Raw genomic sequence first — 104,330 nt, 5'->3', positions numbered from 1 at the left:
CGCCATACTCATCGCCGCAACCGTCATCTTCTGGTTACCTCAACAATGAGTCCTGAGCCTAGCTTCATCTCGAATTTTGGTGGATGAAGCTGCCTCACTAACATCATCGAGATATATTCTTTCGACGTCATAACCGACGTCGTGACCATAGAAAATGTGGGTAATATCGGGAAGAGGCGCAATAACGTAGCGTCCAGCGAAAGCGCTGAGCCCGACTTCGATGCGTTGCTTGACATCGAAGAAAGAAAACGGATTTATATCGTTGGCACCCTGTGTATCGGGCGCGCTTTGATTGACGTCATATCAACAAGCCGCTCAGCTTTTCGACTTCGGACTCAGACAAGGTTTTGAGGAATGAATAGATGACATGGACGTGGCAAAAATTCGATGACGATATTGATGGCCTCACCATCAAACGCGAAATCGCGACTAATGAAAAAGGGGTCTCTATCGAGCCATGGGGCACTCAAGGAGCTGGGAGGCAGGTTATGTTTAAATATAACCACGGTGATATTGAGGTCGAATTCGCGGCACGCCGATCTCCAAAAAACGTAGCCGATGAAATTGACGTTGTCGGCGCAGATTTCCCATTGGGTCCAGTCTGTCAGGTCTGGTTTGATGATCGCAGGATGACGTTTATCAAAAAACGATCCCTTACAGCAGAACAAAGAAAAGAAATCGAAACGACCTTCCGCAATTTTTTGACAACGACGTTCCGAGATTGTTCGTATACGGTTTCGCCATATGCAGACCAAGTAGAATATTACTAGAAACAATAGGGATAGTGTTTCAAACGGGAGCGACATGTGGCGGCTTTCAATTGGCTTTCTTATTACAACCAAATCCAGAACATTTCGAATCCAGTCGTAAGAGAAGCTGCTCAAAGTGTCCTCGACCTAGCTAGGTCAGCCAATAGTAGTATCTTAGCCAATGTGTTAGGCAGAGTTCTCTCCAGTTCGGCTGCGGCCGACATATCCGGCGTGAACACGTCCCATAGTATGGCTGTCTTCGGATCCGGAAGGGATAATGGGACAGACAACATTGTTCGAGCGACAGAATATATTAGAGCGTTATCCCATCCAATCGAATCGCGAGGGCTTCCCAATCGAGCGCGATCTGATTCAAACTGTCTGCCGGAGCGGGAGGCCGGCGGACATGTCGAAAGCTCTGTCTCTTGATCTTCGTGTGCGGGTTCTTGCTGCGATTTCCGGCGGGATGTCCTGCCGCCAGGCGGCGGAACGCTTTGGCGTCAGCGCGGCGAGCGCGATCCGCTGGCGTGCACTCGAACGTTGGCAAGATTGTCCATGACGACGATGTCGCCCGGGCGAAGCGCCGGCACGAGCACCTGATCGACATAGACCTGAAAGGCCGCGCCGTTGATCGGTCCGTCGAGCACCATCGGCGCTGTCATGCCTGAAACACGCAAGGCGGCGACGAAAGTCGTCGTCTTCCAGTGCCCGTACGGGATGCCCGCGCGAAGGCGCTGGCCTCTTGGCGCCCTGCCGTAGCGGCGAACCATGATGGTCGATGTCCAGGTTTCATCGATGAAGACAAGCCGCTCCGGATCGAGGTCCACTTGGCCTTCGAACCAGGCCTCGCGCCGCTTCAGGACGTCCGGGCGATCCTGTTCGCAGGCATGCGCCGTCTTTTTTTCAGCGTAACGCCGCGCCGGTCGAAGAAGCGCCACAGCATGCCGTAACCCGCCGCGATCCCGCAATCCTGAAGAGCGGCCCGAAGCTCCTGAGCCGTCATGTCCGGCGTCTCGTCGACAAGAGCGAGGATCAGCGCTGCGTGCGCTTCGATCCGCCCCGAACGACGGTCGCCGCCCAGCGCCTTCGGCCGCGCATCGCCTCGGCAGCCACAAGGGTGCGGCGGCGCGAGCGGCCATCGAAGCGGCCGGGGCGGAACTGCTGTTCCTGCCGCCTTACAGTCCCGACTTCAACCCGATCGAAAAGGCCTTCTCGAAGCTCAAGGCGCTCTTGCGCAAGGCCGCCAAACGCACCGTCGAAGCCCTCTGGGCCAAAATCGGAGACCTCATCCCGACCTTCACACCCAGAGTGTGAACAAACTACTTCAAGGCCGCAGGATACGATGCAGCCTGATCGGATAGCGCTCTAGTGCTCGCATTCACACCCGACCTTTGCAGGGGTGACAGCGCTACCGTTTTGCCGCAAGGGATTCGGCGGCCGTTACCGCTTTGTCATGCGAAGTGCCGGAATGAGCATGGGCTTGTCGAAGCGCGCTCCCGTTTGGTGTCCCGAGCGTGGCAGTTTGTCGATGACGCCCTTTCCGCAGCGGAAACCAACTTCGCAGCCAGATCCGACCGACAAAAGGGGGCAAAATGCCGTCCCGCCTGTCATATCGGGTTGCTACGGCTCGGAAATATCCGCTTGTTGAACAAGCGCTCGGCGGCGTTGCGCAGCGCTTTTGAACGGACAAGTTTTCCGCGCTTCAGTTTCACGACTGACTTTGTTGACGCAAGATCAGCCAACACACGCAGCCGATTTGCTGCCCTGATGCTGTCGGACAGACCAACTCAAGCGGGTCAATGCAAAGCCGCCGAGGTCTCTGCGCCCGACGCCGCAAGCGCATCGCGCTTAATCCGCTGCACCATCGATGCGAGACCGTTCGAGCGTTGCGGCGTCAGATGATCGTTCAGCCCGAGCGATTTGAAAACGGCCTTCTCGTCGGTGGAGAGAATTTCGCGGGCGGTCCGCCCCGAGAACAGCGCCAGCACCACCGCAATCAACCCCTTGACGAGATGCGCGTCGCTATCGCCCCGCAATTCGATCACGGTGTCGGGACCGGAGCCTGTCGCCTTGCTGACAACCCACACCTGGCTCGCGCAGCCGCGCACTTTCGTAACGTCGTTGCGCTCGGCGTCTTCGAGCGGGGCAAGCGCGCGGCCGAGCTCGATCAGATAGCGGTAACGGTCCTCCCAATCGTCGAGGAAACCGAAATTCTCGACGAGTTCGTCGATGTTCGCTGGGCCGGTCATGAGTGTGTCCTGTCCGGGCGCGTAACGCCCAAAAATCCGATTGTGCTCCCTGATGCAAATATCTTGCCGCCGGCGCGATTTCGCAAGACGACCTCAATAGGGTTTGATGAGGCGTTCGAGGTAATCGAGTTCGAGAATCGGCCGCGACGGCTCCCCGAGACGCTTGCGCAGCTCGTCCATGATGGCCCGGGCGCGCTGGCCGCTCGACTCGTCGGGGATTTTCACGTCATCGCCCGTGTTGTCGAGAGGGCCGTCCTGCTTGCGGCCCAGCGGATCGCGATTGGCCTGATTGCCTTTCCCCGTCCCCCCGGCGGAGCGCATCATCTGCTCCGCGAGCGCGCGCGTCCCCTGCCTCAGGCTTTCCACCGCGCGGCCTTCCTCTTCTCCGGCATCGCCGAACTGCTTCTGGCGGAGCGAATCGATGGCGTCGCCCATTGCGTCTTCAGCCTCGCGGAGCTTCTGCTGCACCGGGTCCTTTCCATCCGCATTCATGTCGGAGAGAAGCTCCTGCAACTCTTTCTGCAAGTCTTCCTGTCGCCGATCGAGTTCCGCCGAGGCGCGCCCTTGTTTCTGCCCGCGCCGTCCTTGTCCCTGCCGGGGCTCGGCGCTCTTGTCTTCGTCCGCGCTCTCGTCCTGCTTCTGCTGCTCGCGGAATGTGTCGTCGAGAAGCTGCTGCTGCTTCCGCAGAAGGTCGGTCATCTGGTCGAGCTTCTGAAGACTTTCGGCGTCCTCTTCCTGGTTCTGGCCGCTGCCCTGAGCGGTTTGCAGCGATTCGAGGATGTCGCGGAGCTGGTTCAGCATCTGCGCGGCGGCATCGGCGGACCCCGATTTCGCGAGGTTCTCGATCTTGTCGAGCATCTGCGCGAGGTCTTGCGGCGAGACCGTCTTCGCGTTGGGGGATGCGGCCGCGCGGTCGGCGTTCTTGTTCTGCTGCTGCCTGAGCGCCTGCAGGTAGCTGTTCAGCGCCTGACGAAGCTCGGCCATCAGCTTCTGGATTTCCTCGCGCGATGCGCCCCGTTCAATGGCGTCCTTCAGGCGCTCCTGCGCGGCGCGAAGCTCGCGCTCTGCGGCTGACAGGTTGCCGTCCTCGATGCGAATGGCGACATCCCAAAGTTGTTCGACCACATCCTCGATATCGGAGATGTCCGGCTCGTTCCTCAGACGCCAGAACGCCGAGCGCAGGCCGAGATAGATCGGCGCGGCCGCGCCTTCGTCCTGCGCTGCGGCGGCCAGCGCGTCGAGATTGTCCGCGACGCGCGCCACGTCGGCCGGGTTCTGGACGAGCGAACGGCGCTGATCGATAGCGCCGCGCGCGAGCGTCTTCGTGAATTTGCGCTCGGGAAGGATCATGCCGCGCGGCGCGCTCAGCCCTTCATGACCTGCTTCATCCTTCGCAGCGAGCGTGATCACCACCGGCAGGCCCGCCCAGGGATGGGATGTGAGATCCTTGTAAGTCTTCGCCTCCGCGGCCTTCACGGGCGCGTGCGGAAGCGAGAGGGGGAATACGGGCGGCTTGCCGATCTGCGGAAGAGCTGGCGGCGGCGCTTCGACGGCCTCGTTATCCTTGCCGCTGGAGGACGGAATGATGACGCGCTCCACACGCGCTTCCGCGCTCGCGACGCCGTAATCGTCATCGACCTTGTATTTCAGCAGCATCACGGCGCGCGGCGATACCTCGATCGGCCCATGAAATGCGATCCTCGGCGGGCTGTCCGGCACGACGCTCAAGCGCCAGGATCGCTCCGAGCCGAGCGTCCAGCCGACGGACAGCGTCACATCGTCGTCGATGGTGCTCGTATATTCGGCATAGGTATCGGTCGACTGAGCGGTCGGCAACACCGGCTGCCTGCCGCCGGACGACGCCAGCGCAACGCTATAACCCTTCGCGCCAGCCCCGTTGATCTTCAAGGTCAGCGTCGAGCCTTGCGGTACGGGCACAGCCTCGGCAGCGGGCACGCTCGCCGAAAGCACGAACGGCTCCTTGCGCGTATAGGCGGGAGGGGAAATCCAGGCGTCGATGCGAAGGCCGTCGCCGAGAAGTGGAAGATCGGGAACCGCGAAAGCGGCGCGGACACGGTTTGGCAAGTCGGCTTGCGTCGATGCGAGCGCGGCCACGAGCAGGAGCAGCAGAAGCGCGCGAAGGGCGAAGGGGTCGTAACGGTCGACGCGCGGCCGCGCTTCGCCGGTCTTGAGCTTCGCAAGCGAGCGGGCCGCACGCGCGCGGTGCGCTTCCCAAAGGGCGCGCATTTCCGGTGAGGCATCCTGCGAAAGCGTATCCTGAAAGGCCGTCAGCGGGCGATGATCGAGCGCCGAGGCGCGTTCGATGCGGTCGAGCGCATCCTGACGCGACGGAGGCCGCCAGAAAACGAGCGGCACCAGCGAAAAGACAAACCCCGCACCGAAGCCCCACAAGAGCCCGAGATGCGCGGCGGGCGGCAGCATCTGCCACACCTCGAACGCCGAGAGCAGCACGAAAACGCCAGCTACCGCGAGCGGAAGCCAGACGCGCGGCCACAACTTTTCGACCAGCATCGCGCGGCGGGCGGCGCGCACCTTCCGCCTGATGAGGCGATCCTCGTGAGACGGCGGCGTGACCTCGGCCTCGTTTGCGGACTTGCTACTCTGCGTCGTCATTCCAACACGTTACCACAGGAAAGAGAGCGACCGTAAGGCGAGTGCTCTGGCGCATGCATCCGGTCATTCTGGTGCGACCAGCGGGTGTTGATCAAATGCAAAATTCACCGCATCAGGCTGAGCGGACCATGAGGCGGAGGTCGGCGGCAGCCAGGGTTCAAACCGGTTGCCGAAGCTTGATCGCGGCGGCGAGCGTCCCTTCGTCGAGATAGTCCAGTTCGCCGCCCACGGGCACGCCCCGCGCGAGGCGCGTCACCCTCAACGGCAAACCTTCCAGTTCTGCCGCGATATAGTGTGCCGTCGACTGCCCTTCCACCGTGGCGTTGAGCGCGAGGATGATTTCCGTAACGCCGGGTTGCCTCGCGCGCTCCATCAGCTTCGCGAGAAAGAGGTCGTCCGGCCCGCGCCCGTCGAGGGGCGACAGCGTCCCGCCGAGCACGTGATAACGCGAGCGAACGATGCCCGCCCGCTCCAGCGCCCACAGGTCGCCCACCTCCTCCACGACGCAGATGGTGGTGGCGTCGCGGCCCGCGTCCGCGCAGATGGCGCAGGGCTGCTGCGTATCGATGTTGCCGCATTCCTTGCAGATCGCGATCTTGTCGGCGGCAATGCCGAGCGCGCGGGCGAGCGGCAGGAGAAGCTGCTCGCGCTTCTTGATGAGGTGCAACGCTGCGCGGCGCGCCGAGCGCGGACCGAGCCCCGGCAGCTTCGCGAGCAGCGCGATCAGCTCTTCGATTTCGGCGCCGGAGGACTTTTTTTGCGGTGGCAGCATGGGGATCAGATAACGAAGCGGCGCGCGATCCGCAACCGCGCCGCGTCTACTTCTCTGTGAGCTTCAGTTCGATGCGGCGGTTGCGGCGCAGGTCGGCCTCGGAATACCCGCTCGTGAGCGGTTGATATTCGCCGAAGCCCGCCGCGACCAGCCGGTTCGGCGGCACGCCCTTCGACACGAGATATTTCACGACCGAGATGGCGCGCTGCGAGGAAAGCTCCCAGTTCGAGCGGAACGCCGCCGTCGCGATGGGGCGCGCGTCGGTGTGGCCGTCGATCCTGAGAACCCAGCTGATATCGCGCGGGATCTTGGTTTCGAGGTCTTTCAGCGCGGCGGCGAGCTTGTCGAGTTCGGCGTAGCCCAGCGGCGAGAGGTCGGCGGACCCGCTATCGAAGAAGATTTCGGACTGGAACACGAAGCGGTCGCCCACGACCTGGATATCCTCCCGGTCGCCGAGCGACTTCTTCAGCTCGCCGAAGAAGGTCGAACGATATTGCGAAAGCTCCTGCACGCGCTTCGCCAGCGCCACGTTGAGCCGCTGGCCGAGATCGGCGATCTGCGCCTGAGCCTGCTTGTCGCGCTTGTCGGAATCCCCGAGCGAGTTTTCAAGCGCGGCGAGCTGTTTCCTCAGCGCAAGGATCTGCTGGTTCAGAAGTTCCACCTGCGCCAGCGCCTGCGCGGTGATGCTTTTCTGCTCGTCGAGCTGCGTCGTGATCGCCGCGACACGGGCGTCGCCGCTTTTGGCCGAATCGACGGAAAGGAGGCTCGTCAGCCGCTTGTTTTCGGCGTTGGTCGCGGCAAGCGTCTCCCGAAGCCCGCTCGATTCCTCCATCGCAGTCTTCTTCTGCGAGCGTTCGAGCGAGAGGAGGTCGGCCATCTGCGCGATCTGGCGCTGAAGCTTGGCGAGCGCCGTGTCCTTGCCGCTCGCATCCTGCGCCGCGAAATATTGCGCGACCATGAACAGGACCATGAGAAAGGTGACGACCAGAAGCAGGGTCGACAACGCATCGACAAAGCCGGGCCAGTAGTCGACGGCGTGCGGGCGGCGGCGCTTGGAAAGGGCCATCGGCTGATCCTCCGGCTGCTACCGGTCCACGGGGTCGCGGCGGGCGCGCGCGGCGATCTCGCGAAGCGCACCGGCGAGGCGGTTCTGTTCCTTCAGCACGGCGGCAAGCTCGCCCTGATTATGCGATTGCTCATCCACCCATTCGCGCAGCACTTTCTGCTCGGCGCGCATCTGCTGAACGAGCTTGTCGATGCCTTCCGAAAGCTTGGCAAGATGCTCGCTGTTCGCGCCACCTCCGCGAATGAAACCGTGCTCGATCTTTTCAGCGAGGTCGGAAATGCTGCGCTGCATGTCGAGGAGCGCAAACCGCAGCTGCGCCTGCGAGCCGGGGGCGTCGGCCGGGCCTTCGGAACGAAGTTCGGTGATGGTCGAGAGCCACTCTTCGAGTTCGTTGTAGAAGCGCGCCTGCGCCTGTCCGGCCTGAAGATCGAGGAAGCCGAGGATCAGCGAGCCTGCGAGGCCGAACAGCGAGGCTGAAAACGCCGTGCCCATGCCGCGCAACGGCGCTTCGAGGCCGGTCTTCAGTTCCTGAAAGACTTCCGCCGTTTCCTTGCCTTCGGTGTTCAGCGCGGAAATGGTCTGCCCGACCGATCCCGTGGTTTCGAGCAGGCCCCAGAATGTGCCGAGAAGGCCGAGGAAAATAAGGAGGCCGACGAGATAGCGCGTGGTTTCGCGGCTTTCGTCGAGCCGGGAAGCGATGGAGTCGAGGATCGAGCGCATGGCGACGGGCGAGATCGTTCCCTGCCCCTGCCGTCGCTGCAACAGCGTCGCCATCGGCGCGAGCATGGCGGGCGAGCGATCCGTCGCCACGGGATCGGAGAGCCGGAAATTATTGACCCAGCGCACTTCGGGAAAGAGGCGGAAGACCTGCTGGAATGTGTAGAGGATGCCGAAGATCAGCACGCCCACGATCAACGTGTTCAACGGGCGGTTGTGGTCGAAATTCTCGATGATCTGCTTGTGAATTATGAACCCGATCAGCCCGGCGAGGATCAGGAAGAGAAGCATGCGGCCGACGAACCGTCCGGGGCCGGATAACGTCTTGTAGTAGGGCGATTTACTCATGATCAGCGTGTCCCGCGGTCGCGTCGATCCGTGCAAAACTCAAGCTTTGGGAGGCCTATACACCATTTGCAGAAATCGCGGAATACAACTTCACCCTGAAAAAGGCAACCTTGCTAAGCTTTAATGGCGATGCGTTTCAAAAGTGCTGCATGGATCGACTCGTTGCCGCAGACGACGGTGCCGCTTTTCAGCATGTTGCGGCCGCCATCGGCGTCCGAGACGAAACCGCCCGCCTCGCGCACGATCACGATGCCCGCCGCCATGTCCCAGGGCTGGATGTTGCGCTCCCAGTAGCCGTCGAACCGCCCTTGCGCCACCCATGCGAGATCGACCGACGCCGCGCCCGTGCGGCGGATCCCGGCGGCATCCACCATGACATTGTAAATCTCGTGCAGATTCTGCTCCTGCCCCGGCTTGCCGCGATGGGCGATCCCGGTGGCGATAACCGCCGCGTCGAGGTTGTCGCGCGCGGCCACGCGCAGGCGGCGCGAGTCGTTATAGAATGCGCCTTTGCCCTTCTCGGCGGTGTAGAGATCGCCCGTCGCCGGATTGTAGATCAGCCCCGCCACGAGTTCGCCCTCGCGTTCGAGCGCGACGGAAATCGAGAACAGCGGGATGCCGTGGAGGAAATTGGTCGTGCCGTCGAGAGGATCGATGATCCAGGTGTGAGACTTGTCCGGGCCCTCGACGAGGCCGCGCTCTTCCATGAGGAAGCAGTAGCCGTGGCGGGCTTTCGACAATTCTTCGTAGAGGATCGTTTCGGCGCGGTGGTCGGCGGCGGAGACGAAATTCGCCGGACCTTTCACGCTGACCTGAAGATGTTCGACCTCCCCGAAATCGCGCGCGAGGCTACGTCCCGCTTTCCGGGCGGCATTGATCATGATCGTCATCAGCGCTGATGCGGGCATGGCGGGCACTCCACGAGGTCGGCGGCGGACTTGCCACCCGAAAATTCTGAAACCTATGCGTTCGCGGAAGCATGGCACTTCCGCGTTGCGTGTTCGCGACAATGCCGGAGCCCGGCCCGAGGCCGCCCCGGCATTGTCCTTGATATGCCCGAAGGCGCTTGTCGGCTTAGTCTACTCCGCCCGGCGGATATAGGCGATCTCGTTCGTATCGACGACCACCTTTTCGCCCGACGCGATGAAGGGCGGGACCATGATGCGCACGCCATTTTCAAGCACTGCGGGCTTGTAGGAGGAGGCCGCCGTCTGGCCTTTCACAACGGGGTCGGCTTCCACGATGGTCAGCGTCACCTGATCGGGCAGTTCGATGCCGATGGCGCGGCCTTCGTGCATTTCCACGATGACCTTCATGCCGTCCTGAAGGAACGCCGAGCGCTCGCCCACGAAATCCTTCGCCAGCTCGATCTGCTCATAGGATTCGGTATCCATGAAAACGAGCATGTCTTCCTGAACATACAGGAACTGGAAGTCCTTCTGTTCGAGGCGAACCTTTTCCACCGTCTCTGACGAGCGGAAGCGCTCGTTGAGCTTTGAACCGTTGATGAGGTTCTTAAGCTCGACCTGATTGTAGGCCGGACCCTTGCCGGGTTTCACAGCCTGGGTCTTCACCGCAACCCAAAGGCTGTTGTTGTGCTCGATGACGTTGCCGGGACGGATTTCGTTGCCGTTGATTTTCATGGAAGCGCTCGCGCGTGAGAATTCGTTGCGCAACGTGTGGCGGATGCGCCGGGGTTGTGTCAAGGGCAAGAGGACGAAACACCGCAGACGGCGGTCGTTGCGCCGTTGGGCAGCTCACGGCCTGACCGCACGGCTCTGCAAGCCCTGAGCCACGAGCGAACGGGCGCTGTGGACAGTCTCCCCTGCGGTCGCCAGCCGCAGCCGGATGCGCCACCCTTCACGGAAATAATTACTGTTATTCAATCTGTTATATCGCGCAGCCATCCGGGGCGCGGCGCGGCGCCTCGGATGGTTTAAATTTACAAAAGCTATCAACGATGTTAACGATTATGGCGGGTGACTAACTGGGGGTTATTCATGAGATATTTGGGTTTGATAGCCGGTCTGATGGCAGGGGGAATGTTCTTCGCCTGCACACAGCCGACGCTTGCACAGGCGGAAACGGACGTGTCGGTTCTCGCCGGCACATGCACGAACTGCCACGGTTCCAACAAGAACTGGAAGGGCGTGATCCCCGGCCTGGCGGGCCGTCCCGAGCCGATCTTGCTCGGCTTGCTCAAGTCTTACAAAGCGGGAGATCCGAACGCCACGGTCATGTCCCGCATCGCTCGCGGCTATTCTGAAGACGACCTGCAAGCGATCGCCAATTATTACTCGAAAATCAAGAAGTGAGGCAGGCACATGATCACACGTCGTAATCTGCTCGCTGGCTTGGGCGCGGCTGCGCTCGCTCCCGCGATTGCCGCTCCTGCCCTCGCAAAAGGCAAAGGCGCCGCCCGCGTTGTCGTTGTCGGCGGCGGCTTCGGCGGCGCTACCGCCGCCAAATATATCAAGGTCCGCGCGCCGGAGATAAACGTCACCCTGATCGAGCCGTCGCCGCGCTTCTACACCTGCCCTTTCTCGAATCTCTATCTTGCCGGACTCCGCGACTTCGAAACCATCGGTCACGGCTACGATGAGTTGAAGAAGGTCTACGGGGTGAAGGTTGTCCGCGACTTCGCGCAGGAGGTGGACCCGGCCGCCAAGACCGTAAAGTTGAAGTCGGGCGAGAAGCTTTCCTACGACAAGCTCGTGCTTTCGCCGGGCATCGACTTCAACTGGAACGGTCTTCAGGGCTATGACGAAGCGGCCTCGCTCCTCGCGCCTCATTCGTGGAAGGCCGGTGATCAGACGCGCCTGCTCCGCAAGCAGCTCGAAGCGCTCGACGATGGCGGCGTGTTCATCCTCGTCGCGCCCGCCGACCCGTACCGCTGCCCGCCCGGACCTTACGAGCGCGCGGGCCTTATCGCCAGCTACCTGAAAGCAAAGAAGCCCAAGTCGAAGATTCTTATCCTCGACTCGAAGGACGCCTTCTCGAAGCAGGGTCTTTTCCTTGCCGGGTGGAAGCAGGAGTATGGCGACCTGATCGAATGGGTTCCGCTGTCGAAAGATGGCAAGGTGGTCAAGGTCGATGCCAAGTCGCTCACGGTCGAAACCGAATTCGGCACAACGCACAAGGCCGGCGTTCTGAACGTCATCCCGCCGCAGAAGGCGGGCCTCATCGCCGAGCGGGCCGGCGTTACCAACAAGGCCGGCTGGGTGCCGATCAAGCCGGAAACCTTCGAGTCCCAGCAGGTGGCGGATATCCACGTCGTCGGCGATGCGACCATCGCCGCCCCGATGCCGAAATCCGGCTTCTGCGCGAATGCACAGGGCAAGGTGGCCGCCGCCGCCATCGTGGCGTCGTTGCAGGGGCGGACCACGCCGAACCCGTCGTGGGTCAACACCTGCTACAGCCTCATCGGGCCGGAATACGGCATCACTGTCGCGGGCGTCTACAAGGTCGCGGACGGCAAGATCATTTCGGTCGATGGGTCGGGCGGCGTGAGCCCGGCGGCCGCGGCCCCCGATTTCCGCAAACGTGAGGCACTTTACGCCAACGCTTGGTATCAGGCGATCACCAACGACACCTGGGGAACAGCGCTTCGCGCCTGACCGCCTAGAACAACGGAGGCGGTCTTGACCGCTGTCGAACTCTTGCCGTGGGCGGCCTTCCTCATCGGAACCGCCTTCGGCGTCGCCGGACAGGTGAGTGGCTTTTGCCTTCTGAGCGGACTGCGCGGCTGGTGGTCCGGGGGCGACGGGCGGAAAATTCGTGCATTCGCTCTCGCTCTCGCCGTAGCCGTCGTCCTCAGCCAGTTACTGGACGCGGCGGGCTACGTCTCGCTTGCCCGGTCGGCATACGCACAGCCGACGCTCTCGCTCGTCACGCTGGTGTCGGGCGGGGTTCTGTTCGGATATGGAATGGTCATGGCGAACGGCTGCGGCGCGCGCTCCCTCGTTCTTCTCGGGGGCGGCAACCTGCGGTCGTTCGTCGTGCTCCTCTGCATTGGCATCGCGGCGCATATGACGCTGACGGGGCTGATCGCGCCGCTGCGCGTTGCCGCCGCGAGCGCCATAACCGTCGCGCCGGGCGTATCTCCGCCGACATTGTCGGGGCTCGCCGGCATGCTATGGCTTGAGAAAGAGCCAGCACGGTGGCTCGTCGTGGGCTTGCTGGCAGCGGTGCTCACACCCTTCGCCTTCAGCCACCGGCCCTTCCGTCGCGATGCAACTCAGATTGTCGCCGCGCTCGTGATCGGCGCGCTTATCCCGCTCGGCTGGTTCGTGACCGGCTATCTGGGCGACGACGACTTCAATCCGGCGCCGCTGACCTCGTTGACCTTCATCGGTCCCATCGGCGACACGATCCAGTATTCCATGCTCGCGACCGGCATCAAGGCGTCGTTCGGCGTATGCGTCGTGACAGGGGTTTTCGTCGGCTCGCTGGCGACCGCGCTCGCGCGGCGTCGGGTCCAGCTCGAAAGCTTTACCTCTCCGCGATCCATGCTGCGTTATATCGCGGGCGGGGTGCTCATGGGCGCGGGCGGCGCGCTGGCGCTGGGCTGCTCCATCGGCCACGGACTGACGGGCCTCTCCACGCTCTCGCTCGCATCCTTTATCGCGGCGGCGAGCATCCTTGGCGGGGCCGCTCTCGGTCTGCACGGCCCGTTGCACCTTGCGCCGGTGAAGCCATGAAATTTTCCCGGGGAGGCGAGGATGAATGATGCGCTGACGAGACCGAGGATGAGGCGTCGGTCGTTACTCATGGTGACAGCCGTATCCGCTGTCGCGTGGGCGATTGGCCCTGAACGCGCCTGCGCTCGCGGGGCATGGTCTCGGCTCGAAGGTGCGCGCGCCGCCGTGGGAGACGCCACGCCCTCGCTCGACGGCCTCGCCCTCGATGTGCCGCTGCTCTCGGAAAACGGGGCGTCGGTGCCGGTGCTGATCCGCCCCGAAACGCTTGCGCCGGACGACTTCATCGAGACGCTCGACCTGTTCGCGCCCTCGAACCCCTACCCGCTCGTGGCCACGCTCCGGCTGACGGCCCTCACGGGACGCGGCGAGATCGCGACACGCATCCGCCTCAACGAAAGCCAGACCGTGATCGCGGTCGCGCGCCTCGCCTCGGGTGCCGTGCTCGTCGCCGAACGCGATGTGCGCATTACCGCTTCGGGCTGCCTGATGGTCATCGACGCCGATTACAGCGAATCCCTGCTGGAAACCCGCGTACGCGTGCCGAAAATATTCACGCCGGGCAAGCCCGGGGAAGTGCTGACCATCATCAGCCATCCCCAGGAGACCGGGCTGCGAAAGGATGCGAGCGGGCGCGTGCTGCCGAAGCGTCTCGTCGAGCGGCTCGATGCCACCCTCGACGGCCACCGCGTGCTGACGGTGGAATTCCATCGCTCGTTGGCGGCCAACCCCTACTTACGCTTTTTCCTGACGCCGCCGGCCAGCGGAACGCTGGCACTGCGCTGGACCGAGGACACGGGAACCACCGCCGAGAAAAGCGTCGCGATTCTCGTTTCGTAGCGGCGATCCGGCGGGCATCTATCCTTCCGGCGCATCCGCTTCCCGGCTCGCCGCCGCCTTCGTGAAATAGTCGGGCGAGCGCATCTCGATGAGACGCGACGCCGTGCGCTCGAAAAGCTCCGAGCCGTCGCCCGCCTTGTAGAGATCGTCGGGCTGCGCATCCGCGGAAGCGACGAAGCCCGTGCGCGCGTCGTAGAGCGAGTCGATGAACGTGATGAAACGGCGCGCGGCGTTGCGGTCGGCAGGGGTCAGAACCGGGATTCCATCCACGAAGATCGTGTGATAGTGGCGGACGAGCGCCAGATAGTCGGCGGCGGCAGTCGGCTGCTCGAACAGCTCCGCGAAGGTGAACCGCGCCGCGCCGAGGCATGCGCGGGGCACGTGAAGCTCGCGGCCAAGCACAGGGATGACTTCCGGCGCGCAGGGTTCGCCGAAGGTGAGCTTCTTCCAAAGCTCATCCATCGCGGCCTTGGCGGAGGCATCGGCGGGCGAGAAATACAGCGCGCCGTGAGTGAGGTGCTGCAGGCGGTAATCCTGCGCGGACTCGAGTTGCAGCACTTCCAGCGTGTTTTCGATCAGATGGATGAACGGCACGAACTGGTCGCGGTTGCGCCCGTTCTTGTAAAGCTGCGTCGGGTGCGCATTCGAGGTGAAGACGACAACCGTTCCGGCATCGAACAGCGTGGCGAACAGGCGACTTACGATGGTCGCGTCGGCGATGTCGGTCACGAACAGCTCGTCGAGGCACAGAAGCCGCGCCCCCGCCGCGATCGACTTCGCCACGGACACGATAGGGTCGTCTTTCGCCTCGCGCCGCGCAACGGTCAGCGCGGCGTGAACATCGGCCATGAATTCATGGAAATGCGCCCGACGCTTCTTCTCGACCGGCGCTTCCTGAAAGAACAGATCCATGAGCATCGTCTTGCCGCGGCCGACCGCGCCGTAGACGTAGAGCCCTTTCGGCACCTCGCCCCGCTTGCGCGTGAAGAAGGAGAAGAAGTCCGTCTTCGCTGGCGCAACATAAAGCGCGAGCCGGTTTGTTAGGATTTGCAGTTTTTCGACGGCGAGCGCCTGCGCGGGGTCAGGCGAAATCTTGCCGTCGGCCAGAAGGCGACGGTAACGTTCCAGGAGACCGGCTGTCATTATTGGCTAACGGACTTTCTTGAGCGCGAGTTCGATGGACGACAGGGTTGGGCTGGGCGAAACCAGTTCGATATCGAAATCTTCGCGCTGCCTCGACCTGATCTTGGTTGCTCCGCTTCGCAGCGCGGCGGAATATTCGCGGTCGAGCGCCGGATCGCGATCCCTGATCGTGATCGTGAAATCGGGCACTTTCACCTTGCGTTTCGATGTGTTGTAAATGGCTCCGCTGACGAGAAGGGTAGGCTTGCCGTCCGTAATCGTCCATTTGTAAGTGACGGTATCGAACGTGAGCGGCTGCACCGTGACGGGCATTCCTAAGGCGCTGTAGAGCGGCGCAAGGCCCGGCGCCGAGAAGGCGACGATATCGCGAAAAGCCAGCAAGCCGACCACAAGCCCGGCAGCCACGGTCAAAAAGAGGCCCCACCCCGCCGCAACGGCAAGGCTGCCGACGCCGCGGCGTGGCACGCCTGACGACTCCTGCGTCGCCTCGATTTCGCGAGCAAGGCGGGGATCGAAACCGGCCTCATCGGCGTCATCGGCCAGAGGCGCGGAATCCTCGGCCGGAACGACCGGCGCGCGTACCTGCGGGCGCTTCCAGATGGCCGCGAGATCGCCCTGAAGATCGTCTTCGAGACGCCCTTCCTGACGTGGTCCCGACGCGGCGCGGAGATGGCTTTCCAACTCGTCGGCAAGTTCCTTGTCTTCGGAAGCATCCGAGTATTGCGACTGCATCGCTTTTCGCAGCGCGGCGTCGGGATCGCCCGGCGTCGCGGCTTGCTCCAGGCTCGGGTGCCAACGCGGGTCGACGGTGGAATCGGAGCGCCCGGCATCCGTCGAAGCGCCCTCCTCTGCGTTCTCGTCTTCGGGAACGCGCCACAGGGTGCGATCATACTTGGCGTCTCGCTGCTCACCGGAAGCGTGGCTTGCGGGCGCGCCCTCATCGTGACCGCTTTCAGCCTCGCCCCGAAAAAGCGCGCGCGCTCCGGCCGGGGGGATGTCGCGCCCCGTCTCGCTGACGGGCGCGGTCATGGGCGAGGCGAAGCTATGGCCAGGAAGGGACGGGCGACCGTCACCGAGGCTCGAAAACACCCCACGAACCGCTTCGCGCGCCTCTTCCAGCGTGCGTAGATCGGGGCCGGCATCAGGAGCGGCTGCGTCCGCGCCGTGCTGCTGACGAGGAAACGGGATCGTTTCGGCGATCTGGGGCGAAGCTGCCGCCTCTTCGCCCGCCGCGGAGGCTTCGGTTTCCTTTTGCTTGCGGCGACGGCGGAAGCTGCCGAACCAGCTCACCTTTCCATCTTCGCGCGGGGCGGACTGTTCGCTGCCGGCCTCGCCACCGGCAAACGGCTCCGCAACGGGCTCTTCAATGGAAAGCTCCCGTGCAATCTGCTCGTCTTTCGGCGAGGCTGCGGCGCCGACATTCGTCTCCGCTCCGGCGACAGGGGCGGTTTCGTGGTGAAAATCGGCGTCATCGCGGCGCCATTCTTCGTTGAACGAGGCGAAACGCGATCCGGGCGCATTCTCGTCGGCATGCACAGGCTCATCAGCGACATGACTCGCGGATGCGACGCCGACGGCATCCGTCCCCGCTTCGTCGCTCTCGGCCTTCGGAATTGCGTCGGCACCCCATTGCCGCCGAAGTTCCGCGGCAAGGTCGCGCTTCTGACGTTCAACCTCGGACACGGCGGACTCTTCCTCTAAGGCGTGCTGCCGCGTTGCGGCTTCGATCTCCTGCGGCTGACTGTCCTGAGGCTCATCAGCAACGTCGGGCAGTGCGCGCCAGACCGTGCCGCATTTGGCACAACGGACGGAGCGGCCTTCCGGCGGCAGCGTGGCCTTGATTTCATAGCGCGTCGTGCATGCCGGGCATTCGATGATCATCGGATCAACTCTGTTCTTCGTTTTCCGCTACCGCCGTCTCGGCTTTGTCGAAATCCATTGCTAGATCGCCTCGGGCTTATCATAAATCGCCTCGGGAGCGAACAGCAGGGTTGAGGTTGTGAATACCGGTCATGCTCTTATTCGATTCGAGAATGTCGGTCTCCGTTACGGGGCTGGCCAGGAAGTCCTGCGCGACGTAAATTTTCACCTGCATCCCGGCTCGTTTCACTTCCTCACCGGAGCGTCCGGCGCGGGAAAGACGACGCTTCTGCGCATGCTGTTCATGTCGCTCAGGCCAACGCGCGGCCTCGTCTATCTTTTCGGACGAAATATCGCCAAGAATACGACGAGTCAGCGCGCGGACCTCAGGCGGCGCATCGGCATCGTCTTTCAGGACTTCCGCCTGCTGGACCATCTGACCACGTGGGAGAATGTGGCGCTCCCGCTTCGCGTGATGGGCCGCAAGCAGAGCGACTATCAGGACGATGTGACAGAGCTTTTGCGCTGGGTGGGCCTCGGCGACCGCATGCATGCCTTTCCGGCGGTTTTATCGGGCGGTGAGAAGCAGCGCGCGGCCATCGCGCGGGCGGTGATCGCGAAGCCTGAACTTCTCCTCGCCGACGAGCCGACCGGCAACGTCGACCCTCAGATGGCGCGCCGCCTTCTTCGCCTGTTCATCGAGTTGAACCGACTAGGCACGTCGATCATCATCGCGACCCACGATTATCAGCTCATGTCGCAGTTCCCGGCGGCGCGCATGCAGCTTGAGAACGGCCGGTTGGAAATGCACGAGTAGCGATGTGGCCATGAGTACGTCGAATCATGAGTACCGTTGAATCATGAGTGCCGTCGAACCCGCGTCCGCGCTTCCGGTGCCGTACAAGGCACGCAAGCAGGCTCAGCCCAAATATGCCCGGCCGAACGCCCCCATCGTGCCGCCGGGATCGGTCACGGGGCGCTCGCTCGCGCTGGTGATCGCGATCATGGGCTTCCTCGCCTCGATCACGGCTTGCGGCGTCTACGTGGTCTTCAATGCCGCCAATGTGTGGACGAACCGCATCTCGGCCGAGATCACCGTTCAGATCCAGCCGCGCGCCGACACGTCGGGAGAAGACCGAACCGCCGAAATCGTCCAGTTCCTGAAGGACCAGAACGGCATCGCTCGCGTCACGCCGTTCTCCCAGGAACAATCCTTGAAGCTCGTCGAGCCATGGATCGGCCGCTCCGAGGTGCTGAAGAGCTTCGCGATCCCGAAGCTCATCGCGGTGCAGATCGACACGTCGAGCCCGCCGGACATAGCCACGCTGAAGACTGTGCTCGAATCGAAGTTTCCGGGTGCGCTTCTCGACGACCATGGGCTTTGGCGCAATGAGATACGCCGCCTGACGAGACTCCTCGAAATCGGCGGCATCGGCATGCTGTTCCTGATGGCGATGGCGACAGCGGCGGTGATCGTGGCGGCCGCGACGAGCGCCCTCGCTTCCAACCGCGAGATCGTGTCCGTGCTGAACCTTGTGGGCGCGGAAGAGAAATTTATCGCCCGTCAATTCGAGACACATTTCCTCAAGGTTGGCGTGAAGGCGGGGATATTCGGCGCGGGCCTCGCGGGTCTCCTGTTCCTTTGCCTGCCTTACATCACGGAAGGGATCAGCACGTCCGCGACATCGGCAGCCGAGATTCGCCGCCTCGTCGGCGCGGGCACGCTCGACATCGGCGGATACGCGGTGCTGGTGGTCGTGGTTGTGGCTGTCGCGCTCATCTGCAAGCTCACCTCGCGCTATGGTGTGCGCAGAATCCTCAACCATCAGAACAGTTAGGGTTAATGGCAGAGGACCACGGTCCGAAAAATATAGGCAATTCCGTAGGTCGGCGTTATATTGGCCGAGCAATGAGCACCGACGGCGACAAGACTTGCCCGCGTAATCTGCTCGCTCCCAGAGCGATCCTCCGGCGTGCGGTGCGCATAACCGCTCTTTTTTCCTTCGCGATCATGTGCGGCTTTTTTATCTTCGCCTATTCGGTCAGCATCATGCCGTCGGCGAGGCTCAAGGACGCAGACGCCATCGTCGCGCTCACGGGTGACGAGGAGCGCATCGCCGCCGCCGTGCGCCTTCTGTCCGAGGGCAAGGCACGCCGACTCCTTATTTCGGGCGTACACAAGACGACACGCGCGCCGCAGATCATGAGCCTTACTACGTCTCGCGGGTCGCGAAGCTGGTCGCTGTTTTCCTGCTGCGTCGACATCGACAATGCCCACAACACCGAAGCCAACGCGGCCGAGACCACGAACTGGGTACGAAAACGCGGATACCGGTCGATCATCGTCGTCACATCCACTTACCACATGCCGCGCGCGTTGATTGAACTTCATCAGGCGATGCGGGACGTCGAGCTTGTGCCTTACCCGGTCAGGGCGCCGCGCCTCGACGAACGCTGGTGGCGCGATTCGCGCACTGCGTGGGTTCTCTGGAAGGAGTACATGAAGTATATCACGGCGATGGCGCGCTACGGCGCGAACTCCATCTCCAACGCCTCCGCCAGGAACGAACACGAGCCACAGTTGATCAATGCGCGCGCCAGCTAAAGCCCTCCTCTTCTTTCGATCCGCGCTCTTCATTCCCATCCTCTACCTCACCTGGGCGGTCTTCCTGATCCTTGGAAGCTGGCTGCTTCTGCCGATCGTGCCCCGCCGGTGGGCTATGGCGGCGCTGAAACTCCATGGCGATGTCACACAGGGCCTGCTGCGGGTGATCTGCGGCACGAAAATGGAGGTTCGCGGACGAGAGAAGCTTCTTCCGGGGCCGTGTATCGTAGCAGCCAAGCATCAGGCCACATGGGACACCTTCGCGCCGCTTTCGCTCATGCGCGATCCGGCGCTCGTAATGAAGGCGGAACTGCTGTCGATCCCGCTTTATGGGCGCTTCTGCCGGAAATTCGAACTCATACCGATCCAGCGAGAGCTTGGCCCGGCTGCGTTGCGCCAGATGGTGCGCGAAGCGCGGAGCCGCGCCGCCGAGGGCCGCGAGATCGTGATTTTTCCCGAGGGCACGCGCGCCGAGCCGGGCGCCGCTCCAGACTACAAGCCCGGCATCATCTTTCTTTATCAGGATCTGAAAGTGCCCGTGTGCCCCATGGCGCTCAACTCCGGCATGTTCTGGCCGCGTCATTCCTTCCTGCGCTATCCCGGCACGATCGTGGTGGAATTTCTCGATCCGATCCCGCCGGGACTGCCGAAGCAGGAGTTCATGCAGCGGCTTGAGACCGAGATCGAAACGGCGTCGGAGCGTTTGCGTCTCGAAGCGCGCCGTGAGCTTGAGGCGCTTGGCCTTGAGCCCGCGATTGACGAACCGCCGCTCGCCGTCAAGGAAAGCCGCACCGTGCGCGAGTGATCGCTGCGGGCTGGCAGTGGGAGCGTTTTTCTTCGCGGCCATCATCGAGCGGGCGTTCATGGCGCTATCCGCCCGATCCGCGAAACGGCTTCTCCGAAATCCCACGCATCGCAGCAAATGCGCTGAAAGCATAGCAATTTCAATGGTTTTGACCTAAAGTGGCGCCTTGTAAAACTCATTAGCGCGGCTCGTACTTACCATGACCGAGGGACTGAAACAGGCGACGCTCGCTCTTCGCGGCGGCATCAACGCACGGGAGCCCGGCGTTTCCGTCACACCGGACATCGTGCCCGGATCGAGCTTCTACGCCGACGCGGAAGGCGTCGGCTTTTCCGCGAACGAACTGAACGGCTCTCCGCCGCCCTTTTACACCCGCTGGGGCAACCCCACGCTGACGCTCCTCGAAGACCGCCTCACCGCCCTTGAAGGCGGATCGGGCTCCATCGTTTTCGGCAGCGGCATGGCGGCGATTTCCGCGCTCTTCCTCTCGCGCCTGAAGGCAGGCGACCATCTCCTGCTGTCGAACGTGTGCTATGCGGGCGCCGCCGAACTCGTGCAGGACATCCTGCCCGGCTACGGCATCGAGGTGACGCGTGTGGACACCTCGAAGACCGAGGCCGTCGCCGCCGCGATCCGGCCCGGAAAGACGCGGCTCGTCCATATCGAGACGCCCGCAAACCCGATCCTGCGCGTAAGCGACATCGCCGCCATCGCCGAGATCGCGCACGAGGCGGGCGCGGAATTCTCCGTCGACTCGACCATCGCAACGCCCGTCGCCACGCAGCCGCTGTCGCTCGGCGCTGATTACGTCGTGCACTCGCTCACGAAATATCTTGTCGGGCACGGCGATGCGCTCGGCGGCTCGATCACCGTTCGCGACGCGGAAAGGGCCACCGCCTTGCGCGCCGGTCCGCTGATCCATTTCGGCGCGGTGCTTTCGCCTTTCGCGGCGTGGCTGATCCTGCGCGGCATCGAGACCCTGCCAGCGCGCATGCGCATCCACGAGGAGAACGCGCGCGCCGTTGCCCGCTATCTCGAAGGCCACCCCGCCGTTGCAAGCGTGCTCTGGCCCGGTCTCGAAAGCCATCCGCAGGCGGAAATCGCGCGCAAGCAGATGAAGAACTTCTCGGGCCTTCTGTCGTTCACGGTGAAGGGCGACGGCAAGGCGCTCGCCTCGCGGTTCGCGCGCGAGCTTCAGGTGATTTCCTACGCCGTGTCGCTCGGCAAGACGGTGAGCCTGCTGTTCTACATCCCGACCGACGACCTGTTGCGCTCCGCCTTCCGGCTGGAAGGGCAGGCCGAAGCCGATTATCGGGCTGCGGCGGGGGAGGGTGTGTTCCGCCTTTCGGTGGGGCTGGAAGACGCTGACGATCTGATTGTCGACCTCGCGCGCGTGCTCGGCTGATGGCAGAGTGAGCCGCTCGCAAAGGCCGTGCGGCTAACCTTCAAACTCAAGCGTGACCGGCACGTGGTCGGACGGGCCCGGCCAGCCGCGCGCCTCCTTCAGCACGCTGACGCCGCGCGTCCGCTCGGCCATCGCGGCACTGCCCCAGATGTGATCGAGCCGCCGCCCGCGATCCGCTGCCGCCCAGTCCCGCGCGCGATAGCTCCACCAGCTGTAGATCTTCTGCTCGGGCGGGATGACGCGGCGGACGAGATCGACCCAACGGCCATCCTCGCGGACCTTCTCCAGCGCCTCCACCTCGACGGGCGTGTGGCTGACCACCTTCAGAAGCTGCTTGTGCGACCAGACGTCGGTTTCGAGCGGCGCGACGTTGAAGTCGCCGACGAGCACGGCATTCGCATCGTCCGCCCAGCCGCGCTCCCACTTCGCCAGCGCTGCCAGATAGGCGAGCTTCTGCCTGAATTTCGGGTTCAGCTCCGGGTCCGGGATGTCGCCTCCAGCGGGCACGTATATGTTATGCACCGCGAGCGAGCCGCCGCCCGGCAGCGCGACCTTGGCGCCGAGATGGCGCGCTTCTTCCGTGCCGCAGAAACTCTGACGCGGCAGCGGTTCGAGCGGCAGCTTCGACAGCGTCGCCACGCCGTGATAGCCCGCCTGCCCGCAGATCGCGATGTGCTCGAAGCCAAGCTCGCGGAAGCCGTCGGCCGGGAAAAGCTCGTCGCGGCATTTGATTTCCTGAAGGCAGAGGATATCGGGCTCCGTCTCGCGCACGAAGCGGGCGACGAGATCGAAGCGGAGGCGGACGGAATTGATATTCCAGGTGCTGATGCGGAGTGTCATGGGCACAAAAAAAAGCGCCCAACTCCGGCGAAGGTTGGGCGCTTTTGCGTTTTCACGCATGCGTCGGGAGGGAAGCCGACGCTGAGAGATTAATGCCTTCGGCTAGACGGGGGGGCACTACCGATGGTGACTGGCATCAATCTCTCTATGCAAGGTAAGATAGCACGCCCCCCACCGATTGCAAATGAAAAATCGGCAATTCGCACCTTGACAGTGACGAATCTGTCGCATCGCTAGCTTGTCAATTCGAGGACTTGAAGCCAATCGTCTGGGAAAACTGGAAAATATCGGGCGCGGGCTCTTTATTTTCCTCGAGATTGGCGACCTCGATCTTGGTGTTCAAGCCCTGCGCATCGGTGATGATCCATTCCTTCAGCGTCATGTCCGGCTTCGAGAACATGAGACGGATGCGGCCCGAGCCATCGCCTTTCTTGTCCTCGACGGTGAGAACGATTGTGTCCGGGCCCTGTTCGACACCGAGAATATTGGCGTCGTTGATGAGATCGACGTGCTCCGAGAGCAGGAGGCGGAAGGGCGTTATCTCCAGAGGATAGCGGTCCGAGGTGTTGAGGTCGTGATCCTCGATCGCCAGATATTTGCCATCGGCGATGATCTTGAGCTTGCTCGGCGCGCCATAGTCGAACCGCACCTTGCCGCCGCGCGCGAGGTAGAACTTGCCACGCTTCTGCTTGGTGTCGGGATCTGTCTGCACGAACACGCCCTGCAGAAATGTCAGCTTGTTGAAATAATCGTTGATCTTGGCGACGACTTCGAGGTCGCTTTCCTGGATGGGCGCCGCAGCCGTTTCGGGGATCGCCTGCGGCTGCTGCGCGAGGTCGAGGTCAGTCTGCCAGCCTGGCGCCGCTGTTGATGCCGTTCCGCCGATGGGGCTTGTCGGCTTGGCAGCGGGAGCCGGGGCTTCGGTCGGAACCGGGAGCGGCTGCTTTGGCGCTGGAGCAACCGGAGCGGGCGTGGCGGAAGGAGCGGGATACGTTTTGTGGACTTCCGTCTGACCGCCCTGCGCGAAAACCGCGGTCACGGTGCCGGTCGCCAGCAGCGCGCCAAGCGCGACCCGCGCCCCTGATCCCCTTAAGCTCGAAAAGACGCGCTTGCTCATGCTCCGGTGGCCCCTATGAAAACCTTGGAATTTTGCGGTTATGAATTTGCAAGAAAGCGTCAAATTCGCGGCGAGAGGGCGCGGCCGACCCAGAATCGTCGCCGAGAAAGCCACGCCAGTGCAAAAGTGAAGCGCGGCGCCACTCTCCCCGCCGTCAGGGCGAGCACCATCCCCGCTAACTCGCCCTGTGGCGCTCCTCGATCAGGATTTCCCGTCGCCCGGTGCGGCCCGGCGCGCCGACGATGCCTTCCTGCTCCATCCGCTCGATGAGCGATGCCGCGCGATTGTAGCCGATGCCGAGGCGGCGCTGGAGATAGCTTGTCGTTGGCTTCCGGTCCTTCAGCACGATGTCGACGGCGGATGCATAAAGATCGCCGCTGTCTCCGCCGCCGCCACCCTTGCGCGGGGCCTCGTCTTCGGCGTCCGGGTCTTCGAGGATGTCGTCGCGGTAGTTCGGGAAGCCCTGCGCCTTGAGATGCGCCGCGACGTGCTCGACTTCCTCGTCAGACACGAACGGCCCATGCGCGCGGATGATGCGGCCGCCCGCCGCCATGTAGAGCATGTCGCCCGCGCCGAGAAGCTGTTCCGCTCCCTGCTCGCCGATGATGGTGCGGCTGTCGATCTTCGACGTCACCTGAAAGCTGATGCGGCTCGGGAAGTTCGCCTTGATCGTGCCCGTCACCACGTCGACGCTCGGGCGCTGCGTCGCCATGATGAGATGGATACCCGCCGCGCGCGCCATCTGCGACAGGCGCTGCACGGCGAATTCGATGTCCTTGCCCGCCACCATCATCAGGTCGGCCATCTCGTCGATGACCACCACGATGTAGGTCATCGGCACCGGATCGAAGATTTCTTCTTCCTCGATCGGCTCGTCGGTATCGGGATCGAACCCTGTCTGAATGACGCGCTTCAACGGCTGCCCGCGAAGCTGCGCCGCCGCGACCTTGGAATTGTAGCTCGTAATGTTGCGCACGCCGAGCTTCGACATCTTCTCGTAGCGCGTGTTCATCTCCTTGACGGTCCACTTCAACGCGGCCACCGCCTTTTTCGGGTCGGTAACGACGGGCGCGAGCAGATGCGGGATGCCGTCGTACACGGACAACTCCAGCATCTTCGGGTCGATCATGATGAAGTTGCACTGGCTCGGCGGCAGACGATAGAGCAGCGACAGGATCATCGTGTTGATGCCGACCGACTTGCCGGACCCCGTCGTGCCCGCGATGAGAAGATGCGGCATGCGGGCGAGATCCACCACGATCGGCTCGCCGCCGATGGACTTGCCGAGCGCGAGCGGCAGCGCGGCCTGCCCATCCTGAAACGCGTTCGATTCGAGGATGCCGCGAAGAGAGACCATTTCGCGCTTCGGGTTGGGCAGCTCGATGCCGATGGCGTCGCGGCCGGGCACGACGGCGACGCGCGCCGAGACGGCACTCATGGACCGCGCGATATCGTCCGCGAGGCCCACCACCCGCGAGGACTTCGTGCCGCGCGCTGGCTCAAGCTCGAACAGCGTGATGACCGGGCCCGGATAGATGCCCGACATCTTCCCCTTCACCCCGAAATCTCCCAGCACGCCCATCAGCGCGGATGCGCGTTGCATCAGCACGGGATCGTGCGCTCCGGGCCGCTCCGAGGCCACGGGCGGAGGCGCCAGCAACGAGAGCGGCGGCAGTGCGGAGGTGAAGTGTTCGAGCACGTCGTCATCAGTGCGAAGAGCCGGCTCGTCGTTGGCGGGCTTCACGTAAATGAGCGGCTTCTGGCGCTTGACGGCAGCGGCGGCTGCCGCGCTCGTCTCGATGATCTTGTGTGCGCCGTTCATCGCCGTTTCCATGGCCTTGCCCGTCAGGCGGCGGATCGGCGAAACAGGCTCGCCGTCATCGTCGGGCTTTTTGCTGGCCGCCGGTGCGTCTGCGGAGGCATTCGGCTCACGGCGGACGCCGAAGAACGGCTCGATGCGCACATCCTCGAATAGGCCGTCCGATTCGGCTTCGACACGGCGGGTGTCCGAACCGCCAAGCGAAGGCGTGGGGCGGCTGCCCCAGTCCGAAAAGGGCGAAGGCTCCACGGCCTTCGGCGCGGCCCCCCTTGGCGCTTTCGCGGGCGCGGGCGATGAGGCCGGAGCGGGTGGCGTCTCCTCGCGAACACGCGCGAGCCAGTAGTCGCCGGGGTGCGCGAATGCCGCGAGCGCACCGCTGCCCTGCCGGGAAACACGCTTCGCCCAGTTCGCCGCCTTGTCGAAAAGCGGTTCTTCCGCGTTCGCTTTGCCTTTGGCCTTGCCCTTGCCCCGCGCAGGAGCTTCGCCGCCCATCTGGAACGCTGCGGGGAGGACCTTGGAATTCAGCCCGCACGCGCGAAGGAGGCACCAGCCGCCAGCGGGGAGAAGGATCAGACCGAGCAGCGGCCACAGGAGCCAGGGCGCTATCGCCGACGTCGCCTTAGCCGCAAGCGCGGCGGCGAAGTCGCCCGCGATGCCGCCAAGGCCGGTATCGAGCACCCAGCTCTTCGGCGTCGGAAACATGGCGAAGAACGCGGGTACGAGCAAGGCCGCCCCCGCCCAATAGGCGAGGCGCAGGCGCGGGCGCGAGGGGATATTGCCGCCCGAAATGCGAAAGCCGAACACCGATACCGGGAACACGAGAAAGGGGGATGCCAGTCCGAAAGCCTGCATCATCGCGTCCGCCACGCTCGCGCCGCGATGGCCGAGCCAGTTATGCGGCTGCGATGTAGTGGCGTAGCTCGGGCTCGGGTCGCCGTAAGACCAGCTTATGAGCGCGAGCCAGATCGCGGCCGCGATTGCGACGAGAGAGAAGCCCAGCACGCGCCAAGGCAGACGCCGCAACTCGGCCGCAAGCGCTTTCGGCAAAAACCTTTGCGTCGACTCCATGCGCGCACGCCACCCCACGAAAATACCGCAGACTTACCGGACGGCCGAACGCGCGGCCATGTCACAACAGCATCGACGCGAGGCGGTCCACCGCGTCGCGCGTCACGTCGAGCGGGTCCACCAGCGCGAGCCGGACGTAATCGTCCCCCGGATTGAAACCGCGCTCGTCCGGTTGCGCCAGAAAGGCCCCAGGCAGCACTTTGACACCGCATCCTTTCCAAATCGTTTTCGCGGCCTCGACACCTCCGCCTAAATGCGAGAGATCGAGCCAAAGAAACATGCCGCCTCCCGGCTCGTAATAATTCGGAAGATCGCCGAGCCTTTCACTCGCGGCGGCGAACTTCGCCTGATAGAGCGCGCGGCTTTCGGCGGCATGCGCGTCGTCAGACCAGAGCGCCACGGAGGCTTGCTGGATGGGGATCGGCACCTGCGGCGATGCGACGTTTCGATATTGCAGATAGTCCTTCAGAAAGCCCGCGTCGCCCGCGATGAAGCCCGAGCGAAGCCCTGGTGCATTCGAGCGTTTCGACAGCGAATTGAAGACGAGCACCCGGTTAACATCGCCCGTCCGCGCGGCCACTTGCAGCGCGCTTGCCGGCGGCTCGTTCTGGTAAATCTCCGAATAACATTCGTCAGAAAAAACATAGAAATCGTGGCGGCGGGCAAGAGCGATCAGCCGCTCGAAATAGGCGGGGCTGGCGACGACACCCTGTGGATTTGCGGGCGAGGCAATGTAGAAGGCCGCCGTGCGGTCGAGAAGCGCGGGATCGAGCGCATCGAGGTCCGGCAGAAAGCCGCCAGCAGCCGTTGCAGGAAGCATCACCGCATGACAGCCCGCCGTGAGCGCGCCCGCGTAGTAAGCCTGATAGAACGGGTTCGGCATGAGAACGGCCGCGCCGCGCACGCTCTTCTTCGCTGCCGCCAGTGTCATGGCCGAAACGAGACCCTCGCGCGTGCCGCACAGGGGCAGGACGTGCCTTTCGGGATCGACGACGCCCGGCCCGAGCGCATAGCGGCGCTTGAGCCATGCCGCTATGGCCTGACGCAGCTCCGGGATGCCGTTGATCGGCGGATATTTTGAGAAACTCCGCGAATGTTCGGCTATGACATCCGCCGCGAACGAAGGCACCCCGTGGCGAGGTTCGCCGATGGTCATGTCGATGGGAGAGCCGCCGGGCTTCAGTCCTTCGATGAGGTCGCGAAGGCGCGGGAACGGCGACTGGATCGTAGAGAGCGAGGTTTCGGACACGGGCGCACCGGGTTGCTTCAGCAGAGGGCGCGGAGTCTAGCACTGTGTGCCCGAAGGCAAAACCCTTGAGAAACCGGCATCGCAAGACCTTCGCGCATGGTCCCCGCGTTCAGGCCAATCGGCCTACTTGAGGCCGTCATGAGAAAAGCCCGGGAGATGGGATCCCGGGCTTACCCTTGCCTCCGCGCCATCCATCGGAGGGAGCGTTCAGCACAGAGAGAGCGCCATCAAGTGACGTCGATGCCGTTTCGCGTGAGGCGCATCGGTAAAGGAGAGGAAGCCTTTCGCTGTCCGAAGAAAACGAAAGGCCCGGCAGGAAGCAGCGAAAGGGCTGCCTGGAACTGGAAGTCGGGGACGGCGTCTTGCCGTCCGCCGTTTTTACAGGTTGTAAGCGCGTTCGCCGTGTTCGGAAATGTCGAGACCTTCGCGCTCCTTCTCGGCCGAGGCACGCAGGCCGACGACGAAAGAGATAAGAAGGAAGACGATCGTGCTGCCGACGATGCACCAGGCGCCCGTGACCGCGATGTTCTTGAGCTGGATCAGAACCTGCGCGGCGACGTCATATTCGCCGATCGGGCAAGTCGCAGTCAGAACGCCGTTGACGATTTCGCACTTGGTGTAGTCCGTCACGCCCGTGCCGCCATAGACCGGCGCGGCGACGATGCCCGTGCCGATGGCGCCGATGATGCCGCCGACGGCATGGACGCCGAAGACGTCGAGCGTATCGTCATAGCGGAGAGCGCTCTTCACTGCGGTGCAGAAGAAGAAGCAAACCGCGCCCGCGACGAGGCCGAGCACCAGCGCGCCGTTGGTTCCGGCAAAACCGGCCGCAGGCGTTACCGCGACGAGACCGGCGACGACGCCGGAAGCAAGACCAAGGAGGCTTGGCTTACCCTTGAAAAGCCACTCCACCACGAGCCAGGAAATGCCCGCAGCGGCTGTCGCCACAAAGGTGTTGGCCATCGCGAGAACGGCGGTGCCGCTCGCTTCCAGCGCGGAGCCCGCGTTGAAGCCGAACCAGCCGACCCACAGCAGCGCAGCGCCGACCATCGTCAGCGTGAGCGAGTGCGGCGGCATCGGCTCCTTGCCGTAGCCAAGACGACGGCCGACGAGCAGCGCGCCGATCAGGCCGGCGAGGCCCGCGTTGATGTGAACGACGGTGCCGCCGGCGAAGTCGAGGGCACCCATCTGGAAACCGAAGCCCGAGGCTGCAACGGCAGCTTCATTGTTAAGGGCGAGTTCGGCCGGTCCAGGGTTGGCCCAGACCATGTGCGCGATCGGGAAATAGACGATCGTCGGCCAGAGGATCGCGAAAAGGACGACCGCAGAGAACTTCATGCGCTCGGCAAAACCGCCCACGGCCAGCGCGGTGGTGATCGCCGCAAAGGTCATCTGGAAGCTCACGAACACCAGTTCGTGGATGCCAACGCCCGGGGTGAAGGTCGCAGCCACGGTCGATGAATCGATGCCGTGCAAGAAAAGTCGCGAGAAATTACCGATGAACGGAGCAAGCGCGCCTTCCGCGCTGCCGAATGCCAGGCTGTAGCCGTAGATGAACCAGATCACGCAGACGATACACTGGATCGCGAAGACCTGCGTCAGAATGGAAAGCATGTTCTTCGTGCGGACCATGCCGCCATAGAAGAGCGCAACGCCGGGAACCGTCATCAGGAGGACGAGCAGCGATGACGTCATCATCCATGCGTCGTCGGCCTTGGCAACAACGAGTTCGGGAGCCTTCGCGGCCGTTGCAGCGGCAGCGGTCGCGGCTTCGGCGGCAGCTTCCGGCGCCGCAGCCGCGGCGTCGGTTGCCGCAGTCGCGGCTTCCTGGGCGAGCGATGGATCGATGAGAGCCATCGCTCCCAGGGCCGTTGCCCCTAGAAGAGCTAGATTACGCCAGACAGGTGTCATTGATTTTCCCTTCTTACTAAAGAGCATCAGCGTCGGATTCGCCCGTGCGGATGCGCACCGTATGTTCGATCGTAGACACGAAGATCTTGCCGTCTCCGATCTGCCCCGTTTTTGCCGCCGAAGAAACAGCTTCGATGACTTTATCAACCTGCTCGTCGGCCACCACGACTTCGATCTTGATCTTCGGAACGAAGTTCACCTCGTATTCCGCGCCGCGATAGATTTCGGTGTGCCCTTTCTGACGGCCGTAGCCTTTGACTTCGCTGACCGTAAGCCCTTCGATGCCGAGACCGTCGAGGGCCTGACGGACTTCTTCCAGCTTGAATGGCTTGATGATCGCCACCACCAGTTTCATATCTGAATCCTCCAACATCCTGCCTCGAACACGCTCATTTTTCACGTTGCCCGCGCGAAGGAAAGGGGATCGCGAAGACACGGCTGCCGCAGCGACTTCAAAAGCTGTGCCAAAGGCGAGCATTCGTCCATGCGACACGGCGCACCGCGAATCGACCTTAAACTTACCGCTTTGCGGAGAATGGCTCTAAAAATGAGCGCTCATTTCTAAAGCACTCGCAATATTTCGCTTAATAATTAGGCAATATGCCGTGTTTATAACCACAACAGGTTGGCGTCCCAGTCTCGGCAGACCGCCTGCGTTTCTCGCATCGATTTGATGAAGACGAGCTGATCGACGAGACGAATTTACTGTGCCGCGACTTCCGTCCGCTTTGTGGTTGGACGCCGTAGACGAAACGGGCGGCGCTTCCCGACACATCGAGGTAATGGCGGGATAGGCTCAAGGATGAAGAGCGCTGGCTATCGAACAGAAAGCAGGTTGTTCAGGGATGGCGAATGCCGGTCGTCGCGGCTGTTCGCCAGGCGATTGCGGGCGCGCCCGGTGTTCCCGCGCCAGATCGTGTCTGCCGTCGAGAAATCGCACTTTGAGGAAATCTGAGGCTTCGCATTGTAAAGACGCACATAAAGCACTGCGCCGCAAAAGGGCACAATGCTTTATGTTTCGGATGGATGCCGCGTCGTATCGAGTCCGGTTTGACGCGGACTACCTGGTGGAGCGAATTTGACATTTGAGTCCCGGTGGCAGCGAGTTCTCGCTCAAATGTCAAATTCAAAAGCTCCACTAGAATCATGATGTTGCTAGTGGTCCTTTCGATTTCGACATTTGCTCGCAAGCGTGCTGCAAACGGATGCAAATGTCGGAATCGGACCACTAGATTTTCTTGTTCAGTTCCGTCTGGATGTCGATCGTCACTTCGTCGGAAACGAAGGGCGCAGCCTGCGAAACGCCAAATTCCGTGCGCTTGATCGTTGTATTGGCGCCGATGCCGAGCGTCGGCTTCTTCGACATCGGGTGCGAGCCCTCGAAATTGAGGGTGACATCGAGCACCACAGGCTTCGTCACGCCTTTGATCGTCAGGTCGCCGGTAACTTTCCCGCTTTTCTCGCCGGTCCGTTCAAACTTTGTGCTCTTGAAGGTTGCCTCGGGGAAAGCCTTCGTATCGAACAGCTTGTCGCCCTTCATGTGGTCGTTGAACACCGGTACGAGCGTCTCGATACTGTCGGTCTTGAAGGTGATTCCGACCTTGCTGTTCTCCGGCTTGGCCGCGTCGTAAAGCACTTCGCCCTCGTAGGTCTTGAACTGGGCACACTGGCGGCTGATGCCGAGATGGTTCCAGCAGAAGCGAACCGTCGTATGACCGGGATCAAACGAATAGGCGACAGGCTCAGCGGATGCGATGGTGGTTGCCGCGAAAAATGCGGGAATGGAAGCAATAAGAATCCTGCGCAACGACATGCCGATCTCCGTCCTGTTTAACCGTATGAGGCCCACAACAAGCGGGCTTCGGGGCCAAGAGATGGCAACTTATTGACGAGTCCGTGATTTAGTATTTCAATTTTTTCATGTTTTGTGGTCGACCAAGAACAGCATTCCCTCGAAATGACCTGACGGGCCACACGTCGCGCTCACCGGCTGTCTTGGATCAGGAAATAGCCTTGTGATCGGTCGCGGCGGCGAGCTGTTCGGGTGAAGCGTTCGAGTTCATCAGTTCGCGCATATTGCACGCGTCCACGTCCCAGAATTCCGCCGCCGTGATTTCAACCGAGAGCAGCGCAATGCGCGGATCCTCAGGGCCTTCGGGGAACCATCGCTGGGCCTGCCCCGTCCAAAGCTCGCGAATTTTGGCCTCGTCCCTGAGCGTACGCGCGACACCCGAAACCGAGATGAAAACCTGGTTCGCGGGGTCGCTGTAAGTGACAACCACCTGATGGTCCTTGCGAATTTCCTCGATCTTCGGCGAGTCGCGAGCCGTGAAAAACCACAGACAGCCATCCTCCGCACGCTGCGTTGCCATGGGCCTCGCCCGCAGATGGCCGCTTTCGTCGGCTGTGGTGAGCATGCCGACCTCAATGGCGTCTATCATCGCGACGAGCTTTGCGAACCCCTGCTGATGCGTATCCACCTGGATCTCCTTCCGCTTCCAACCGCGAGACGGAGACGCTCATTCGCGCCCCGCTTGCTCGCGCCTTTTGGAATTCAACAAGATGACGGTGCGCCCGTTCCGGCTCGCCACGCTCGATGTGCCGTGGCCTAAGCTGTGCATCGCTGCGTCTACGGCCTATGCGGCATGCCTGGCGAAAGATAAAAGTTTCATAAAATACGTGTCGCGTTTTTCGTGTGAGTGGCCAGATCGATGGATGACAAGGCGTTTCATAATCTCTGGGAGCGAGTGCTCCTTTCCACGCTGTACGCGCTTGGCATCTTGGGGCTTGTCGGCTTTTCGGTGTGGCTGGCGTGGAGTTCGTTAACCGGCAAAAAGAGCCCGACGCCCGAAACGGTGCAATCCTATGCGGCCACATCCGGCGGCGCGCTCCTCGATCGCGATGCCGTTAAGGAAAACTTCCGCCGCCTCCTCTTCTCGGGCACGAAGCCGTGCGCGGTCAGAGAGAAAAAAGTCTCCGACATTTCGGGATGCAGCGTGTTCGGCATCAAGCTCGGCGACAGTTTTGAAGCCGTGAAGCGCACGATCGACGGATCGGGCTTCTTCAAGGAGCCGGCTACGCTCCATGAAACCTGCCGTAACGGACGAAAACAATGCCAGCAACGGCTTCATCTAAACAACGGCAGCTTTACCCTCAGCGTCGAATTCGAACCGCAGGATGTGAACCCCGAAGACTATATGACGGCGTCCAAGATCACAGCGATCCTGTCGCCCAAAGACAACCCCTATGCCACCGCGCAGAGCCTCAGGCCGGCCTTTTTGACTTTATTCGGCAAGCCCGACAGATCTTCGCACGGTACCGACTACTGGGGTGAAGCCTCCTCGGAGACGATCCAGCTCTACGCTTACCGCGAGGATCTCTGGATCATTTTCCAGAAGCCCGGAAAGAGCGGATAAGCGTCGGGTAGCGGCCCACGGAAGAACGCGCGCGCCTTTGGGAGTGCGTTCAAGCGATGGAGGGGAACCGCTATTAAGGCCCGCGCGCCTTCACGCCTTGCTCAGCCTCGCAATCGGTCGAGCGCGATGTCCAGCAAGGCGGGGTCGCCAACAGCAATGCACCGCCCGGCTGCCTGCGGTTCGCCGCCGTCCCAGGTTTTCACCGCACCGCCCGCCTTCTCAACGATAGGGATCAGCGCAACGATATCGAACGGCTTCAGGCACGCTTCCGCCACGATGTCGATCTGGCCGAGGGCCAGCATGCCGTAGGCGTAGCAGTCTCCGCCGAAGCGGCGCATGCGCACGGAACCGGCAAGCCGATCGAATTGCGTCGCATCCTCGCCCTCGAACATGTCCGGCGTCGTTGCCGTCAGCAACGCGTCGCCGAGATTCGCGCACGTCCTCGTCTTGCAGCGCCTGAGCCCATTCGGTCCGCGATACCAGGCGGCATGCTCATCGCTCCAGAAACGCTCGCCGATGAAAGGCTGATCCATGACGCCGAGGATGGGCTTGCCCTTGTAAAGAACGCCGATCAGCGTGCCCCAGATCGGCAGACCGATGATATAGGAGCGCGTGCCGTCGATGGGATCGAGGCTCCAGACATAATCCGCGCCTTCGTTCACGGGAGCGAACTCTTCCCCGGCGATGCCATGATCCGGGAAATCACGCAGCAGAATGGCGCGCATCGCCTCTTCCGCGCCCTTGTCGGCGACAGTCACGGGATCGAAGGACGTGCCGCCCTTATGATCGGCGTTTGTTCCCTTGCGGAAGTGCGACAAAGTGACGCTACTCGCGGCATTGGCGAGCTTGTGCGCTGTTTCAAGCAGCGAATCAAAGGCAATCGGCACGTCGGACACTCCCCGTTTTGTCGACATACTGCGTGAAATCGTATGCAACTTGGCAGATGTTTCGCACAGGCTTATTTGGCGGACGATTTGTTGCGGAAACGAGCAACGCGGTGCACATCACAACTGTCTCTTGTATTTTGTGCGCTGCAATGCGATATTACTGCGGTGCGATATGCGTTCATTACGCGTGTCGCTGCCCTCCTTGGGCGTTTCCTCCCTAGACTTGGGGCCGTTCAATCATTTTGGATGGCCTCTTTTTTTGTCGGCCCGAGGCCGGGGTTCGCCAAAACCTGATAGGGCATCCAAGTCGAGGGCTTACGCTGCACACCATCCGTCACTCAGCGGCGACCTTATAGCCTCCGCTCCAGCGCGGCAACTCCTGCACCAGCGCGGACACGAGGTGCGACATGTCGCGCTGCAGGCCCTCGAAGGCGGGCGTCTTCTCGAAGGTTTCCTCATTCATGTAGATGCTGCGGTCGACCTCGATCTGGAGCGCGTGAACGCCCTGTTGCGGCTTGCCGAAATGCTCGGTGATGTAGCCGCCGGCATACGGCTTGTTGAGGCCGACGCGATAGCCCAGTCCCTTCAGAAGCGCCATGACGAGGCGCGTGATTTCCGGCGCGCAGGATGCGCCGAAGCGATCCCCGAGTACGAAATCCGGCCAGCCGCCGCGCTCCGCCTGCTGCGACGGCATCGAATGGCAGTCGAACAGAAAGGCCGCGCCGAAGCGCGCCCGCGATGCCTGCAACAAATCGCCGAGCGCTGCATGATAGGGCTTGTAGAGGTTTTCGATCCGCACGAGGGCCGTGTCGAGCGCCAGCGGTCCGGGATAAATCTCCTCCTTCTCGTTCACGATACGGGCGATGGTGCCGAGGCCGCCGATGGCGCGCAGAGACTGGCTGTTGACGAAATCGGGCAGCCGTCCGCTGAAAAGCAACGGATCGAGTTCATAAGGCTCTCGGTTTATGTCCACGTAGGCGCGCGGAAAGTGGGCATGCATCAGCACGGCGCCATGCGCTGGCACGGCGTTCAGAAGCTGTTCGACATACGCATCCTCGGACTTGCGAAGCGCCTGCGCGGAAAGCCGCGACGCAGCGAGGAAGACCGAGGGATAAACCCGTCCACTGTGAGGCGAATTGAAGACGATCGGGACGCGCTGGCTTTGCGCACCGAGGATTGTAAAAGGCGGATCGAGTTCCGCCGCGATACACAGGGCTTCGTCTTGCGGCATGAAACCGTTTGCGAGTGCCAGGGCCGGATCGGATTGCTTCGACAACTGTCTCAAAAACGCGGCCCGAACGCAATTGCGATCTGTCCATCTAGATGCAACTTCCGGGGGAGCCGCGCCTTTGCCGCGCAAGATGAGGAGAAACGCCGACAATGACCGCTTCATCGCGTTCCGCCCCGGCCCTCGTTCTTTTCCGGCGCGACTTGCGCCTTGCCGATCATCCTGCCCTCTCGGCTGCGGCCGATACGGGTGCGCCGGTCATCCCTGTCTACATTCTGGATAATGAGACGCCGGGCCGCTGGCGCCCTGGCGGTGCGAGCCGCTGGTGGCTTCATCAGTCGCTCAGGTCCCTTGCGTCGGATCTTGAAGCGCGCGGTTCGCGGCTGGTGCTACGGCGCGGGGATACCGAGCGCGCGCTGCTCGACCTGATCGAGGAAACCGGCGCGCGCTCCGTTTTTTTCACGCGTGGCTACGAGCCTTTTCAGCGTGCGATGGAAGGGCGACTGAAATCGTCGCTCGAAGCGCGCGGGGTTTCGTTGCGGCGTTTCGGCGGGCAGATCCTTGTCGAGCCGGAAAGCCTCGCGAATCTCTCGGGCGAGCCGTTTCGCTTGTTCACCCCATTCTTCCGCGCCCTGTCGCAGCGCGGCGCACCTTCAACGCCGCTGCTTCCGCCGGATACACTCGCCGCGCCAGAGCGCTGGCCCCGCTCCGATGTCCTGGAAAGCTGGTCCCTTGAACCGACGAAGCCAGACTGGGCAGGCGGCCTGCGCGCCGCGTGGGCGCCCGGCGAAACGGCGGCGCGGGATCGGCTCGCCCTTTTCATAGAAACTGCGCTGCCGTCCTATCCAGCACGGCGCGACCAACCCGGCACAGATGGTACATCGCGCCTGTCGCCCCATCTGGCGTTCGGCGAGATCGGGCCGCGCCAGATCTGGCACGCTGTGAAAGCGGCGGCGGAAGCGGACGGCGATGAGGCGGGAGCCGAGGCGTATCTGCGCGAAGTCGGCTGGCGGGAGTTTTCGTATCACCTGCTGTTCCACTTCCCGCATCTGCCCGACGAGCCGTTCCGCGCAGAGTTTGCCGCCTTCCCATGGCGTGACGACATCGATGCGCTTGAGGCGTGGCGGCGCGGGCGGACGGGATTTCCCATCGTGGACGCCGGAATGCGCCAACTCTGGCAGACCGGGTGGATGCACAACCGCGTGCGGATGGTCGTCGCCTCATTCCTCATCAAGCATCTGCTTCTGCCGTGGCAGACCGGCGAGGACTGGTTCTGGGATACGCTCGTCGACGCGGATCTCGCGAACAACGCCGCAAGCTGGCAGTGGGTGGCGGGGTCCGGCGCGGACGCCGCGCCCTATTTCCGCATCTTCAATCCCGTGCTTCAGGGCGAGAAATTCGACGCGCACGGCGAATACGTGCGCGCCTTCGTGCCCGAACTCGCCAGGCTTCCCGCCTCGCTTGTCCATAAACCATGGACGGCGAGCGCGACGGCGCTGCGTGAAGCCGGCGTCACTCTCGGCGAAACCTGGCCGCACCCCATCGTCGAGCACACGGCGGCGCGGGCAAGAGCGCTCGCCGCCTTCGCGTTCGTGAAGAAATAGCGAAAAGTGGGGGCTCGCAAATACGGAACATTGCCCGCTTCTCTTCCGTTTGCTGAATGACGTTCAGCTGGAAGGAGCACTGAAAATGCGGAATTTTCTTATCGGCGCGCTTGTCGTCGCGCTTGCCGCACTCGCAGCTTTCTACATCTACGACAAGAATACGATCAGCGTCGAGAAGCCGACGATCCCTGACGTTCGCGTCAACTAGCGCCGACTGCGCGCAAGTCTGCGTGAACCAGCGCCGGAAATTCCGGCGCGGGCCTTTTTCTCTCCGCCTGTGCGTCCCCATATCGAGCGCGACAGAAAGAGGTGCCCATGTTTTCGTTCAGCAAGAAGACCAAGATGCCGGACGCCGCGACCGCACTTCCCGGCCGCGACGCGCCGATTCCAACCACCGATACCAATATCGTGAACGGCGCCGCGCTGAAGCCGCCCTATCCCGAAGGCAGCGAAATCGCGATCTTCGGGCTGGGCTGCTTCTGGGGCGCGGAACGCCGCTTCTGGCAGATTCCCGGCGTCATCGTGACCGCCGTCGGTTACTCGGGCAGCTTCACGCCGAACCCGACCTATGAGGAGGTTTGCTCCGGCGGCACCGGCCACACCGAGGCGGTTCTCGTCGTGTTCGACCCGAAGAAGGTCAGCTATGGCGAGCTGCTGAAAGCTTTCTGGGAGGCTCATGATCCCACGCAAGGCATGAGGCAGGGCAACGATGTCGGCACGCAATACCGCTCGGCGATTTACACCACGAACGAGAAGCAGGCACGCGAAGCGCTCGCGTCGAAGGACGCATATCAAAAGGCGCTTTCCGCAAAAGGCCATGGCGCGATCACGACCGAAATCGCACCCGCTGGCGAGTTCTATTTCGCGGAGGGCTATCATCAGCAATATCTTGCGAAAAACCCCGGCGGTTATTGCGGCCTCGGCGGGACCGGCGTTTCCTGCCCTGTCGGCCTCGGTGAAAACGCGCCAGCCTGAAACCGCGCCGCCGGATGGCATGCTGCCTTGTGGATGCTCGATGACGGACTTATAACGCGCCCCGACCTAGTATAAATCTTGCTCGTCGCCCGAGAGGCGGAGCCGATCAGGTTGATCAAATCCGATCGCTTCCGTTGTACCGATCTGATTTCGATTCAATCGGATCGGACGGGTTCCAGGCGGGCATTCCTTTATCGGCCGTCGGCGCGACGCCTCAGCGCCCTCGATCCACGCGAGCAGACGCATGTCCTTGTGGACTTACCTTTTCATCGCGCTCGGCGGAGCCATCGGAAGCGTGGCGCGCGCCGCCGTCTCCGACGCCATGGTGCGCCTCACCGGACCGTTTTTTCCGTGGGGCACGATCCTCATCAACATCACCGGCTCTTTCATCATAGGACTCTTCGCGGCGCTCTCGGTGTCGGGCAGCCGATACGGTTTGCACGGCGACGCCCGCGCCTTCGTGATGATCGGCATCTGCGGCGGCTACACCACCTTTTCCTCGTTCAGCCTGCAAACCTTCGACCTGCTGCGCGATGGCAAGCCGTGGGCAGCCCTCGCGAATGTCGGCATCTCGGTGCTCATGTGCCTCGCGGCTGTAGCGCTCGGCTATGCGCTGGCTGCGGCGGTGGCGGCCGACACGCGGCCCTGATCGCTTACGCGCTTGTGATTTCCCTTTGCTCTTGGCGGCCGGTCTACCGATACGCATGTGACGGCCAGGCAGCTTAGCGAAGGAAAATCGGATGGCCATGGTTGTTATCAGGTCCGAAGACAGGGGCCGCACTCAGATCGATTGGCTCGACAGTCGCCACACCTTCTCGTTCGGCGAGTATTACGACCCGAAGCGCATGGGCTTTGGGCCCCTCCGGGTCATCAATGAGGATCGCGTCGCGCCTGGGGGCGGCTTCCCCACCCACGCCCATCGCGACATGGAAATCATCTCCTACGTGATCGAGGGAGAGCTTCAGCACAAGGACAGCATGGGAAACGGGTCGGTCATCCGCCCGGGCGATGTGCAGCACATGTCGGCGGGCACGGGCGTTCGTCACAGCGAGTTCAATGCATCGGATACGGAGCCAGTGCATTTCCTGCAAATCTGGGTCTTGCCTGAACGCGATGGTGCCACACCGGGCTACAACCAGAAGACATTTTCCGTGCCCGGGAAGTCCGGGCGGCTTCGGCTTGTTGTGTCGGGAGACGGTCGCGACGGTTCCATTGCGATCAACCGCGATGTGGATATCTACGCGACGATTCTCGAACCGGGCGAACCCGTCGAGCATCGGGTCGCAGATGGACGCGCGCGGTGGGTTCAAGTCGTTCGAGGTTCGGTGACGGCAAATGGCGAGCGCCTCGACGCGGGCGATGGCGCTGGCACCATTTCGGAAGAGGATATCTGCATCGAAGCTGTGGAAAAGGCGGAGGTGCTTCTCTTCGACATGAGAGTGTCCGTTTAGCAAGGTAAACCTTGCGTGGAACTGGGTGGAAAATGACCGCGCAGATCATCTTCACGCAAGGCGCGATCCGTTGACAAACCTGTGACGTGACAACGGCACGCCTTGACTTAAAGTTGCAATAATTGTTGCGTACACCATTGTTGGTCGCTTGGGCAGTCACCTTGGCGTAAGGTTGAGTTGGAGTCGGTAGTGATGAAACAGGACATGGACGAGTTGTTCCGTTCCTTGCTCGATGGGGTCGGCACTACGGTCGACACGAAAAACGGTGCTGTCGAGCAGTCGCGTCAACTGGTTACGGCGTTCAGCCGTATCGAGGATCACCACGTCAGGCAGGAGCTTCTGCTGCTTATCGAGCTGGTGTCCCGGATGCCGAAGGTATTGACCACGCGTCAGGATCGCTTTTCGCACACGGGGCTCGCCAACCTGCATTAGGTCGTCCTGCGGTTGGATCAGACGCTTTGACGCCGGGAACTGATAGGCCAATCACGGCTCAGTGCGTGCTGCGTCCTGGTTACGGCACGACGCCATAGCGCAAGCCGGACGCTCGCGTACGGCTTCCGCGGAAACTCTGCGCAAAAAATACAGGCGCGTGCCCTCACACTGAGGCCGCGCGCCCTGATCCATCATAAAGCCGGGAATTGCCGGTCATTTCCCGGCGAGCACGTCCTTGACGACGGCACTTGCCTTCGTCATGTCGAGTTGGCCCGCGTAATTCGCCTTCAGCGCAGCCATGACCTTGCCCATGTCCTTGACGCTCGTCGCGCCGATCGAGCCCACCAGTTCCTTCACCGCAGCCTTCAGCTCATCCTCGCCCATCTGCTTCGGCAGAAAGTCCGAAATGATCGCGATCTCGGCCTCTTCCTTCGCGGCCAGGTCGGGCCGGTCGCCCTTCCTGTAAAGCTCGACGGACTCGCGACGAGACTTGATCAGGCTTTGCAGCAGATTCAGCACCTCGTCCTCTCCGATGTGCTCATCGCCGCGACCGCGCGCCACGTCGATGTCCTTCTGCTTGATCGCAGCGTTCACCATGCGCAGCGTCGTCGTTTTCACCTCGTCTTTCGACCGCATGGCGTCTTTCAGAGTCTCGGAGATTTTTTGGCGAATCATGGCCGCATTCCTTTCCTTGATGAGAAGATTTAGCGCTTCGAGTGGCGCTCGACAACGCATGCCGGTGGCCTCTTCGTATTCCGACACGATACCGATCGGGCCGATCTTGCGGTGGAAACCGCATGCATGCGGTTGGCTTCCCTGTGAGAATCGTTTCGAGTAAGGCTGACCGAGGGTAAGGACTGCACCATGCGCGGAACTCCACGAAACAAAGTCCGCGCCGCCGTAGCGCTCGCGCTATCGATGTTCATCCTACCCTGCGCGGCGCAAACGGGGAGCGGAATCGACCCATGCGCGCGGATGGAAGTGCTCCCCGGCTCCAAGCTCTTCGCCGAAAACTGCACCTATTGTCACGGCCCGGACGGCAAGGGCGGCGGCATCCTCGCAAAGGAACTGAAGCTCACGCCGCCGGACCTGACGACGCTGGCGGAGCGTTCGAACGGCTCGTTTCCGACGGAATACGTTTTCAAACTTCTGAAAGGCGAAAGCGGCAAGTCGCATGGGGGCATGCCGAACTGGACATCGATCTTTTCCGACGAGTGCGGGCCGGCTTCGGCAAGCCGCGCGGTGACGGAACTTGGCATGTACGTCAAAGGCATTCAGGCGAAGTAGCCGCCAAACGGGTTCATGGTGCCACGGCGCGTTAAGCCATGCGAACATCACCTCGCGTCGGCATCGGATCTTGACGCAGACAAGCTGCTCGACAAAATCAATCTACGACGTTGGCTTCGTCCGGGCTGACGCCGCGCATTGCGTCAGGCCGGAAAGGCGGCAATTTTCGCCGCCTTCGCAGACTCGCGGTGGTCATCCATGCTTGCTGCCTCGGCAAGCTTTTCGATGTTCGGAACGAAAATGTCGCGGGTCGAACGAAGCTCGATCAGTCCTTCCTGCTTCAATTGGCTGACCTTACGGCTCACCGTTTCGAGCGTAAGGCCAAGGTAATCCGCCAGCTCGGAGCGCGTGATCGGAAGCTCGAACTCGGCGCTGTTTTCCTGAACATGCTGGCTCCCGGCATTGCGGGTCCGCCGCGCCGTGATGAGAAGCAGGCTCGCCACGCGCTCGTAAGAGGATTTGCGCCCGAGCATGAGCGTCCACTCGCGCGTGACGTCCAGTTCCCGCACCGTGAACTCGAACAGCCAGCGCTGCATGTCCGGATATTCGAGCAGCAGGCGGTTGAACGCCTGCCGCGGGAATGTGCAGATGTCGACATCGGTCGCGGCGGCTGCGGAAAACTTGTGCGTCTCCGCGAAGGTGTGGCCCAGAAATTCAGGCGCGTAGACGAGGCCGATCACGTGGCGCTCGCCTTCCGAGGTCGTCTTGATAAGCTTCACAACACCCGAATTGACGGCCGCGAAGGAGATGGCTTCGTCACCGTCTCGGAAGATGTATTGGTTCGCCGGAATGACGCGGCGACGGGCGATCGAACTCAGCCGTTCGAGTTGCTCCATCGATAGAGCCTGACAGATCCCACGATGCCGGATGAAGCACGCTTCGCAGCGGCTGGCGTTGAAGTGGGAGCGTTCCGCCACGGGGTTGGACATGCTTTTCAAGCGAGATGCCTTCCTTCACGTTACCGTTATCGTAGCGTGAGAACCCGTGTCTGTCCAATGCATGGCGATCACAAAAGCTGGTCGTCGCTCCGCTAGCCGTGCTTGAACTGCGGAGGCCGTTTCTCTGCGAAGGCCGCCATGCCCTCTTTCTGGTCCTCCGTCGCGAACAGCGCATGGAAGGCATGGCGCTCGAACCGCACGCCCTCGGAAAGGGTCGTCTCAAAAGCGCGATTGACCGCTTCCTTGGCCAGCATGACCGAGGGAAGCGAGAAGTTCGCGATCTTTTCGGCTGCTTTCAGCGCCTCCGCGACGAGATCGGCGGCGGGAACGACGCGCGCCACGAGCCCTGCGCGCTCGGCCTCGGCCGCGTTCATGAGCCGCCCCGTGAGGATGAGGTCCATCGCCTTCGCCTTGCCGACCGCGCGCGCAAGACGCTGCGTGCCGCCTGCCCCGGGGATCACGCCGAGGGTGATTTCCGGCTGGCCGAATTTCGCCGTGTCGGATGCGATGATGAAGTCGGCCATCATGGCGAGTTCGCACCCACCGCCGAGCGCAAAACCCGATACGGCCGCGATCACCGGCTTGCGAACGCGGGTGATGCGTTCCCAGGGCGCGATGAAATCGTGCAGGATGACGTCGCCGAAGGTCTTGTCCTTCATCTCCTTGATGTCCGCGCCCGCCGCGAACGCTTTCTCCGAGCCCGTGAGAACGATGGCCCCGATGTCGGCATCCGCCTCGACGGCGTCGAGCACCTGATTGAGTTCCGCGATGAGTTGCGCGTTGAGCGCGTTCAGCGCCTTGGGCCGGTTGAGCGTGATGAGGCCGACCCTGCCCTTTTTCTCGAACAGCACTGTTTCAAGAGAAGCGGTTTCGGAAGACGCGATATTGGAAGTCATCCGGTGTTTCCTTTCAGATTTTTGCCTGACAGCGCGGGCAGAAAAAGGTCGAGCGTCCCTGTTGGGCTTTTCTTACGATGTCGGAGCCGCAGCCATTATGACACGGCTCGCCGCCGCGCCCATAGACGTCGAACTTCTCCTGAAAATGGCCGCCGTCGCCGTCGGCGTGGCGGTAATCGCGGATCGAGGAACCACCCGCCAGGAGCGCGTCTCCGAGTACGGCCTTGATCGCCGCGCAGAGCCGAGCGGCGGCCGCCTTGCCTCGCCTGCCGACGCCGAGCGCCCCCGCCTCCGCATCGGGCGGCAGCCCCGCCCGAAACAGCGCCTCGCACACATAGATGTTGCCAAGCCCCGCGATGATGCGCTGGTCGAGGAGGAAGGCCTTCAGCGCCTGTGCCTTTCCCGCCGCGCGCGCAGCGAGATAGTCCGGCGTCAGCGCATCGGACAGCGGCTCGATCCCAAGCCCGCGAAAGAGGGGATGCGCCGCCATCTCGCCCGCGTCGAACAGTGTCATGTAACCGAAGCGGCGCGGGTCGTTGTAACGGATCACTTCACCGTTGCTCATCGCGAAAACGACGTGGTCGTGGCGCGCATCGGATGGATGCTCGTAGTAAAACGAGCCGGGCGTAACCCCTGCGCCGTCGAAATGGCGCTCAATGGTGAAGCGACCCGTCATGCCGAGATGCATTGCGAGGCAGAGGCCGCTGTCGGTTTCCGCCACGATGTACTTCGCCCGACGCGCGAGACGCGCTATGCGCTGCCCGCGCAGGCGCTCGGCGAAATGCGGCACGAAGGGAAAGCGAAGGTCGGCGCGGTTGAGCGTCACGGCGGAGAACGCGGCGCCCTCCATCGCAGGAGCGAGGCCGCGCCGGACGATCTCGACTTCGGGCAATTCGGGCATGGGCTTAGCGTTCCGTCGCGAAATAGATAAGCGCCGCTATCGGAAATGCAAAGCCTGTGGCGGCGCAAAGCGGCCAGCCCCCGCTCGCGAAAGCCCACGCCCCGGCAGCCGAACCGATCGCGCCGCCCGCAAAGAAGATCGCCATGTAAAGCCCGTTCAGGCGGCTGCGATAGGCTGCCGCCAGCGAGAAGATCGCGCGCTGTCCGAGGACAAGGTTGGCCGATACGCCGAAGTCGAGCAGGATGCCCGCAGCGACGAGAAGGCCGAGCGCGAGCGCCGAGCCCGGTTCCGCCGCGAAAGTCATCGGGAAGGCGAGCGCGGCGCATGCCATCGCCGCCGCTGTCGCCATCCGCGTCCGTCCCCGATCGGCGAGCCGGCCGGCGAGCGGAGCGGCCACGGCTCCGGCAACGCCTGCGAAGGCGAAAAGCGCAATGCCGCCTTGCGATAGCCCATAGAGCGGTCCGGCTAGAAGCAGCGGCGTCGCCGTCCAGAACAGGCTGAAGGCCGCGAACATCAGCGCGTGGTAGAAGGCGCGCCGCCTTAGAACGGGGGTCTCCGCGAAGAGCCGCGCGAGCGAAAGCAGCAGACCGCCATACGAAAGCCCCGACGCAGGCCGCCGCTCCGGCAACCAAACGCGCAACGCGACCGCGAGAGCAGTCATCGCGACCGCCGACGCGATGAAGATCACATGCCACGATGAGAGTTCGGTAACGAAGCTCGACACGGGCCGCGCAAGCATGATGCCCAAAAGTAGCCCGCTCATGACATTGCCGACCGTCTGCCCGCGCGTCGCATCCGGCGAGAGCTGTGCGGCGAGCGGCACGATGATCTGCGCGACGACCGAAAAGAGCCCCACGAGAAAGGCGGCCGCGAGGAACGGTCCCGGTGCGCCCGCTGCGGCGATGCCGAGAATCGCAAGCACGTCGAGCGCAATCACGCTCACGATCAGGCGGCGGTTTTCGACGAGATCGCCCAGCGGCACGATCAGCAACAACCCCAGCCCATAACCAACCTGCGTCATGGTCACGATGAGGCCGGTTGCCGTGGCGGGCAGGCCGAGTTCAGCGCCAATCGGCCCGGCGAGGGGTTGCGCATAGTAAATGTTGGCGACGAGGATGCCGCAGGCGAGCGCGAACAGCCGAACCATCCAGGGAGGCGCGGCGGCTTCGGAAACTGAGGCGGGGGCTTCGCTGGCGGTCACGGGTGCGACATTATCGCGTCGGCGCGTCGACCGCCAAGCAAATACGCGTTCGGAAGCAAGCGGCGCCCCAGAAGCGCGGGGATGCCGTGATAGCCGAAACACGCGGGCGTCTTTACGCATTCGGCTGCGCGTCAGATCGGCCGCACGACAGCTTCGGACGCGGCACGACGCCCGTCGATTTGCAGTGTCGACAGCTTGTGTGGACCAGTGCGATACCGATTGGACGCAGATTGATCTAGCCGCGGGCGGGCGAGACATCAGGGCGACGATGCGCGCCCCGCCGCCTCGCATGGCGGATATGACTGACCCGCATCAATCCAAAGATCACGAACAGCGTTGTGAGATAGACAGCGACCTGAAGCCACGACGGACGATCATCATAACCGACCAGGGTTTGCATCATCACGCCGAAAAGCGTGTTCGTCGACAGGAAGCCCGACGTATTCCAGGCTGTGTCCACCCAGATGGATACGATGTCGGCGTCCTGAAGAATCCTGACGCATTGCGAGGCCATGCCCGCCGCGAGAAGCGCAATCAAGACGCTCGTCACGGAGAAAAGGTAGCGCGGCGGAATACGGACGAGCCCTGCATAGGTCAAGCCGGTGAGCGCGATCCCTCCGCCGAGTCCCAGCATGCCGCCAGCGAGCATCATGGAGCCGCTTTCGCGCGACGCGATCGCATTGCCGTAGAGGAACAGCACCACTTCCGCGCCTTCGCGCAGCACCGCGACCGCAACCACGATGGCCAGCGCCATCAGCGACTTCGTACCCTCCGCCACGGCGGCGCCAGCGGCCGATAGCTCGGCGGCCATCTGTTTGCCGTGGCTCGCCATCCAGACGTTATGCCAGGTCAGCATCAACACCGCGAGCGCGAGCACGCCCGCGTTGAACACCTTCTGCCCTTCGCCGTCGAGCGCCTCCGACAGGCTGCCCGCGAAGATCGCAAGCAAAGCCGCACCGATCAGCCCAGCAGCGATGCCGCCCGCCACGAACCAGCCGCGCGACGGCACGCCCTTCGTCGCCGCCAGCACGATCCCGACGATCAGCCCGGCCTCGATGACTTCCCGGAAAACGATGATGGCGGCGGCAAGCATGCAAGGCTCCTGAACCGAACGCGCATGACCCTGCCGATCGCGCCCGATTTACAAGACACGATGTGCAGATCTCAAGCGAACCGGCGCAAAAATTGAAAAGGCGCGTAGTGCCATCGTGTAAAGCGCGACAGACGAAGGCGCAATATTTATCTCTTAAAATTAGAGTTGTTCTAATCAGAATATCGAGTGCCGAGGAATGCTTGCAATTCTCTCCGGGAAGTCGGGAAATCGAACCTGATCGACACCAAGCGGCGGCGGGATGCGCCGGATTCACTTGCGACACCGGGCCGTGGCGGATCGCCGCTCTGGCCCTTCGGGCTGGTACTCGCTCGCAAGCTTCCTAAATTAGAACGTTCGCTTTCCAACCCCGGTGATATAGTTGTCTGGCGGCTGCGATGCGGACAGGCGAGCCGTTATCCCTGCTCGGGAGGATCAAGGTCTATGTTCATCGAACTTCACGACACCAATGGCAATCTTACGCTGATTTGCGTGGAGGATATCCAGCGCGTGCGCAAGGGCGCCCATGGCGGCTCCGACATCTTTATGAACGAGTTGGATGGCTGGGTGCAAGTGGGCGAAAGCGTCGCTGCGGTTCGCGACCTGATCATCAAGGCCGGCGACATCGTGACGGCAGCGGCGAAGGTCGACAGCGGAAAACCGATCCGGCTCCAGCCGCTCGATAATCCCCGCGAAAAGGAATAATCGACATACGGGCCATCGGTACGGGCGGGACGCGCCCGGCAGCCGAAGCCGCTCCTCCTTCACCTGGTCGAGAGGGCGGCATGGCGTCGCCCTCTGTCAATGACCCGTCAGCCGTCAGCCGCGCCCGCCTCCACGACGTTTCGCGACGCGGCCCAGCCCTTCGTCGCCCGCCTTGAGCAACGCCACGAGCCTGCGCTTCTGCGCCTCGCTCAGCGATTGGTAAAGCGGCTCGGCCGCGTCCGCGAGCTTCTTCAGCGACCCACCGCGTTCCTCAAGCTGTTCGGCGCGCTCCTTGATCGCCTGAATGGCGTCTTCGGGCTTTTGCCGATCGCGCTTCGCCAGCCTCTGATCCATGCGCTTCTGCATGATGTCGCGCAAAGCCTGCTCGACCGGCGGCCAATTCTTCTCCTGATCGGGCGAGAGCTTGAGCCCCGCCTTCAGACCGGCGATGCGCGCATCCGCGAAAGCCTTCATGTCGTCCCGACCGAAGCGGAACTTCTTCTGCTCCGTCTGGCGCTGCTGCGGTTGTGCCTGAGTGCCTTGCGCGCCGTTATCCTCGACATCGGCCCGTTGCGCGTAGACGCACGACGGTCCCAGAAGCGCGAGCGCCATCACGCCCGCGACAATCGACTTGTTCATGGGGACTTCCTCCACTAGCGAAAACTCTGTTTTTGATAAGGTGGCGGTGGAGACTGTCGTCAAGTTAGTTCCTGATCGGAGCAATAACAGTACATTAAAACGCGCATATGGCGGCGTCATGCGACGCCTCATATTCAGAATGCGAATATTCCGAAATGCTAAGATACAATCAGGTTTCTCGGTTTGCCGTAATTTCGCCAATGCGATTGCCGATCAATCAAGGTGCACTCGTCGGGTTATCGCACAATTAATGCTGTTAAAACATATTTTGGCGAAAACTTTATAAGTTTACCATAGATTCACATCGTCATTCCTTAAACAATTCCTTTACCTTAGCCTCATCTTGAACTAGGCGGCAGCGAACCATTCGCTGACGCGTCCATTGCTTCAATATACGGGAAGTTCATGCCGAATAAGCCTGCCAAAGACCCAGCTTCGACCAAGATATCGCGTCGCTTGCCCCTGTCGCTGGTCAGCCGCAATCTTGTCGGCGCCTCCGCGGTTGCCCTCTGCGTGATCGCAGGTGCCGGGGCCAACCAATTACGGGCTGCTCCCGTCGTCGCGCCGCAAAGCGAGACGACGAGCCAACTGCCCAGCTTCACAACGCTTGCGGAACGTGTTTTGCCGTCCGTCGTGTCGGTGCGGGTGAAGGCCGATCCGCGTCTCGTCGCGTCGCAGGACGGCGGCGCGGGGGACGAGCGCTCGCCCGACGGCAACAAGGAAAATCCCTTCAGCGGCACGCCGCTAGAGCGCTTCTTCGCCGGGCCGAAAGGCCTCATGCCTCCAGATCCCAAGGGCAAGGACAAGAAGGGCGGATCGCCCGGCGCGCCCGTCCTCGGACAGGGATCCGGCTTCTTCATCTCGCAGGACGGATACATCGTCACCAACAACCACGTCGTGGAAGGTGCGATGAAAGTCGAGGTGCTTACGACCGACGGGCGAGCGCTGCCTGCCCGGATCATCGGCACCGATGCGGGGACCGACCTCGCGCTTCTGAAGGTGGACGGGCGCAATTTCCCGGCGGTCACGTTCAGCAAGGGTGAGGTCAAGGTCGGCGAATGGGTGATCGCGCTCGGCAACCCCTTCGGCCTCGACGGCACGGTCACGGCGGGCATCGTATCGGCGCGCGGCCGCGACATCGGCATGGGCGCCTACGACAACTTCATCCAGATCGATGCTTCGGTGAACCAGGGCAATTCCGGCGGCCCGACCTTCAATCAGTCGGGCGAGGTTATCGGCGTCAACACCGCCATCTTTTCGCCGTCAGGCGGTTCGGTCGGCATCGCTTTCGCCGTCCCCGCCAAGACGGTGGAAACCATCGTCGCCCAGCTGAAGGAGAAAGGCCGCGTGACGCGCGGCTGGCTCGGCGTCGAGGTGCAGCCCGTAACGCCGGAACTCGCCGACAGCCTGGGCCTTCGCGACGCTCAAGGGGCGCTCGTGACCTCGCTCATGCAGGGCAGCCCGGCCGACAAGGGCGGCCTGCTGCGCGGCGATGTCGTGCTCAAGATCAATGAAGGCGACGTGAAGGATAGCCGCGACCTCGCGCGCCGGATTGCGGTCATCCCGCCGCAGACCGCTGTCCGCCTCGCGATCTTCCGCAACGGCAGGCGCGAAGCCCTCGCCGTGAAGCTGACGGAACTCAAGGATGAATCCAAGCTGCCGGGCGGCAGGAGCGGCCCCGCGCTGCAGTCGGAAATCGGCGGTCTCGGCATCGCGGTCGCACCCATGGTGAGCGGCCCGGGCGGCGCGCCCGGCCTTGCCATCGTGGAGATCCGCCCGGACGGCAGGGCCGCCGATGTCGGCCTCGTGCAGGGCGACGTGATCCTCGCCGCGAACGGCTCGGATCTGTTCACGCCGGACGCGCTGGAGGCGGCGCTCCGCAATGCCCGAGCCATCGGCAAGCGCCACGCGCTGACGCTCGTCCAGCGCGGTGCGACGCAGGTCTTCGTTGCGCTGCCGACCGGCGCAAGCTGACGGGAAAAAGTTGAGGGGCGGGTCGGGGGCGGGTTCGCCCCCGATTTGCGTTTATGCAGGCGCGCACATCCGCTTGGAGAAGCGGCTCGAGTCTCGTACGATCACGGCTTGCGCCGCTTCGCGCGGCAACCTAAATCTGAGCCGTTATCGCCGTTCGAGGAAGTGGGAAGCTGTTTTCCGTCGAAATCGCGATACTGGAGGAAGTATCAAGCGCTTCATCGAACCGTTTCAGACGGAGCGCTCTGACCAACGGACCCGCGCCATGCCGAAGATCACCCCGACCGAAGCTCTCGTCTATGTCATGATCACGATGTCGGCAGCGGACCGGCAGATATCCGACCGGGAGCTGGATCGCATCGCGCAGATCGTGAAGCATCTGCCCGTCTTTCTCGGCTTTGACGAGAACACGCTCGCGAAAACCGCTGAGCGCTGCGGCGACATGCTGAGCGAGGACGAAGGTCTCGAACATCTGCTCGAACTCGTTCGCGATGCCCTGCCGAAGAAGCTTCACGAGACGGCCTATGCGCTGGCGGTGGAGGTTGCGGCGGCGGACCTCAAGGTGCCGGACGAGGAAATCCGCCTGCTCGAACTCATCCGCGACGCGCTGCACCTCGACAAGCTCGTGTGCGTGGCCATCGAGCGCGCCGCGCGCGCGCGCCATCAGACGCTTTGATACGCGGCCAAATCCCACAACCTGCTTTGCAAAGCGCCTGCGCGCCGTCTATATAACGCGGACCGATTTCCCTGAAAGGTGCGCGTGCGGATGGCTCTCTCGCACATATCATTCAAGAAGATGAACGGCCTCGGCAACGACTTCGCCCTGCTCGACGCGCGCGGGGACGGCTTCCGGCTGACAGCCGACGAGGCGAGCGCCATCGCCAATCGCGAGACGGGCGTCGGATGCGATCAGGTGATCGTGCTGGAGCGGTCGGCCCGCGCCGATGTCTTCATGCGCATCCTCAACGCGGACGGTTCCGAGGTGGGCGCGTGCGGCAATGCAAGCCGCTGCGTTGGCGCGTTGGTAGGTGCGGAACTCGAAAGCGAACACGTCACTATCGAAACGGCGGTGGGCGTACTCGCCGCTCGCGTCGAGGGCGATGGCTTCGTGACGGTGGACATGGGCACGCCGCATTTCGGCTGGCGCGACATTCCGCTCGCGAAGGAGGCGCCGGACACGCGCGCCATTTCGCTCGCGATCACGCTTCCCGACGGCCGCGTGCTGGAAGGGCCGAGCGTCGCCAATGTCGGCAACCCGCACGCCATCTTCTGGGTAAGCGACGTCAACGCCTACGACCTTTCCCTGTTCGGGCGCGCCCTCGAATACGATCCCATCTTCCCGGAGCGCGCGAATATCTCGCTCGCCGAGGTGCTCGACGATCGCACGGTGAAGCTGCGCGTCTGGGAGCGCGGCGCCGGCATCACGCAAGCCTGCGGCACCGCCGCCTGCGCCACCGCCGTTTCAGCCGCGCGCACGGGCCGGACTGGCCGCACCGTCGAAATCCGCCTGCCGGGCGGCGTCATCGGCATCGAATGGCGCGCGGCCGATGATCACATCCTCATGACGGGCCCCGTCGCACACGAGTTTGAAGGCACGCTGACGCTTTCCGGCGGCGCGGTAAAGGTAGCGCGCGCGTCATGACCGTCGACGTCATCACCTTCGGCTGCCGCCTCAACACTTACGAAAGCGAAGTGGCGAAGAAGCACGCTCAGGACGCAGGCGTGACCGACGCCGTGATCGTCAACACCTGCGCGGTGACGGGCGAGGCGGTGCGGCAGGCGCGGCAGGCGATCCGCAAGCTTCGCCGCGAGCGGCCCGGCGCGAAGATCATCGTCACGGGATGCGCCGCGCAGATCGAGCCGGAAACCTTCGCCGACATGGAGGAAGCCGATCACGTCATCGGTAATGGCGAGAAGACAAGCGCCGCGACGTTCCTGAGCCTGGCGGCGGGCGACCTTGCTCGCGTGCGCGTGAACGACATCGCGAGCGTCCGCGAGACCGCGCCGCATATGATCTCGGGTTTCGGCAGCCGCGCCCGCGCCTATGTTGAGGTGCAGAACGGCTGCGACCACCGCTGCACCTTCTGCGTGATCCCTTTCGGACGGGGACCATCGCGCTCCGTCGCTGCGGGAGAAGTTGTCCGCCAGATCCGCGCGCTCGTCGAGGAAGGATATCGCGAGGTGGTTCTGACCGGCGTGGACCTCACCTCCTACGGTGCGGATCTGCCGGGCGAAATGAAGCTCGGCCGCCTCGTGCGCACCGTGCTGCGCCTCGTGCCGGAATTGCCTCGCCTGCGCATCTCCTCCATCGACACCATGGAAGCGGACGAAGCGCTCATCGACGCCTTTGCGGAGGAAGAGCGGCTGATGCCGCATCTGCATCTGTCGCTGCAATCGGGCGATAACCTCATCCTGAAGCGCATGAGGCGCCGCCACGCCCGCGAGGACGTGATCAGTTTTTGCCGCGAGATGCGCGAGATCCGCCCGGACATGGTGTTCGGCGCCGACTTCATCGCGGGGTTTCCCACCGAAGACGAAACCATGTTCGCGAACACCATGCGGCTTGCCGACGAATGCGGCCTCTCCTTCATGCACGTGTTTCCCTATTCGCCGCGCCCGAAGACGCCCGCTGCGCGCATGCCGCAACTCGACCGCGCGCTTGTGAAGGAACGCGCCGCGCGGCTTCGCGAGAAGGCAGGCGAGCGCCTCGGCGCGCACCTCGAAGGCGAGCGCGGCAAGGTGTTCGAAGTGCTTATGGAGCGCGAGCGCGTCGGCCGGACACCCGGCTTTACGGAAATTGAAATTGCAGGCGGCGCGGAACGCGGCGGCATCGTGCGCGCACGCGCCACCGGCCACGACAAGCGCCACCTCATCGGGGAGTGCCTGGCATGAGCGAAGAGAAGCGCGGCCTGTTCGGGTCGGTCCGCATGTTCGGCATCGGCAAGAAGGACCAGCAGAAGCCGGAGGCTCCGCAGCCGGAGGCGGAGGAAAGCACAGGTGCGACGGACTCCGACTCCGTCGCACTTGCTGAAGCGCCCGCCGCTGCGGAAAGCTGGAAAGACTTCGAGATCGTGGACGAGCCGCGGACCGATGCGGTCGTCGACGTTTTAGAGGCTCCCGCAGAGCCATCGCCCGCGCCGGTCCAGCCGGTGCCAGCCGCCGCACCCGCAGCCGAAGAAAAGCCGCGCGCCGGCTGGTTCCAGCGCCTCAAGCAGGGGCTGACGAAGACCTCGTCGAAGCTCACGGAAGGCATTAGCGGCGTCTTCACCAAGCGCAAGCTCGACGACGATACGCTCGAAGAGCTTGAAGACCTGCTGATTCAGGCCGACCTCGGGCTCGACGTTTCGGCCCGCGTGATCGCTGCGCTGAAGAAGGCGCGTTACAACAGCGATATCTCGCCGGACGAAGTGCGCGCAATCCTCGCCGCCGAGGTGGAGAAGGTGCTGGGCCCCGTTGCGCAGCCGCTCGAAATCGACACGGCGAAGAAGCCCTATGTCATCCTCATGGTCGGCGTGAACGGCACCGGCAAGACGACGACCATCGGCAAATATGCGAAGCAATACACCGAGCAGGGGCTGAAGGTCATGCTCGCGGCGGGCGACACGTTCCGCGCGGCGGCCATCGAACAGCTCAAGGTGTGGGGCGAACGCACGGGGGCGCCCGTGGTGTCCGGCGCGCAAGGAGCCGACGCCGCGGGCCTTGCGTTCGACGCACTGACCCGCGCGAAGAAGGAGGGCGCCGACCTTCTCATCATCGACACGGCGGGCCGCCTTCAGAACAAGGCTGGCCTCATGGCCGAGCTTGAAAAGGTCATCCGCGTGATCCGCAAGGTGGACCCGGAGGCCCCGCATTCGGTTCTGCTGACACTCGACGCGACAACGGGCCAGAACGCCCTTTCGCAGGTCGAGATTTTCGGCAAGACCGCTGGCGTCACGGGCCTGATCATGACGAAGCTCGACGGCACCGCGCGCGGCGGTATCCTCGTTGCCATCGCGGCGAAGCACCGGCTGCCGGTGCACGCGATCGGCGTCGGCGAGGGCGCAAGCGATTTGCAAGCTTTCTCTGCGCAGGATTTTGCACGCGCGATCGCGGGCGTGAGTTGAAGTCGGAGGGTTCGGTAGTGGCAGGTTTGGAAGCGATGAAGTCCGAGGCGATCAAGACGAAGACCGAAGCGGCGAATCCGGTCGACAAGAACTCCATCTTGAAACTGCTGCTTGATGTCGGGCCGCTCGCGATCTTCTTCATCATGAACGGACGGGCTGGCATTTTCTACGCCACGGGCGCGTTCATGGTCGCGACCTTGATTTCGCTTGTCGCAAGCCGCCTCCTTTTCAAGCGCATTCCCGTCATCGCGCTGGTCACGGGCGTGTTCGTCATGGTCTTCGGTGCTCTCACCATCTGGCTGCATGACGAAACCTTCATCAAGATCAAGCCGACCATCGTGAACTGCCTGTTCGTCGTCATCCTCGCCACTGGGCTTTACTTCCGCCGCCCGCTCCTGAAACTCGCTCTGGGCGAGGTTTTCAAGATGGAGGAAGAGGGCTGGCGCATTCTTACCGTGCGGTGGATGGGATTCTTCGCCGTCCTTGCGGTGTTGAACGAGATCATGTGGCGCAACTTCTCGACCGACACATGGGTCACCTTCAAGTCGTTCGGCATCATGCCGCTGACCTTCGCGTTCATGCTGTCCCAGGTGACGCTCATCATGCGCTATCAGATTCCCGATGCCGAGCCGGAGGCTTCCGACGCCAAAAATTAGGGACGTCGGAAAAAATTCTTTCCGTGCGCTGCATGGAACCTCCGGTTGCCGTATCCATTTCTCGTGTTAGGCTTAGAGCTTAACCCGAGTGCCGGATGACAATGCTGGACACAAAATCAGGAACGGGGCAAACGGGCAGACGTCGGAAAAAGACCTCCGCAAGCCGCGCCCCCGCCATAGACTCATCGATCATTCATCTCCTCCACCGCGCGAGCCAGAGGGCTTCCGAGATCTTTGCGCAGGAGACGCGCGATTTCGATCTGACCGCCCGACAATACGCGGTCGTGACAACCGTGGCGAGGCATGAAGGCCTGAGCCAGACCGATCTTGTCCGCCTGACCGGCATCGACCGCTCGACTCTGGCCGATGTGGTGCAGCGACTTCTGAAGCGCGGGATCATCGAGCGCGAGCGCACCATGCGAGACGGGCGCACCTATGCCGTAAGTCTGTCGGCCGAGGGGCGGGAGCTGCTCGACTCGATCAAGCCGATCGCGCGCCGCGCGGACCGGCTCGTCATGGGATGTCTTGGCGAGGAAGACGGCAAGCTCGTTGCGCAAATCCTGTCCCGCCTGCTGCGTAAAGGCGACGAAGACTCCGATGACGTTTTTATGAAACCAGCGCGTTAGGTTGCACGCGAACGATCTCGCCAACCGAAAAAGTTGGATGTAGAGTATTGGGATGGGCGCGAACTTCATCAGTTTCAGGCCGGCTTCGCCGAAAGACGCCAACGCTGTGGCTGCCATCCACGACGCTGCCTGGCGCTCGACCTATCAAGGCATCATCCCGCATCTCCACCTCGAACGTCAGATTGCGCGGCGTGGCCCGCTCTGGTGGCAACAGCAGATCCAACGCGGCGCGAACGTGACGCTCCTTACGTTCGATGGCGTGCCGCAAGGTTACGCCACATGGGGTTCGGCGCGCGGCACCTGGCCTTGGGAGGCAGGCGAGATCTTCGAGCTTTACGTAACCCCCTCCTTTCAAGGCATCGGCCTCGGCACGCGCCTTTTCGCCACCGTGAAGGACGCACTCAAGCAGCAGGGTTTGAAGCGCCTCGTCGTGTGGGCGCTGAAGGACAACGAGACGGCCTGTGCCTTCTACGGCGGGCTCGGTGGCTCCATCGTGGCGGCCACCCCCGAGCGCTACGGCGATGTTTCGCTGACGCGCGTGGCGTTCGCATGGGGTGTGAACGTGAAGTCGTCGAAGGCGTAGATCAGCCCTGCGCCGAAATCGTTATCGGATCGACGCATTTGCGAAATGATTTGGGGCGCTTCGGCCCCGTGCTTGCTGGCGTGCGTTCAGTGCCTCAGGCAATCGGCGATACTGTGCGCGTTGGCGCGCATCAGCTCGAAATATTGGTCCGGCCCCGCTTCGATCCTGACGCCGATTTCGTCGAGAACGCCGCGCTTCGCGTTTGTGCCCTCCACGAGCATGTCGATCAGCCTCGGCGAAAACTGGGGTTCGGCAAAAATGCACACCGCGCCTTTTTCGCGGATGGCGTCGCGCAGGGCGGCGACACTGCCCGCGCCGGGGGAGCGTTCCGGGCTCGGCGTCACCGTGCCCAGACTGTTCAGGTCGTAGCGACGTTCGAGATATTGCGTCACATCGTGAAAGACCACGAACGGCCGCGTCGAAAGACCGGCGAGCGTCTTTCGCAATTCGCCATCAAGCGCGAGAAGCCTGGCTTCAAGCGCGTCGGCGTTGGCGCGATAGCGCGCCGCGTTTTCCGGATCGATAGAGGAGAGCTGGCGCGCAATCTCTCTTGCCAACGCTACGGCATTCGAGGGATCGAGCCAGAAATGCACGTCGGCCTCATCGGGCGAGGCTGCGGCTGAGGATGTGCCATGCGAAGCTCTTGCGGCGAGAAGGTTCAGCCCGGCGGCCCTGTCGAGATCGACAACGCGCGCCTTTGCGGAAAGCGACGTCAGCGCCTTGTCCAGAAACACCTCGAGATGCGGTGAGACGCGGATGACGAGATCGGCGCCGTCAAGAGCGCGCGCATCGGAAGGCTTCAGGGCGTAGGAATGGGGAGAGGCCGCGCCGCCGAGAAGCAGCTTTGGTTCAGCCACGCCGGACATGACCGCGGCGGTGAGCGAGTGGATCGGCTTGATGGTCGCCACCACGGCGGGCGCCGAAAGCGATGGAGTCGCCACAGCGAGCGCAGCGAAAAGGAAGGCGCAACGCTTCCAGCGCCGGGCCATGGGGAAAGGCCACCACCGCGCCAACCCGAGGAAACCCGGTAAGCGGGTCATCATGATTTTCATCCGCTTCCGGAAAACATTACGTGATGATATATCGTTACATTGCCGTGGAACACAACAGGGAAATGAGAGCCTTCGCGATGAAGGCCCCGAAATCCCCCGCTGCATCTACTCGGCGGCCACGGCCATGGGCTGCCGCTCTTTTTCCACCGTCTGACCAAGGGCATCCGCGAGAAAATCCGCGAACAGTTTGACGGCGGGGCGCATCAGTTGCACCCCCGGAGCGATGCACGCGATTTCCGCTTTCGGTACATCGTCGCGTATGGGCTTCACAACGACCTTGCCGCCGTCGTATGAGGTGCTGGACGAGGGCGTTGCGACGTGCACGGAATAGCCGTGCCCGCGCGCCACAAGGCCGCGCATGACCTCGAAAGTGACGATACGCTGCCGCACGACAGGCGAAACGCCCGCAGCTTCGAAAACCTGTGCGATATAGCCGCTGATAAGTTGATCGCCGAAGAAGATCATCGGATCGTCCTTCAGGTCATGCAGGCTTACATCCGGCGCTTTCGCAAGCCGATGGTCAGCCGGAAGAGAGACGACGAACGGCAGCTTCATCAGCACCGTCGAGTCGAGGGTCTGCGGAACGGCATGGTTGAAGGTGAACGCCAGTTCCACGCGCCCGTTGACGACATCCGCAAGCAGCCGCTCCTGATCGCCTTCGGCCAGCCGAAGCTGGATCAGGGGGTACCGCTTCGAGAAGTCGGTCATGATCGCCGGCATGTAACATGCGGCCAGCGTCGGGAAGCAGCCGACAGTCACCTCGCCGCGCTCGGTATCGCCAAGCGATTCCGCCGACTTCGAGAATTCGTCGGCGTGCTTCAGAAGCAGGCGGGCTTCCGCGATGAGCTTTTGCCCTGCCGGCGTCAGCGTGACGCCCTTCGCATGATGGCGCACGAATATGGCGATGCCGAGCATTTGCTCCAGCTCCGCGATGGCGGCGGATACGGATGGCTGGGACACCTGAAGTTTGCGTGCAGCTTCAGTGACATTCCCGCTATCGGCGGCGGCGGTGACATACCGCAAGAGTCTCAGTGAAATATTCATACAAAGGGATTAACCCGAACCACGCCTTATAGGCCACAAAAGAAAATTTAATATTCCGTGACTTTTTGCACACGACAGCCAGACCCCCGTCGGTCGGCGGGGGTCTGGCGCATGGTGGAATTCGTTTTACTTCCCGCGAAGGCTATCCTTCAAGCCGCCGTAAGTGTTCTGGATCTTACCTTCAGCTTTGTCAGCCTTGCCCTCAGTTTCGGTTTTCGTATCTCCGGTTATTTTTCCGGCCACTTCCTTGATCGAACCTTTGACCTGCTTGGCGCTTCCTTCCACACGATCCTTGTCCACTTCGATACTCCTCTTGTCGTCTGTATAAAGGGAAAACCCCTGAACCGGAAAAGAGTTCGATGGACGAACGCGACGGGCATGGGCGAAATTGAACATCCCTCATCGAGCAGATCGGAACTCACTCATGCCCACGCTCTCCCCGGAAAACAGCCTGCTTCTCGCCATCGACTTTCAGCCGCGTCTGATGGCTGTCATCGAGGATGCCGCCGCCGTTGTCGCTCATGCGAAGAGGCTCCGGGCCGCGGCTTCCCTGCTAGGCGTGCCGACCCTCTTTACCGAGCAATATGCAAAAGGCCTTGGCGCCACGGTGGAAGACCTGGCGCCGATGGAAGATGCGTTCCAGAAGATGACGTTCGATGCCTGCGGGAGCACCGGATTTCTCGACCGCCTGGGCGCGGGCAAAGACCTCGTCGTGACGGGCTGCGAGGCTCATATCTGTGTGTTGCAGACGGTGCTTAGCCTTCTCGAAGGCGGACGCCGCGTTTTCGTGGTTCGCGATGCCATCGGATCGCGCCGCGCTGAAAGCAAGGAGACCGCTATCCGGCGGATGGAGCGACACGGCGCGGAGATCGTGACGGCGGAGATGGTCGTCTTCGAATGGCTTCGGACGGCGGAACATCCCCGCTTCCGCGAGGCGGCGGCGTTGATCAAATGACCGGCGCCGTATGAAGAGCCGCCGCTGCCTTCGCGAGCGCTGAAATCGACGGCCAGTCCCCTTCCGCGATCCGCGCCCGATTCACCATCCAGGAGCCGCCCACGCAGATCACGTTCGGCAGCTTGAGGTAACGCGGCGCGTTGTCGTGCGTGATGCCACCGGTCGGACAGAACTTGAGCTGGGGCAGAGGCGAGGCGAGGCTTGCCAGCAGTGCAGGGCCGCCCGATGCTTCCGCCGGGAAGAACTTCGCGAAGCGATAGCCCCGTTCGATGAGTGCCATCGCCTCCGACGCCGTTCCGATGCCCGGAAGAAGCGGCACACCTTCTGAATCGGCGGCGTCGAGCAGGCGCGGCGTCGCGCCCGGCGACACGGCGAAGCGCGCGCCTGATTCCCGCGCCGCCTTCAAAAGCGCCCCGTCGAGCACGGTGCCCGCTCCGACGACCGCCTCGGGCACCTCGTTGGCAATGGCGCGGATCGCATCGAGCGCAGCACCTGTGCGAAGCGTGATTTCGATCACCGGGAGGCCGCCCGCAAGCAGCGCGCGCGCCAGCGGAACCCCGTCCTCAGCCTTGTCGATAACGACCACCGGGATCACGGCAGCGCGGCTTAGTATGGACTCGAGACCGGCCTGTGCAGATGCAGTCATGCGGCGCTCCTGAAAAAGATCGTGGCTCCCGTGTCGGCTTCGCCCACAGCCGCACGGAACGGCGCGAACAACTCGCGGCCAACGCCCTCATGCGACGCGGAAAGATCTGCGGTTGCCGGTTCGCGCGCCGCCCATTCTTTCTCGTCGACAAGCGCCGCCAGCGTGCCGGACACGGCATCGATCCGGATTATATCACCGTCGCGAATTCGCGCGATGGGGCCACCCGCCACAGCCTCGGGTGTAACGTGGATCGCCGACGGCACCTTGCCGGATGCGCCCGACATGCGCCCGTCGGTGACAAGCGCCACGCGCTGGCCGCGATCCTGAAGCACACCGAGCGGCGGCAAGAGCTTGTGCAACTCCGGCATGCCGTTCGCCTTAGGCCCCTGGAAACGCACCACGGCGACGAAATCGCCAGTCAGCGCTCCCGCCTTGAAGGCCTCCTGCAAGGCCTCTTGCGAATGAAAGATGCGGGCGGGCCCCTCGATCGTGAGGCGCTCGGGCGCCAGAGCCGAGGTTTTCATCACCGCGCGTCCGATATTGCCGTCGAGCACGCGGATACCGCCTTCGACGCTGAAGGGCTGATCGACGCTCCGCAGAATCCTCTCATCACCGGTTTTCTCCGCCGCGTCGCGCCAGACGAGATGACCCTCTTCGTCGAGCCCCGGCTCGATGGCATAGGCGTCGAGCGTTGTGCCCCATACGGTCTTGATGTCGCCGTGGAGCAGGCCCGCCGCCAGAAGCTCGCGGATGACGAAGGGCACGCCCCCAGCCGCCGCGAACTGGTTTACGTCCGCGCTGCCGCTCGGATAGACATGCGCGACCAGCGGCACGACATTCGAGAGCACTTCGAAATCGTCCCAGGTCAGCGTGATCCCCATCGCCGCCGACATGGCGAGAAGATGCAGCGTGTGGTTCGTCGAGCCGCCCGTGGCGAGCACGCCCGCGATGGCGTTCACGAAGGAGCGCTCGTCCACCATCGCCCCGAACGGCGTGTATTCATTGCCGAGCGCCGTCATGGCGAGCGCGCGGCGCACGCCTTCGCGTGTCAGCTCGTCCCGCAGCGGCGTGTTGGCGTTCACGAAGGACGCGCCGGGCAGGTGCACGCCCATCATTTCCATGACCATCTGGTTCGTGTTCGCCGTGCCGTAGAAGGTGCAGGTGCCGGGCGCGTGGTAGGATGCCGCCTCCGCCGCGAGAAGCTCGTCCCGGCTCACCTTGCCTTCCGCGTAGAGCTGCCTGATGCGCGACTTCTCCGGGTTCGGCAGGCCGGACGTCATCGGGCCGCTGGGGATAAACACGACAGGCAGATGCCCGAACGACGCCGCGCCGATGAACAGGCCCGGCACGATCTTGTCGCAGATTCCGAGCATGACGGCGGCGTCGAAAGTCTGGTGCGAAAGCGCGACCGCCGTCGACAGCGCAATGACCTCGCGCGAGAACAGGCCGATCTCCATGCCCTCGAAGCCTTGCGTGATGCCGTCGCACATGGCGGGTGTGCCGCCCGCGACCTGCGCCGTCGCGCCCGCCTCGCGCGCCGCCTCGCGGATCAGCGGCGGAAAGCGCTCATAGGGCTGATGCGCCGACAGCATGTCGTTATAAGCCGTCACGATGCCGAGGTTCGGCGTGCGTCCCGCGCGCAGTCGCTCCTTGTCGATGGGGCCGCATGCGGCGAACCCGTGCGCCTGGTTCGCGCAGCCGAGATGCGTGCGCTCGGGCTTCCGCTCGGCGGCTTTCGCGATGCGGTCGAGATAGCGCGCGCGCTTGTCATGGCTGCGCTTGACGATGCGTTCGGTGACTTCGCCGACGGTGGAATTGATGGACACGACAATCTCCTTTCGGCTTCAGCGCCTCATGGATCTGTTTCGGGCGAGTGCCTTCAAGTTGAAGCGGTTCTCCGACAAGACGCACTCTAAAACGAGAGAGATAGAATCCGCCTTCGATCCATCAAAGGCGGAAACGCTCTACGGACTCCAGAACACTTCGACCGGCCGGAGCGACGCCCGAAGCACGCCGCGGACGGGCATGTCTTCGACCGGGCCAGCGGCACGCGCCGTGTCCAGAACCCGCAATTTGGCTATGCCCTCTATGTGGAGCGCGATCAGCGAGGCGTCCAGAATGACCGGCAACGTCAGGGTAATGCGCGGCTCTCCGGCGGCGTCAGCGGACGTGGCGGCGAGGCGCGCACCGGGCTGCGGCGAGAGCGCGGCGTCGAGGCCCGCAGCGTGCGGGAAAAACGATGCCGTGTGTCCGTCGCCACCCATGCCAAGCACGCAAACCGCCAGCGGCCATGGCAACGGCTCCAGAAGCGCCTCGGCTTTTTCCAGCCCCGCTTCCGGGGTCGGCGCCTCGTTCACGAGCGGCACGAAATGCGCAGCCGCGGCCTCGTTTTGTAGAAGATGTGCGCGCACGAGCCCCGCGTTCGAGCGATCCGAACTTTCGGGCACCCAGCGCTCATCGACGAGCGTGATCCACACGCGATCCCATGGCAGCACTTTGCGTGACAACGCGTCAAGAAAGGCGGGGGGCGTGCGCCCGCCCGACAAGGCAATCGACGCGCGGTCGAATTCGCCGATGCGGGCCTCTAGCGCGTCCGCCACCCGTTGCGCCAGTGCTTCCGCGAGCGCGCCGCCGTCCGTGAAATCATGCCGCTCGATGATCGCGCTCATGAATCCTCCTCATACCAGGTGCGGCCGTCGCGCTCGATCAGCGCAATCGAAGCCGATGGGCCCCACGAACCCGCCGTGTAGGGCTTCACGGGCTCCTTGCTCGCGTCCCACGCTGCAAGGATCGGATCGATCCAGCGCCATGCGGCTTCCACCTCGTCGCGGCGCATGAACAGCGTCTGGTTGCCCCGCACCACGTCGAGCAAAAGGCGTTCATACGCGTCCGGGTTCCGCTGGCCGAAAGCCTCGCGGAAGGTCATGTCGAGCGGCACGTTGCGAAGCCGCATCCCCCCAGGTCCGCGATCCTTGATCATGAGCCAAAGCTTGATGCCTTCGTCCGGCTGAAGGCGGATGACGAGCCGGTTCGGCACCACCGGCCCCGCGTCGCGGCTGAAGATCGAATGCGGGATCGGGCGAAACGTGACGACGATCTCCGAAACCCGCGCGGGGAGCCGCTTGCCCGTGCGCAGGTAGAACGGCGTGCCCGCCCAGCGCCAGTTGTCGATTTCGAGCTTCAGGGCGACGAAGGTTTCCGCCTGGCTCGTCGCCGCGCCCGGCCCGAGTTCCTGCTGATAGCCCGGCACGGCATGCCCGTCCGCCGCGCCCGCGCGATATTGGCCGCGCACGGTAACGTGCAATGCTTCCCGGCCCCCTATGGGCTTCAGCGCGCGCAGCACTTTCAGCTTCTCGTCGCGGACAGCGTCTGCCCAGATGCAGGTCGGCGGCTCCATCGCCACGAGGCATAGCATCTGCAGCATATGGTTCTGCACCATGTCCCGCAGCGCGCCCGCCTGGTCGTAGTATTTCGCGCGGCTTCCGAGCCCCAGCGTCTCGGCGACGGTGATCTGCACATGATCGATATGCGCGGCGTTCCAGAGCGGCTCGAACAGCACGTTCGCGAAGCGCAGCGCCATAAGGTTCTGCACCGTCTCCTTCCCGAGGTAATGGTCGATGCGGTAGATGCGATCTTCCGGGAAGTCCTGCCCGACCGCTTCGTTGATGGCGCGTGAGGAGTCGAGATCGTGTCCTAACGGCTTTTCGAGCACGAGCCGCGTCTTGTCCGTGATGAGGCCATGGCTCTTGATGCGATGGCAGAGCGGGCCGAAGAGGTTCGAGGCGGTGGCGAGGTAGAACACGCGAATGCAATCGCGGCGCTCTTCGAGCACGCCCGCGAGTTCGTCCCAGCCATCGTCGCTCATGCCGTCGGCGCGCACATAGACGACGCGCGAGAGGAAGCGGCCGAGCGTCTCGCCGTCGATATCCCCTTCCGGCAGAGAGGCGCGGATCGCGTCTTCCACATCGGCGCGATAGCTCTCCGTCGTCTCGTCGCGCCGCGCCACCCCGATAATGCGCGCGGTTTCTGGCAGCTGGTTGTCGAAGTCGCGGTGATAGAGCGCCGGGAAAAGCTTGCGCCGGGCGAGATCGCCCGTGCCGCCGAAGACGACATAATCGAAGGGGTCGACAACAATGATGCGGGCCATCTTCCGTCCTCGTTGCGCATGGCGCGAATTGCGTTCTGTCGCGGCGCTCACTGTGCGGGCGTTCGGTTTCAAAAGCATTCTAAGCTTCTGTGAACGATCGACTTATTCGCATGCTTTTTCGCCGAAGGTTCGATGCAAAGACGCCATGACGGAAGGCGATCGTCCGACGCGAGAACACCTCGGCCGGGCTTCTGTTGCGTCGCAGAACGGAAGCGCCCGGACGATCCACGGTTGGAAGCGCCGCCTTTGATGCGTCGGTTAACGGACGAGCTTCGGGAACAGGGCGGCAACCTCGGCATAGGTATCGCGCAGCCGCTCTTCGAGGCGCGCGACATCCGGCTCACCGGTGACATGCAGCAACGCCTCGATGAGGTCGCATGGCGCAGTGGCCGGGTCGAAAGCGCCTTCCGTGCACAGGCGGAGGATCTGGGAGACGTCGTTGAAAAGCTCGGCGGCATGGATCAGCCTGCTGCCGTCTTCCGGGTCGAGCACGCCAGCCGCGACAAGCTTCTTCAGCGCGGCCTCCGTGTTCTGGTCGAGGATCTCCGGCAGGCGGTCCGCATGCGCCACCTGAAGGAACTGCGCAATGAACTCCACATCGATCAGGCCGCCGTTGAACGTCTTGATCTGCCAGAGGTCGCGCGTGCCCTTTTCCTTCTCGATGAGCGCGCGCATTTCGAGGACATCGCCCGCAGTCTTTGCCCGGTCGTGCGGCAGCGTCAGCACGTCGCGGATCGCGCCGCAAAGCCGCTCGCGAAGCTCAGGCGGGCCCGCGATGGGCCGCGCGCGGGTGAGCGCGAGGTGCTCCCAAGTCCAGGCCTCGTTCTTCTGGTATGACAGGAAGCCATCGAGCCGAACGGCGACCGGGCCCGCCTTGCCGGACGGTCGCAGCCGCATGTCGACGGCGTAAAGCTCGCCCTCGGGCGTCGGCGCGGAGAGCGCGGCGATGAGGCGTTGTGTCAGGCGCGCATAATGCTGGGGCGCGGCCTGCGCCTTGTCCTGCGGAACATCGTAAACCACGATGAGATCGACATCCGATGAGGCCGTCGTCTCGCGCCCGCCGAGCTTGCCCATCGCGAGAACCGCAGGGGCGGGCATGTCTGCGCCGTAGCGCTCCTGAACCGCGTCGAGAAGCGCCTCGATGACCGATTCAGCAATCAGTGAGTAGGTTGCGCCGGCCTCGCGCGGATCGATACGGCCTGAAAGAAGTTCGACGCCCGCGAGGAACATACGCTCCTGCCCGACGACACGCGCGCGGTCGAGGCGGTCGTCGTAAGTTTCGGCGGCGAGGATGTCCCGGCGGATGTGGTTGCGCACTTCGTCCGGTGTCGGCGCCTCGCCGAAGCCGTCCGGGTCGAGCAGCGCCTCCATGATGCGGCGGCGGCGCGAGAGGATGCGGGCGAGACGCGGCGCGGACCCCATGATCTGCGCGAGAAGCTGAAGGAAGGTCGGGTTCGCGCGCAGCATCGAGAAGAGCTGAAGCGCGGTCGGCACCTCGGCGAGGAACTTGTCGAAGGTGGAGAGTGCGAGATCGGGGTCGCCCGTCTTGCCGAAGGATTCGAGGAGCGCGGGCGTAAACTCGGTCAGGATCTCGCGCGCGCGGGCGCTGCGCATGGCGGCATAGCGGCCATAATGCCAGCCCTTCACCATGGCGATGACGCCGGATGGGTTCCTGAAGCCCATCGCGCCAAGCGTGGTGAGCGTGGCGGGATCTTCGACATCGCCCGCGAAGACGAGATTTCCACCGCCGACTTGCGGCGCGGTCAGCTGGGGCGTCTTCTCGAAGAGCGCCGCATAATGCTCCTGCACCATCATCATGGTGGAGCGCATGTCCCGCTCGAAACGCGCCTCGTCCGCATAACCCGCGAAGCGCGTGAAGCGTTCGAGTTCGGTGGGGGAGGACGGAAGCGAATGCGTCTGCTGGTCCGCCACCATTTGCAGGCGGTGCTCCATGCGGCGCAGCGTGCGGTAGGCGTCCGAAAGGTCGTCGCGAACTTGCGGCGTGATCCACTCGTAATCCGTCAGAAGTTTCAGGCCGGTGATCGTGCGGCGCGTGCGCAGCGGCGGCTGGCGGCCACCCGCGATGAGTTGCTGCGATTGTACGAAGAACTCGATCTCGCGGATGCCGCCCCGCCCGAGTTTCAGATTGTGCCCGGCGACCGCAATCTTCTCGTGCCCCTTCGCGGCGTGGATCTGCCGCTTCATGGCGTGAATGTCGGAAATCGCGTTGTAGTCGAGATATTTGCGCCAGACGTAAGGCGCGAGCGACTTCAGAAACGCATCGCCCGCCGCGATGTCGCCCGCCACGGGGCGCGCCTTGATCATGGCGGCGCGTTCCCAGTTCTGGCCCTGGCTTTCGTAATAGCGAAACGCCGCGTCGGTGGAGATGGCGGCCTGCGTCGAACCCGGATCGGGCCGCAGGCGCAGGTCGGTGCGGAACACGTAGCCGTCCGCCGTGCGCTCCTGCAGGATGGTGACGAGGTCGCGGACGAGCCGCACGAAGAAGGGCTGCGCCTCGACGCCGTCGCCGAGCGGCGCGGTTTCGCGGTCATAGAAGATGATGAGGTCGATGTCGCTCGAATAGTTCAGCTCGTGCGCGCCGTATTTGCCCATGCCGAGAATGATAAAGCCGCTGCCCTCCTCGGGGCGCGTATGGTCCGGCGGGAAGAACTTGCGCACTTCCATGGCGCGGGCGAGCAGGAAGCGCACCGCATGGCCGACAAGCGCGTCGGCTGCATCCGTCAGGCGGCGCGTGACTTCGTCCACGCTCCAAACCTCGCCGAGATCGGCGAGCGCGACGAGAAACGCAAGGTCTGCCTTCGCGATGCGAAGCGCGGTCATCAGCTCGCGCTGGCTGGTTGTCGTCGCCGCTTCGTCCGCGACGCGGGCCAGCACGGCGTCGAAGCGCGCTTCGGGCGCGGTTTCCAGCGTCTCAAAAAGCCGCTCCGGGTTGCGTTCGGCGAGACCGAAAAGGAATTCCGACCCCGCAAACACGCCGGACAGGAACGCGAGCGTCTTGTCGTCGAAAGCGGCCTCGGGCCGAACGGCCTTGAGCGCGGCCATCGCGCGATCCGCCCTTTGACGCCCGGTGCCCTCCGCGTTGTCGAGCGGGGTTGGCGTGAGGCGGTTTTGAAGCGCTGCGGGATCAGGCTGCATGCGTCACCATTTCGGCTTCTTCGCCGGGCGCTTTTTGCGACGCCGCGACGAGGTTCTTCTTCAGCCGCAGCCGCACGAGAAGCCCAGGCCCGTTGTCTTCGAGCGAGACGGACCCTTCATGCAGGCGCGCGACCGCCGCGACGAGCGACAGGCCAAGCCCGCTGCCGGGAATCGACCGGCTCGGCTGAAGACGCACAAAGCGCTGGAGCACGCGTTCGCGGTCCGCCTCGGGTATGCCCGGCCCATTGTCTGAAACAAGGATGTCGATGAAATCGCCCCGGTCCTCAAGGCCGAGTTCAACAGCGGGATGTTTTGCCCCACCCTCGGGGGCGGGCTGGATGGCGTACTTCATCGCGTTGTCGAGCAGGTTCGCTACCGCCTGCACGATGAGGTGCTTCTCGCCCGCGATCATGACGGCGTCGGAGGCGCAGGTGGTGACGAGCGAAAGACCCTGTTCTTCCGCCGCGGGCTCATAAAGCTCGGCGACGTCGTTCAGGAGCGCGCAGACATTCAGCGGCCCGAAGCTCTCCGACCGCGAGCCCGCTTCGAGCCGCGCGATGCTGAGCAGCGCGTCGAAAGTCTGGATCAGGGTGTCGGCCTCCTCGATGACGCTGCCCAGCGCTTCGGTGAGTTTCTCGGGCGAGGGGCTCGACTGGAGCGCGCGTTCCGCCCGCGTGCGCAAGCGATGAAGCGGCGTCTTCAGGTCGTGCGCGATGTTGTCGGATACGTTCTTCAGTCCGATCATGAGATCCTGGATGCGGTCGAGCATCGCGTTCAGATTTTCCGAGAGGCGGTCGAACTCGTCGGCGCGCCCCCTCACGGGAACGCGCTGCGCGAGATTGCCCTGCATGATCGCACGGGCGGTGCTCGACGCTTCGTCCACGCGGCGCAGCATGCGGCGGCTCACGATCACGGCCCCCGCCGCGCCGATGGCGATGATCAGCGCATAACCGAGCAGAAACGCGGTGCGCAGCAGGCGCTTCAGCGTCTCCTGGTTTTCGATGTCGCGTGCGACGATGAGATGGAGGTCGTTCGGCAGACGCGTCACGACGCCGAACGCCTGCCGCTGCCGCACATCGCTGCCGCGCTTGCGATAGGCGAATTGGGCCGCGCCTTGCGTCGCCCAGAGATCGGCCGCCACGGCTTCGAGATTGCCCGCGAGCCAGCGGCCGTTGGCGTCGGTGAGAAGATAGAGGCCGTTGTTGGACGCGGCGGAACGCTCCGCGATGGCCGGGCCGAGCGCGGCCGGTCCGCCTTCGTTGTAGCGCGCGGCGAGGAAGTCGAAATCGGTCTGGACCGCTGCTTCCGCCTCGTGCGCAAGAAATCCCTGCATCGCCACGTTCACATAGATGAAGACTGCGGCGACTGCGACGCAGAACAGCGAGACATAGATCGCGAACAGCCGGAACGGCGTCGCGAGAACGAGGCGGGGAATCTGTTTTACGAAATTAGCGACGCTCATCGCGGATCATGTAACCCGCGCCGCGTACGGTTTCCAGAAGCGGCTTGCCTTGCCCCTTGTCGATCTTGCTGCGCAGCCGGGAAATATGCACGTCGATGACGTTCGTCTGGGGGTCGAAATGATAATCCCACACGTTTTCGAGCAGCATGGTGCGCGTCACCACCTGCCCGGCATGCTTCATCAGATATTCGAGCAGCCGATATTCGCGCGGCTGGAGCACGATGGTTTCGCCGCCGCGCGATACCTTGTGAGACAAGCGGTCGAGCACGAGATCGCCGACCGTGTAGGTCGTCACTGCGCGTTCGGTGGGACCGCGCCGAGCAAGCGCCTCGACGCGCGCGACGAGTTCCACGAGGCTGTACGGTTTCGGCAGGTAGTCGTCGCCACCCGCGCGAAGACCCTTCACACGGTCGTCCACGGCGCCGAGTGCCGAGAGGATCAGCACCGGCGTGCTGTCGCCGCGCTCGCGAAGCCGCTCTACGAGCGTCAGACCGTCGAGCTTCGGCAGCATGCGGTCCACGATCAGAACGCCGAATTTGGATGATGTGGCACTGTCAAAACCGGTCTCGCCGTCGCCCGCGATCTCGGTCTGAAATCCGGCCTCACCGAGCGCCTTGGCCAGAAAATCGGCCGCAGTGCGATCATCCTCAACGATCAGAACCCGCATGGTTCACCTTGCTTGTGTCCGCCGCTCAAGAGGAAGGCCGATGACGATGTCGTCGGCCTTCACCGATCATCATGGGAAATGCCGCCCCGAGGCGGCATTTCCGGCCAGCCTTAGTGGTCCGATTCCGACATTTGCATCCGTTTGCAGCACGCTTGCTAGCGAGAGCTCGCAGCCACCGGGACTCAAATGTCAAATTCGCTCCACTAGCGCTTGCCCTTGTTCTTGTCGGAGCCCGTAGACTCCTTGGCTTCGCTTTCCTTGTCTTCGTCGGACTTGTCGATGGGAAGGCCGATGAAGCGCTGCTGGTCGCGGCTCCTCACCTGAAGCAGAACGTTTTTCTTGTTCTTCTGGCGCGCGTCGCGGATGCCGTCCACGACGTCGTCGGGCGAGGAGACCGTCTTGCCGTTCACTTCGACGATCACGTCGCCGCGGCGCAGACCCTGGTCGGCGGCCTTGGAGTTCGGATCGACGTTCACGATGGCGACGCCTTCCTTGGTCTTGGCGCCGGGAAACTCGGGCGCGGGGATGAGCGTCAGGCCGAGGTCTTCCAGCTCCTTGCCTGAAGCGCTGCTGTCGCTGTCGTCATTTCCGCCCTGAAGAGAGGCAAGCTTGTCGTTAGCGGGGAATTCGCCGAGCTTGACCGTGACTTCGCGTTCTTCGCCATTGCGGAAAACGCGAAGCTTTGCATCGGCGCCGGGCGGAAGGGCTGCGATGGTGCGGGCGAGTTCGCGCGAGTTGCTGACGGACCGACCGTTAACCTGCTGAATCACGTCGCGGGCCTTGAGTTCGGATTTCGCGGCGGGGCCATCCGCGATGATCTTCGCGACGAGCGCACCCTTCGCGGTCTTCAGCCCCTGGCTCTCGGCAATATTCTCGTCGAGATTCTGGATCTGAACGCCGAGCCAACCGCTCGACACCTTGCCCTTGTCGCGAAGCTTGTCGACGACGTCCTTGGCGGTGGAAGCAGGGATGGCGAACGCGATGCCGACGCTGCCGCCCGACGGCGAATAGATCGCGGTGTTCACGCCGACGACACGGCCCTTGAGGTCCACAGCGGGGCCGCCGGAATTGCCGCGGTTTACCGCCGCGTCGATCTGGAGGAAGTCATAAGGACCGGAGCCGATGTCGCGGCCATTCGCCGAGACGATACCCGCCGTCACCGTGCCGCCGAGTCCGAACGGATTGCCGACCGCCAGCACCCAGTCGCCGACGCGCGGCGGGGTGTCTTCGAATTCGAGCCAGTTGTCGAACTTCTTCTTGGAGTCGATTTTCAACAGCGCGATATCGGTGCGCGCATCCGAGCCGACGACCTTCGCCTTGTACTTCTCTTCGTTCTCGAAGGTGATCTCGATCTCGTCCACCTTGTCGGCAACGTGGTGGTTCGTCACCACATAGCCGTCCGGTGAGATGAGGAACCCGGAACCTTGCGCACGGGAGGGGCGGCGCTCAGGCTGGTTATGCTTGAACTGGTCGAAGAACTCGCGCAGCGGGTGGTCCGGCGGAAGGTCGGGCAAATCTCTTTGCGAGGTTTCGCCGGCGGTGCCGCGGGATTTTACGTTCACGCTCACCACGGCCGGACGGACCTTGTCCGCGAGATCGGCGAATGTGGGAGGCGAGCCGGGCAGCGGCCCCTGCTTTGCTTCCTGCGCAAATGCGGCCCCGCTGTGGAAGGGCACGGCGGGCATCGCCGTCAGCAGGCCCGCGCCGAGAAGCCCTGCGCCGAGAAAGGCGCCCGCTGACTTCACGCGTCCGTAGGCCCGCTTGCCTATCCGCGCATCTTCTAGTTGTCCTGTAGCCATCGGTCAGCTGTCCCCTGAAACATTTACGTCGTCTCATTGATATAAGAAGGCGAATATTACAAACCACTTGCCGCCAAATTAAAAGATGTTAAGGCACCCCTGCCGCCCCGCAGAAGTTGCGAAGCCGATCCGCAAAACGTCCCGCACCGATATGAAAAACGGATCGACAAGACAGCGCACGATTCTGTCCGTCCCCGCTTAAGCCAGCCTGAAGCCATTATCCCTATAAATGGTCGAGAGTTTTTCGTGCTTCCGGCGTGTGACGTCGGGGGCGGCGGCGGGAAGGGTCTGCGTCATGGCATGGTGGAATGCGGCCGACGAGGCGATGATGCTCAGGTGCATCGAGCTTTCGCGGGAAGCGACCCGGGACGGTGATTATCCGTTCGGCGCGCTCGTTGCGCTCGATGGCGAAATCGTCGCCGAAGCGGGGAACCGCGCGATGCGCGACGCCGACTTCTCCCGTCATGCCGAAATCATCGCAATTGCCGCCGCATTGAAGGCCGTTGGCCGTGGGGGACTTGCCCGGTCGACGCTCTATTCCACCGTCGAACCGTGCGCGATGTGCTCCTTCTGCATTCGCGAAGCCTGGGTCGGACGCGTCGCCTATGCGCTCGCCTCGCCCGCGATGGGAGGCGTCTCCAAATGGACGATCCTCCACGACGAAGAACTGGGCCGGCAATTGCCGATCTTCGGCCCCGCGCCCGAAGTCGTTAGCGGCCTCCTTGCGGAAGAAGCCCTGGCGGCCTGGCGTGAATGGAACCCCGTTGCCACGGAACTCGCGCGTCTTCGCGGCGCGCTGGCTGACGAAACCGCGCAACGGGACGAGCCGCGACGTCTTCCGGCGCGCGGGCCCTCGATGGCGCAGCGCGTCGTCCTGCCGTTCCTTCGTCTCGCCGCATGGCGCGACAAGCACGCACAGCTTTCAGACCGCTAACGCTAACCGCAGGGGTGTTCGTCATGGATCAGGTATTGGGACAGGCTTCGCATAATCCGGTCGCCGCTGGTGGCGCGGCGCCCTCGGCGCTCGACAGGCGCGGGCGTCCGCAGTCGGCGTTTCGCAAGGCCCTGCGCAGCACGCTGCACTATCTGTCCTATCATTTCGTGCTGAACCACGATGATACGCAGCGCGCGAAAGCAGCCGGCTTCATGCTGGAGGTGCCGCCGACCGTCTTCCATCCGCGCTATTTCATTTCGAGCGAGACCTTCGCTCACTTCATCGACGGCCTCGATCTCAGGGGCAAGGTGGTTGCCGATATCGGCACCGGCTCGGGCATTCTCGCGCTGGCGGCGGCACGCGCGGGCGCGGATTTCGTGCTCGCGCTCGACATCAACCCGAACGCCGCCGACGCCGCCGTCCAGAACGCGGAGGCGAACGGTTACGGCCCGAACGTGAAAGGTCTGTGTTGCAATCTTATGGATGCGATTCCGGCGCGCCCGATCTTCGACGTCATTTTCTCAAGCCCGCCGAAGCATGCAGGCAAGACGCGCGATCTCGCCGATGCCGGTTGGCATTCGGGGCCGGATAATCTGAACCTGCGCGGCCTTTTCCGTCAGGCGCGTGCGCGGCTGAAACCGGACGGCCGGATGTATCTCATGATCTCGTCCGATTCCGATCTCGATTTCTTCGATCGCGAAATCGCTGAAGCGGGCTTCAAGGCAAGGCTGGCGCTGGAAAAGTCGATCTATATCGAGTCTTTCCTGCTGTACGAACTCACGCCGCAGGAGGCGGCAACGAACGCGCTTTCACCGGACGAGCCGCCATCCGATACGATTAGCGCCGACGAGGTTCAGTCTGAAAAGGCGGAGCCCGAAAAGACGCAACCGGCCGATGCGGCTCCCCTGTCGTCCGGCGCGTTTTCGAGCGAATTGAATACCCGCTCGCCCGAAGCAAACCCGTCAAATCAGTAGACTGCCGCGCTTCAAACGAAAAGCAGGCGGGCGCCCTGATCGGCACGCCCGCCCCGCTGATACCTAGAAGCCGAAGCCGATGCTCAGGCCGGGGCGTCCCCAGCCGTAGCCCCCGTAACCGTAGTACGGTGCACCCCACCCGCCGTAATAGCCGCTGCGGTAGTAGCGCGGATATCCGTAATACCCGTAGCGATAGTATCTGTGGCGCGGGTAGTAGCCGTAGCGATAGGGCCGATAGCGCGGATAATAACCATATGCAAACGGCGCGAAGAACGGTCCGCGAGGGCCGCCCCAGTGCCTGTGCCCCCATCTCCGGTGGCCGTAATAGCCGCGATGGCCGCGCCAGTGCACCTTTTCGACACCCGACTGAGCCGCGGCCTGCGTCAGAACGGCGGCAGAAGACGATAGGGGCGCCGCCGATGCCGACTGCACAGGCAGAGCAAGTGTTGCGGCGACGAGAGCCGCTCCAGCGATGGTTTTGATTGTCATGTCGTGAACACCTCACTCATCCGGCGCGGTCGCTGTTACGCCGCGCTCTTGTGAGGTGGACACGCCCGATGTCATGCGGTTCCCCGCAAAATTGTCTCAAAGTTTATCTGGCGCGCTGGATCAGAGGCAAACCTATTGGCCGGCTTCCGATGCCGCCTTGTCGAGGATGGACGCCATGTATTTCGAGGGCGTTTGGCCGAGCGATGCTGCCTTCTCGCGCAACGCCTCGTAGACGGTCGGCGAGATGTCCACCTGCGCCAGGATCGACGAATCGCCACCCGATGAGATCTGGGCGGCGAGTCTCTCGCGCAGCACCGCCTCGAACTTCCAGATGCGGGCCGACTTCTCCTGCGTGCTGAGGTTCTTTGCATCCGCGATGACCGGGCAGTAAGCCGCCATCGCTGCGTTGAGAAGGCTCGAATAGTCGATGCCGGGCCGCTGGGACTTGAGGCTTACGATCAGGCTCGTGATCTCGTTCGCTAGATCGGCGGAGTTGCCGTCCGTGAAGACCTTCGCCTGCACGGGGGAAATCCGCACCTCGCCCTTGCCGATCTCCGGGCATTCGAACCCGGCCGCCGTCGCCGCTCCGATGCCGAATGCGAAAACCAGCATCGCACAACAAGCAAGCGACGCGCGCCTGGACGGGAAACCTGACATTAGACCCCTCACTCGCGTTTTCTGGGACTTCATGGCCAGAATAGCGGATGCGCCCGACCGCGCTGTGCGCTTTCGGGTTGTGTGCTGAAGACCGCGTTAAGCCGCAGGATGCGATCCTTCAGGCGGTCCAAGCGGCTTGACAGAGGGCGTCGCCGGAGGGCACGCACTTGCAGGAAAGAAAGCGGGAGGTTTCCACCCATGACGAATGATTTGAAGGCGGTCATCGACGCCGCGTTCGAGGATCGCCAGTCCATCCGGTTCGGGCAGAAAGGTGAAATTGCCGAGGCGGTCGAAGCGGCACTTTCGCTTCTCGACGAGGGCAAGGCTCGCGTGGCCGAGAAGGTTGGCGGCGAATGGGTCGTGAACCAGTGGCTGAAGAAGGCGGTGCTTCTCTCGTTCCGCCTGAACGACAACACACTTCTCGGCGACGGCGAAGCGCCGGGGCCGTGGTGGGACAAGGTTCCGTCGAAGTTTGCGGGCTGGGACGAGGCGCGCTTTCGCGCCGCCGGCTTCCGCGCGCTTCCGGGGTCCATCGTGCGCCGCTCCGCCTTCATCGAGAAGAACGTGGTGCTGATGCCGTCCTTCGTGAATGTCGGCGCCCATGTCGGCGAAGGCACGATGGTCGACACCTGGGCGACCGTCGGCTCTTGCGCGCAGATCGGCAAACACGTGCACCTTTCGGGCGGCGCGGGTATCGGCGGCGTGCTGGAACCGCTTCAGGCCGGCCCCGTCATCATCGAGGACAATTGCTTCATCGGCGCGCGCGCGGAGGTGGCCGAGGGCGTCATCGTGGGCGAAGGCTCGGTCCTGTCGATGGGCGTTTATCTCGGGCAGTCGACGAAAATCGTGGATCGCGCGACGGGCGAGGTTTTCTATGGCCGCGTGCCGCCTTATTCGGTGGTCGTGTCGGGAGCGATGCCGGGCAAGGCCCTGCCTTCAGGCGAGCCGGGTCCGTCGCTTTACTGCGCGGTGATCGTGAAGCGCGTCGATGAGAAGACGCGCTCGAAGACGTCGATCAACGATCTCCTGCGCGAATAGAGTGTCGCGCGTTGAATGTTCCGATTGAACGGGGCTGGTCGCGGGCGTTTGTAAATGCCGTGTTGGCGTTAAATCACGGGTGACCGAGCCGTCTGCGCTTCCTTGCGAAACGCAAAAGGCCGCAACAACAGACCGGGCTTCCGGCTCTGCGATGAAATGCGGGAAACTCAAGGCGCCGGGAGCGCGATGGAGAATCCGATGGGTTGGGGCGAAGTGTTGTTCGGCTTTCACGGCCGCATCAACCGGCTGACATACTGGGGCGGAAGTCTCGCGGTAACGGGCGCCGGTCTCGCCTTCGCCGCGCTCCTTTCGTGGCTCGCGACCGGCGATCCGCTCGCGCCTGCGGTCTGGCAGCGCCCCGCCGACCAGTCGGGCTTGTGGGAACCGGTCTGGCTCAGCTATTTCGCCCTCATAGCCTGGCCCATGAGCGCGCTGTCCGTGAAGCGCCTTCACGACCGCAACTTGCCGCGCTGGCTTTGGTATTCTTATTTCGGCTTCTCCATAGCCATGGCGCTTGTGCCGATGACGGATACGCTCGACACGGGAACGCCTGCCTCGTCCGGCTTCCTTGCCGCCGTGCTGACCGGCTTTTCCATCTTCATGTTCGTGCAACTGAGCGTGCTGCGCGGCACGCCCGGCCCGAACGCGCACGGTCCCGATACGCTTCCGCCCGGCTATCATGGCGGCGATCACGACATCTGGAGCATCCTGTTCGGATTGGAAGGCCGCCTGAGCCGCGCGCATTGGTGGCGGGCGACGACGCTCGTCAGCACCGTCGTGCTGACGGTGCTGACAGCGTCGTTTCTCTTCCTCGGAGACTACCTCAACCGGCACCCGGAAATCGTGCAGAACATGAACAACCGCGACTGGCTCAACAGCGCCGAGGCGAAGCCGGTGGCGGCCGAAATCGCGCGGTGGATGTTCATTCCCGGGCTCGTGTTCTGCGTTGCTTTATGGAACCTGCTGGCGCTCGGCGTGAAGCGCCTGCATGACAGGGGGCTTTCCGGCTGGATGATCCTGCTCGTCGTTGCGCCGTTCCTTGCCCTCGGCCTTGCGCCGGGGCTTGCGGCGCAAGCGGCCATCGGCGAGGGCGCGGTCAACTTCATCGGGCTGCTCTTTCTTGCTTCCCTGATCTGGGGATTTCTTCAGTTCGGGATCCTGCAGGGCGAAACAGGGCCGAACCGATACGGCCCCGATCCGCTCGCGGGAAAGCCGTGAAAGCGCCGGTCGCCGCCTCATAGCCGCCCACGAAAAGCCCGAAAAGGCGGCTTTCGTTGCAGGAGAAGGTTCGACCCGGAAGGTCGGATCACAGATCATTTCCTGTAAAACGAATAGTCAGTTTCAGCGGCGGGAAGGCACCCCATGCCCCGTTTCGTGACCCTTGATGAAACCGAAGTCATCAAGTCCGCCTATCAGCTCAAGAACCGCGTGGCCGAGCGTTTTCCCGATCGCGGCCTCACTCGTGAGGCCACGCGCCTTGCCGAATACGCCCACGCTATCGCTCAGGAAGCGCGTTTGCTCGCGAAGCGCAACGTCGCGGCGGATTTCGTCATCGGCGCGCTGACGATGGTCGGCTTCGCGGTCACGGTCTTCATCCTCGCCCGCATCCCATGGATCGAAATCCAGTTCGCAAAACAGCAGGAGTTCTTTCAGGCGATGCAGGGCGTCAGCGCGGCGATTCATGTTGCCGTCTCGGTCGCCCTCGTGATCTTCTTCGTGACGAACCGCGCCACGCGCATGAAGCGCAAAAAGACGCTCCGCGGCCTCCACAGCCTGCGCGCCTTCGCCCACGTCGTCGACAGCCACCAGATGAACAAGGATCCGGCGGCCATGGCGGCAAACCTGCCGCCGACGCGATCCTCGCCCGACCGCGACCTGAACCCGCGCGAGTTGCTCCGCTATCTCGAATATTGCTCGGAAATGCTGTCTCTCATCAGCAAGTTCGCGGCACTTTACGCGCAAAGCATCCGCGATCCCGTCATTTTCGATGCAGTGAACGATATCGAGCAATTGACAGCGTCCCTCAGCAACAAGATCTGGCAGAAGATCATGATCCTGCACGGTTCGCTGGCAAGAGAGCCGAATTTGCAGGAGATCCGCCTGCCGGAAGCAGCCTTCGCGCCTCCGGCGTCCGCTGTCGCAAGCGGGCCGCAAGGCGGGCAGGTGCGGGAAACGATCCCCTGATCGGCTCAGCGTGTTAAACCCCACGACAACGAGCGCGCAGCCCAAGGAAAGCAAGAACAAGCATGACAAGCGCCACCGACTACGCCCAAACCCTGATCCGCTGCGCAAGCGTCACACCGGAAGACGCCGGCGCACTCGCCTTTCTCGAACGCGAACTTGGCGCGGCAGGCTTCGCCTGCGAGCGGCTGCGATTCAGCGAACCCGGAACGCCGGACGTCGAAAACCTCTATGCCCGAATCGGCGACGGCACACCGCATATCTGCTTCGCGGGTCACATCGATGTCGTGCCGCCGGGCGATGAGGCCGCGTGGCGGCTTCCGCCTTTCGCGGGCGAGATCGTGGACGGCGTGCTCTACGGGCGCGGCGCCGTCGACATGAAGGGAGCGGTCGCGGCCTCGCTGGCGGCGGCGCTCGACTATTTGCGCGAAAAGCCGGACCTCACCGGCTCCATCAGTTTCCTCATCACCGCCGACGAGGAAGGGCCGGCCATCAACGGGACGCGGAAGGTGGTGGAGCGCCTCATCGCGCGCGGCGAGCGCCCCGATGCCTGCGTGCTCGGCGAATGCACCTCCGAAGATGCCGTGGCCGATACGATCAAGATCGGGCGGCGTGGCTCTCTCGGCGCGGAACTCATCGTGCGCGGCGTGCAGGGACACGTCGCCTATCCGCACAAGGCGCGTAACCCCTTGACGGCGCTCATCGGAGTGCTGACTCTGCTCAAGGCGCGCCGCCTCGACGAAGGCAGCGAGCATTTCCAGCCGTCGAATCTCGAAATCACCACCATCGACACCGGGAACAAGGCGACGAACGTCATTCCGGCACAGACGTCGGCGCGCTTCAACATCCGCTTCAACGATCTCCACACCGAGTCATCGCTCAGGGTATGGCTCGAAGAGCAGGTGGCCGCAGCTCTGCGCTATGCCGACGTGACACATACGCTGAGTTTCGATCCGGCTTCCGACAGCTTCCTTACGAGTCCGGGCGGGTTCGTGAAGATGCTGGGCGCGGCGGTTCATGCCGAGACGGGGCGCGAGCCGGTGCTTTCCACGGGCGGCGGCACGTCGGACGCGCGCTTCATCAAGGATCTGTGCCCGGTCGCCGAACTCGGCCTCCTGAACGCCACCGCGCACAAGGTGGACGAGCAAGCGGCCACGGCGGACATCGAGACGCTCGCGCGCATCTACAAGCGCTTCCTTCACCTTGCCATCGGATGAGGGCGCCCCGGACGGTGGATCACCGCCCGGCGAACATCCCGCGCAAGACATAATAGATGGCGGCGGCGATCCAGATGGCCGCCGCGACCGCGCCCGCTATCATGGCGAGAAGCGCGATGAAGAAGAAGCCCATGCCGACCGTATAGAGCACCGGCCCGGCGTCGAAACCGCCGATGAGGCAGGGATGCCCCCCGCTTTCGTCGAGGCGGCAGCCCGCGAAATGCGCCATGCTCGCGGCGAAAATCACCGGGATCATCGGCAGCACGGACAACAGGAGGATCGCGATGGCCGCGCGGCGGAAGCGCCTGCGCCGCGCCGATTGCGGCGTTGTCCTGTCTTCGATTTCGCCTTGCATCCGTCGCCGCCCCGTTCTGCCTGCTGCCCGTGCTAGAAACCCGCTTAGAGCGCGCCCGGAAAAGTGTGAAGCGATTTTTCCGGCAAGACGCACGGCAGAAAAAGAACGAGAGCGCGTTTTTTGATTCCATCAAAGGCGGAGACGACCAACAATCATCGTGCCGTAAATCGGAGGGGGGCGCGCCTGTAAGCCTTGGTTATCTGCGCCGCGTCGCGTCCTACCTGACGCAGGCTGATCTAAACGTCAGTTCCGGCTTCGGCCCCGCCGAAGCAGCAGCACCACGCCATGGACGACAAGCGCGGCGAACCAGAATGCGAGCGCCATGGCCCCGATCTGGATGGTTGCGATCGCGAGCCAGCCCATCATGGCCATGGTGTAGAGCGTCGAGCCCCAATCCTCGCCCGCGATGATGCACGGATGAATGCTGCCCTCATCGAGCGCGCAGCCCGCGTTTTTCGCGATGGCGGAGGCGATGGCGGCAAGGATTATCGGCGAAACCGTGAAAAGCACGATGGCCGCGAAGGTGAGCGCGTATGCGAAGACGAAGCGACGGTCGCCGCGCCGTGCGCCCGCGCCGTCACCGCCGCTCACTCTCAACTCCGTGTGGCGTTTTCCGAACGGGGGTGGACATTTTCATTTTGCAGCCCGAAGAGCTTCCGCTTCACCGCGAAATAGCGATGATTGCAATTTTCCCCTTCGTACTCGACGAAAATAAGGTCGCGACGGGAAGCGATGAAATCCTCCGCCGCTTGCCTGTGCATTTCGATATGCCCGGGGAAAATACGAGCGACGATCCGTTGCCATACCGGCATCAAACACCTCGTTCAGGATACCGAGGCATTTTATTGAGTTAAACCCAAGGTTGCAACGCGCCACCCTATTCTCTCCATAACCAAAGCGAGGCCTGTGGAAAGCTCGAAGGGTAACGATGGCGCGGCACAAGGGCCTGAGCCGACGGGCCATGAGCCCCTCGCATGTCGGCCGCCGCGCGGTCACGCGGCCTTCGCTTCAAAGGAATCGCGGCGTGCGCTGCTTGTAGTCGGCATAGACATCGCCGTAAGCGCGCTCAAGCCAGGGCTCTTCCGTATAAGGCAGGATCACGTAGACCAGGATCGCCAGCCCGCACAGCACAGCGGATTGCGCCGACCCGTTGGCCAGGCCCGTGCCCAAGAAGCCGAGGATCGACGCTACATATTGCGGGTTGCGGCTGTAGCGATAGAGGCCGCCCGTCACCAGCCCCTCGTCAGCGCCGTAGGTGTTTTCGATGCCGAGGTCGAAATAGCCGTAGATCGTGAAGCCGAAGCCTATCGCCACGCACACCATGCCCGCGATAAAGCGCCACGTATCGGGCCCGCTCTCCGGCCAGCTGGCCGTGAGAATCGAGAACAGCAGCGTCAGCCCGAGGCCGCCCCGAAACAGCGGCCAGAACGTATAGTGCTGCCAGCTCCGCTCCGCCGGTGTCGGCCAAAGCTTGAAGCTTCTCGAAAAGATGGTCAGCAGCAGGAGCGAGTTCAGCGTGACGAGCGAGGCCGCGGCCACGTCGAAGATGTACATGAGATAGCTTGGCATGTCGAAAGCCGCTACAGCAGGAATGTATCAACCGCGTGACAAGAGCATCGCGACGATTTGCACCAAGTCTGAAGATCGGGTCAAGGCCTCAAGATGCCGCTTCGTCCCGCCGGCTGCAAGTTGACCGGATGCCGGTGCGCGTGAGAAGGGCTGTCAAACCTCCGCGCCGGAGCGATGCGATTGTGAATGGATACAAGCGCTAGTGGTCCGATTCCGACATTTGCATCCGTTTGCAGCACGCTTGCGAGCAAATGTCGGAATCGAAAGGACCACTAGCAACATCATGATTCTCGTGGAGCTTTTGAATTTGACATTTGAGCGAGAGTTCGCAGCCACCGGGACTCAAATGTCAAATTCGCTCCACTAGCTATTCCCCGCCGCGTAAGCGTTCGTCGCGCTCACGATCTCATGCACGATTCCGGGCTCGCTCGCCGCATGCCCGGAATCCGGCACGATGCGCAACTGCGCCTTCGGCCACGCTTTGGCCAGATCCCACGCATTTTTCAAGGGCGTCACCACGTCGTAACGGCCATGAATGATGGTGCCTGGCAGATGCGCGATCCGTCCCGCATCTTCGAGGAGCTGGTTGTCACTGCTGAAGAAGCCCCGGTTCATGAAATAGTGGCACTCGATACGCGCGAAGGCGAGCGCGTAGAACTCGCTGCCGAACTGGTTCACACGCGCCGGGTCGGCGAACAGCGAAAGCGTCGTTCCTTCCCATATGCTCCATGCGCACGCCGCCGCCAGACGCTCGGCTGCATTGGCGGAGGTCAGGCGCCGATGATAGGCGGCGATCATATCGCCGCGCTCGGCGGGCGGGATCGGCGCCTGATACGCCTCGAACGCGTCGGGAAACAGCCAGCTCGTACCCTCCTGATAGAACCAGTCGAGTTCGGCGCGACGCAAAAGGAAGATGCCGCGAAGCACAAGCTCGCTTACGCGTTCGGGGTGCGTCTCCGCATAAGCGAGCGAAAGCGTCGAACCCCATGAGCCGCCGCAAAGCTGCCAGCGGTCGATGCCGAGATGCTCGCGCAGCCGCTCCATGTCGGCGACGAGATCCCATGTGGTATTTTCATCGAGGCTCGCATGCGGCGTCGAGCGCCCGCAGCCGCGCTGGTCGAACAGCACAATGCGATATTTCGACGGATCGTGATAGCGGCGCATGGTGGCGTTACAACCGCCGCCAGGTCCGCCATGCACCCAGACGGCGGGTTTCCCCGCCGGGTTACCGCACTCCTCGAAATAGATGTCGTGTCGGTCCGAAACCTTGAGCCAGCCCGTGCGATAGGGCGAAATGTCAGGAAATAGCGGCAGCCGCCCAACGGTAGAGCCGGGCGTGTGCGGCAGCAGCTTGGACGCATCGGGGAACTCGGCTTGGCGCATGCGATCCTCGGATCAGACAGGAGGGAAACGCTCCCGGTTTCATCCTAGAACGTTATCGCTCCGGGAGAAATCAAAAGCGCGCGTCTCACACAATCCGCCCGAAGACGCCGCGTGTCAGATCGACGGCTTCGTGCGCGACGACAGCCGCACCATGCGCGATTGCAGCGTTTCGCCCGCCGGAACGCGAAGGTCTTCCGCCGCCTCCTGCGCCTGAGCGTCGGAAGCCCCGAGAAGCAGGCTCGCGATCACCGCCGAGATGAAACTCACCGGCACGCCAATGACCGCGGCGTTCAGCGGGTCGATACCGAACAGCGGCGCACCCGAGGCGCTCAGATACAGCGCGGTGACGCCGAACCCCGCCAGCATTCCGGCGAGAGCGCCTTGCGCCGATAGCCTCCGCCACCACACCGAAAGAACGAGCACCGCGAAAAACGTCCCCGCCGCGAGCGAGAGCGAAACCATCGCCCAACGGAGCGGGTCGACGTGGCCTTTCGCCAGAAAGAAGATGAAGAGTCCGAAGACGATCATCGAGAGCCGCGCCACGAGGAGGCGGCGAGCGGGCGACGCGCTGCGTTTCAGTATTCCATGGTAGATGTCGTCGCTCACGGTGTTCGCGAGTGCCACGAGATGCCCCGCCGCGCAGGCCGAGACCGCAGCCAGAAGCGCGGCCGCCGCGAGCCCGAAGAAAACGCGCGGCAATTGGCCTGCCATCGGCAGGATGAGCGCAAGGCTATCCGGCTGAAACGTGACTCGTTGCGAGCCGCCAAGCTGTTCGAACTGATTGCCGGGCAGCGAGATGAAGCCGAGCTGCTGCAAGGCTCTCGCCCAAGTGGGGAGGTCCGAAACGGGCACGCCGATCAGAGCCTCGACCGCCATCGCTTTTGTGAAGAAGGCATAGGCCGGGATCGTGAGCACCACGAACGCGCCGACCATCGTTACCCAGCCGAACATCCTGCGGCTGGCGAGAATCGTGGGTGTGGTTGAAAGCCTTGGGAGAAAGCTGGGGTGCGCCGCGACGCCAACCGCGAGACAAAAGATCAAGAGGACGAAATCGACCGGCGAAAGAGCGCTGAACATGCGCTCGGCGGGACGCGTCACCGGCTGGGCAGTCTGACCGGGCAAGACATCGCTCAGGGCTTTCGGCCGCGTCGTCGTGATGAATCCCTTCGACGCCTCGCGCTCCTTGATGTCTTCAAGCTGGCCGCCATAGGTGAGTTGCGGAAGCGGCAGGTTCGTCCTTATCACCGATACGATGATGAGCGGGGCGAGCAGGCCGAGCACCACCACGAATTGGGCGCATTGCGTCCACGTCGCGGCGCGCATGCCGCCCAGCACGACGGCGAGGACGACACTCGCCACGACGAGCAGCGTGAAAAGAGACGCGGGAGAAAGATCGATGCCGAGCGCCTGGGGGGACGGCAGAAGGTAGCCGACGAGCTTCCCGCCAAGCGCAATTTCCGCCACGATGGCGATAAGGCAAGGCGCAATCATCAGAACCGATGCGGCGAGCCGGATGGTTTTTCGCCCGAAGCGGAGATGAAGAAACCCCGGCACCGTGTATGCTCCGGCCTTCCTCAGATGCGGCACGAACAGCACCGCCATGAGCACGAGCCCCGCGAAGAGCCCGACGGGAATGGCGATGGCATCAATCCCGATGAAAAAAAACGCGGCGATGCTGCCCGCGAGCAGGCTGCCGCCAAACACCATGGCATTGAGCGCGAGCGCGTTGTAGAGCGGGGGAACACGCTCGCCTGCGACGAAAAAGTCGTCGATGGTGATGGTGCGTGTCATGAAGCCGATCGCGATGTAGAACATCGCCGGCGCGACGATGATGGCGTGGTCGATGGTCAGCGTCGACAGGCCGAGCTGTTCGAGCACCACAAGCATCAGGGCGAGACAGGTATATGCGCTCGCAAAGATCGCGAAACTGGAGCCGAGCTTCGGGTTGACGGCGGGCGTGCTGTAATTGAGCGTCATGTCAGAACTGGATGGTCATGTTATGGACGCGGTCCGCGCGCTGCTGTCCGCCGAAAAAGCCGTATATCAGAATCGCCAGCAAAATGACCGCCCCATGCGCGAGGAGGAAATAGCCGAGCGGAAACCGGAGAAAACGATACGCGTTGAGGTCGGGGATAAAAAACGGAAAGACGATCATGATCACTGCGAGTGTCACCGTCATCCCAAGGCTGAGCCGCGAGATACTTCGCCAATAAGCTTGCTTAACGTCGTCATCGGACATAGTTTTGCAGTCTCATTACATCTTTAGTTCAACCCCGGGAATCGGTCCTTGTCATCCTATCTGAAACCGAGAGCCGAGCAAGGCATGCACGCCAAGCGCGACTCGCGTCGAAGAAAGAAGGCGGGCGGCGCGACAGGCCCGATTGTGGCGACCAAGCGATGAGCGCTTATCATGTCATCATTGCGGACGATCATCCGCTTTTCCGCGATGCTCTCAAGCAGACGCTAGGCTCGTCTCTGGACGGCGTCAGCATCACCGAGGTGGATTCGGTCGAAAAGCTGCTCGATGCGCTTTCGGCCAATCCGGGCGCGGATCTCGTCTTGCTCGACCTGCGAATGCCGGGCGAGAAGGGCGCGGCTTCGCTGTCGGGTCTGACCGGCCTCATGTATCTTCGGAGCCAGCATCCGCAGATTCCCGTGGTCATCGTATCGGCGACGGACAATGCGAGCATGATCCGCCGCTGTGCGAATCTCGGCGCGTCGGGCTTCATATCGAAGTCCCTTCCCGTCGACCGCATCCGGCATGCGGTGAAGACCATCCTCGACGGCGGCATCTGGTTCACCGATGAAATGCAGGGGGAGAGCAGCCCGGATGAACTCGGCGAGATGGCCGCGCGCCTCGCGACGCTCACGCCGCAGCAGGTTCGCGTGCTTTCGATGCTGGGCAAGGGGCTTCTGAACAAGCAGATCGCTTACGAGCTTTCCGTCTCGGAAGCGACCGTGAAGGCGCACGTCTCCGCCATCCTGCAAAAGCTTGGCGTCGACAGCCGCACCCAAGCCGTGATCGCCGTCAACCGGATCGCTGCCTTTGACGAGGCTGACGGAAATGAGGGGGCATAGGCCCGTTCCGGAAAAGCATAGCCAGCGCTTGGCTTCATTTTCGAGCGTCGTCCTACGAGGCCGGCGCTTGTCTTTTATGCCGAGCATTCGACGAGTGGAGCGCGTCTGTGCGCGGCGGTTTTTTCGACAAGGCGCGCGAACAACAAGATAGACCGCGCCTTTGATTCAATCAAAAGCGGATAGCTCCACCGGCGCCGGGCCTGCGATACAAAGCGGACGTATCAAGGTTCGGCAGCAGTTCGCACGTCGGTTTGTCAGTTCGCCGCATCAGCGGGAGGGGCTTCGCTGCGAGCGGAAAGGCCGCTCATGGACCGCGAACGGGTTTTCGCGATCCTTCAACTCCGCCTCGATCTCGTCCAGACTCCACGGCGTGAAATCATGCGCGTCTGCCGCTACGTCGAGGCTGAACCCGAGCGGCGCGTGGTTCAGCCGACCATGCACATGGCCGAAAAGGTGCCAGCTTCCTGTCCAGGAACCATCCCACTCACGCATCGGATAATGGCACATCACGATGCGATGGCCGCCCGCCTCGATCTCCTTAATAAGGCTCACGCTCGCGAAAAGCCCGGCGTGATGCTTCAGCGTCTCCGCGTCGTGGTTGCCCTGGACGAGGTGGATCGCGCCGTTAAGTGTCAGCGCCCAGGAAATTGCGGAAGCAGAAATCGCCGAGGTGAAAGACGGTGTCATCGGGCCCGACGCGCTGGTTCCAGCGGGCGACCATCGCTTCGTCCATTTCGTCGACGCTTGCGAAAGGGCGATTACAGGTCTGAATGATGTTCTTGTGACCGAAATGCGTGTCCGAAGTGAAATATAACGACATCGCCAAGCCTCGCCGGGAGCGCCGGAAACCGATCCGATTTGCATCGCATCCGACTGACAGACCGCAATCCGAGTCAGCTTGCCCCCTGTCGGATGGTGCTCAAAAGCCAGGCAACTCCGTCTGAACATTTAAGGAAGGCTTGACGAATTGCAAATGACAGCCCGCTCACTTGAAGCGAAATAGGTCGTCCATCGCCCTTTCTTGAACCCTCAGAGCGGCAGAAAATTTCCGCGCGACGCCGATACAGGCGTGAGCGCAGACCCTTCGATCGTCAGGTCCGGCGGACGATATCTTCTTCAGCCTCTTCAACCGAATAGCCGAGTTGGTCGAGCGCGTCTTCGAGATAATCCGGCAAAAGCGGCAGCCCGAAAAGATAGTCGACCGGATTGTTTCCGTGCTCGGCCTTGGCCGTCGCGATGGCGTCGTCGAGTTCGCCCGGCGCATATGTGCCGCGACCGATCCAGGCCAGGGCAATCAGGCTTGCCTGTTCGTCCTCGTTCAGGCTGTCAAGAAATTCGCGGAGTTCCTGCCGCGTTGCGTCGTCAGGAAGGTCTTCGAGGATCGAATCGCTCGTCGCGTCGTCGCTGTCCGCGTCGTCGTCCCATGCGGCGGTCTTCACGTCGAGTTCACGAGCGCGAAGGATGACATGCGCAACCTTATCGGTGGTAACTTCCAGCATTGCCTTGGCTCTGTTCTTTTGCGGCGCTCTCAAGATAGGCCGCGATTTTTCCGAAGATATCCCTGAACATTTCCGCCGTTAAACGGCCGGTGTTCGTATTATACCGTGAACAATGGTAACTACCGAAAAGTTTACGTCCGTCGTGAAGATCGAGCGCGGAACCATGAGCGAATTTGTACTGCGAGGGTTTGATGTCCAGCGCGCGCAACGTCCCGTCGAAGGCGATTCGGCCGAGCGCAAGGATCGCACGCAGGTTTGGCATTTCCCGAATTGTCGCTGCAAGGAAGCCCCGGCAGGCCGCCGCTTCCGCCGGCGTAGGCTTGTTCTCCGGCGGCACGCATCGCACGGTGTTCGTGATGCGACAGGCGCGCAACGAAAGTCCATCGTCGGCCCGCTCATCGTAGGTGCCCGACGCGAAGCCGAAGTCCAGCAGCGTCTCATAAAGCAACACTCCGGCATAGTCGCCGGTGAAAGGACGACCCGTGCGGTTTGCGCCTCGAAGACCGGGCGCGAGACCGACGATCAGGAGTGAAGCATCGGGGGAGCCAAAGGACGGAACCGGCGCGTTGAACCAATCGGGGTGACCGGCCTTGTTGACGCGGCGAAAATCTGCGAGCCTCGGGCAGAAGAGGCAATCGGGCTCCGGTTCGCTCGCCATAATGTAGCGCGGCGCCAGCGGCGGCTCAGGGGCACGGCGACATAAGTCAGCCCCTGTGCCTATCGCTAATCCGCATCCACCTGAGTATCGCGCAGCGCGGCGGCGGCGAGGCGCTCATGATGCCGTTGCTCGTGGATATGCGCCTGATATTCGCGGCCGTTTTCGCCGCGCTGGGTCCGGCAGATGTCCTTCTGAAGGTCCGCGAGGTCGATGAACTGATCCGCCTGCCGGCGAAGCTCGTCCGCGACCATGGGCGGCTGGGTCGTCAATGTCGAGACGACGCTCACGCGCTTGCCCTTGTGCTGGAGCGCTTCCACAAGCGTGCGGAAATCGCCGTCGCCCGAGAAAAGGATGATGTGGTCGAGATGCTCCGCCAACTCCATGGCGTCGACGGCGAGTTCGATGTCCATGTTGCCCTTGATCTTCCGGCGCCCGGAGGCATCGGTAAATTCCTTCGTGGGCTTCGTGACCATCGAATAGCCGTTATAATCGAGCCAATCGATCAAAGGCCGAATGGATGAATATTCTTGTTCTTCTGCCAGAGCGGTATAATAAAGCGCTCGCAGCAAAACGCCCTTGTTGCGGAAAAGATTTAAAAGTCGTTTATAATCTATATCGAAGCCCAAAGCTTTAGCCGTGGCATAAAGGTTCGCCCCGTCTATGAAGAGAGCAATTCGCTCGGTCGAGTAGAAATTCATCCGGTTACCTTGGCTGCGAACGTCTTGTTGCATTCTAAGTAGTTTCTAAGGGCTATCATTCCCCAATCAGGCGAAAGAAACATTGATGGCTCAATATATGAGTGCAAATCAAGGCATTTTGTTTCAAAGCAGCATCATAATCGCACTCGGGTCCAATCTGTCCGGGCCTTGGGGATCGCCCCAGGAGACTCTCCAGCGTGCGGTCCAGGAACTTGCTTCACGCGGCATAAAAATAGAGAGAACGTCGAAACTCTATCGGACGAAGGCGCACGGCGAGATCAATCAGCCCGACTTTCTAAACGCGGTTGCGTCCGTCGACTCATCGTTGCCTGCGGATGCACTGTTACGAGTTTTGAAGCGGATTGAGGCGCAAGCGGGGCGAATTCTCACCATCAAGCATCATCACGCCGATCACCGATGGGCACCACGGCCTCTCGATCTTGACATCGTAAGCTATAAGGGCCTTGTCCGCAACTGGCTGATGGGCCACCCCGCAAAAGACGCGAAGCTCATCCTGCCGCATCCTCGGGCGCATGAACGGGCATTCGTTCTTCGCCCCCTCGCGGAAGCGGTGCCGCGCTGGCACCATCCGGTGCTGGGGCTTACGCCTGCGGCCTTGCTCGCGCGCCCGACCGTCCGCGACACGGGTGCAATCCTTGACCTCGATGAGCCCCCAAATGAACAGTGGGCGCTACGACAAGGACATAACATCGCCTCGAACTGAAGCATAAACGGTTCCGGCTTCTGTTTTGTCGGCAAATGGAGTGCGATCAATAATCTGCTTCATTTGCTCACCGCGAATGAAGGGCGATGCCCGCGACGCGCGGCTCTCGCTTGGGGCATCCCGCCCGTGTAACGATCATTGGAAAAAAAGATGTCTTCCGCCATGGCGCTCGACTATTTCGGACGCAGCTTACTCGCGAGGTTGCTCGTCGTCATTCTTCCTGCGCTGGCCGCGGCGGGCGGGGCATTGGCGGACGACGGCCCTCGAAAGACGAGAGCGCCGGTCGTGACAGTCGCCGAAGCGCGCTCGATATCTTTTGTGGATAACCTTCTTGTGACAGGTTCTCTTGTCGCTCGGGAAGAGGTGCTGGTCGGCCCGGAGATCGATGGGCTGCGACTCACGGAGCTTCTCGCGGAAGAAGGCGACACCGTCGCCGAGGGGCAGGTTCTCGCCCGCCTGTCACGCGACATAATCGAAGCGCAGATCGCGCAGAACGCCGCTTCGCTCGCGAAAACGCAAGCGGCCATCGAGCAGGTAAAAAACCAGATCGTGGAAAGCGAGGCCACGCTGAGGCAGGCCGAGGACTCGTTCAGCCGGGTCAAGCCGCTGCGCGAGTCTGGCACCGTCAGTCAAGCCACCTTCGACGAACGCGACGCAGCCTTCCGTACCGCGCGCGCGCGGCTCGCGGCTCAGCGCGAGGGGCTCAAGCTCGCCGATGCCGAGCAGCTTCTGATCAAGGCGCAGCGCCGCGAACTCGACGTGAAGCTGGCTCGAACCGACATTCGCTCGCCCGCCGCCGGTATCGTGAGCCGCCGCACCGCGCGCGTCGGCGCCGTGTCGTCTGCGACGGGCGACCCGCTTTTCCGCGTGATCAGGGACGGCGAGGTGGAACTCGACGCGGAAGTGCCCGAGTTTCATATGGCGAAGCTGAGGGCCGGTCAGCGCGCGCGGGTCGAGATCGAGGGGCTGGGCGCGCGTGAAGGTCAGTTGCGGCTTGTCTCACAGGAAGTAAACCCGACCACCCGCCTGGGCCGCGTTCGAATCTCGCTGGGCAACGCCGCGGACCTGCGCATCGGCACCTTTGCGCAGGCGCTCATCAGCGCGGGCAAGCGCGACGCGGTCGGCGTCCCGGCGACGGCGGTCCTTTACAAGAACGACAGCGCGACGTTGCTCGTCGTCGCCGACGACAAGGTGCGCGAGCGCGCCGTGAAGCCCGGCCTTCTTTCGGGTGACAGCATCGAAATCCGCGAAGGGCTTGCCGAAGGCGAGGTGGTCGTCATGCGCGCGGCCTCGCTGTTGCGCGATGGCGACGCGATCGCTCCCCACTTCGTCGAAACGCAAACGGCCGCCACCGCGTCCTCGCCAGGGATCGCGAAATGAGCACGAACGTTTCCGCTTGGGCGATCCGCAGGCCAATTCCCTCGCTCGTCCTGTTCCTCGTTCTGATGACGCTCGGGCTTATCTCATTTTTCAGCCTTGGCGTTACGCGCTTTCCCAACATCGATATTCCGATCGTCACCGTCACCATAACGCAATCGGGTGCGGCGCCGGTCGAACTTGAGTCGCAGGTGACGAAGCGCGTCGAGGACACCGTCGCGAGCGTCACGGGCGTGAAGCACGTGACGTCATCGATTACGGACGGTTCCTCCGTCACGACCATCGAATTCCAGCTCGGCACCGATACCGACCGCGCCGTCAACGACGTGAAGGACGCCGTGTCGAAGGTGCGCCAGGACTTGCCGCGCACCATCAACGAACCGATCACCCAGCGGCTCGACATCGAGGGGCTGCCCATCGTCACCTATGCCGCGTCGGCGCCGTCGATGACGCTCGAAGAGCTGTCGTGGTTCATCGACGACACGGCCGCGCGGAGGCTGCAAGGCGTGCGCGGCGTCGCGCAGGTGTCTCGCGTAGGCGGCGTAAAGCGGGAGATCCGCGTTTCGCTCGACCCTGACAGGCTGATCGCACTCGGTATCTCGGCGGGCGAGGTGAATGCGCAGCTTCACGCGACGAATACCGATCTTGCGGGCGGGCGCGGCTGGCTCGGGGGAGCAGAGCAATCCATCCGGGCGCTGGCAAGCGCCACCACCGTAGAGCGCCTCGCGGCCACTTCGGTCACGCTGCCAGGCGGCCGCAAGGTTCGCCTCGATCAGCTCGGCACTGTGAGCGACGCCACCGAGGAGCGCCGCACCTTCGCTTCGCTGAACGGTCGGGACGTGGTTGCCTTCACCATCGTGCGGGCAAAGGGTGAAAGCGACATCGTGGTCGCGGCCCGCGTAGCGGAGGCGCTCGAGAAGCTCGCCGCCGCGCACCCGGAGGTGACGTTCGAGAAGATCGATTCCACAATCGAATTCACGCTCGGCAATTACGAATCCGCGATGCATACGCTGCTCGAAGGTGCGGCTCTCGCGGTGCTCGTCGTCTTTCTTTTTCTGCGCGACTTGCGCGCCACCATCATCGCCGCCATCGCGCTGCCGCTCTCGGTCTTTCCCACGTTCTGGGCGATGGAGATGCTGGGGTTCTCGCTCAACATGGTGTCGCTGCTCGCGATCACGCTCGTGACGGGCATCCTGGTCGACGACGCCATCGTCGAGATCGAGAACATCGTGCGGCACATCCGCATGGGTAAATCGCCCTATCGCGCGGCGCTCGAAGCGGCCGACGAGATCGGCCTCGCCGTGATCGCGATCACGCTCACCATTGTCGCCGTGTTCGCGCCGGTAAGCTTCATGGGCGGCATCGCGGGACAGTATTTCAGCCAGTTCGGGCTGACCGTCGCCGCAGCCGTCCTGTTCTCGCTGCTCGTCGCGCGCCTCCTGACACCGATGATCGCGGCCTACTTCCTTCGACCGAAGGCTCATGTGGAGCCGCGCGACGGTTTTGTCATGCGCGCTTATACTCGCGTCATCGGCTGGACGGTCCGCCATTACTACCGCACGCTGATGCTGGGCTTCGTGGTCTTCGCCGCCTCGATCGCGAGCGTGTCGCTGCTGCCTTCCGGCTTTCTTCCGGCGGAAGACTCAAGCCGCTCGATCTTCGCAATCGAACTGCCGCCCGGCTCGCGTCTGGGCGATACGGAGATCATCACGAGCAAGGCGGAAGCCATCATAAAGCGCAGACCGGAAGTGGTGTCCGTGTTCATCGACGGCGGCCGCATCCTGGGCGCGACCGGCGGCTCGGCGGAGGTGCGCAAGGCGACGATCACGGTCCAATACACACCGCGTTCCGAACGCTCCATCACCCAGCGCGAACTTGAGCAGCTTATCAGCGCCGAGTTGAAGGAAATCCCCGACGTGCGCTCATGGGTGATGGCTGAAAACGGGCAGCGCAGTTTCACCATCGAAGTGACCGGCACCGACAACGACAAGGTGAGCGACACCGCCGCGAGGCTCACGAGCGAGATGCACGCCGTGCCGTGGCTCGCGAACGCCGTGAACGGCGCGGCCCTCGACCGCCCCGAAATCCTCATCATCCCCCGCCCCGTGATCGCCGCAGAACTCGGCGTTTCGACAGAGGCTCTTTCCGAAGTCGTCCGCATCGCCACGCTCGGCGACGTGGACCAGAACCTCGCCAAGTTCAACGCGCCGAACCGGCAGGTGCCGATCCGCGTGCAGCTCGACGAACAGGCGCGCACAAACCTTCAGCTTTTGCAGAACCTGAAGGTGAAGACTGCGCATGGCGACACCGTGCCCCTCATCACGGTGGCGGAAGTGAAGCTCGGCAAGGGGCCGTCGTCCATCGAGCGGTATGACCGGCTGCGGCGCGTCACTATCGGCGCGGACCTTGTCGGCACCGACGCGCTGGGGCAGGCTCTCGCCGCCGTATATCAGCTACCCGCCGCAAAGGCTTTGCCTTCCGGCGTGATCCTGCGCGAATCGGGTGACGTCGAAGTGATGACCGAGACGTTTTCGAGCTTCGGCTACGCCATGGGTGCGGGCGTGATGATGGTTTTCAGCGTGCTTGTGATCCTGTTCGGCAGCTTCCTCCAGCCGGTCGCGATCCTGCTTTCGCTGCCGCTCTGCATCGGTGGCGCGATCTTTGCGCTGCTGCTCACGGATCGCCCGATCAGCCTACCCGTCTTTATCGGCTTCCTCATGCTGATGGGCATCGTCACGAAAAACGCGATCATGCTCGTCGATTTCGCCATCGTGGAACTACGGCGCGGCGTGCCTCGCGGCGTTGCGATCATCGACGCCGGGCGAAAGCGTGCGCGGCCCATCGTGATGACGACCATCGCGATGGCGGGCGGCATGTTCCCGAGCGCCCTGGCGTTCGGCGCGGGCGGCGAGTTCCGTTCGCCGATGGCGATTGCCGTGATCGGCGGCCTTCTCGTCTCGACGCTGTTATCGCTCCTTTTCGTCCCCGCCTTCTTCATGGTGATGGACGACGCGAGCCGCCTGTTCCTCCGGCTTTTCGGATGGCTTGCCGGTCCGCGCGACGAGCCCGGCGACGCGGAACCGCACCGGCAGCCAGCCGCTGCCCCGGCGCTTGCGGCGGGCAAACCGCTGGTCCCGAGCGAATGAGCCGAGCACTGCCGCGTGTTGCAGCAGCCGCCTTTTAATGCGAACCAGATTCAATTTTTCCGCATTTCGAGCAGAAGGCGCAGGTTTGTCCTTTTCCTGTCATGAAGGCAGGGCACGGTTTTCGCGCCGAGGGAGGATTTAGAGGAAAAGACACATCATGAAGACGCTTGCTTATGCCGCTTTCGGCTTCGCGCTTTTTGGCGCCGCCGCCGCCCTGTCTTCCGCTGCGGGCGCTGCCGAAGCTCCGAAGATTCCCGCCGCCGCGTTGGAAAACACCATGGTGCAAACTGTCCAGTACGGTCGCTGCCGCGCCTGGCTTCGCGAATGTCGCGCCCGCTGGGGATTCGGCCCGCGTTTTCGTCGTTGCATGGCCATGCACGGCTGCTGATTTTTCCCAGGGAGGAAGGCATTCTTGCCTTCCTTTTTCCAACCGCTTGTGTTTGCGTCATATTTAGGACATGACCTTCGCCTCGAAATCGCAAAAGTCGATGTGACATTTTTTGCAAGGGGCTTCGGGTGATCATTCCAGTCATTCTCGCGGGCGGCACGGGTTCGAGGCTCTGGCCGTTGTCGCGCTCCAGACATCCGAAGCAATTCCATGCTCTTGTCAGCTCAGAGCCGCTGCTGGTCGACGCCGCGCGCCGCGTGTCAGGCTCCGGCGGGTATCTGCCGCCTTTCGTGATCACCAACGAAGAGAACCGCTTCGGCGTCGTGGCCGCGTTCCGCAACGCGAAGCTTCCCTGCCAGGGCATCGTGCTTGAGCCGGAAGGCCGTTCAACCGCGCCTGCCGCCGCCGTCGCGGCCTTCCTCGCTCTCGAAAAGGCCGGCCCCGACGCTCTCATTCTCGTCATGCCGTCTGACCATCACATCGAGAATTCTCGTGCGTTCCTTGATGCCGTGGAAAATGGCCGAACCGCTGCGCGGGATGGCCGTCTCGTCACGTTCGGCGTCAAGCCGACGAAGCCTGAAACAGGATATGGCTATGTGAAGACCGCCAGCCCGGCAGGCGAAGCCGGAGGCGTGCTGAAAGTCGACCGTTTCGTCGAAAAGCCGGATCGGGAAACGGCTCAGCGGTTCTGCGCGGAGAACCTCTATTTCTGGAACGCAGGCATTTTCCTGTTCGGCGCGCGGGCCTATCTCGACGAGCTGGCGCGCTTCGAACCCGCCATGGTCGAGGCGAGCCTCAACGCGGTGCGGAACGCCACGGCCGATCCCATGGACTTCCTTCGCCTCGCGGACAGCTTCCGCGATTGCCCCGCCGACTCCATTGACTACGCCGTCATGGAGAAGACGGAGAAGGCTGCCCTCGTTCCGCTCGACGCCGGGTGGAGCGATGTCGGGACCTGGGATGCCCTGTACGACGCGGCGGAGAAGGACGAGCACGATAACGCGACGCGGGGCGACGTTCTCTTGCGCAACGCAAGCCGCTGCTACGTGCGCGCGGAAAGCGGCCTTGTAGCCGTCTCGGGCGTGGAAGATATCGTCGTCGTGTCCACGAAGGATGCGACGCTTGTCGCCAAGCGCACCGAGAGCGGCTCCGTGAAGGAGGTGGTGCAGCAGCTTGCCGCCACCCGCCGGAACGAGGCGGAGCAACATACTACGGTGCATCGGCCATGGGGCAGTTACGAAACGCTGCACCTTTCCGAACGTTATCAGGTGAAACAGATCGTCGTCGAGCCGGGCGCTGCGCTCTCGCTCCAGCGGCACCATCATCGCGCCGAACACTGGATCGTGGTCAAGGGGACGGCGCGTGTCACCATCGATGACGAGACGAGGCTGCTTTCGGAAAACCAGTCGATCTACGTGCCGCTCGGCGCGACGCACCGGCTGGAAAATCCGGGGCTCATTCCGCTCACGCTGATCGAGGTGCAGTCCGGCCCCTATCTCGGCGAAGATGACATCGTGCGGCTGGAAGACGTTTACGCGCGGGTTTGAACGAGCGGCGATAGTCGTTTCGCTCGTCTGCGGAGGGACAAGACGGCCCATCTCACGAGGCGGAGATGTTCGTTTCCTCGCGGCTGATGGTCATCGTACCGTTCGAGGTCGGGACCACGAGATATTCCACGAGCCAGAGCGCGGGCCGCGACACCTTGCTGAAACCGATCTGCCATCGCGCATTCTGCGCACCGATGCCGCCGCTCGCATCCGGCGTGCTGACGGTCGAATAGGCATCGCAATCGATGATTTCCGAGCGCGGATCAGCGCCGCCGGGCTTCGGACTCATGACAATGTCGAAGCGCGCCCGCCCGAGGATGATCGGGATAAGGCTCTTGCATGGCTCGACCGAAGGGGGAGACGGGTTAAGCGCGGCAAAGACCAGCGCCGACAGCGGATCGAACACGCCGCGCAGCCTTGGATTGACGCTTGCGGGCGTGCCGTCGGGACCGGCGAAATTCACGGAACTGGCTTCGCCGCCCGACGAAACGAACTGAAATCGCATCGGCGTCACATGCGAGCCGTTACGCAGCCCGGTCGCCTCGCCATTGATCTTGGTGTTCGACAAAACCGGGCCGACATCGGCCGATACCGTCACCTTGTAATTGGTCGGGCCGAGGGTCGCGCGCACGATCGCGTGGCCGACGCGGACGCCCTCCATATGAACCGTATAGCGCGACACGAGAAGTTGCGCATCGGCGGTACCCGTGCCAAGCGCGAGCGAAAGGACACAGAGCGCGAGGGCAACAAGCCCGCCGCCCATCCGCTTTCCGACAGCCGAAAACCTCACCGTCAACGTCATCCCACGGCATTCAATGCGAGTGTACTTTCCTGTTCTGCGGAAGGAAAGCAAAGGGCTCTTTGTTCGTCTGCTCGTCTCACGCGTCAATCGCTTTCGATATGAAACCTGAAGAGGCGAGATGCAAAACGAAAGGTCGCATATTGGTTGAATTCCGGCCAAAACAGACAGCCTTGCCGGCGCGACAGAAGCTTTCCGCACGCTCTTCGGCAAAACCGCGTCGTGCCAGTGTGCCACGCGTGGATTGCCCTGACCTGTGGTTACAGATTTCGATGTTCGAAATGTGATCGCTCCCGCCTCACCTGGGGTGCAGCGGCAATCTTCCGTCAAGATCGTCATGCCCGCCTGCGACAGATCGGACCGGATGCTGAGAGGCCGATTGACCACCAGGAGCCGAACGTCCGAAAGGATGAAGGCCCTTAACCGTCGCGTTAACCGGTGTGCGAAATGAGCAGGAGATTTTATCTAGGCGCAGGTGTGTCCCCGCGGAAGACTATGCATCTCCCGCGTCTACTGAGCCGCTTCCTTCGGCTTAACCTTGAGAAAATGCAGGGTGTTTGCTGTTTGGATATGACCGGCAAGGCTGTGCCCGCTGGGGTCTGAAATGCGTTGCCCCTTGTTGAAATGGCAATGTCTGGCTATATTACCGGTTACACGAAAGAGGAAGCGCGCCATTGACCAGCAGCTCACAGCGTCGGGCAATCAAGACCTACCGGTCACGGCTTTCCGAGCGCGGCATCGCTCGTTTCGAGGTGCTGGGGCTCGACAAGGATCGTGAGCTCATCCGCTCGCTGGCGCGTCGCCTCGCAGAAGGCGGCCCGGAAGCATCGCGCCTTCGTGCCACCGTCTCGGAGAACCTTGGCGGCACGCCGAAAACAGGCGGCATCCTCGCAGCATTGCGCCGCTCCCCGCTCGTCGGCGCGAATCTCGACCTTGAACGCAGCCGCGAAGACGGCCGCGCGGTCGATCTTTGATGCCCTGGCTGCTCGACACGAACATCATCTCCAATCTCGTCAAGCCCGCGCCTTCGGAAACGCTCATGGCGTGGATGGCCGAGCAGGCCGACGAAGACCTTTTCATCGCCTCGCTCACCATCGCGGAGATTTGGCGCGGCATTCTGGAGAAGCCCGTTGGCAAGCGCAGAGCGCAACTCGAGGTGTGGTTCGAGGGGGCGGAGGGGCCTGCGGCCTTGTTCGCGGGCCGTGTTCTGCCGTTCGACGAGCGCGCGGCGATCGCATGGGCGAGGCTGATGGCGGACGGCAAGGCGGAAGGACGGCCGAGGAGTGCGCTCGACATGATCATCGCGGCCACCGCCGAAGTGAACGGCTGCGTCGTCGTCACGGACAACGAGAGGAATTTCGCGGGGCTCACCATCGTCAATCCGGTGCGGTCGGCAGCACCGTAAATGGGCCCCGAACGAGTCGGAGTGCCGCAGCGACTTTAACGCCCATCATTGCTATGGGGCGCGCTCTCCTTCTGTCAGGAGGTTGCATCCACGTGTTGCTCTCTCCACGTGGGCGTCAGGCCAGGTGCGTTGCGGCTTCATCACCCGTCCAAAAGGCGCACCTGGCGGAACACGAGAGATGCAAAGAGCCCGCGAAGATCTTCGGGCGTCCACGGCTTGCGATCTGATGACTTGTCCTCGAGACGCGCGCAGGTTTCTCCTGGAGTGCCTCACGAAACAGGCGCACGTCGGAACGGGAAACGTCAACACGCGCTTATCGCCGCAATCGATCGAGATGGGCGAAGTGCGGATGGCTCGCCCGTTCCGCATCGCGCCGCGCCGCGAACGTTTGATCGAGAGCGAGCCGCGGCTCGATGATCCAGACTGCGGCGAGTTCGGCGTCTGCATCGATATCCTTCAGCCTGTTGTAATGATGCAGGAAAAGCGGTCCCGTAATGTGCGCCTTCACGGGCCGCCCCTTGATCTGCGCCGAGCGTCCATCAGGATTTGCGAGCGTGATCGCAACCGTCCCGTCGAACCAGATGCTCCGCACCATGTTGCGATTGGTGGCCGAGGTCTCCAGAAGTTCGAGATAATGGATGTTGCCGTCATCGCCCAGATGGATCGACTTCTTGACAACAGCATGGGGCACGCCTTGGCCGTCGACTGTCGCAAGAATTCGGACCGTATCCGGATGTTCCAGAAGAGCGATGACATCCGCATTGAGAACATGGCTCATCTTGACTTCACCTGCACTACTGGAGCCGGGCCAGATCGCTGTCGGGGTGATTGCCGCAGCGGCGATAGTCGTCGAAATCAACGGAAAGCCCGTGCTTCACGCGAAGGCCTTGCAGTCCCTTTGCAAGGCGGATGAAATAGTCGAGCGAGGGCGCTTTCAACTCGTGGAATTCCGAGCCTTTCTGCGGCACCCAGACGGTGTGAACGGTCGTGACGCCCTTCTCGGCGAGATCCTCCGCTTCCGACAGCGTCGCTTCGAGCGCGTCGCTCTCCGAAGTGAAGCCATGGGGCGGAGCGGTTTCAACGCCCCCGACGATGCCGGTTCCGACATTTCCGCGACCGAAAACGCCAACCGCGTCGACGAGGCGCCGCTTCCATTCCCGATATCCGATCCAGTGCGCCTTGCCGGGGCAGATCCAGTTGAACTTTTCTTCGTTCAGCACCTCGATGTCGGCCGTGAAGCTTCCAAGCCCAGTTTCCTCACGAAGCCGGGCAAGTTGCTTCTCATTGTAGGCGGTTGCGAGGAGCTGGCTTGGAAACCTCGGCGTCGAGAAAAGCTCTCCGATGTGCTTCAGCAAGTCGATGTAGTAACTAAGCTCTGCGTCGAGTATTTCTTTCCCCTTCACCACCGAACCGCCGGTTATATGGATGTTGGTGAACCGGCCGGGCTCCTTCAGCGCCTCCGCGATGCATTCCTTGACGTCATGAGCCCTCAGCCGGGTCGGCAGGTCGTAGGTCTCGCGCAATTGACGATGGTGAGCAGGAAGCGGACAGAACTTGCAGCCGTTATCTTCGGCATGGGCAAAGTGGCAGAAGGCGCTCGCAAAGATGTCGAGACGCTGGGGGCGCGCCGAAACGACCTCCTTCATGAGAAGGCCGGAACTCGTTTTCTTGTCGTAGTATCTGGGCCTCGGCCAGATCTCCACTTCTTCGATGATTTCGCCTTCATCCACGAGGACGAAACGCCCCTCGGTGTACTCGACCCGATATGGATCGCGCTCTTCTGGCTGAGGGTTCGCGAGAACCGTCGTTCCGTCCCGCAACAGGAGCGAATGCGGATAGTGGACGCCGCCCCACGTGTACAGTTGATGTCTTTCGGGATCGACTGCCCGGAAAGCGGACTCGGTGTAGAGCACGCCGCGCCGCTGGACATCGATCTTCAAGGCGATCAGCCGAGGAAAATCCGGATGCGCCGCGACCACCTCGTCGAAGGCTGGCTCGTTGCGATATCTGTTTCGGGTAGGATTAAGCATTGATACCCCGTCTTCAGGCCGACTGCCGCTTCGGTTGCCACCGCCTCGTCGCCCCATAATTCTAATGCCTACTGAATTAGTCAAATTGAATTGCTTTGGGGATATATTCGCTCATACTATGACCGAATGCAGATGCGCCAGATCGAAGCCTTCCGAAGCGTGATGTTGACCGGCGGTGTCACCACAGCCGCCTCGATGCTCAACATAAGCCAGCCATCGGTGAGCCGCCTCATCGCGGACCTCGAAAGAGACCTCGGTTTCGAATTGTTCTCGCGGAAAGGCCGTCGGCTCACGCCCACCCCAAGGGCACAGATGTTCTTTGAAGCCGTGCGGCGGAGTTTCACCGGGCTCGACCTGCTGGAGCAGGCAGCACGCCGCATTCGCGCTCATCCCGTCGGAACGCTGCGCATCGCTGCATTGCCCGCGCTTGCTGGCTCCGTAATCCCGCGCGCGATCATCGATTTTCAGGAAACTTTTCCCGACATCAAGATCACCATCGAATGCCGCGATCAGCGCGGCATTGAAGACCGCGTGTTTCTCGGACAGGCCGATCTCGGCCTCGGGGTTTGGACATCGCCGAAAGAAGGCGTCGGGCTCTCGTCGCTCGTCCATGCGGAATATCTTTGCGTGCTCCCCGCCGGCCACCGGCTTGGTGAACGCGAAATCATCCAGTCAACCGACCTTGAGGGCGAAAGCCTCATCGGCCCGATGCACGAAACGGACGCGCTCTGGGACGCGATCGATGAAACTTTCCGGGCAGACGGCGTTTCAGTTGAGCGCCGCGTCGAAACGCAGATGTCGTTTCCGGCATATTGCCTGGTCGCGTCGGGGCTCGGCGTGACCATCGCCGAACCGTTCACGGCACCGCTCTTTGCCAGACTCGGGCTTCAGGTACGCCGCTTCCGGCCCACAGTGAGCCTGCGTTACGCGCTGATCGAACCCGATCATCTCGGGCCGTCGCCGCAAGCGGTCGTGGCGTTTCGCGAGGCGGTTCACCGTGCGACGGAAGCGCTTGTGGCCGATGTCGAGCGCCTGCTCGATCCGTTCCATCCGGTCGAAAACTAAGCCGCGCCGAGATGACCGGATCAGGCTGCGCCGATCAGAGGCTCTTGGGCTCGCGACGGCCTCGCTCGGAGCAAGGCGCGAAGCCATAGAGGCGCCAGCAGATAGGCAGCGCCGGAAAACAGCAGCACCGGCAGATATCCCGCGCCGCCGGAGAGGATGCGTCCCGTCTGCCAGAGAAGCAGCATGCCGCCGAGATTGCCGCAAAGGGCGGCCACGGCAGTCACCCGTCCTATGCGATCAGGAGAAACGGCCTCCGTGATGGTCGCAAAGAGGTTGACCGAGAAACATTGATGCGCGGCGAGCACGAGACCGAGAACGAGCACCATTCCCCAAACGCTATCGAAGACAAGCGCGAGCGGCATTGTGGCCGCCGCCAGAGCAGAGATCGTCAGAAGCCGGTTGCGGGCCGAGAGGAGACCTCCCTTTCCTGCGATGATGGCGGGGAGTGCGCCGCCCGTGAGAGAGCCCACCGCCGCGGCGATGTACACGACGGCGAGCGGGATGGCGAGTTCCGCGATTCCAAGCCCCGTGGTCCGGTGCAGCAAGTCCGGGCCCCAGAACAGAAGCAGCCACCATGCCTGATCTGACAGCACTTTGGCCCCAGCGATGGCCCAGGTCGTTCTGTCGACAAGGATCTCGCGCCACGAGATTTGCCCCCGTGCCGGCTCCGATACTGCTTCAGGCGCGCGCCAACTCACGCGGTTCGCGACGAAAAACCAAACAACGCACCAGGCTAACCCCAGCGCGCCTGCAAGGAGAAAGCAGGCGCGCCAGCCGAGCGCCAGCCCGAAAAACGGGATGAACAGAGGCGTTACGATAGCTCCGAGACAACTGGCGGCGTTCATGACCCCCAGCGCGACGGATCGCGTGCGCGCTTCAAATAGGAAGGTGAGCGTCTTGATGGCGGTCGGGGTGCCCATCGCTTCGGTGCTCCCGAGCGCGAAGCGGGCTGCCATGAATTGTGGCATGGACCACGCCAACGCGTGTGCTGCGGCCGCGAGGCTCCAGGCCCCGACGGCAACAGGATTCGCGGCTTTGGGGCCAAGGCGATCCACCAGCCAACCGACAAAGGGAAATGCAGCCACCGCGCCAAACTGGAACATGGCGGACAGATTGCCGTAGTCCGCGTCGTTCCAGCCAAGCTCCTTTTCGAGCAGCGGCTTCAGAATGGCGATCATCTGGCGGTCGACATAATTGAGGACGCCGCCCGTGATGACGAGCAGAAGCAACAGATTTTGCCTGGAGAAAAACACGGTGGACGCCTCGGAGGCTCAGCGCGCCGACCCTTCGAAAAGAGCCGGCGCGCAGCGGGGATCAGAATTCTTTCCGGATGTTGATGCCGAAATATCGGCTGTCGTCACGCGGAACCCACCGATAGATATAGCCCGCCGTGCCCGGGGCAGCCGTGGCTGCCGAGCTTTGCAGGTACGAGGCATAGGACTTGTCGAAGAGGTTCTTGCCGATGACAGCGACTTTCCAGCCGTCATCCTTGTTGGTGAGCGTGATATCTGCGTCGACGATCCCGAAAGCCTTCTGGATCGTGTCGGGGGACTGTGCGAGGTCGTACTGAACATCGCTCTGCCAGCGCACGCGCGCGCCGAAATCGATGTCGTACTTATCGTTCAACGGCAGCACGTAATCCGCCCTGACGTTCGCCTTCCATTTCGGTGTGAACGGCACAACCTGTCCCTCGATCGGCCAGTTTCTGCCGACGATATCCGTGCTCGTGATGCGCGCGTCCGTATAGGCAACGCCGCCGCTCAGCGTGACGCGCTCCGTCGGTTTCGCGGTGAAGTCGACTTCGACACCCTGGCTCGTTACCGTGCCCGCGTTGACGAGGTTCGTCACGACCGTGCCGCCGATCAGGTTCGGAAAGTTGGCCTGGAAGTTTTCGAAATCGGTATGGAATGCAGCGGCGTTCAGAACGAGACGGTCGTCGAACAGCTTGGTCTTCACGCCGATTTCGAAGGACTCCGACGTCTCCGGATCGAGCACCTTGCCCTGCGTGGCCGGCACCATGTTGAAGAACACGTTATAGGCCGGCCCCTTGTAGCCGTGAGAATACGTGGCGTACGTCGTCGCCCAGGGCGTCACGTCATATTCGAGCCCCGCTCGGTCCGCATAGCCCCATTTGAACACCTCATCGGACGTATAAGGCGAGGAAACGGCTATTCCGGGAACGGCGGCGGCATTCGTGCTCGTGCGTGTGTGGTGATAGCTGAGATTATCGCCGATGAGGCGCCAGCCTGCGATGGCGCGCAGCGACGAGGTCAGGTTGACGGTGTTCTCGTTGAACGCCGCGATGTTATCGCTTTCGATGCCATATGAGGCGAAGCCGCTGTTTACTACCGGGCCGACCTGGGTCGTCGTGCGCCTGTAGGTTTCGCTATCTTTCGCGTGTAGATAATAGAGGCCGCCCACATACTCGATGAATTGTCCCTTCTGGGATGCAATTCGTAGTTCCTGTGAGAACTGATCGAAGTTGACTTTACCAACGTCGGATTGTTGCGGCGTAGCGGCTGTCAGGACTGAAGTCCTGTCTTGATCCTGATACTGATAGTTGTTCCAGAAGCGATACGCCGTGATCGATGTAACTGTGTGATCAAGACCGTTCCAGTCGAGTTGGAGCGACGCGCCGCCGTTGTCGTCGTCAGCATGGGTGGGAGTATTTATGTTGACGGAGCGGTTATCGCTCGACGGCACGACCGGTGCGATGATGCCTCCGAAGGCCGGATAAGAGGTCTTTACCCCGCCCGGATAGGAGACGGTCGAACTTGTAACGACGCCCGTGGGGTTGGTCTCTCGCGAATGCAGATAATCGACCGCGACCAGAGCCTTGAAATCGCTTGAGGGCGTGATTTCGAGTTTCGTGCGGAAGCCCTCATGCGATGAGCCGTTCACCGTATCGCCATTGAAGACATTGGTGACATTGCCGTCGTAGTTGCTGAGGATCACGCCGAAGAGGCCGTTGACAGTGCCGGGAACGATCGCGCCAGAGACGGCGGTCTTCAGACGGGTTTCGTTCTTGTCGTAATAGGATAGGTCCACATATCCGTGCAGATCCGCTGTCGGCTGCGCGGTGGTGACGCTGACCACGCCTGCGGAGGAATTCTTGCCGAAGAGTGTGCCTTGCGGGCCGCGCAGCACCTCGATGCGGTCGACGTCGAGGAGGTTGAGAGTGGCCTGCCCTGGTCGGGCGAGAACGACGCCATCCACCACTGTGGAAACCGAGGGTTCCGCGCCCGGCGAAGTCGTCACCGTACCAACGCCGCGAATGAAAAGCCCCTGATCCTTGTTCGAGGCGCCATCGCGGAAGTTCAGGCTCGGAACGATTGTCGAAATATCGTTGATGTTATTGAGGTTTTCTTTCTCGGCCTGTTTCCCGTCCACCACCGTAACCGCGACCGGAACCTTCTGAAGCGATTCCTCGGTGAGCGTCGCAGTCACGACGACATCCGCGATGGTGGCAGCCGCCTGCCCTGAGGCAGCCGCATTGCCCGAGGCTGGCGTCGCCGCGGATGGCTGCGCCTCCTGAGCGTTTGCCGTCGCCTCGTTGGCCGCGTACGCGAACGAAGAACCGAATGCGACAACGCCCGCGATTGCCACGCCGATTGCGCGGCCACTCTGCCCTTGCCCAAATTTTGGGAATACGAATCCCCACGAGATTTTGCTCTCGTTTGTCATGCCCCAGCCCTGCCCAATTTAGTGTGCCCCGAGGGGCTACACCGGACCACGTCTGGAAAGCACCCTCGCGCAAATACTCAAATATCCATTGATTTAGTCAAATATCAAAGCTTGGCCAGCATATTTGCAGATGCTATTTGAAGCGTGGGAAGGCTCATACGCCGCCCCAGGGTGAAATCCGCTCGTTTGCGCAGAAAAGGAGTTGATAAACGTTTTCGGGGGGTTGGAAGAGACAAACTTTCCGGCGCGGGGCACGCTGGGAGATTCCGAATTTGGGGTCGTCCACGGCCGCCTTACGCTCCCGAGGGTTCAAGGCAGGTCGCCTGACCATTCACACTGTTGCATATGTGATACAGAATCGGACCTCGCCGCGAGAGCTTCCCGCTTTTGCCGTCGGAGATCGACATCAAAATGGAAAGGCCAGGAACAAGCTCGGTATCTCGAATTCCCTGGGCGTCCGCTTGTTATTGCCTACATGGTCGATGAACTGGCGGCGCGCAGCGGGTCGCCAGAGTTCCGCCAGGCCTACGCCCGGCTTCTCATGCGCGAAGTGCCTGTAAAGGATAAGGAAATCCGCATCGCCGGCTCAAGGGCGATCCTCGCCAGAGCCGCATCGGCCGAGCCCGGCAAGACTCCGCCCGCAGTTCTCTCTTTTGTTCGGGAATGGCGCCCCCTAGGGGAGTCGAACAAGCGCTATAAAACAATCACTTAGTAGAAAAAGTGGGACAATCAGGGCCTATGTAATCTCATGGCTCTTTTCACGAATGTCCCACCGCAAATGAGCTTTCTGGCGACCGCGCGACAGTGCGGCCGATCATCGAAGACTGCATCTCCTTTGACAAACTGCGAGGCAAGCGATGGGTCATGAGAACCGGGCGTCTATGCTCAAGATCCGGCTGACGAAGTCGGAAATGAACGCCCTGAAGGAGCGGGCCGATGCCGAGGGATTGAGCCTCTCCGCCTGGGGAAGAGCGCGGCTTCTGAGCGTGCCGGATGAAGCGGCACAGATCATCGGGACCATGCG

The 104,330-nt window shown here is 62.7% G+C and carries 100 protein-coding genes and 3 pseudogenes (1 of these 103 only partly in view); 47 read left to right on the top strand and 56 right to left on the bottom strand.

Annotation, left to right across the window (positions count from 1 at the left end; genetic code table 11):
• The first annotated feature begins 362 nt into the window (after window positions 1-362).
• Both EK416_RS09370 and EK416_RS09365 read left to right on the top strand, forming a co-directional pair.
• Window positions 363-770 carry a hypothetical protein gene (locus EK416_RS09370; RefSeq protein ID WP_127077225.1) on the top strand — a complete coding sequence of 136 codons (408 nt, stop codon included), beginning with the start codon at window positions 363-365 and terminating at the stop codon, window positions 768-770.
• 385 nt (window positions 771-1,155) lie between these two features.
• Window positions 1,156-1,296 (top strand): annotated as a pseudogene (locus tag EK416_RS09365) (helix-turn-helix domain-containing protein); the annotation flags it as partial.
• Here the strand turns inward: EK416_RS09365 and EK416_RS09360 are convergent.
• A pseudogene (locus EK416_RS09360) lies at window positions 1,295-1,648 on the bottom strand (transposase); the annotation flags it as partial. The pseudogenes EK416_RS09365 and EK416_RS09360 overlap by 2 nt on opposite strands.
• A 202-nt stretch (window positions 1,649-1,850) precedes the next feature.
• Between EK416_RS09360 and EK416_RS09355 the strand changes: the two are divergent.
• A pseudogene (locus tag EK416_RS09355) lies at window positions 1,851-2,063 on the top strand (transposase); the annotation flags it as partial.
• Between the two features lie 482 nt (window positions 2,064-2,545).
• On the opposite strand, the gene EK416_RS09350 reads toward EK416_RS09355, so the two are convergent.
• The 7 genes from EK416_RS09350 to efp all read right to left on the bottom strand — a co-directional run bounded on the left by EK416_RS09350 (window position 2,546) and on the right by efp (window position 10,178).
• The gene (locus EK416_RS09350; RefSeq protein ID WP_127077224.1) at window positions 2,546-2,998 is read right to left on the bottom strand and encodes a SufE family protein; all 453 of its coding nucleotides are present in this window, start codon (window positions 2,996-2,998) and stop codon (window positions 2,546-2,548) included.
• A 93-nt stretch (window positions 2,999-3,091) separates the two neighbouring features.
• The gene (locus EK416_RS09345) at window positions 3,092-5,632 is read right to left on the bottom strand and encodes a TIGR02302 family protein (RefSeq protein WP_127077223.1); all 2,541 of its coding nucleotides are present in this window, start codon (window positions 5,630-5,632) and stop codon (window positions 3,092-3,094) included.
• 157 nt (window positions 5,633-5,789) lie between these two features.
• Complete coding sequence (gene recR / locus EK416_RS09340) at window positions 5,790-6,404, bottom strand: recombination mediator RecR (protein ID WP_127077222.1); 615 nt, start codon at window positions 6,402-6,404, stop codon at window positions 5,790-5,792.
• Between the two features lie 46 nt (window positions 6,405-6,450).
• Window positions 6,451-7,470 carry a peptidoglycan -binding protein gene (locus tag EK416_RS09335; RefSeq protein WP_127077221.1) on the bottom strand — a complete coding sequence of 340 codons (1,020 nt, stop codon included), beginning with the start codon at window positions 7,468-7,470 and terminating at the stop codon, window positions 6,451-6,453.
• Window positions 7,471-7,488: 18 nt separating this feature from the next.
• Complete coding sequence (locus EK416_RS09330; RefSeq protein WP_127077220.1) at window positions 7,489-8,535, bottom strand: flagellar motor protein MotA; 1,047 nt, start codon at window positions 8,533-8,535, stop codon at window positions 7,489-7,491.
• A gap of 113 nt (window positions 8,536-8,648) precedes the next feature.
• A complete protein-coding gene (locus EK416_RS09325; protein ID WP_127077219.1) occupies window positions 8,649-9,443 on the bottom strand; it encodes an inositol monophosphatase family protein in 795 nt (264 codons plus the stop codon).
• Between the two features lie 171 nt (window positions 9,444-9,614).
• Window positions 9,615-10,178, bottom strand: a complete 564-nt coding sequence (efp, locus tag EK416_RS09320; protein WP_127077218.1) for an elongation factor P — start codon at window positions 10,176-10,178, stop codon at window positions 9,615-9,617.
• Window positions 10,179-10,535: 357 nt separating this feature from the next.
• On the opposite strand from efp, the gene EK416_RS09315 reads away from it, so the two are divergent.
• Genes EK416_RS09315 through EK416_RS09300 form a run of 4 tightly spaced genes read left to right on the top strand, consistent with a single transcriptional unit; the run spans window position 10,536 to window position 14,072 of the window.
• Window positions 10,536-10,850, top strand: coding sequence for a c-type cytochrome (locus EK416_RS09315; RefSeq protein ID WP_127077217.1), 315 nt, complete (start codon window positions 10,536-10,538; stop codon window positions 10,848-10,850).
• 9 nt (window positions 10,851-10,859) lie between these two features.
• On the top strand, window positions 10,860-12,152 hold the full coding sequence (locus tag EK416_RS09310; protein WP_127077216.1) for an NAD(P)/FAD-dependent oxidoreductase: 1,293 nt from the start codon (window positions 10,860-10,862) through the stop codon (window positions 12,150-12,152).
• Window positions 12,153-12,176: 24 nt separating this feature from the next.
• The gene (locus tag EK416_RS09305) at window positions 12,177-13,235 is read left to right on the top strand and encodes a YeeE/YedE family protein (protein ID WP_181952133.1); all 1,059 of its coding nucleotides are present in this window, start codon (window positions 12,177-12,179) and stop codon (window positions 13,233-13,235) included.
• 48 nt (window positions 13,236-13,283) lie between these two features.
• Window positions 13,284-14,072 (top strand): thiosulfate oxidation carrier protein SoxY, encoded by a 789-nt coding sequence (locus tag EK416_RS09300; RefSeq protein WP_164729945.1) that lies wholly within the window; start codon window positions 13,284-13,286, stop codon window positions 14,070-14,072.
• 18 nt (window positions 14,073-14,090) lie between these two features.
• Here the strand turns inward: EK416_RS09300 and zapE are convergent, their stop codons facing one another.
• Window positions 14,091-15,215: a cell division protein ZapE gene (gene zapE, locus EK416_RS09295; RefSeq protein WP_127077214.1), complete on the bottom strand. Its 1,125-nt coding sequence runs from the start codon at window positions 15,213-15,215 to the stop codon at window positions 14,091-14,093.
• Between the two features lie 6 nt (window positions 15,216-15,221).
• Window positions 15,222-17,096 (bottom strand): zinc-ribbon domain-containing protein, encoded by a 1,875-nt coding sequence (locus tag EK416_RS09290; RefSeq protein ID WP_127077213.1) that lies wholly within the window; start codon window positions 17,094-17,096, stop codon window positions 15,222-15,224.
• 118 nt (window positions 17,097-17,214) lie between these two features.
• Here EK416_RS09290 and ftsE point away from each other — a divergent pair, with 118 nt between their 5' ends.
• The 5 genes from ftsE (at window position 17,215) to EK416_RS09265 (ending at window position 21,890) form a co-directional block, all read left to right on the top strand.
• A complete protein-coding gene (gene ftsE / locus EK416_RS09285; RefSeq protein WP_037233931.1) occupies window positions 17,215-17,892 on the top strand; it encodes a cell division ATP-binding protein FtsE in 678 nt (225 codons plus the stop codon).
• Window positions 17,893-17,935: 43 nt separating this feature from the next.
• Window positions 17,936-18,913: a cell division protein FtsX gene (locus EK416_RS09280; protein ID WP_127077212.1), complete on the top strand. Its 978-nt coding sequence runs from the start codon at window positions 17,936-17,938 to the stop codon at window positions 18,911-18,913.
• A 71-nt stretch (window positions 18,914-18,984) separates the two neighbouring features.
• A complete protein-coding gene (locus EK416_RS09275; protein WP_164729944.1) occupies window positions 18,985-19,680 on the top strand; it encodes a YdcF family protein in 696 nt (231 codons plus the stop codon).
• Entirely contained in the window at window positions 19,664-20,485 is an 822-nt protein-coding gene (locus tag EK416_RS09270) for a lysophospholipid acyltransferase family protein (protein ID WP_127077210.1), read from the top strand. The genes EK416_RS09275 and EK416_RS09270 overlap by 17 nt, the downstream gene beginning before the upstream one ends.
• A gap of 199 nt (window positions 20,486-20,684) precedes the next feature.
• Complete coding sequence (locus EK416_RS09265) at window positions 20,685-21,890, top strand: trans-sulfuration enzyme family protein (protein ID WP_127077209.1); 1,206 nt, start codon at window positions 20,685-20,687, stop codon at window positions 21,888-21,890.
• Window positions 21,891-21,923: 33 nt separating this feature from the next.
• Here the strand turns inward: EK416_RS09265 and EK416_RS09260 are convergent, their stop codons facing one another.
• From EK416_RS09260 to EK416_RS09225, 8 genes are all read right to left on the bottom strand, one after another.
• A complete protein-coding gene (locus EK416_RS09260; protein ID WP_127077208.1) occupies window positions 21,924-22,730 on the bottom strand; it encodes an exodeoxyribonuclease III in 807 nt (268 codons plus the stop codon).
• A gap of 241 nt (window positions 22,731-22,971) precedes the next feature.
• Entirely contained in the window at window positions 22,972-23,847 is an 876-nt protein-coding gene (locus EK416_RS09255) for a LolA family protein (protein ID WP_127077207.1), read from the bottom strand.
• A gap of 175 nt (window positions 23,848-24,022) precedes the next feature.
• On the bottom strand, window positions 24,023-26,734 hold the full coding sequence (locus EK416_RS09250) for an FtsK/SpoIIIE family DNA translocase (RefSeq protein WP_127077206.1): 2,712 nt from the start codon (window positions 26,732-26,734) through the stop codon (window positions 24,023-24,025).
• Between the two features lie 61 nt (window positions 26,735-26,795).
• The gene (locus EK416_RS09245) at window positions 26,796-27,983 is read right to left on the bottom strand and encodes an aminotransferase class I/II-fold pyridoxal phosphate-dependent enzyme (RefSeq protein WP_245434002.1); all 1,188 of its coding nucleotides are present in this window, start codon (window positions 27,981-27,983) and stop codon (window positions 26,796-26,798) included.
• 378 nt (window positions 27,984-28,361) lie between these two features.
• Window positions 28,362-29,894 carry an ammonium transporter gene (locus EK416_RS09240; protein ID WP_127077204.1) on the bottom strand — a complete coding sequence of 511 codons (1,533 nt, stop codon included), beginning with the start codon at window positions 29,892-29,894 and terminating at the stop codon, window positions 28,362-28,364.
• A 16-nt stretch (window positions 29,895-29,910) separates the two neighbouring features.
• Entirely contained in the window at window positions 29,911-30,249 is a 339-nt protein-coding gene (locus tag EK416_RS09235) for a P-II family nitrogen regulator (RefSeq protein ID WP_127077247.1), read from the bottom strand.
• Window positions 30,250-31,122: 873 nt separating this feature from the next.
• The gene (locus tag EK416_RS09230; RefSeq protein ID WP_127077203.1) at window positions 31,123-31,707 is read right to left on the bottom strand and encodes a YceI family protein; all 585 of its coding nucleotides are present in this window, start codon (window positions 31,705-31,707) and stop codon (window positions 31,123-31,125) included.
• A 187-nt stretch (window positions 31,708-31,894) separates the two neighbouring features.
• Entirely contained in the window at window positions 31,895-32,374 is a 480-nt protein-coding gene (locus EK416_RS09225; RefSeq protein WP_127077202.1) for a pyridoxamine 5'-phosphate oxidase family protein, read from the bottom strand.
• A gap of 231 nt (window positions 32,375-32,605) precedes the next feature.
• Here EK416_RS09225 and EK416_RS09220 point away from each other — a divergent pair, with 231 nt between their 5' ends.
• Window positions 32,606-33,310 carry a hypothetical protein gene (locus EK416_RS09220; RefSeq protein WP_127077201.1) on the top strand — a complete coding sequence of 235 codons (705 nt, stop codon included), beginning with the start codon at window positions 32,606-32,608 and terminating at the stop codon, window positions 33,308-33,310.
• Window positions 33,311-33,411: 101 nt separating this feature from the next.
• Here the strand turns inward: EK416_RS09220 and hisN are convergent, their stop codons facing one another.
• Window positions 33,412-34,197 (bottom strand): histidinol-phosphatase, encoded by a 786-nt coding sequence (gene hisN, locus EK416_RS09215; protein WP_127077200.1) that lies wholly within the window; start codon window positions 34,195-34,197, stop codon window positions 33,412-33,414.
• Window positions 34,198-34,531: 334 nt separating this feature from the next.
• Entirely contained in the window at window positions 34,532-35,428 is an 897-nt protein-coding gene (locus EK416_RS09210) for an N-formylglutamate amidohydrolase (protein ID WP_127077199.1), read from the bottom strand.
• Window positions 35,429-35,577: 149 nt separating this feature from the next.
• Between EK416_RS09210 and EK416_RS09205 the strand changes: the two genes are divergently transcribed.
• The 6 genes from EK416_RS09205 (at window position 35,578) to EK416_RS09185 (ending at window position 39,887) form a co-directional block, all read left to right on the top strand.
• Window positions 35,578-37,029: a cryptochrome/photolyase family protein gene (locus tag EK416_RS09205; protein WP_127077198.1), complete on the top strand. Its 1,452-nt coding sequence runs from the start codon at window positions 35,578-35,580 to the stop codon at window positions 37,027-37,029.
• A gap of 85 nt (window positions 37,030-37,114) precedes the next feature.
• Window positions 37,115-37,237, top strand: coding sequence for a hypothetical protein (locus EK416_RS18110; RefSeq protein ID WP_281023878.1), 123 nt, complete (start codon window positions 37,115-37,117; stop codon window positions 37,235-37,237).
• A 107-nt stretch (window positions 37,238-37,344) separates the two neighbouring features.
• Entirely contained in the window at window positions 37,345-38,004 is a 660-nt protein-coding gene (gene msrA / locus EK416_RS09200; RefSeq protein ID WP_127077197.1) for a peptide-methionine (S)-S-oxide reductase MsrA, read from the top strand.
• Between the two features lie 244 nt (window positions 38,005-38,248).
• Window positions 38,249-38,653, top strand: coding sequence for a fluoride efflux transporter CrcB (crcB, locus tag EK416_RS09195; RefSeq protein WP_127077196.1), 405 nt, complete (start codon window positions 38,249-38,251; stop codon window positions 38,651-38,653).
• 91 nt (window positions 38,654-38,744) lie between these two features.
• Window positions 38,745-39,455 carry a pirin family protein gene (locus tag EK416_RS09190; protein WP_127077195.1) on the top strand — a complete coding sequence of 237 codons (711 nt, stop codon included), beginning with the start codon at window positions 38,745-38,747 and terminating at the stop codon, window positions 39,453-39,455.
• A gap of 192 nt (window positions 39,456-39,647) precedes the next feature.
• A complete protein-coding gene (locus tag EK416_RS09185; RefSeq protein WP_164729943.1) occupies window positions 39,648-39,887 on the top strand; it encodes a hypothetical protein in 240 nt (79 codons plus the stop codon).
• A 213-nt stretch (window positions 39,888-40,100) separates the two neighbouring features.
• Here the strand turns inward: EK416_RS09185 and EK416_RS09180 are convergent, their stop codons facing one another.
• On the bottom strand, window positions 40,101-40,562 hold the full coding sequence (locus EK416_RS09180; RefSeq protein ID WP_127077194.1) for a GatB/YqeY domain-containing protein: 462 nt from the start codon (window positions 40,560-40,562) through the stop codon (window positions 40,101-40,103).
• A gap of 243 nt (window positions 40,563-40,805) precedes the next feature.
• Between EK416_RS09180 and EK416_RS09175 the strand changes: the two genes are divergently transcribed.
• Complete coding sequence (locus tag EK416_RS09175) at window positions 40,806-41,174, top strand: c-type cytochrome (RefSeq protein WP_164729942.1); 369 nt, start codon at window positions 40,806-40,808, stop codon at window positions 41,172-41,174.
• A 143-nt stretch (window positions 41,175-41,317) separates the two neighbouring features.
• On the opposite strand, the gene EK416_RS09170 is transcribed toward EK416_RS09175, so the two are convergent.
• From EK416_RS09170 to EK416_RS09150, 5 genes are all read right to left on the bottom strand, one after another.
• Window positions 41,318-42,103 (bottom strand): Crp/Fnr family transcriptional regulator, encoded by a 786-nt coding sequence (locus EK416_RS09170; protein ID WP_245434007.1) that lies wholly within the window; start codon window positions 42,101-42,103, stop codon window positions 41,318-41,320.
• Between the two features lie 101 nt (window positions 42,104-42,204).
• Window positions 42,205-43,008 (bottom strand): enoyl-CoA hydratase, encoded by an 804-nt coding sequence (locus EK416_RS09165; RefSeq protein ID WP_127077191.1) that lies wholly within the window; start codon window positions 43,006-43,008, stop codon window positions 42,205-42,207.
• Window positions 43,009-43,021: 13 nt separating this feature from the next.
• Entirely contained in the window at window positions 43,022-43,909 is an 888-nt protein-coding gene (mutM, locus tag EK416_RS09160; protein ID WP_127077190.1) for a bifunctional DNA-formamidopyrimidine glycosylase/DNA-(apurinic or apyrimidinic site) lyase, read from the bottom strand.
• A 4-nt stretch (window positions 43,910-43,913) separates the two neighbouring features.
• On the bottom strand, window positions 43,914-45,056 hold the full coding sequence (locus EK416_RS09155) for an MFS transporter (protein ID WP_127077246.1): 1,143 nt from the start codon (window positions 45,054-45,056) through the stop codon (window positions 43,914-43,916).
• Window positions 45,057-45,345: 289 nt separating this feature from the next.
• On the bottom strand, window positions 45,346-46,203 hold the full coding sequence (locus EK416_RS09150; protein WP_127077189.1) for an FTR1 family iron permease: 858 nt from the start codon (window positions 46,201-46,203) through the stop codon (window positions 45,346-45,348).
• Window positions 46,204-46,644: 441 nt separating this feature from the next.
• Here EK416_RS09150 and EK416_RS09145 point away from each other — a divergent pair, with 441 nt between their 5' ends.
• Window positions 46,645-46,905 (top strand): hypothetical protein, encoded by a 261-nt coding sequence (locus tag EK416_RS09145; protein ID WP_127077188.1) that lies wholly within the window; start codon window positions 46,645-46,647, stop codon window positions 46,903-46,905.
• Window positions 46,906-47,019: 114 nt separating this feature from the next.
• Here the strand turns inward: EK416_RS09145 and EK416_RS09140 are convergent, their stop codons facing one another.
• Window positions 47,020-47,544, bottom strand: coding sequence for a Spy/CpxP family protein refolding chaperone (locus EK416_RS09140; RefSeq protein ID WP_164729941.1), 525 nt, complete (start codon window positions 47,542-47,544; stop codon window positions 47,020-47,022).
• A gap of 405 nt (window positions 47,545-47,949) precedes the next feature.
• On the opposite strand from EK416_RS09140, the gene EK416_RS09135 reads away from it, so the two are divergent.
• From EK416_RS09135 to EK416_RS09100, 8 genes are all read left to right on the top strand, one after another.
• Window positions 47,950-49,518 carry a trypsin-like peptidase domain-containing protein gene (locus EK416_RS09135; RefSeq protein ID WP_127077186.1) on the top strand — a complete coding sequence of 523 codons (1,569 nt, stop codon included), beginning with the start codon at window positions 47,950-47,952 and terminating at the stop codon, window positions 49,516-49,518.
• Window positions 49,519-49,780: 262 nt separating this feature from the next.
• Window positions 49,781-50,191, top strand: a complete 411-nt coding sequence (locus tag EK416_RS09130) for a tellurite resistance TerB family protein (RefSeq protein ID WP_127077185.1) — start codon at window positions 49,781-49,783, stop codon at window positions 50,189-50,191.
• Between the two features lie 90 nt (window positions 50,192-50,281).
• The gene (gene dapF, locus EK416_RS09125) at window positions 50,282-51,157 is read left to right on the top strand and encodes a diaminopimelate epimerase (protein WP_127077184.1); all 876 of its coding nucleotides are present in this window, start codon (window positions 50,282-50,284) and stop codon (window positions 51,155-51,157) included.
• The gene (gene mtaB / locus EK416_RS09120; RefSeq protein ID WP_127077183.1) at window positions 51,154-52,407 is read left to right on the top strand and encodes a tRNA (N(6)-L-threonylcarbamoyladenosine(37)-C(2))-methylthiotransferase MtaB; all 1,254 of its coding nucleotides are present in this window, start codon (window positions 51,154-51,156) and stop codon (window positions 52,405-52,407) included. The genes dapF and mtaB overlap by 4 nt, the downstream gene beginning before the upstream one ends.
• Window positions 52,404-53,618 (top strand): signal recognition particle-docking protein FtsY, encoded by a 1,215-nt coding sequence (gene ftsY / locus EK416_RS09115; RefSeq protein ID WP_127077182.1) that lies wholly within the window; start codon window positions 52,404-52,406, stop codon window positions 53,616-53,618. Before mtaB ends, ftsY begins: the two co-directional genes overlap by 4 nt.
• A gap of 35 nt (window positions 53,619-53,653) precedes the next feature.
• The gene (locus tag EK416_RS09110) at window positions 53,654-54,274 is read left to right on the top strand and encodes a septation protein A (RefSeq protein ID WP_127077245.1); all 621 of its coding nucleotides are present in this window, start codon (window positions 53,654-53,656) and stop codon (window positions 54,272-54,274) included.
• Window positions 54,275-54,369: 95 nt separating this feature from the next.
• Entirely contained in the window at window positions 54,370-54,900 is a 531-nt protein-coding gene (locus tag EK416_RS09105) for a MarR family winged helix-turn-helix transcriptional regulator (protein WP_245434001.1), read from the top strand.
• Between the two features lie 52 nt (window positions 54,901-54,952).
• Window positions 54,953-55,483: a GNAT family N-acetyltransferase gene (locus tag EK416_RS09100; protein ID WP_127077181.1), complete on the top strand. Its 531-nt coding sequence runs from the start codon at window positions 54,953-54,955 to the stop codon at window positions 55,481-55,483.
• An 86-nt stretch (window positions 55,484-55,569) separates the two neighbouring features.
• Here EK416_RS09100 and EK416_RS09095 read toward each other — a convergent pair whose 3' ends face one another.
• From EK416_RS09095 to EK416_RS09085, 3 genes are all read right to left on the bottom strand, one after another.
• Window positions 55,570-56,526: a zinc ABC transporter substrate-binding protein gene (locus EK416_RS09095; protein ID WP_164729940.1), complete on the bottom strand. Its 957-nt coding sequence runs from the start codon at window positions 56,524-56,526 to the stop codon at window positions 55,570-55,572.
• Window positions 56,527-56,640: 114 nt separating this feature from the next.
• Window positions 56,641-57,579 carry a LysR family transcriptional regulator gene (locus EK416_RS09090; RefSeq protein WP_127077179.1) on the bottom strand — a complete coding sequence of 313 codons (939 nt, stop codon included), beginning with the start codon at window positions 57,577-57,579 and terminating at the stop codon, window positions 56,641-56,643.
• A 126-nt stretch (window positions 57,580-57,705) separates the two neighbouring features.
• Complete coding sequence (locus EK416_RS09085) at window positions 57,706-57,879, bottom strand: CsbD family protein (protein WP_127077243.1); 174 nt, start codon at window positions 57,877-57,879, stop codon at window positions 57,706-57,708.
• A gap of 124 nt (window positions 57,880-58,003) precedes the next feature.
• Between EK416_RS09085 and EK416_RS09080 the strand changes: the two genes are divergently transcribed.
• Complete coding sequence (locus tag EK416_RS09080) at window positions 58,004-58,534, top strand: isochorismatase family protein (protein ID WP_127077178.1); 531 nt, start codon at window positions 58,004-58,006, stop codon at window positions 58,532-58,534.
• Here the strand turns inward: EK416_RS09080 and eda are convergent.
• From eda to EK416_RS09040, 8 genes are all read right to left on the bottom strand, one after another.
• The gene (gene eda, locus EK416_RS09075; protein WP_127077177.1) at window positions 58,527-59,180 is read right to left on the bottom strand and encodes a bifunctional 4-hydroxy-2-oxoglutarate aldolase/2-dehydro-3-deoxy-phosphogluconate aldolase; all 654 of its coding nucleotides are present in this window, start codon (window positions 59,178-59,180) and stop codon (window positions 58,527-58,529) included. The two genes, EK416_RS09080 and eda, sit on opposite strands and share 8 nt — an antisense overlap.
• Entirely contained in the window at window positions 59,177-61,006 is a 1,830-nt protein-coding gene (gene edd / locus EK416_RS09070) for a phosphogluconate dehydratase (RefSeq protein ID WP_127077176.1), read from the bottom strand. The genes eda and edd overlap by 4 nt, the downstream gene beginning before the upstream one ends.
• A gap of 138 nt (window positions 61,007-61,144) precedes the next feature.
• On the bottom strand, window positions 61,145-61,849 hold the full coding sequence (gene pgl, locus EK416_RS09065; RefSeq protein WP_127077175.1) for a 6-phosphogluconolactonase: 705 nt from the start codon (window positions 61,847-61,849) through the stop codon (window positions 61,145-61,147).
• Window positions 61,846-63,327, bottom strand: a complete 1,482-nt coding sequence (gene zwf, locus EK416_RS09060; RefSeq protein WP_127077174.1) for a glucose-6-phosphate dehydrogenase — start codon at window positions 63,325-63,327, stop codon at window positions 61,846-61,848. Before zwf ends, pgl begins: the two co-directional genes overlap by 4 nt.
• Before the next feature lie 258 nt (window positions 63,328-63,585).
• On the bottom strand, window positions 63,586-66,483 hold the full coding sequence (locus EK416_RS09055; RefSeq protein ID WP_127077173.1) for a bifunctional [glutamine synthetase] adenylyltransferase/[glutamine synthetase]-adenylyl-L-tyrosine phosphorylase: 2,898 nt from the start codon (window positions 66,481-66,483) through the stop codon (window positions 63,586-63,588).
• Window positions 66,473-67,945 carry a sensor histidine kinase gene (locus EK416_RS09050; RefSeq protein WP_127077172.1) on the bottom strand — a complete coding sequence of 491 codons (1,473 nt, stop codon included), beginning with the start codon at window positions 67,943-67,945 and terminating at the stop codon, window positions 66,473-66,475. Before EK416_RS09050 ends, EK416_RS09055 begins: the two co-directional genes overlap by 11 nt.
• A complete protein-coding gene (locus tag EK416_RS09045; RefSeq protein WP_127077171.1) occupies window positions 67,932-68,612 on the bottom strand; it encodes a response regulator transcription factor in 681 nt (226 codons plus the stop codon). Before EK416_RS09045 ends, EK416_RS09050 begins: the two co-directional genes overlap by 14 nt.
• Window positions 68,613-68,815: 203 nt before the next feature.
• Complete coding sequence (locus tag EK416_RS09040) at window positions 68,816-70,411, bottom strand: Do family serine endopeptidase (RefSeq protein ID WP_127077170.1); 1,596 nt, start codon at window positions 70,409-70,411, stop codon at window positions 68,816-68,818.
• A gap of 295 nt (window positions 70,412-70,706) precedes the next feature.
• On the opposite strand from EK416_RS09040, the gene EK416_RS09035 reads away from it, so the two are divergent.
• On the top strand, window positions 70,707-71,345 hold the full coding sequence (locus tag EK416_RS09035) for a nucleoside deaminase (protein ID WP_164729939.1): 639 nt from the start codon (window positions 70,707-70,709) through the stop codon (window positions 71,343-71,345).
• 23 nt (window positions 71,346-71,368) lie between these two features.
• On the top strand, window positions 71,369-72,319 hold the full coding sequence (locus EK416_RS09030; protein WP_127077168.1) for a 50S ribosomal protein L11 methyltransferase: 951 nt from the start codon (window positions 71,369-71,371) through the stop codon (window positions 72,317-72,319).
• A 63-nt stretch (window positions 72,320-72,382) separates the two neighbouring features.
• On the opposite strand, the gene EK416_RS09025 is transcribed toward EK416_RS09030, so the two are convergent.
• Both EK416_RS09025 and EK416_RS09020 read right to left on the bottom strand, forming a co-directional pair.
• Window positions 72,383-72,808 (bottom strand): hypothetical protein, encoded by a 426-nt coding sequence (locus EK416_RS09025; RefSeq protein ID WP_127077167.1) that lies wholly within the window; start codon window positions 72,806-72,808, stop codon window positions 72,383-72,385.
• Between the two features lie 132 nt (window positions 72,809-72,940).
• Window positions 72,941-73,420, bottom strand: a complete 480-nt coding sequence (locus EK416_RS09020) for a hypothetical protein (RefSeq protein WP_127077166.1) — start codon at window positions 73,418-73,420, stop codon at window positions 72,941-72,943.
• A 243-nt stretch (window positions 73,421-73,663) separates the two neighbouring features.
• Here EK416_RS09020 and dapD point away from each other — a divergent pair, with 243 nt between their 5' ends.
• From dapD to dapE, 4 genes are all read left to right on the top strand, one after another.
• Window positions 73,664-74,503, top strand: a complete 840-nt coding sequence (gene dapD / locus EK416_RS09015; RefSeq protein ID WP_127077165.1) for a 2,3,4,5-tetrahydropyridine-2,6-dicarboxylate N-succinyltransferase — start codon at window positions 73,664-73,666, stop codon at window positions 74,501-74,503.
• A 198-nt stretch (window positions 74,504-74,701) separates the two neighbouring features.
• Window positions 74,702-75,721: a DUF805 domain-containing protein gene (locus EK416_RS09010; RefSeq protein ID WP_164729938.1), complete on the top strand. Its 1,020-nt coding sequence runs from the start codon at window positions 74,702-74,704 to the stop codon at window positions 75,719-75,721.
• A 144-nt stretch (window positions 75,722-75,865) separates the two neighbouring features.
• Window positions 75,866-76,687: a hypothetical protein gene (locus EK416_RS09005; RefSeq protein ID WP_127077163.1), complete on the top strand. Its 822-nt coding sequence runs from the start codon at window positions 75,866-75,868 to the stop codon at window positions 76,685-76,687.
• Between the two features lie 62 nt (window positions 76,688-76,749).
• Complete coding sequence (gene dapE / locus EK416_RS09000; RefSeq protein WP_127077162.1) at window positions 76,750-77,901, top strand: succinyl-diaminopimelate desuccinylase; 1,152 nt, start codon at window positions 76,750-76,752, stop codon at window positions 77,899-77,901.
• Between the two features lie 19 nt (window positions 77,902-77,920).
• Here dapE and EK416_RS08995 read toward each other — a convergent pair whose 3' ends face one another.
• From EK416_RS08995 to EK416_RS08965, 7 genes are all read right to left on the bottom strand, one after another.
• Entirely contained in the window at window positions 77,921-78,256 is a 336-nt protein-coding gene (locus EK416_RS08995; RefSeq protein ID WP_127077161.1) for a hypothetical protein, read from the bottom strand.
• A 243-nt stretch (window positions 78,257-78,499) separates the two neighbouring features.
• Window positions 78,500-78,847: a hypothetical protein gene (locus EK416_RS08990; RefSeq protein ID WP_127077160.1), complete on the bottom strand. Its 348-nt coding sequence runs from the start codon at window positions 78,845-78,847 to the stop codon at window positions 78,500-78,502.
• Window positions 78,848-78,849: 2 nt separating this feature from the next.
• Window positions 78,850-79,068, bottom strand: coding sequence for a hypothetical protein (locus EK416_RS08985; RefSeq protein ID WP_127077159.1), 219 nt, complete (start codon window positions 79,066-79,068; stop codon window positions 78,850-78,852).
• 196 nt (window positions 79,069-79,264) lie between these two features.
• Entirely contained in the window at window positions 79,265-79,825 is a 561-nt protein-coding gene (locus EK416_RS08980; RefSeq protein WP_127077158.1) for a methyltransferase family protein, read from the bottom strand.
• 363 nt (window positions 79,826-80,188) lie between these two features.
• A complete protein-coding gene (gene pip, locus EK416_RS08975) occupies window positions 80,189-81,208 on the bottom strand; it encodes a prolyl aminopeptidase (RefSeq protein ID WP_127077157.1) in 1,020 nt (339 codons plus the stop codon).
• A gap of 114 nt (window positions 81,209-81,322) precedes the next feature.
• Window positions 81,323-83,185, bottom strand: coding sequence for a sodium:solute symporter family transporter (locus tag EK416_RS08970; protein ID WP_127077156.1), 1,863 nt, complete (start codon window positions 83,183-83,185; stop codon window positions 81,323-81,325).
• A gap of 1 nt (window position 83,186) precedes the next feature.
• Window positions 83,187-83,447: a DUF4212 domain-containing protein gene (locus EK416_RS08965; protein ID WP_127077155.1), complete on the bottom strand. Its 261-nt coding sequence runs from the start codon at window positions 83,445-83,447 to the stop codon at window positions 83,187-83,189.
• 158 nt (window positions 83,448-83,605) lie between these two features.
• Here EK416_RS08965 and EK416_RS08960 point away from each other — a divergent pair, with 158 nt between their 5' ends.
• Window positions 83,606-84,286, top strand: coding sequence for a response regulator transcription factor (locus tag EK416_RS08960; RefSeq protein WP_127077154.1), 681 nt, complete (start codon window positions 83,606-83,608; stop codon window positions 84,284-84,286).
• Window positions 84,287-84,553: 267 nt separating this feature from the next.
• Here the strand turns inward: EK416_RS08960 and EK416_RS08955 are convergent, their stop codons facing one another.
• The 4 genes from EK416_RS08955 to EK416_RS08940 form a co-directional block, all read right to left on the bottom strand.
• On the bottom strand, window positions 84,554-84,973 hold the full coding sequence (locus EK416_RS08955) for a hypothetical protein (protein ID WP_127077153.1): 420 nt from the start codon (window positions 84,971-84,973) through the stop codon (window positions 84,554-84,556).
• Between the two features lie 404 nt (window positions 84,974-85,377).
• Window positions 85,378-85,785: a DUF3775 domain-containing protein gene (locus tag EK416_RS08950; RefSeq protein ID WP_127077152.1), complete on the bottom strand. Its 408-nt coding sequence runs from the start codon at window positions 85,783-85,785 to the stop codon at window positions 85,378-85,380.
• Window positions 85,763-86,443, bottom strand: coding sequence for a uracil-DNA glycosylase (locus EK416_RS08945; protein WP_127077151.1), 681 nt, complete (start codon window positions 86,441-86,443; stop codon window positions 85,763-85,765). The genes EK416_RS08950 and EK416_RS08945 overlap by 23 nt, the downstream gene beginning before the upstream one ends.
• 65 nt (window positions 86,444-86,508) lie before the next feature.
• Window positions 86,509-87,141 (bottom strand): LabA-like NYN domain-containing protein, encoded by a 633-nt coding sequence (locus EK416_RS08940; protein WP_127077150.1) that lies wholly within the window; start codon window positions 87,139-87,141, stop codon window positions 86,509-86,511.
• 85 nt (window positions 87,142-87,226) lie between these two features.
• On the opposite strand from EK416_RS08940, the gene folK reads away from it, so the two are divergent.
• The 5 genes from folK (at window position 87,227) to EK416_RS08915 (ending at window position 94,323) form a co-directional block, all read left to right on the top strand.
• A complete protein-coding gene (gene folK / locus EK416_RS08935) occupies window positions 87,227-87,865 on the top strand; it encodes a 2-amino-4-hydroxy-6-hydroxymethyldihydropteridine diphosphokinase (protein ID WP_127077149.1) in 639 nt (212 codons plus the stop codon).
• A 150-nt stretch (window positions 87,866-88,015) separates the two neighbouring features.
• Window positions 88,016-89,245 carry an efflux RND transporter periplasmic adaptor subunit gene (locus tag EK416_RS08930; RefSeq protein ID WP_127077148.1) on the top strand — a complete coding sequence of 410 codons (1,230 nt, stop codon included), beginning with the start codon at window positions 88,016-88,018 and terminating at the stop codon, window positions 89,243-89,245.
• The gene (locus tag EK416_RS08925; protein ID WP_127077147.1) at window positions 89,242-92,388 is read left to right on the top strand and encodes an efflux RND transporter permease subunit; all 3,147 of its coding nucleotides are present in this window, start codon (window positions 89,242-89,244) and stop codon (window positions 92,386-92,388) included. Before EK416_RS08930 ends, EK416_RS08925 begins: the two co-directional genes overlap by 4 nt.
• A 157-nt stretch (window positions 92,389-92,545) precedes the next feature.
• On the top strand, window positions 92,546-92,776 hold the full coding sequence (locus tag EK416_RS08920; RefSeq protein WP_127077146.1) for a glycosyl hydrolase family 5: 231 nt from the start codon (window positions 92,546-92,548) through the stop codon (window positions 92,774-92,776).
• Between the two features lie 128 nt (window positions 92,777-92,904).
• Window positions 92,905-94,323, top strand: coding sequence for a mannose-1-phosphate guanylyltransferase/mannose-6-phosphate isomerase (locus EK416_RS08915; protein WP_127077145.1), 1,419 nt, complete (start codon window positions 92,905-92,907; stop codon window positions 94,321-94,323).
• Between the two features lie 52 nt (window positions 94,324-94,375).
• On the opposite strand, the gene EK416_RS08910 is transcribed toward EK416_RS08915, so the two are convergent.
• Window positions 94,376-95,125, bottom strand: a complete 750-nt coding sequence (locus EK416_RS08910; RefSeq protein ID WP_164729936.1) for a DUF3108 domain-containing protein — start codon at window positions 95,123-95,125, stop codon at window positions 94,376-94,378.
• Window positions 95,126-95,796: 671 nt separating this feature from the next.
• Between EK416_RS08910 and EK416_RS08905 the strand changes: the two genes are divergently transcribed.
• Together EK416_RS08905 and EK416_RS08900 are read left to right on the top strand one after the other, a co-directional pair.
• On the top strand, window positions 95,797-96,096 hold the full coding sequence (locus EK416_RS08905; protein WP_127077143.1) for a hypothetical protein: 300 nt from the start codon (window positions 95,797-95,799) through the stop codon (window positions 96,094-96,096).
• Window positions 96,096-96,527, top strand: a complete 432-nt coding sequence (locus EK416_RS08900; protein ID WP_127077142.1) for a type II toxin-antitoxin system VapC family toxin — start codon at window positions 96,096-96,098, stop codon at window positions 96,525-96,527. Before EK416_RS08905 ends, EK416_RS08900 begins: the two co-directional genes overlap by 1 nt.
• 313 nt (window positions 96,528-96,840) lie before the next feature.
• Here the strand turns inward: EK416_RS08900 and EK416_RS08895 are convergent, their stop codons facing one another.
• Both EK416_RS08895 and EK416_RS08890 read right to left on the bottom strand, forming a co-directional pair.
• Window positions 96,841-97,305 carry a pyridoxamine 5'-phosphate oxidase family protein gene (locus EK416_RS08895; RefSeq protein ID WP_127077141.1) on the bottom strand — a complete coding sequence of 155 codons (465 nt, stop codon included), beginning with the start codon at window positions 97,303-97,305 and terminating at the stop codon, window positions 96,841-96,843.
• Between the two features lie 16 nt (window positions 97,306-97,321).
• Complete coding sequence (locus EK416_RS08890) at window positions 97,322-98,557, bottom strand: radical SAM protein (protein WP_127077140.1); 1,236 nt, start codon at window positions 98,555-98,557, stop codon at window positions 97,322-97,324.
• A 132-nt stretch (window positions 98,558-98,689) separates the two neighbouring features.
• On the opposite strand from EK416_RS08890, the gene EK416_RS08885 reads away from it, so the two are divergent.
• Window positions 98,690-99,622, top strand: a complete 933-nt coding sequence (locus EK416_RS08885; protein WP_164729935.1) for a LysR substrate-binding domain-containing protein — start codon at window positions 98,690-98,692, stop codon at window positions 99,620-99,622.
• Window positions 99,623-99,642: 20 nt separating this feature from the next.
• On the opposite strand, the gene EK416_RS08880 is transcribed toward EK416_RS08885, so the two are convergent.
• Entirely contained in the window at window positions 99,643-100,875 is a 1,233-nt protein-coding gene (locus EK416_RS08880) for an MFS transporter (RefSeq protein WP_127077138.1), read from the bottom strand.
• Between the two features lie 61 nt (window positions 100,876-100,936).
• Window positions 100,937-103,306, bottom strand: coding sequence for a TonB-dependent receptor (locus tag EK416_RS08875; protein ID WP_127077137.1), 2,370 nt, complete (start codon window positions 103,304-103,306; stop codon window positions 100,937-100,939).
• 475 nt (window positions 103,307-103,781) lie between these two features.
• On the opposite strand from EK416_RS08875, the gene EK416_RS08870 reads away from it, so the two are divergent.
• A complete protein-coding gene (locus tag EK416_RS08870; RefSeq protein WP_127077136.1) occupies window positions 103,782-104,018 on the top strand; it encodes a hypothetical protein in 237 nt (78 codons plus the stop codon).
• Window positions 104,019-104,163: 145 nt separating this feature from the next.
• Window positions 104,164-104,330: the 5' portion of a plasmid mobilization protein gene (locus tag EK416_RS08865; RefSeq protein WP_127077135.1), read on the top strand. It continues 118 nt past the right edge of the window; 167 of the gene's 285 nt are visible here — the first part of the coding sequence; the start codon lies at window positions 104,164-104,166; its stop codon lies off the right edge, out of view.

The organism is Rhodomicrobium lacus (assembly GCF_003992725.1).
Taxonomy (GTDB): domain Bacteria; phylum Pseudomonadota; class Alphaproteobacteria; order Rhizobiales; family Rhodomicrobiaceae; genus Rhodomicrobium; species Rhodomicrobium lacus.
Note: the sequence above shows the minus strand (reverse complement) of the source record. Positions and strands in the feature narration are given on the sequence as shown.

Coding starts and splice junctions, on each gene's coding strand:
- EK416_RS09370 (WP_127077225.1), top strand. CDS start 363: ATGACATGGACGTGGCAAAAATTCGATGACGATATTGATGGCCTCACC.
- EK416_RS09350 (WP_127077224.1), bottom strand. CDS start 2,998: ATGACCGGCCCAGCGAACATCGACGAACTCGTCGAGAATTTCGGTTTC.
- EK416_RS09345 (WP_127077223.1), bottom strand. CDS start 5,632: ATGACGACGCAGAGTAGCAAGTCCGCAAACGAGGCCGAGGTCACGCCG.
- recR (WP_127077222.1), bottom strand. CDS start 6,404: ATGCTGCCACCGCAAAAAAAGTCCTCCGGCGCCGAAATCGAAGAGCTG.
- EK416_RS09335 (WP_127077221.1), bottom strand. CDS start 7,470: ATGGCCCTTTCCAAGCGCCGCCGCCCGCACGCCGTCGACTACTGGCCC.
- EK416_RS09330 (WP_127077220.1), bottom strand. CDS start 8,535: ATGAGTAAATCGCCCTACTACAAGACGTTATCCGGCCCCGGACGGTTC.
- EK416_RS09325 (WP_127077219.1), bottom strand. CDS start 9,443: ATGCCCGCATCAGCGCTGATGACGATCATGATCAATGCCGCCCGGAAA.
- efp (WP_127077218.1), bottom strand. CDS start 10,178: ATGAAAATCAACGGCAACGAAATCCGTCCCGGCAACGTCATCGAGCAC.
- EK416_RS09315 (WP_127077217.1), top strand. CDS start 10,536: ATGAGATATTTGGGTTTGATAGCCGGTCTGATGGCAGGGGGAATGTTC.
- EK416_RS09310 (WP_127077216.1), top strand. CDS start 10,860: ATGATCACACGTCGTAATCTGCTCGCTGGCTTGGGCGCGGCTGCGCTC.
- EK416_RS09300 (WP_164729945.1), top strand. CDS start 13,284: ATGAGGCGTCGGTCGTTACTCATGGTGACAGCCGTATCCGCTGTCGCG.
- zapE (WP_127077214.1), bottom strand. CDS start 15,215: ATGACAGCCGGTCTCCTGGAACGTTACCGTCGCCTTCTGGCCGACGGC.
- EK416_RS09290 (WP_127077213.1), bottom strand. CDS start 17,096: ATGATCATCGAATGCCCGGCATGCACGACGCGCTATGAAATCAAGGCC.
- EK416_RS09280 (WP_127077212.1), top strand. CDS start 17,936: ATGAGTGCCGTCGAACCCGCGTCCGCGCTTCCGGTGCCGTACAAGGCA.
- EK416_RS09275 (WP_164729944.1), top strand. CDS start 18,985: ATGAGCACCGACGGCGACAAGACTTGCCCGCGTAATCTGCTCGCTCCC.
- EK416_RS09270 (WP_127077210.1), top strand. CDS start 19,664: ATGCGCGCGCCAGCTAAAGCCCTCCTCTTCTTTCGATCCGCGCTCTTC.
- EK416_RS09265 (WP_127077209.1), top strand. CDS start 20,685: ATGACCGAGGGACTGAAACAGGCGACGCTCGCTCTTCGCGGCGGCATC.
- EK416_RS09260 (WP_127077208.1), bottom strand. CDS start 22,730: ATGACACTCCGCATCAGCACCTGGAATATCAATTCCGTCCGCCTCCGC.
- EK416_RS09255 (WP_127077207.1), bottom strand. CDS start 23,847: ATGAGCAAGCGCGTCTTTTCGAGCTTAAGGGGATCAGGGGCGCGGGTC.
- EK416_RS09250 (WP_127077206.1), bottom strand. CDS start 26,734: ATGGAGTCGACGCAAAGGTTTTTGCCGAAAGCGCTTGCGGCCGAGTTG.
- EK416_RS09240 (WP_127077204.1), bottom strand. CDS start 29,894: ATGACACCTGTCTGGCGTAATCTAGCTCTTCTAGGGGCAACGGCCCTG.
- EK416_RS09235 (WP_127077247.1), bottom strand. CDS start 30,249: ATGAAACTGGTGGTGGCGATCATCAAGCCATTCAAGCTGGAAGAAGTC.
- EK416_RS09230 (WP_127077203.1), bottom strand. CDS start 31,707: ATGTCGTTGCGCAGGATTCTTATTGCTTCCATTCCCGCATTTTTCGCG.
- EK416_RS09220 (WP_127077201.1), top strand. CDS start 32,606: ATGGATGACAAGGCGTTTCATAATCTCTGGGAGCGAGTGCTCCTTTCC.
- EK416_RS09210 (WP_127077199.1), bottom strand. CDS start 35,428: ATGCCGCAAGACGAAGCCCTGTGTATCGCGGCGGAACTCGATCCGCCT.
- EK416_RS09205 (WP_127077198.1), top strand. CDS start 35,578: ATGACCGCTTCATCGCGTTCCGCCCCGGCCCTCGTTCTTTTCCGGCGC.
- EK416_RS18110 (WP_281023878.1), top strand. CDS start 37,115: ATGCGGAATTTTCTTATCGGCGCGCTTGTCGTCGCGCTTGCCGCACTC.
- msrA (WP_127077197.1), top strand. CDS start 37,345: ATGTTTTCGTTCAGCAAGAAGACCAAGATGCCGGACGCCGCGACCGCA.
- crcB (WP_127077196.1), top strand. CDS start 38,249: ATGTCCTTGTGGACTTACCTTTTCATCGCGCTCGGCGGAGCCATCGGA.
- EK416_RS09190 (WP_127077195.1), top strand. CDS start 38,745: ATGGCCATGGTTGTTATCAGGTCCGAAGACAGGGGCCGCACTCAGATC.
- EK416_RS09185 (WP_164729943.1), top strand. CDS start 39,648: ATGAAACAGGACATGGACGAGTTGTTCCGTTCCTTGCTCGATGGGGTC.
- EK416_RS09180 (WP_127077194.1), bottom strand. CDS start 40,562: ATGATTCGCCAAAAAATCTCCGAGACTCTGAAAGACGCCATGCGGTCG.
- EK416_RS09175 (WP_164729942.1), top strand. CDS start 40,806: ATGTTCATCCTACCCTGCGCGGCGCAAACGGGGAGCGGAATCGACCCA.
- EK416_RS09170 (WP_245434007.1), bottom strand. CDS start 42,103: ATGTCCAACCCCGTGGCGGAACGCTCCCACTTCAACGCCAGCCGCTGC.
- EK416_RS09165 (WP_127077191.1), bottom strand. CDS start 43,008: ATGACTTCCAATATCGCGTCTTCCGAAACCGCTTCTCTTGAAACAGTG.
- mutM (WP_127077190.1), bottom strand. CDS start 43,909: ATGCCCGAATTGCCCGAAGTCGAGATCGTCCGGCGCGGCCTCGCTCCT.
- EK416_RS09155 (WP_127077246.1), bottom strand. CDS start 45,056: ATGGTTCGGCTGTTCGCGCTCGCCTGCGGCATCCTCGTCGCCAACATT.
- EK416_RS09150 (WP_127077189.1), bottom strand. CDS start 46,203: ATGCTTGCCGCCGCCATCATCGTTTTCCGGGAAGTCATCGAGGCCGGG.
- EK416_RS09145 (WP_127077188.1), top strand. CDS start 46,645: ATGTTCATCGAACTTCACGACACCAATGGCAATCTTACGCTGATTTGC.
- EK416_RS09140 (WP_164729941.1), bottom strand. CDS start 47,544: ATGAACAAGTCGATTGTCGCGGGCGTGATGGCGCTCGCGCTTCTGGGA.
- EK416_RS09135 (WP_127077186.1), top strand. CDS start 47,950: ATGCCGAATAAGCCTGCCAAAGACCCAGCTTCGACCAAGATATCGCGT.
- EK416_RS09130 (WP_127077185.1), top strand. CDS start 49,781: ATGCCGAAGATCACCCCGACCGAAGCTCTCGTCTATGTCATGATCACG.
- dapF (WP_127077184.1), top strand. CDS start 50,282: ATGGCTCTCTCGCACATATCATTCAAGAAGATGAACGGCCTCGGCAAC.
- mtaB (WP_127077183.1), top strand. CDS start 51,154: ATGACCGTCGACGTCATCACCTTCGGCTGCCGCCTCAACACTTACGAA.
- ftsY (WP_127077182.1), top strand. CDS start 52,404: ATGAGCGAAGAGAAGCGCGGCCTGTTCGGGTCGGTCCGCATGTTCGGC.
- EK416_RS09110 (WP_127077245.1), top strand. CDS start 53,654: ATGAAGTCCGAGGCGATCAAGACGAAGACCGAAGCGGCGAATCCGGTC.
- EK416_RS09105 (WP_245434001.1), top strand. CDS start 54,370: ATGACAATGCTGGACACAAAATCAGGAACGGGGCAAACGGGCAGACGT.
- EK416_RS09100 (WP_127077181.1), top strand. CDS start 54,953: ATGGGCGCGAACTTCATCAGTTTCAGGCCGGCTTCGCCGAAAGACGCC.
- EK416_RS09095 (WP_164729940.1), bottom strand. CDS start 56,526: ATGATGACCCGCTTACCGGGTTTCCTCGGGTTGGCGCGGTGGTGGCCT.
- EK416_RS09090 (WP_127077179.1), bottom strand. CDS start 57,579: ATGAATATTTCACTGAGACTCTTGCGGTATGTCACCGCCGCCGCCGAT.
- EK416_RS09080 (WP_127077178.1), top strand. CDS start 58,004: ATGCCCACGCTCTCCCCGGAAAACAGCCTGCTTCTCGCCATCGACTTT.
- eda (WP_127077177.1), bottom strand. CDS start 59,180: ATGACTGCATCTGCACAGGCCGGTCTCGAGTCCATACTAAGCCGCGCT.
- pgl (WP_127077175.1), bottom strand. CDS start 61,849: ATGAGCGCGATCATCGAGCGGCATGATTTCACGGACGGCGGCGCGCTC.
- zwf (WP_127077174.1), bottom strand. CDS start 63,327: ATGGCCCGCATCATTGTTGTCGACCCCTTCGATTATGTCGTCTTCGGC.
- EK416_RS09055 (WP_127077173.1), bottom strand. CDS start 66,483: ATGCAGCCTGATCCCGCAGCGCTTCAAAACCGCCTCACGCCAACCCCG.
- EK416_RS09050 (WP_127077172.1), bottom strand. CDS start 67,945: ATGAGCGTCGCTAATTTCGTAAAACAGATTCCCCGCCTCGTTCTCGCG.
- EK416_RS09045 (WP_127077171.1), bottom strand. CDS start 68,612: ATGCGGGTTCTGATCGTTGAGGATGATCGCACTGCGGCCGATTTTCTG.
- EK416_RS09040 (WP_127077170.1), bottom strand. CDS start 70,411: ATGGCTACAGGACAACTAGAAGATGCGCGGATAGGCAAGCGGGCCTAC.
- EK416_RS09035 (WP_164729939.1), top strand. CDS start 70,707: ATGGCATGGTGGAATGCGGCCGACGAGGCGATGATGCTCAGGTGCATC.
- EK416_RS09030 (WP_127077168.1), top strand. CDS start 71,369: ATGGATCAGGTATTGGGACAGGCTTCGCATAATCCGGTCGCCGCTGGT.
- EK416_RS09025 (WP_127077167.1), bottom strand. CDS start 72,808: ATGACAATCAAAACCATCGCTGGAGCGGCTCTCGTCGCCGCAACACTT.
- EK416_RS09020 (WP_127077166.1), bottom strand. CDS start 73,420: ATGCTGGTTTTCGCATTCGGCATCGGAGCGGCGACGGCGGCCGGGTTC.
- dapD (WP_127077165.1), top strand. CDS start 73,664: ATGACGAATGATTTGAAGGCGGTCATCGACGCCGCGTTCGAGGATCGC.
- EK416_RS09010 (WP_164729938.1), top strand. CDS start 74,702: ATGGGTTGGGGCGAAGTGTTGTTCGGCTTTCACGGCCGCATCAACCGG.
- EK416_RS09005 (WP_127077163.1), top strand. CDS start 75,866: ATGCCCCGTTTCGTGACCCTTGATGAAACCGAAGTCATCAAGTCCGCC.
- dapE (WP_127077162.1), top strand. CDS start 76,750: ATGACAAGCGCCACCGACTACGCCCAAACCCTGATCCGCTGCGCAAGC.
- EK416_RS08995 (WP_127077161.1), bottom strand. CDS start 78,256: ATGCAAGGCGAAATCGAAGACAGGACAACGCCGCAATCGGCGCGGCGC.
- EK416_RS08985 (WP_127077159.1), bottom strand. CDS start 79,068: ATGCCGGTATGGCAACGGATCGTCGCTCGTATTTTCCCCGGGCATATC.
- EK416_RS08980 (WP_127077158.1), bottom strand. CDS start 79,825: ATGCCAAGCTATCTCATGTACATCTTCGACGTGGCCGCGGCCTCGCTC.
- pip (WP_127077157.1), bottom strand. CDS start 81,208: ATGCGCCAAGCCGAGTTCCCCGATGCGTCCAAGCTGCTGCCGCACACG.
- EK416_RS08970 (WP_127077156.1), bottom strand. CDS start 83,185: ATGACGCTCAATTACAGCACGCCCGCCGTCAACCCGAAGCTCGGCTCC.
- EK416_RS08965 (WP_127077155.1), bottom strand. CDS start 83,447: ATGTCCGATGACGACGTTAAGCAAGCTTATTGGCGAAGTATCTCGCGG.
- EK416_RS08960 (WP_127077154.1), top strand. CDS start 83,606: ATGAGCGCTTATCATGTCATCATTGCGGACGATCATCCGCTTTTCCGC.
- EK416_RS08955 (WP_127077153.1), bottom strand. CDS start 84,973: ATGACACCGTCTTTCACCTCGGCGATTTCTGCTTCCGCAATTTCCTGG.
- EK416_RS08950 (WP_127077152.1), bottom strand. CDS start 85,785: ATGCTGGAAGTTACCACCGATAAGGTTGCGCATGTCATCCTTCGCGCT.
- EK416_RS08945 (WP_127077151.1), bottom strand. CDS start 86,443: ATGGCGAGCGAACCGGAGCCCGATTGCCTCTTCTGCCCGAGGCTCGCA.
- EK416_RS08940 (WP_127077150.1), bottom strand. CDS start 87,141: ATGAATTTCTACTCGACCGAGCGAATTGCTCTCTTCATAGACGGGGCG.
- folK (WP_127077149.1), top strand. CDS start 87,227: ATGGCTCAATATATGAGTGCAAATCAAGGCATTTTGTTTCAAAGCAGC.
- EK416_RS08930 (WP_127077148.1), top strand. CDS start 88,016: ATGTCTTCCGCCATGGCGCTCGACTATTTCGGACGCAGCTTACTCGCG.
- EK416_RS08925 (WP_127077147.1), top strand. CDS start 89,242: ATGAGCACGAACGTTTCCGCTTGGGCGATCCGCAGGCCAATTCCCTCG.
- EK416_RS08920 (WP_127077146.1), top strand. CDS start 92,546: ATGAAGACGCTTGCTTATGCCGCTTTCGGCTTCGCGCTTTTTGGCGCC.
- EK416_RS08910 (WP_164729936.1), bottom strand. CDS start 95,125: ATGACGTTGACGGTGAGGTTTTCGGCTGTCGGAAAGCGGATGGGCGGC.
- EK416_RS08900 (WP_127077142.1), top strand. CDS start 96,096: ATGCCCTGGCTGCTCGACACGAACATCATCTCCAATCTCGTCAAGCCC.
- EK416_RS08895 (WP_127077141.1), bottom strand. CDS start 97,305: ATGAGCCATGTTCTCAATGCGGATGTCATCGCTCTTCTGGAACATCCG.
- EK416_RS08890 (WP_127077140.1), bottom strand. CDS start 98,557: ATGCTTAATCCTACCCGAAACAGATATCGCAACGAGCCAGCCTTCGAC.
- EK416_RS08885 (WP_164729935.1), top strand. CDS start 98,690: ATGCGCCAGATCGAAGCCTTCCGAAGCGTGATGTTGACCGGCGGTGTC.
- EK416_RS08875 (WP_127077137.1), bottom strand. CDS start 103,306: ATGACAAACGAGAGCAAAATCTCGTGGGGATTCGTATTCCCAAAATTT.
- EK416_RS08870 (WP_127077136.1), top strand. CDS start 103,782: ATGGTCGATGAACTGGCGGCGCGCAGCGGGTCGCCAGAGTTCCGCCAG.